This is a genomic window from Pseudohalioglobus sediminis (assembly GCF_008370495.1).
In the GTDB taxonomy this organism is placed as follows: domain Bacteria; phylum Pseudomonadota; class Gammaproteobacteria; order Pseudomonadales; family Halieaceae; genus Halioglobus.
The window spans coordinates 401,012-516,354 of record NZ_VTUX01000003.1 but is presented as its reverse complement, the minus strand read 5'-3'; the positions used below and the strand labels follow the sequence as shown (position 1 = coordinate 516,354).

General features: G+C 57.4%; 106 protein-coding genes and 1 tRNA gene (2 of these 107 running past the window's edge). 86 read left to right on the top strand and 21 right to left on the bottom strand.

What is annotated here, in order from left to right; all coding sequences use genetic code 11:
• The 7 genes from F0M18_RS08935 to F0M18_RS08905 all read left to right on the top strand — a co-directional run.
• A protein-coding gene (locus F0M18_RS08935; RefSeq protein ID WP_149611051.1) for a ubiquinol-cytochrome c reductase crosses the window boundary here: on the top strand, positions 1-264 show its end. 1,776 nt of this gene lie to the left of the window's left edge; 264 of the gene's 2,040 nt are visible here — the last part of the coding sequence; its start codon lies off the left edge, out of view; the stop codon is at positions 262-264.
• 82 nt (positions 265-346) lie between these two features.
• Positions 347-979 carry a glutathione S-transferase N-terminal domain-containing protein gene (locus F0M18_RS08930; protein WP_149611050.1) on the top strand — a complete coding sequence of 211 codons (633 nt, stop codon included), beginning with the start codon at positions 347-349 and terminating at the stop codon, positions 977-979.
• Positions 980-1,006: 27 nt separating this feature from the next.
• The gene (locus F0M18_RS08925; RefSeq protein ID WP_223177936.1) at positions 1,007-1,405 is read left to right on the top strand and encodes a ClpXP protease specificity-enhancing factor; all 399 of its coding nucleotides are present in this window, start codon (positions 1,007-1,009) and stop codon (positions 1,403-1,405) included.
• Between the two features lie 107 nt (positions 1,406-1,512).
• Positions 1,513-4,995 carry a DNA polymerase III subunit alpha gene (gene dnaE, locus F0M18_RS08920; RefSeq protein WP_149611049.1) on the top strand — a complete coding sequence of 1,161 codons (3,483 nt, stop codon included), beginning with the start codon at positions 1,513-1,515 and terminating at the stop codon, positions 4,993-4,995.
• A 14-nt stretch (positions 4,996-5,009) separates the two neighbouring features.
• Positions 5,010-5,495 (top strand): NUDIX hydrolase, encoded by a 486-nt coding sequence (locus F0M18_RS08915; RefSeq protein ID WP_149611048.1) that lies wholly within the window; start codon positions 5,010-5,012, stop codon positions 5,493-5,495.
• A 35-nt stretch (positions 5,496-5,530) separates the two neighbouring features.
• Entirely contained in the window at positions 5,531-5,821 is a 291-nt protein-coding gene (locus tag F0M18_RS08910; protein ID WP_149611047.1) for a DUF1244 domain-containing protein, read from the top strand.
• A 94-nt stretch (positions 5,822-5,915) separates the two neighbouring features.
• Positions 5,916-7,436 carry an arylsulfatase gene (locus tag F0M18_RS08905; RefSeq protein ID WP_262500900.1) on the top strand — a complete coding sequence of 507 codons (1,521 nt, stop codon included), beginning with the start codon at positions 5,916-5,918 and terminating at the stop codon, positions 7,434-7,436.
• Between the two features lie 31 nt (positions 7,437-7,467).
• Here F0M18_RS08905 and F0M18_RS08900 read toward each other — a convergent pair whose 3' ends face one another.
• The 7 genes from F0M18_RS08900 to F0M18_RS08870 form a co-directional block, all read right to left on the bottom strand.
• Complete coding sequence (locus tag F0M18_RS08900) at positions 7,468-10,605, bottom strand: efflux RND transporter permease subunit (protein ID WP_149611045.1); 3,138 nt, start codon at positions 10,603-10,605, stop codon at positions 7,468-7,470.
• 3 nt (positions 10,606-10,608) lie between these two features.
• A complete protein-coding gene (locus F0M18_RS08895) occupies positions 10,609-11,772 on the bottom strand; it encodes an efflux RND transporter periplasmic adaptor subunit (RefSeq protein ID WP_149611044.1) in 1,164 nt (387 codons plus the stop codon).
• A gap of 260 nt (positions 11,773-12,032) precedes the next feature.
• Positions 12,033-13,778, bottom strand: coding sequence for a DUF885 domain-containing protein (locus tag F0M18_RS08890; protein ID WP_149611043.1), 1,746 nt, complete (start codon positions 13,776-13,778; stop codon positions 12,033-12,035).
• 65 nt (positions 13,779-13,843) lie between these two features.
• A complete protein-coding gene (locus F0M18_RS08885; protein WP_188109658.1) occupies positions 13,844-14,464 on the bottom strand; it encodes a DUF2894 domain-containing protein in 621 nt (206 codons plus the stop codon).
• Positions 14,457-15,098 (bottom strand): OmpA family protein, encoded by a 642-nt coding sequence (locus F0M18_RS08880; protein ID WP_149611041.1) that lies wholly within the window; start codon positions 15,096-15,098, stop codon positions 14,457-14,459. The genes F0M18_RS08885 and F0M18_RS08880 overlap by 8 nt, the downstream gene beginning before the upstream one ends.
• Complete coding sequence (locus F0M18_RS08875) at positions 15,098-17,200, bottom strand: coiled-coil domain-containing protein (protein WP_149611040.1); 2,103 nt, start codon at positions 17,198-17,200, stop codon at positions 15,098-15,100. Before F0M18_RS08875 ends, F0M18_RS08880 begins: the two co-directional genes overlap by 1 nt.
• Positions 17,190-17,933, bottom strand: a complete 744-nt coding sequence (locus F0M18_RS08870) for a DUF3348 family protein (protein WP_149611039.1) — start codon at positions 17,931-17,933, stop codon at positions 17,190-17,192. The genes F0M18_RS08875 and F0M18_RS08870 overlap by 11 nt, the downstream gene beginning before the upstream one ends.
• Positions 17,934-18,281: 348 nt before the next feature.
• Here F0M18_RS08870 and F0M18_RS08865 point away from each other — a divergent pair, with 348 nt between their 5' ends.
• Together F0M18_RS08865 and F0M18_RS08860 are read left to right on the top strand one after the other, a co-directional pair.
• Complete coding sequence (locus F0M18_RS08865) at positions 18,282-18,920, top strand: peroxiredoxin family protein (protein ID WP_149611038.1); 639 nt, start codon at positions 18,282-18,284, stop codon at positions 18,918-18,920.
• 156 nt (positions 18,921-19,076) lie between these two features.
• Positions 19,077-19,874 carry a universal stress protein gene (locus tag F0M18_RS08860; protein WP_149611037.1) on the top strand — a complete coding sequence of 266 codons (798 nt, stop codon included), beginning with the start codon at positions 19,077-19,079 and terminating at the stop codon, positions 19,872-19,874.
• Between the two features lie 72 nt (positions 19,875-19,946).
• Here the strand turns inward: F0M18_RS08860 and gcvP are convergent, their stop codons facing one another.
• Complete coding sequence (gene gcvP / locus F0M18_RS08855) at positions 19,947-22,838, bottom strand: aminomethyl-transferring glycine dehydrogenase (protein WP_149611036.1); 2,892 nt, start codon at positions 22,836-22,838, stop codon at positions 19,947-19,949.
• Positions 22,839-22,950: 112 nt separating this feature from the next.
• On the opposite strand from gcvP, the gene F0M18_RS08850 reads away from it, so the two are divergent.
• The 3 genes from F0M18_RS08850 to F0M18_RS08840 all read left to right on the top strand — a co-directional run bounded on the left by F0M18_RS08850 (position 22,951) and on the right by F0M18_RS08840 (position 28,325).
• The gene (locus tag F0M18_RS08850; protein WP_149611035.1) at positions 22,951-23,550 is read left to right on the top strand and encodes a uracil-DNA glycosylase family protein; all 600 of its coding nucleotides are present in this window, start codon (positions 22,951-22,953) and stop codon (positions 23,548-23,550) included.
• 95 nt (positions 23,551-23,645) lie between these two features.
• Positions 23,646-25,811 carry a hypothetical protein gene (locus tag F0M18_RS08845; protein ID WP_149611034.1) on the top strand — a complete coding sequence of 722 codons (2,166 nt, stop codon included), beginning with the start codon at positions 23,646-23,648 and terminating at the stop codon, positions 25,809-25,811.
• Positions 25,812-26,201: 390 nt separating this feature from the next.
• A complete protein-coding gene (locus F0M18_RS08840; RefSeq protein WP_149611033.1) occupies positions 26,202-28,325 on the top strand; it encodes a TonB-dependent receptor family protein in 2,124 nt (707 codons plus the stop codon).
• Here the strand turns inward: F0M18_RS08840 and F0M18_RS08835 are convergent.
• Positions 28,322-29,737, bottom strand: a complete 1,416-nt coding sequence (locus tag F0M18_RS08835) for a spinster family MFS transporter (RefSeq protein WP_149611032.1) — start codon at positions 29,735-29,737, stop codon at positions 28,322-28,324. The genes F0M18_RS08840 and F0M18_RS08835 overlap by 4 nt on opposite strands.
• Positions 29,715-30,212 (bottom strand): transcription elongation factor GreB, encoded by a 498-nt coding sequence (gene greB, locus F0M18_RS08830; RefSeq protein WP_149611031.1) that lies wholly within the window; start codon positions 30,210-30,212, stop codon positions 29,715-29,717. Before greB ends, F0M18_RS08835 begins: the two co-directional genes overlap by 23 nt.
• A gap of 145 nt (positions 30,213-30,357) precedes the next feature.
• On the opposite strand from greB, the gene F0M18_RS08825 reads away from it, so the two are divergent.
• The 7 genes from F0M18_RS08825 to F0M18_RS08795 all read left to right on the top strand — a co-directional run bounded on the left by F0M18_RS08825 (position 30,358) and on the right by F0M18_RS08795 (position 36,613).
• Positions 30,358-31,200 carry a M23 family metallopeptidase gene (locus tag F0M18_RS08825; protein WP_149611030.1) on the top strand — a complete coding sequence of 281 codons (843 nt, stop codon included), beginning with the start codon at positions 30,358-30,360 and terminating at the stop codon, positions 31,198-31,200.
• 121 nt (positions 31,201-31,321) lie between these two features.
• Positions 31,322-31,507, top strand: a complete 186-nt coding sequence (locus F0M18_RS08820; protein WP_135445632.1) for a Trm112 family protein — start codon at positions 31,322-31,324, stop codon at positions 31,505-31,507.
• A 4-nt stretch (positions 31,508-31,511) separates the two neighbouring features.
• On the top strand, positions 31,512-31,859 hold the full coding sequence (locus F0M18_RS08815) for a histidine triad nucleotide-binding protein (protein ID WP_149611029.1): 348 nt from the start codon (positions 31,512-31,514) through the stop codon (positions 31,857-31,859).
• Between the two features lie 32 nt (positions 31,860-31,891).
• A complete protein-coding gene (alaS, locus tag F0M18_RS08810; protein WP_149611028.1) occupies positions 31,892-34,492 on the top strand; it encodes an alanine--tRNA ligase in 2,601 nt (866 codons plus the stop codon).
• Between the two features lie 142 nt (positions 34,493-34,634).
• The gene (locus F0M18_RS08805) at positions 34,635-35,876 is read left to right on the top strand and encodes an aspartate kinase (RefSeq protein ID WP_149611027.1); all 1,242 of its coding nucleotides are present in this window, start codon (positions 34,635-34,637) and stop codon (positions 35,874-35,876) included.
• Positions 35,877-36,051: 175 nt separating this feature from the next.
• Entirely contained in the window at positions 36,052-36,246 is a 195-nt protein-coding gene (csrA, locus tag F0M18_RS08800; protein WP_149611026.1) for a carbon storage regulator CsrA, read from the top strand.
• Positions 36,247-36,522: 276 nt separating this feature from the next.
• Positions 36,523-36,613 (top strand) — tRNA-Ser (locus F0M18_RS08795).
• Here the strand turns inward: F0M18_RS08795 and F0M18_RS08790 are convergent.
• The 3 genes from F0M18_RS08790 to F0M18_RS08780 all read right to left on the bottom strand — a co-directional run bounded on the left by F0M18_RS08790 (position 36,573) and on the right by F0M18_RS08780 (position 38,911).
• Positions 36,573-37,934, bottom strand: coding sequence for a site-specific integrase (locus F0M18_RS08790; RefSeq protein ID WP_188109657.1), 1,362 nt, complete (start codon positions 37,932-37,934; stop codon positions 36,573-36,575). The genes F0M18_RS08795 and F0M18_RS08790 overlap by 41 nt on opposite strands.
• Entirely contained in the window at positions 37,921-38,133 is a 213-nt protein-coding gene (xisR, locus tag F0M18_RS08785) for an excisionase family protein (protein ID WP_149611024.1), read from the bottom strand. Before xisR ends, F0M18_RS08790 begins: the two co-directional genes overlap by 14 nt.
• Positions 38,134-38,242: 109 nt before the next feature.
• Complete coding sequence (locus F0M18_RS08780) at positions 38,243-38,911, bottom strand: S24 family peptidase (RefSeq protein ID WP_149611023.1); 669 nt, start codon at positions 38,909-38,911, stop codon at positions 38,243-38,245.
• A gap of 224 nt (positions 38,912-39,135) precedes the next feature.
• On the opposite strand from F0M18_RS08780, the gene F0M18_RS20110 reads away from it, so the two are divergent.
• The 36 genes from F0M18_RS20110 (at position 39,136) to F0M18_RS08600 (ending at position 71,280) form a co-directional block, all read left to right on the top strand.
• Complete coding sequence (locus F0M18_RS20110; protein WP_262500888.1) at positions 39,136-39,294, top strand: hypothetical protein; 159 nt, start codon at positions 39,136-39,138, stop codon at positions 39,292-39,294.
• Positions 39,287-40,801, top strand: a complete 1,515-nt coding sequence (locus tag F0M18_RS08770; protein WP_262500887.1) for a ParB family protein — start codon at positions 39,287-39,289, stop codon at positions 40,799-40,801. The genes F0M18_RS20110 and F0M18_RS08770 overlap by 8 nt, the downstream gene beginning before the upstream one ends.
• Complete coding sequence (locus F0M18_RS08765) at positions 40,788-41,390, top strand: DUF2857 domain-containing protein (protein WP_149611020.1); 603 nt, start codon at positions 40,788-40,790, stop codon at positions 41,388-41,390. The genes F0M18_RS08770 and F0M18_RS08765 overlap by 14 nt, the downstream gene beginning before the upstream one ends.
• The gene (locus F0M18_RS08760; RefSeq protein WP_149611019.1) at positions 41,380-42,636 is read left to right on the top strand and encodes an STY4528 family pathogenicity island replication protein; all 1,257 of its coding nucleotides are present in this window, start codon (positions 41,380-41,382) and stop codon (positions 42,634-42,636) included. The genes F0M18_RS08765 and F0M18_RS08760 overlap by 11 nt, the downstream gene beginning before the upstream one ends.
• A gap of 154 nt (positions 42,637-42,790) precedes the next feature.
• The gene (locus F0M18_RS08755) at positions 42,791-43,531 is read left to right on the top strand and encodes a PFL_4669 family integrating conjugative element protein (RefSeq protein ID WP_223177935.1); all 741 of its coding nucleotides are present in this window, start codon (positions 42,791-42,793) and stop codon (positions 43,529-43,531) included.
• 434 nt (positions 43,532-43,965) lie between these two features.
• Positions 43,966-45,042, top strand: a complete 1,077-nt coding sequence (gene parM / locus F0M18_RS08750; RefSeq protein ID WP_149611017.1) for a ParM/StbA family protein — start codon at positions 43,966-43,968, stop codon at positions 45,040-45,042.
• 189 nt (positions 45,043-45,231) lie between these two features.
• Entirely contained in the window at positions 45,232-45,657 is a 426-nt protein-coding gene (locus tag F0M18_RS08745; protein WP_149611016.1) for a DUF3577 domain-containing protein, read from the top strand.
• A 105-nt stretch (positions 45,658-45,762) separates the two neighbouring features.
• The gene (locus tag F0M18_RS08740; RefSeq protein WP_149611015.1) at positions 45,763-46,278 is read left to right on the top strand and encodes a JAB domain-containing protein; all 516 of its coding nucleotides are present in this window, start codon (positions 45,763-45,765) and stop codon (positions 46,276-46,278) included.
• 92 nt (positions 46,279-46,370) lie between these two features.
• The gene (locus F0M18_RS08735; protein ID WP_149611014.1) at positions 46,371-46,796 is read left to right on the top strand and encodes a DUF6573 family protein; all 426 of its coding nucleotides are present in this window, start codon (positions 46,371-46,373) and stop codon (positions 46,794-46,796) included.
• An 840-nt stretch (positions 46,797-47,636) separates the two neighbouring features.
• Positions 47,637-48,503, top strand: a complete 867-nt coding sequence (locus tag F0M18_RS08730; RefSeq protein WP_149611013.1) for a phage integrase N-terminal domain-containing protein — start codon at positions 47,637-47,639, stop codon at positions 48,501-48,503.
• Positions 48,504-48,618: 115 nt separating this feature from the next.
• A complete protein-coding gene (pilL2, locus tag F0M18_RS08725; protein ID WP_149611012.1) occupies positions 48,619-49,113 on the top strand; it encodes a PFGI-1 class ICE element type IV pilus protein PilL2 in 495 nt (164 codons plus the stop codon).
• Positions 49,113-49,340, top strand: coding sequence for a hypothetical protein (locus F0M18_RS08720; RefSeq protein ID WP_149611011.1), 228 nt, complete (start codon positions 49,113-49,115; stop codon positions 49,338-49,340). Before pilL2 ends, F0M18_RS08720 begins: the two co-directional genes overlap by 1 nt.
• 28 nt (positions 49,341-49,368) lie before the next feature.
• Positions 49,369-50,145: a TIGR03759 family integrating conjugative element protein gene (locus F0M18_RS08715; RefSeq protein WP_262500886.1), complete on the top strand. Its 777-nt coding sequence runs from the start codon at positions 49,369-49,371 to the stop codon at positions 50,143-50,145.
• 12 nt (positions 50,146-50,157) lie between these two features.
• On the top strand, positions 50,158-50,718 hold the full coding sequence (locus F0M18_RS08710; RefSeq protein ID WP_149611010.1) for a lytic transglycosylase domain-containing protein: 561 nt from the start codon (positions 50,158-50,160) through the stop codon (positions 50,716-50,718).
• Positions 50,705-51,280, top strand: coding sequence for an integrating conjugative element protein (locus F0M18_RS08705; protein WP_262500885.1), 576 nt, complete (start codon positions 50,705-50,707; stop codon positions 51,278-51,280). The genes F0M18_RS08710 and F0M18_RS08705 overlap by 14 nt, the downstream gene beginning before the upstream one ends.
• An 11-nt stretch (positions 51,281-51,291) precedes the next feature.
• A complete protein-coding gene (gene traD / locus F0M18_RS08700) occupies positions 51,292-53,415 on the top strand; it encodes a type IV conjugative transfer system coupling protein TraD (RefSeq protein WP_149611008.1) in 2,124 nt (707 codons plus the stop codon).
• Positions 53,409-54,140: a TIGR03747 family integrating conjugative element membrane protein gene (locus tag F0M18_RS08695; RefSeq protein WP_149611007.1), complete on the top strand. Its 732-nt coding sequence runs from the start codon at positions 53,409-53,411 to the stop codon at positions 54,138-54,140. Before traD ends, F0M18_RS08695 begins: the two co-directional genes overlap by 7 nt.
• Before the next feature lie 73 nt (positions 54,141-54,213).
• On the top strand, positions 54,214-54,615 hold the full coding sequence (locus F0M18_RS08690) for an MbcA/ParS/Xre antitoxin family protein (protein WP_149611006.1): 402 nt from the start codon (positions 54,214-54,216) through the stop codon (positions 54,613-54,615).
• Positions 54,612-55,307, top strand: coding sequence for an RES family NAD+ phosphorylase (locus F0M18_RS08685; RefSeq protein ID WP_149611005.1), 696 nt, complete (start codon positions 54,612-54,614; stop codon positions 55,305-55,307). The genes F0M18_RS08690 and F0M18_RS08685 overlap by 4 nt, the downstream gene beginning before the upstream one ends.
• 15 nt (positions 55,308-55,322) lie before the next feature.
• Positions 55,323-55,910 carry a 3'-5' exonuclease gene (locus F0M18_RS08680; protein WP_149611004.1) on the top strand — a complete coding sequence of 196 codons (588 nt, stop codon included), beginning with the start codon at positions 55,323-55,325 and terminating at the stop codon, positions 55,908-55,910.
• A gap of 99 nt (positions 55,911-56,009) precedes the next feature.
• Complete coding sequence (locus tag F0M18_RS08675) at positions 56,010-56,249, top strand: hypothetical protein (protein WP_149611003.1); 240 nt, start codon at positions 56,010-56,012, stop codon at positions 56,247-56,249.
• Entirely contained in the window at positions 56,249-58,747 is a 2,499-nt protein-coding gene (locus tag F0M18_RS08670) for an AAA family ATPase (RefSeq protein WP_149611002.1), read from the top strand. Before F0M18_RS08675 ends, F0M18_RS08670 begins: the two co-directional genes overlap by 1 nt.
• 208 nt (positions 58,748-58,955) lie before the next feature.
• A complete protein-coding gene (locus tag F0M18_RS08665) occupies positions 58,956-59,258 on the top strand; it encodes an integrative conjugative element protein, RAQPRD family (protein WP_149611001.1) in 303 nt (100 codons plus the stop codon).
• Between the two features lie 8 nt (positions 59,259-59,266).
• The gene (locus F0M18_RS08660) at positions 59,267-59,497 is read left to right on the top strand and encodes a TIGR03758 family integrating conjugative element protein (RefSeq protein WP_149611000.1); all 231 of its coding nucleotides are present in this window, start codon (positions 59,267-59,269) and stop codon (positions 59,495-59,497) included.
• 100 nt (positions 59,498-59,597) lie between these two features.
• A complete protein-coding gene (locus F0M18_RS08655) occupies positions 59,598-59,975 on the top strand; it encodes a TIGR03745 family integrating conjugative element membrane protein (RefSeq protein ID WP_149610999.1) in 378 nt (125 codons plus the stop codon).
• 38 nt (positions 59,976-60,013) lie between these two features.
• Positions 60,014-60,394 (top strand): TIGR03750 family conjugal transfer protein, encoded by a 381-nt coding sequence (locus tag F0M18_RS08650; RefSeq protein ID WP_149610998.1) that lies wholly within the window; start codon positions 60,014-60,016, stop codon positions 60,392-60,394.
• The gene (locus tag F0M18_RS08645) at positions 60,366-61,043 is read left to right on the top strand and encodes a PFL_4703 family integrating conjugative element protein (RefSeq protein ID WP_149610997.1); all 678 of its coding nucleotides are present in this window, start codon (positions 60,366-60,368) and stop codon (positions 61,041-61,043) included. The genes F0M18_RS08650 and F0M18_RS08645 overlap by 29 nt, the downstream gene beginning before the upstream one ends.
• Positions 61,040-61,849 carry a TIGR03749 family integrating conjugative element protein gene (locus F0M18_RS08640; RefSeq protein WP_149610996.1) on the top strand — a complete coding sequence of 270 codons (810 nt, stop codon included), beginning with the start codon at positions 61,040-61,042 and terminating at the stop codon, positions 61,847-61,849. Before F0M18_RS08645 ends, F0M18_RS08640 begins: the two co-directional genes overlap by 4 nt.
• A gap of 21 nt (positions 61,850-61,870) precedes the next feature.
• On the top strand, positions 61,871-63,307 hold the full coding sequence (locus F0M18_RS08635; protein ID WP_149610995.1) for a TIGR03752 family integrating conjugative element protein: 1,437 nt from the start codon (positions 61,871-61,873) through the stop codon (positions 63,305-63,307).
• Positions 63,252-63,710, top strand: a complete 459-nt coding sequence (locus F0M18_RS08630) for a TIGR03751 family conjugal transfer lipoprotein (RefSeq protein WP_149610994.1) — start codon at positions 63,252-63,254, stop codon at positions 63,708-63,710. The genes F0M18_RS08635 and F0M18_RS08630 overlap by 56 nt, the downstream gene beginning before the upstream one ends.
• Positions 63,711-63,718: 8 nt before the next feature.
• A complete protein-coding gene (locus F0M18_RS08625) occupies positions 63,719-66,439 on the top strand; it encodes a conjugative transfer ATPase (protein ID WP_149610993.1) in 2,721 nt (906 codons plus the stop codon).
• Between the two features lie 118 nt (positions 66,440-66,557).
• Positions 66,558-66,995: a TIGR03757 family integrating conjugative element protein gene (locus F0M18_RS08620; protein WP_262500884.1), complete on the top strand. Its 438-nt coding sequence runs from the start codon at positions 66,558-66,560 to the stop codon at positions 66,993-66,995.
• Complete coding sequence (locus F0M18_RS08615; protein WP_149610992.1) at positions 66,992-68,014, top strand: TIGR03756 family integrating conjugative element protein; 1,023 nt, start codon at positions 66,992-66,994, stop codon at positions 68,012-68,014. The genes F0M18_RS08620 and F0M18_RS08615 overlap by 4 nt, the downstream gene beginning before the upstream one ends.
• Positions 68,011-69,351: an integrating conjugative element protein gene (locus tag F0M18_RS08610; RefSeq protein WP_149610991.1), complete on the top strand. Its 1,341-nt coding sequence runs from the start codon at positions 68,011-68,013 to the stop codon at positions 69,349-69,351. Before F0M18_RS08615 ends, F0M18_RS08610 begins: the two co-directional genes overlap by 4 nt.
• Positions 69,341-69,718 carry a hypothetical protein gene (locus F0M18_RS08605; RefSeq protein WP_262500883.1) on the top strand — a complete coding sequence of 126 codons (378 nt, stop codon included), beginning with the start codon at positions 69,341-69,343 and terminating at the stop codon, positions 69,716-69,718. The genes F0M18_RS08610 and F0M18_RS08605 overlap by 11 nt, the downstream gene beginning before the upstream one ends.
• Complete coding sequence (locus tag F0M18_RS08600) at positions 69,715-71,280, top strand: conjugal transfer protein TraG N-terminal domain-containing protein (protein ID WP_149610990.1); 1,566 nt, start codon at positions 69,715-69,717, stop codon at positions 71,278-71,280. The genes F0M18_RS08605 and F0M18_RS08600 overlap by 4 nt, the downstream gene beginning before the upstream one ends.
• Positions 71,281-71,287: 7 nt before the next feature.
• Here the strand turns inward: F0M18_RS08600 and F0M18_RS08595 are convergent, their stop codons facing one another.
• The 3 genes from F0M18_RS08595 to F0M18_RS08585 form a co-directional block, all read right to left on the bottom strand.
• Positions 71,288-71,539 carry a hypothetical protein gene (locus tag F0M18_RS08595; protein ID WP_149610989.1) on the bottom strand — a complete coding sequence of 84 codons (252 nt, stop codon included), beginning with the start codon at positions 71,537-71,539 and terminating at the stop codon, positions 71,288-71,290.
• 54 nt (positions 71,540-71,593) lie between these two features.
• Positions 71,594-72,436, bottom strand: a complete 843-nt coding sequence (locus F0M18_RS08590) for a hypothetical protein (RefSeq protein ID WP_223177933.1) — start codon at positions 72,434-72,436, stop codon at positions 71,594-71,596.
• Between the two features lie 173 nt (positions 72,437-72,609).
• Positions 72,610-72,960, bottom strand: coding sequence for a helix-turn-helix domain-containing protein (locus F0M18_RS08585; protein ID WP_223177932.1), 351 nt, complete (start codon positions 72,958-72,960; stop codon positions 72,610-72,612).
• Between the two features lie 254 nt (positions 72,961-73,214).
• Between F0M18_RS08585 and F0M18_RS08580 the strand changes: the two genes are divergently transcribed.
• Positions 73,215-73,805 carry a HEPN domain-containing protein gene (locus F0M18_RS08580; RefSeq protein ID WP_149610986.1) on the top strand — a complete coding sequence of 197 codons (591 nt, stop codon included), beginning with the start codon at positions 73,215-73,217 and terminating at the stop codon, positions 73,803-73,805.
• A gap of 83 nt (positions 73,806-73,888) precedes the next feature.
• Here F0M18_RS08580 and F0M18_RS08575 read toward each other — a convergent pair whose 3' ends face one another.
• Both F0M18_RS08575 and F0M18_RS08570 read right to left on the bottom strand, forming a co-directional pair.
• Positions 73,889-75,418 (bottom strand): hypothetical protein, encoded by a 1,530-nt coding sequence (locus F0M18_RS08575; RefSeq protein WP_149610985.1) that lies wholly within the window; start codon positions 75,416-75,418, stop codon positions 73,889-73,891.
• A 61-nt stretch (positions 75,419-75,479) separates the two neighbouring features.
• A complete protein-coding gene (locus F0M18_RS08570) occupies positions 75,480-77,402 on the bottom strand; it encodes an NAD(P)-binding protein (protein ID WP_149610984.1) in 1,923 nt (640 codons plus the stop codon).
• Between the two features lie 62 nt (positions 77,403-77,464).
• On the opposite strand from F0M18_RS08570, the gene F0M18_RS08565 reads away from it, so the two are divergent.
• The 10 genes from F0M18_RS08565 to F0M18_RS08520 all read left to right on the top strand — a co-directional run bounded on the left by F0M18_RS08565 (position 77,465) and on the right by F0M18_RS08520 (position 89,262).
• Positions 77,465-78,049: a TetR/AcrR family transcriptional regulator gene (locus tag F0M18_RS08565; RefSeq protein ID WP_262500881.1), complete on the top strand. Its 585-nt coding sequence runs from the start codon at positions 77,465-77,467 to the stop codon at positions 78,047-78,049.
• Complete coding sequence (locus tag F0M18_RS08560) at positions 78,046-78,768, top strand: hypothetical protein (RefSeq protein ID WP_149610983.1); 723 nt, start codon at positions 78,046-78,048, stop codon at positions 78,766-78,768. The genes F0M18_RS08565 and F0M18_RS08560 overlap by 4 nt, the downstream gene beginning before the upstream one ends.
• 6 nt (positions 78,769-78,774) lie before the next feature.
• A complete protein-coding gene (locus tag F0M18_RS08555) occupies positions 78,775-80,187 on the top strand; it encodes a coniferyl aldehyde dehydrogenase (protein WP_262500880.1) in 1,413 nt (470 codons plus the stop codon).
• A 113-nt stretch (positions 80,188-80,300) separates the two neighbouring features.
• Positions 80,301-82,436: a TonB-dependent receptor gene (locus tag F0M18_RS08550; RefSeq protein WP_149610982.1), complete on the top strand. Its 2,136-nt coding sequence runs from the start codon at positions 80,301-80,303 to the stop codon at positions 82,434-82,436.
• 86 nt (positions 82,437-82,522) lie between these two features.
• Positions 82,523-82,918, top strand: a complete 396-nt coding sequence (locus tag F0M18_RS08545) for a cupin domain-containing protein (protein WP_188109655.1) — start codon at positions 82,523-82,525, stop codon at positions 82,916-82,918.
• Positions 82,919-82,924: 6 nt separating this feature from the next.
• Positions 82,925-84,814 carry an NAD(P)-binding protein gene (locus tag F0M18_RS08540; protein WP_149610980.1) on the top strand — a complete coding sequence of 630 codons (1,890 nt, stop codon included), beginning with the start codon at positions 82,925-82,927 and terminating at the stop codon, positions 84,812-84,814.
• Positions 84,811-85,449 carry a hypothetical protein gene (locus tag F0M18_RS08535; protein ID WP_149610979.1) on the top strand — a complete coding sequence of 213 codons (639 nt, stop codon included), beginning with the start codon at positions 84,811-84,813 and terminating at the stop codon, positions 85,447-85,449. The genes F0M18_RS08540 and F0M18_RS08535 overlap by 4 nt, the downstream gene beginning before the upstream one ends.
• An 87-nt stretch (positions 85,450-85,536) precedes the next feature.
• Positions 85,537-87,057 (top strand): class I adenylate-forming enzyme family protein, encoded by a 1,521-nt coding sequence (locus tag F0M18_RS08530; protein WP_149610978.1) that lies wholly within the window; start codon positions 85,537-85,539, stop codon positions 87,055-87,057.
• Positions 87,058-87,080: 23 nt separating this feature from the next.
• A complete protein-coding gene (locus F0M18_RS08525; RefSeq protein WP_149610977.1) occupies positions 87,081-88,511 on the top strand; it encodes an aldehyde dehydrogenase family protein in 1,431 nt (476 codons plus the stop codon).
• Between the two features lie 181 nt (positions 88,512-88,692).
• Positions 88,693-89,262: a TetR/AcrR family transcriptional regulator gene (locus tag F0M18_RS08520; RefSeq protein WP_149610976.1), complete on the top strand. Its 570-nt coding sequence runs from the start codon at positions 88,693-88,695 to the stop codon at positions 89,260-89,262.
• A 115-nt stretch (positions 89,263-89,377) separates the two neighbouring features.
• On the opposite strand, the gene F0M18_RS08515 is transcribed toward F0M18_RS08520, so the two are convergent.
• Positions 89,378-90,025, bottom strand: a complete 648-nt coding sequence (locus F0M18_RS08515) for a TetR/AcrR family transcriptional regulator (RefSeq protein ID WP_149610975.1) — start codon at positions 90,023-90,025, stop codon at positions 89,378-89,380.
• A gap of 222 nt (positions 90,026-90,247) precedes the next feature.
• Between F0M18_RS08515 and F0M18_RS08510 the strand changes: the two genes are divergently transcribed.
• The 4 genes from F0M18_RS08510 to F0M18_RS08495 are packed head-to-tail and all read left to right on the top strand — an operon-like array spanning position 90,248 to position 93,765.
• Complete coding sequence (locus F0M18_RS08510) at positions 90,248-90,703, top strand: nuclear transport factor 2 family protein (protein ID WP_188109654.1); 456 nt, start codon at positions 90,248-90,250, stop codon at positions 90,701-90,703.
• 18 nt (positions 90,704-90,721) lie between these two features.
• On the top strand, positions 90,722-91,936 hold the full coding sequence (locus F0M18_RS08505; RefSeq protein WP_149610973.1) for an acyl-CoA dehydrogenase family protein: 1,215 nt from the start codon (positions 90,722-90,724) through the stop codon (positions 91,934-91,936).
• 3 nt (positions 91,937-91,939) lie between these two features.
• On the top strand, positions 91,940-92,995 hold the full coding sequence (locus tag F0M18_RS08500) for an NADP-dependent oxidoreductase (RefSeq protein ID WP_149610972.1): 1,056 nt from the start codon (positions 91,940-91,942) through the stop codon (positions 92,993-92,995).
• Complete coding sequence (locus F0M18_RS08495) at positions 92,995-93,765, top strand: SDR family NAD(P)-dependent oxidoreductase (RefSeq protein WP_149610971.1); 771 nt, start codon at positions 92,995-92,997, stop codon at positions 93,763-93,765. Before F0M18_RS08500 ends, F0M18_RS08495 begins: the two co-directional genes overlap by 1 nt.
• Before the next feature lie 13 nt (positions 93,766-93,778).
• Here F0M18_RS08495 and F0M18_RS08490 read toward each other — a convergent pair whose 3' ends face one another.
• Together F0M18_RS08490 and F0M18_RS08485 are read right to left on the bottom strand one after the other, a co-directional pair.
• Positions 93,779-94,153 carry a carboxymuconolactone decarboxylase family protein gene (locus F0M18_RS08490; RefSeq protein WP_149610970.1) on the bottom strand — a complete coding sequence of 125 codons (375 nt, stop codon included), beginning with the start codon at positions 94,151-94,153 and terminating at the stop codon, positions 93,779-93,781.
• A gap of 81 nt (positions 94,154-94,234) precedes the next feature.
• Positions 94,235-94,765: a nitroreductase family deazaflavin-dependent oxidoreductase gene (locus F0M18_RS08485; protein WP_149610969.1), complete on the bottom strand. Its 531-nt coding sequence runs from the start codon at positions 94,763-94,765 to the stop codon at positions 94,235-94,237.
• 310 nt (positions 94,766-95,075) lie between these two features.
• On the opposite strand from F0M18_RS08485, the gene F0M18_RS08480 reads away from it, so the two are divergent.
• The 16 genes from F0M18_RS08480 to F0M18_RS08405 all read left to right on the top strand — a co-directional run.
• Positions 95,076-97,088 carry an oxidoreductase gene (locus F0M18_RS08480; protein ID WP_149610968.1) on the top strand — a complete coding sequence of 671 codons (2,013 nt, stop codon included), beginning with the start codon at positions 95,076-95,078 and terminating at the stop codon, positions 97,086-97,088.
• A gap of 34 nt (positions 97,089-97,122) precedes the next feature.
• Positions 97,123-99,516, top strand: a complete 2,394-nt coding sequence (locus tag F0M18_RS08475) for a CaiB/BaiF CoA transferase family protein (RefSeq protein ID WP_188109653.1) — start codon at positions 97,123-97,125, stop codon at positions 99,514-99,516.
• Positions 99,517-99,527: 11 nt separating this feature from the next.
• Positions 99,528-101,171: a class I adenylate-forming enzyme family protein gene (locus F0M18_RS08470; RefSeq protein ID WP_149610966.1), complete on the top strand. Its 1,644-nt coding sequence runs from the start codon at positions 99,528-99,530 to the stop codon at positions 101,169-101,171.
• Positions 101,172-101,211: 40 nt separating this feature from the next.
• Positions 101,212-102,141: an LLM class flavin-dependent oxidoreductase gene (locus F0M18_RS08465; protein WP_149610965.1), complete on the top strand. Its 930-nt coding sequence runs from the start codon at positions 101,212-101,214 to the stop codon at positions 102,139-102,141.
• Between the two features lie 106 nt (positions 102,142-102,247).
• A complete protein-coding gene (locus F0M18_RS08460; protein WP_188109652.1) occupies positions 102,248-103,183 on the top strand; it encodes an LLM class flavin-dependent oxidoreductase in 936 nt (311 codons plus the stop codon).
• A 12-nt stretch (positions 103,184-103,195) separates the two neighbouring features.
• Positions 103,196-104,854: an AMP-binding protein gene (locus tag F0M18_RS08455; RefSeq protein WP_149610963.1), complete on the top strand. Its 1,659-nt coding sequence runs from the start codon at positions 103,196-103,198 to the stop codon at positions 104,852-104,854.
• 23 nt (positions 104,855-104,877) lie between these two features.
• Positions 104,878-106,062, top strand: coding sequence for an acyl-CoA dehydrogenase family protein (locus F0M18_RS08450; RefSeq protein ID WP_149610962.1), 1,185 nt, complete (start codon positions 104,878-104,880; stop codon positions 106,060-106,062).
• Positions 106,063-106,067: 5 nt separating this feature from the next.
• Positions 106,068-107,174 carry an acyl-CoA dehydrogenase family protein gene (locus F0M18_RS08445; protein WP_149610961.1) on the top strand — a complete coding sequence of 369 codons (1,107 nt, stop codon included), beginning with the start codon at positions 106,068-106,070 and terminating at the stop codon, positions 107,172-107,174.
• 17 nt (positions 107,175-107,191) lie between these two features.
• A complete protein-coding gene (locus F0M18_RS08440; RefSeq protein ID WP_223177931.1) occupies positions 107,192-108,145 on the top strand; it encodes an amidohydrolase family protein in 954 nt (317 codons plus the stop codon).
• A 56-nt stretch (positions 108,146-108,201) separates the two neighbouring features.
• Positions 108,202-109,395, top strand: a complete 1,194-nt coding sequence (locus F0M18_RS08435) for an FAS1-like dehydratase domain-containing protein (protein WP_149610960.1) — start codon at positions 108,202-108,204, stop codon at positions 109,393-109,395.
• A gap of 2 nt (positions 109,396-109,397) precedes the next feature.
• The gene (locus tag F0M18_RS08430) at positions 109,398-110,165 is read left to right on the top strand and encodes an SDR family oxidoreductase (protein WP_149610959.1); all 768 of its coding nucleotides are present in this window, start codon (positions 109,398-109,400) and stop codon (positions 110,163-110,165) included.
• Positions 110,166-110,304: 139 nt separating this feature from the next.
• Entirely contained in the window at positions 110,305-111,066 is a 762-nt protein-coding gene (locus F0M18_RS08425; protein WP_149610958.1) for an SDR family NAD(P)-dependent oxidoreductase, read from the top strand.
• A 41-nt stretch (positions 111,067-111,107) separates the two neighbouring features.
• A complete protein-coding gene (locus F0M18_RS08420; RefSeq protein WP_149610957.1) occupies positions 111,108-112,706 on the top strand; it encodes a phytoene desaturase family protein in 1,599 nt (532 codons plus the stop codon).
• A 27-nt stretch (positions 112,707-112,733) separates the two neighbouring features.
• The gene (locus tag F0M18_RS08415; protein ID WP_149610956.1) at positions 112,734-112,946 is read left to right on the top strand and encodes a hypothetical protein; all 213 of its coding nucleotides are present in this window, start codon (positions 112,734-112,736) and stop codon (positions 112,944-112,946) included.
• 6 nt (positions 112,947-112,952) lie between these two features.
• On the top strand, positions 112,953-114,596 hold the full coding sequence (locus tag F0M18_RS08410) for an AMP-binding protein (protein WP_149610955.1): 1,644 nt from the start codon (positions 112,953-112,955) through the stop codon (positions 114,594-114,596).
• On the top strand, positions 114,571-115,343 hold the start of the coding sequence (locus F0M18_RS08405; protein ID WP_149610954.1) for an acetyl-CoA acetyltransferase. The gene runs 829 nt beyond the window's last position; the window shows 773 of its 1,602 coding nt (coding positions 1-773); the start codon lies at positions 114,571-114,573; its stop codon lies off the right edge, out of view. Before F0M18_RS08410 ends, F0M18_RS08405 begins: the two co-directional genes overlap by 26 nt.

Sequence of the window (115,343 nt, the reverse complement as noted above, 5' to 3'; positions counted from 1 at the left end):
AACGGGGGTGTAAAGCGCGACCCCCTGACCGGCGAAGACATCCTGGAAGATCCCTGTGGCAAGTTTGCCATTACTGAAGCAGGCAGCATGAGCCCGGAAGAGTTTGATACGGCGATCTACGACCTGGTCAATTTCATGGCCTACACAGCGGAGCCCATTGCAGCCGAGCGGCAGCGCACCGGCGTCTTCGTACTGCTGTTTATCGTGCTGTTCTTCGTGTTTGCCTGGTTGCTGAACCGCGAGTACTGGAAAGACGTTCACTGATCCCCTGTGATCATCTGCGGCAGCGTGGCCTGGGCCACGCTGCCTTGTTGTTTTAAAACGGAACCAAACTGAGGAATTCCCGATGGGTGTTGTGGCAAAGCGATCTTCAATGACTTTTTTCTCTGATCCAACCAGTCACTATAGTCACCGCGTGCGTATCGTCCTGGCTGAGAAGGGCGTCACCGTCGATATGATCGAGACAGACGCGGCGCATCCCCCGGCAGAGCTGTCCGAACTCAACCCGTATCACAGTTTGCCCACCCTGGTAGACCGCGACCTGGTGCTCTATGAGTCCAAGGTGATGATGGAATACCTGGACGAGCGTTTCCCGCATCCTCCCCTGTTGCCGGTGTACCCGGTAGCACGCGCGGAAAGCCGGTTATTGATACATCGTATCGAGAAAGACTGGTGTTCCCTGGTGGATTCCATTCTGACGACGCGCAGCGACAATGTGATCAAGAAAGCGACCAAAGAGCTGAAAGACAGCGTGACCGGCATTGCGCCGATTTTCGCCGAGAAGCCCTTTTTCATGAGCGAAGAGTTCACCCTGGTGGATTGCTGCATAGCGCCCATCCTGTGGCGCCTGCCCACCCTGGGCGTCGATATCCGCTCGTCCAAGCAGACCAAGCCGCTGCTCGCCTACATGGACTCGCTGTTCAATCGTGAGTCATTCCAGGAAAGCCTGTCTGAGCAGGAGCGGGAGATGCGCTCCTAAGCGCCGCCGCCTGCCGGTCTGTCTGCTATGACCATGACACCCAGTCGACCCTATATCATGCGAGCGCTCTATGAGTGGATCGTGGATAACGGCTGTACGCCCTACATACTGGTAGATGCCACGCCCGAACAGGTCCAGGTGCCCGAACAGTATGTGAAGGACGGACAGATCGTGTTGAATATCTCGCCCACCGCCGTGGTGGACCTGGATATCTCCAACGACTCGGTGATGTTCAATGGCCGCTTTGGTGGCGTGGCCACGGACATTTTCGTGCCGGTCAATGCTGTTATTGGCATCTATGCCCGTGAGAATGGCAAGGGCATGGTGTTCGAGCCCGAGGACGAGCCCGAACCCACACCGCCCGGCGATGACACGCCGGAACCACCCAAGCCGGAAGGCAGACCCTCCCTGAAAATCGTCAAGTGATTCTCTAGTCCCGCTGGCGGTCGCCCCGCCAGCCCGGGATAACGCTGGCGCCAGAAAATTTTCCTCCAGATGCTGCCCGGGCCAGCGAAGCGGAGTACACTCTGCCCATGAGTCAGTTCGTACATCTGCGCCTCCATTCCGAGTATTCCATTGTCGATGGTCTGGTCCGCCTCAAGCCATTGATGAACCGTGTCGCCGAAATGGGCATGCCTGCCGTGGCGATCACCGATTTCAGCAATTTCTACGGCTTGATCAAGGCTTACAAGAGCGCCTTCAGTGCCGGGGTGCAGCCGATAGTTGGCGTTGATCTGCGCGTGATGGAAGCGGATGACCCGGAGAAATCCTACCCGCTGTGCCTGCTGGCGATGAACCAGGTTGGCTACCAGAACCTGATCCTGCTGATCAGCCGGTCCTGGTCTGAGGGGCAGTACCTGGGGCTGCCTCACGTGCGCAAGAGCTGGTTGCAGGAATGTGCCGAGGGGGTTATTGCCCTTTCCGCCGGCGCCCAGGGTGACGTGGGGCAGGCCATCGTTGGCGGCAAGCCCGAACTGGCCCGGGAGCGTGCCCGCTACTGGATGCAGGTCTACCCCGACCGGTTCTACCTCGAGTTGCATCGAACGGGCAGGGAAGGCGATGAAGCCCACCTGCATGGTGCGGTGGAGATGGCCGCTGAGCTGCAGTGCCCGGTGGTGGCCACCAACGATGTACGTTTTCTCGAGTCGAGCGAATTCGAGGCCCATGAGGCCCGCGTATGCATCGGCGAGGGGCGCACACTGGACGATCCCCGCCGTGCCCGCCGTTACACCGACCAGCAGTACCTGCGCTCCGCCGAGGAAATGGCGGAGCTGTTTGCGGACATACCGGAAGCGCTGGCCAACAGCGTGGAGATTGCCCGGCGCTGTAGTGTGATACTGGAGTTGGGTAAGCCGTACCTGCCGGACTACCCGGTCCCCGACGGCATGACCATGGACGAGTATTTCCGCCAGCTTTCGCATGACGGCCTCGATGCCAGGCTGGCGTTCCTCTTCGATGAGCAGGCGGCAGACTTCGCTGACAAACAGCGGGAATACCGCGAGCGGCTGGACTTTGAGCTGGAGACCATCATCCAGATGGGCTTCCCCGGTTACTTCCTGATCGTGATGGATTTTATCCGCTGGGCCAAGCAGCACGATATCCCGGTGGGCCCGGGCCGGGGTTCCGGCGCCGGTTCACTGGTGGCCTACGCACTGGAAATTACTGACCTTGACCCCATCGAATACGACTTGCTGTTCGAGCGCTTCCTCAATCCGGAGCGTGTGTCCATGCCGGACTTCGACGTCGATTTCTGTATGGAGAAGCGCGACCAGGTCATCGACTACGTTGCCGATACCTACGGTCGAGAGGCGGTCTCACAGATCATCACGTTTGGCACCATGGCGGCCAAGGCCGTGGTGCGCGATGTAGCGCGGGTACAGGGTAAGTCCTATGGCCTTGCCGACAAGCTGTCCAAGCTGATCCCCTTTGAAGTGGGGATGACACTGGAGAAAGCGCTGGAGCAGGAGGAGGCGCTGCGCGAGTTCCTGGCTGAGGATCCCCAGGCCCAGGAAATCTGGGACATGGCGGAGCAACTGGAAGGGATCACGCGCGGCGTTGGCAAGCACGCCGGTGGCGTGGTTATCGCGCCCTCCCGGCTGACAGACTTCTCGCCCCTTTACTGCGATGAAACCGGTTCGGGTCTGGTCACCCAATACGACAAGGGCGACGTGGAAGATGCCGGCCTGGTGAAGTTTGATTTCCTGGGTTTGCGTACCCTCACCATCATTGACTGGGCGGTGAAGATGATCAACGCTGCCCGCCAGCGAGCAGGTGAGGACCCTCTCGACATCATGCAGATTCCCCTGGATGACCAGGCCTCTTTCAATCTGCTCAAGTCGGCCCGCACCACTGCTGTATTCCAGCTGGAATCCAGCGGTATGAAGGAGCTCATCGAGCGCCTGCAGCCGGACTGTTTCGAAGACATCGTCGCCCTGGTGGCACTGTACCGGCCGGGCCCGCTGCAGTCCGGCATGGTGGACAATTTCATCAACCGCAAGCATGGCCGCGAGGAGATTTCCTACCCGGATATCAAGTGGCAGCATGAGTGGCTGCAACCTATCCTCGAGCCCACCTACGGCATCATTCTGTACCAGGAGCAGGTGATGCAGATCGCCCAGGTCCTCGCCGGCTACACGCTCGGCGGTGCCGATATGCTGCGCCGGGCCATGGGTAAGAAAAAGCCCGAAGAAATGGCCAAGCAGCGCGAGGTCTTCAAGGAGGGTGCCAGTTCGAAAGGTGTCGATGGCGACCTGGCGATGAAGATCTTTGACCTGGTGGAGAAGTTTGCGGGCTACGGCTTCAACAAATCTCACTCCGCAGCGTATGCGCTGGTGTCATACCAGACCTGTTGGCTGAAGGCGCAGTATCCCGCGCCCTTCATGGCCGCGGTAATGAGCTCTGAACTGGACAACACTGACAAGATCGTGGTGTTTGTCGACGAGTGCAAGCGTATGAAGCTTTCACTCAAGCTGCCCGATGTGAACGAGGGTCAGTATATGTTCACGGTGAATGCGCAGGACGACATCATCTACGGCCTCGGTGCGATCAAGGGTCTGGGCGAGGGCCCCATCGAGAGTATCCTCAAGACGCGTGAACAGGACGGCACCTTCACCGACCTGTTCGATTTCTGCGCGCGCACCGACCCGCGCAAGGTCAATCGCAAGGCGATCGAAGCCCTTATCAGGTCCGGCGCCCTGGATTCCCTGGGCGAGGATCGCTGGGTGCTGATGGCCGCCATGGAAGACGCCCTGAAAGCAGCCGAACAGAGCGCCAGCAATCGCGATGCCGGGATTGATGACCTGTTCGGAGAGGTGGTGCCCAGTCAGCAAAATGGCGTGGAAGATGTTTATGCCGAGTTCAGGGGCGTGCGCCCGTGGTCGGACAAGGAGCGCCTGGGCGGCGAGCGCGATACCCTGGGCCTGTACATTACCGGGCACCCGATTGATGAGTACCAGGCGGAGGTGAGACGCTTCGCGCCCAAACGTATCGTTGATGTGCGGCCAGACAGAAACGGCAACCAGGTGATAGCCGGCCTGATCATGGCGACACGGACCATGAATACGCAGCGCGGCACCATGGCGGTGCTGACGCTGGATGACAGCAGCGCGCAAATGGAAGTGACCCTGTTTTCGGAAGTTTATGGCGAATACCGGGAACTGTTGGTCAAGGACACTATCGTGATCGTCGAGGGCAGGGTGCAGCAGGACGATCGCAGCGGCAAGCCGGTAATGCGCGCTGCCAGCGTGCGCAGTATCGACGAGGCGCGCCAGAACTATGCTTCCCGACTCACGCTCAAGCTTACCGGCGAAGCCGTTACCGACAGCCTCACGGACAGGCTTGCTGGCATCCTGACCACTGCCGGTGGCGGTCGCTGCCCGGTGTCGCTGATATACCAGCAGGCTGGCAACAAGGCGCGGGTAGATTTCGGCGAGCGCTGGCGAGTGGTGCCCAGCGACGAACTGCTGCAGGCACTGCGCGACGAACTGGGCGCCGACAGGGTGGCCCTGGAGTATTGAGCTTGCGCTGGCCAATGACACTTGGAATGATGATGCTGGCCGGGTGTCATGTGCTCGCCGGGCAGGCTTGCCCCTACCAAGGTAAACCCGATTACGCTCCGTCGGCAGGTTGCCTAGCGGTGGTGCATGGAAAGATCCTGGTGGTTGAGTCGCGCAAGGGCGGGCTCACACCTCCCGGCGGCAAGTCCAGGCCCGGGGAGTCAGCCCAATGTGCGGCGCACAGGGAAACCCTGGAAGAAACAGGGCTGGACCTGATGCCGCAGCAACTGCTGGCGGTATTCGACACGGGTTTTCACTTGTATTATTGCGCTATTCACGCGGACTCCGGCACCATCGCCCCGCGACTCGGCGAGGTAAAGCGGAGCTTCTGGCTGGATATTGCGGATTTTGGCACAGTGAAATGGCGCTTTGCCGGACAGGGCGCCGCCCTGCTGGAGGTGCTGGAGCGTGGTCTGCCGTCACCCCCGATCAGGCCGGGCGTCGCCGAAAGAGAGCCGTGACAGGCATTCATTTCATTAACAGCGGAGTAGCGACAATGACTGACAGCGACAAGATCGAAGCGGCGGTATTCCGGCGCCTGCTGGCACACCTGGATGAGCGCAAGGACGTACAGAATATCGAGCTGATGAATCTGGCGGGCTTCTGCCGCAACTGCCTGTCCAAGTGGTACGTGGCGGCAGCAGAGGAGCAGGGGCACAGCGTGGAGTACGAAGCCGCGCGTGAGAAGGTTTACGGTATGCCCTATGCCGACTGGAAAGCGCGTTACCAGACCGAGGCAACGGCGGAACAGCTGGCCGCTTTCGAGCGCAACAAGCCGGCAGACTGATCGAGCATACCTGGTTGCGCTGGCGCTCGCCGCACAATAGGCAGTGCGCTAAGATAGACAGATAACCCATAAAAATGAGGATAATCACGTGAGTATCAAAGCACCCCTGGCCGCCATCGGCCTGCTCATCACGGCCGTTTTCTCGCTGCCGGCGGCAGCGGCCGACAAGCCCAATATACTGGTGATATGGGGCGATGATATCGGTATCACCAATATCAGCGCCTATAGCGACGGCATCATGGGATATCGCACACCGAACATCGATCGCATTGCCAACGAGGGCATGCGCTTTATCGATTACTACGGTGACCAGAGCTGCACTGCCGGTCGTTCCAGCTTTATCACCGGCCAGACACCCCTGCGCACCGGCATGTCCAAGGTCGGCCTGCCCGGGGCGGAACTGGGCATTAACGACCGTGACCTCACCATCGCCGAGGTGCTCAAGGACAAGGGCTATGCCACCGGCCAGTTCGGCAAGAATCATTTCGGCGATAAGGATGAGCACCTGCCCACCAATCACGGCTTTGACGAGTTTTTCGGCAACCTCTACCACCTGAACGCCGAGGAGGAACCGGAGGACGTCGACTATCCCAAGGACCCGAGCTTCCGCAAGATGTTCGGCCCGCGTGGTGTGATTCGTTCCTACGCTGATGGTCGCGTCGAGGATACCGGTCCACTCACGCGCAAGCGCATGGAAACCGCTGACGAGGAGTTCGTGGCCGCGGCGATGAAATTCGTCGACAAGACCGTCAAAGCGGACAAGCCTTTCTTTGTATGGCTTAACACCACCGGCATGCACTTTCGCACCCACCCTGCGAAAAAGCACCTCGGCAAGTCGGGCCAGGATTTCTACAATGACGTGATGGTGGCACACGACGAACTGGTGGGCATGATGCTCGACCAGCTCGATGACCTGGGTGTGGCCGACAATACCATTGTCTTCTACTCCACGGACAACGGCGTGCATTTCAATACCTGGCCGGATGCCGGCATCACGCCCTTCCGCAGTGAAAAGAACTCCAACTGGGAAGGCGCCTACCGGGTGCCCGCTGCAGTGCGCTGGCCCGGCAAGATCGCCCCTGGGCAGGTGTCGACAGAGATCATGTCCCACCTCGACTGGATGCCGACGCTGGTCGCGGCGGCGGGGGATGCCAACCTCAAGCAGGATTTGCTCAAGGGCAAGCGAGTGGGCAGCAAGCAGTCCAAACTGCACCTCGATGGTTACAACTTCCTGCCTTACCTGACCGGTAAAGCCGAGCAGGGCCCGCGCAAGAGCTTTATTTACCACAACGACGGTGCCATGCCTGTTGCTGTACGCGTGGGTGACTGGAAGATCGTCTACGCAGAAAACCGGGCCCAGACCATGGCACTGTGGGCAGAGCCCTTCGTCACCCTGCGTCTGCCCAAGATATTCAACCTGCGCCGGGATCCCTTTGAACGCGCGGACCACAATTCCAACAGCTACTGGGACTGGATGATCGATAAGGCCGCCTGGATATACATGGGCAGCGCAACGACAACCATGTACCTGCAGACTTTTGAGGCATATCCACCCAGCCAGCGTCCTGACTCCTGGTCAATTGACAAGCTGACGCAGAAATACCTGCAGCAGTAAGAGCACCACGCCCCGGGCCCCCGGGGCGTGGTTATTCGCTGTCGCGCGTGGTCGCGTGCGCTGGGCGGTGCGCGTTGCGGGGAAACAACCGAGACGCCAATCGCGACTTGTGCCGACCGAGGTCGCCACCAATGGCGTACAGGGCCGGCACCATAAGCAGGGTGACGAATAGCGCAAACAATACACCGAAGGCCAGCGATAACACTGCCGGCTTGAGGAACTGTGCGTCGGTGGCACGTTCCGACATGATCGGTATCAGCCCGACGAAGGTGGTGACCGTGGTCAGCAGGATAGGCCGGAACCGGCTCACGCCGGCTTCGATGATGGCCGCGTGTAACTTGTGACCCTCCTCGCGCAGGCGGCCTATGTAGTCCACCAGCACGAGGTTGTCGTTCACCACGACCCCCGCGGCGGCACCGATGCCGAACCAGGAGAACATGGCCATGGGCGTGCCGAACAGCAAATGGCCGAAAATAGCGCCCATAAAACCAAATGGAATGGCGGTCATCACCAGTAGTGGCAACCAGTATGAGTGGAAGGCGATCGCGATCAGCGTATACATTGCGAACAGCGCGACCGCATACAGGGCCAGGATCTCACTGAAGAACTCCTGTTCCTCCTCCTGCTGTCCGCCCTTCAGCACTTCCAGGCCGGGGTAGCGCAGCCGCAACTGTGGCAGGAAATTGTCGTTAATGTCGCGGGTGATGTCTCCCATGAGGTCGTGGTCCATGTCCGCGCGCACGCGAATAAAGCGCTGGCCGTCCCGGCGCTTGATGCGCTGCACGCCGCTGGCCAGTTCCACCTCGACCACGGAAAGCAGCGGCACCTCCCGCCCGTCCGCCGTGCGCACCCGGAAGTTATCCAGGCTGGAAAGGTTGTTGCGCTGCTCTACGGGGTATTTGACCATCACCTTGACGTCGCCGTTTTCTCGCGGCAGGCGCTGCACCTCCTCGCCGAAGTAGGCCTGGCGCACCTGCTGGGAAACGTCGGCCAGGGTGATGCCGAGTTTCTCCGCGCCCGGGCGCAGGTTGAGTATGATCTCATCGGACTCACCGCGCTGGCTGTCACGGACAAAAAAGGTGCCGTTGTAGCTCGATAGCTGGGCCCTCAGGTCGCGCGAGGCGTCGCTTAGCAGCTGCGCGTCCTGATGTTTCAGCAGGTAGGTGACATCGGCACCACTGTCATTGATGGTGTAGTTGACTTCGATCTCGTCGGCGTCGGGAATGTCACCGACCAGTTCACGCAGGCGTTCTGCAGCTTCCTTGGCGGATAAGTCACGGACTTCCGGTGGTGCCAGCTTGACGATGGCAATCACGCTGTCCCGGCGCGATCGTGTGTACCAGCCTTCGATAAGCTTGCCGCTACCGGCGCCTGTCTGTGCTCGCTGCTCCACCTCGTCGATGAGCTTAAGCTCTGCCTCCTGCAGTTGATCGAGTATCTCCAGTGCGCGACTGTAGGGTGTGCCGTTTGGCAGCAGGACGTTGATGTATATCTGCTCGGATTGCACCTCGGGCATGAAATAAAACTTCACCCAGCCGCTGGTGAAGATGCCAATGCTGATCACGAAGGCGCCGATAAACGCGCTGGCAGTCAGGTATCGGTGAGCGATTGCCCAGCTGAGGACAGGGCGGTAGGTATTGCGGGCGAAGTCGATAATGCTGTGCTCGATCTTCTGTTGGGTCCGCGCCAGCCCGCGCAGGTTTTTACGCGGCTCGAGGTGTCGCAGGTGCGTTGGCAGGATAAAAAAGGCCTCGATCAACGAAATGGTGAGCGCCACCGTGATGACGATCGACAGCTGCCGCGTGATCTGCGCGGTCTCACCGCTGACAAACAGCCAGGGCGCGAAGGCAATCATGGTCGTGAGGACGGCGAAAATAACGGGCCGCGACACCGCTGTGGCCCCGTCCACGGCTGATCTGGGGCCGCCCCCGCTCAGGTGCGCGTGGTGATGCACGCTTTCACCGACGACGATGGCATCATCCACAACAATGCCCAGCACCATCAGGAAAGCAAAAGACGAGATCGTGTTCATGGATACGTCGTTTACCGGAAGCAGGGCGAAGGTGCCGATAAAGGCTACCGCAATGCCGGCGGTCACCCACAGCGCGACCTTGGGACGCAGTGAGAGAATCAGCACCAGGAATACCAGGGCCAGGCCGATATAGGATGATTCGGCGATCAGGCCCATGCGCTCCTTGTAGATGTCGGCGGTATCGAACCACATGGTCATCTGGATGCCCTGGGGCAGTCGCGGGCGAACCTCCTCCATCCAGGCCTTCACGGCATTGCTGGCCTTGACGACCTGCATATTTTCCGTTTCCAGGGCCTGCAGCAGCACTGCGGGCTGGCCGTTGAGGGTGGCGAGAATCTCGTTCTCCTCGAATCCGTCTATCACCCGTGCCACATCGCCGACGCGGACCACTGCGCCTTCAGGGGTTTGCCGTATGACAATGCGTTCAAAGTCCGCCTGATCGTCGGCGAGATTGCGCGCCCGCAACTGTACGTCCCCGGTCTCGGTGCGCACCCGTCCCGAGGAGAGGTTGATGGAGTTTGCGCGGATGGCGTTGGCTACTTCCTGGAACGACAGCCCGAACCGGCGCATTGCCGATTCCGACAGCTCAATGGTCACTTCTTCCTTGCGTGTGCCAAACAGGTTGATGGTGGACAGGTAGGGCAGGCTGGCCATTTCATCTTTCAGGTCCTCTGCCAGTCGCGTCAGTTCACGCTCGCTGACATCGCCGTGCAGCACCACTCGCAGCATCTCGCCGCGACTCTGGCGGCGCTGCACGCGCGGCGCCTCGATATCACGGGGCAGGGACGTTACCGCATCTACCGCAGCCTTGACCTCGTTGATGAACTCGTTGATATCAACGTTGGGATAGGTGGTGACATTAATTTCGGCGAAACCCTCGTTGGCCGTGGATTCGTAGTGATAGACCTGGTCCACGTTCTCCAGCGACTGCTCGATACGCACGATGACCTGTTCTTCCACTTCCTGTGGATTGGCTCCCGGCCAGGCCACCTGGATGCTGGCCTGGTTGATCTTGATATTGGGAAATGCCTCCCGCTCCATCGCCTGCATGCCGAGGAAGCCGGAGAGAACGATGCCGATCATCAGCAGGTTGGCGGCTACCGGGTTGTGCACCCACCAGTTGATGACTTTATGCATGCGCTAGCCCTCCGCGCTGGTCAGGCTGCGTACCGCCATGCCCTGGATCGGGTTGCGGATTGCGGATGTCACTACCTGCTCGCCCGGCGCGATGCCGGCGCTGATTACGGCCCTGTCAGCTGTCGCGTGAACCACGTCGACGTCACGGATTTCCAGCAGGCCTTCGCGGTTGACGACATAGACGATATTTCCGGCCCGCAGTGCGCTGCCGGGAATGCGCATGCCCTGGTCCAGTTTGCGGCCCTGGATACGCGCTTCCACGAACAGCCCGACTGCCAGGGGCATGCCCAGCTTCGATGCCGCCTTGCCGTAGGGATCGGCTACTTCAGCGATGGCATAGAGCATGCGCGTGTCCGGGTCCACCGAGGCGTCCAGTCGAACCAGTTTGCCCGTCCACTGGTGGTTGCTGCCGGCAACGTCCGCGCTGAAGGTGACCGGCAGCCCACCACCTGCCGGGGCGGTGTAGCCAATCGGCAATCCCAGTGATGCCAGTTGCCGATTGTTGAGCGGTAGCCGCACTTCCACCAGTTCGGTACCAAATACGGTGCCCAACACAGCGCCGGGGCTGATGAATTGGCCTATGTGTACACGGGTATCGGCAACACGACCTGCAAACGGCAGGGTCACCCGCGTGCGCTGCAACTCCAGGCGCGCCTGCTCCAGGCCGGCCCTGGCCGCCTCGCGCATGGCCATGGCCTGGGCCACCTGCGGTTTCTTCAGTGCCAGGTCAGAAGGGGAGGGGTCATTACGCAGCTGCTTGCGCGCCACGTCCTGGTCAGCAAGCGCCTGCTGCACAGCGAGTTCGGCATCGGCGAGCCGTGCCTTGGCTTCGCTCAGCGCCAGCTGGTAATCGGTGTCATCGATTTGCAGCAGGGGCACGCCGGGTTGAATACGGCCACCCTCGACGAACTCCGGCGACACGTCTACAACGCGACCACCAACCTGTGCCACCAGGTCAATCTCTGTGCGCGAGCGTACCTCGCCCTGGGTGATCACCTCGAGCGCTTCTGTCTCCGGGGCCACGGTTGCGGTATAGACTGCAGCGGTGTGCTGCGGCTCATCATTTTTTTCCGGTTCAGGGCGTGAGGCCTGCAGCAGTGCGTAGGCGCCGGCGGAAGCGGCGATCACGAGGAGCGGGGCGATAACTTTGGTGAGTGTGCTGGCCATGTTACGGATCATTGCGTCGATGTTTGCGACCCATGCTACCGGATACGGGCAGCGACCGGGACGTCCTGAAAACGATTACGCAATAGTAACAATTTTCCTGCCGCGAACCGCTTGTCTGCGATGAATTGCCACGCTGGTGCGACCAGCGCCGGTATTCCGGTGTTGAGCGCGGGTGCTGTTGCAGCGCCCGATGCGCCGCTGCAGGAGGGCGAGAGCAAAATGGCAGCCCCGCCGGATTGCGGGGCCGGGGCGTGCGCGATCTAGTTCGCTTGCTGCTGCTGTGCAGTGAGCCAGCTGTCCATGCGGATTTCCAGCGCATCCAGCGGTATGGCGCCGGCACCGAGCAATTCGTCGTGGAAGCTGCGGATATCAAAGTTTGCGCCCAGCGCCTGTTCCGCATCCGCGCGCAAAGCCATGATCTTCAGCTGGCCGATCTTGTAGGCCAGCGCCTGTCCGGGCCAGCCGATATAGCGATCGATTTCATTGATGATGTCGGCCTCGGTCTTACCGGCATTGGCCTTGAAGTAATCTATCGCGCGCTGGCGGCTCCAGCCAAAGTAGTGAATGCCCGTATCAACTACCAGCCGCACTGCTCGCCACATGTCATACGTCAACTGGCCATAGCGCGAGTACGGGTCCTGGTACAGTCCCATCTGGTAACCCAGTTGTTCGGAGTAGAGCGCCCAGCCCTCGACAAATGCCGTGACTGAACTGTCCTTGCGAAACTCGGGCAATTCCTCGAGTTCCTGTGCCAGTGCGATCTGCAGGTGGTGCCCCGGTACAGCCTCGTGCACGCTGAGAACTTCCATCTCATACTTGGGGCGTACCTCGGGACGGTACAGATTGACGTAGTAGTAACCGGCGCGGGTGCCGTTGTCCGCCGGCCTCATGTAGTAGGCGGTGGTGGTGTCCGGCGCAGATTCTGCCGGAATTGGACGTACACCGTAGGGCATGCGCGGCAGTTTGCCGAACAGCTTTACCAGTTCCGGATCGAGGCGCTTGGAGACGGCAAGGTAGGCCTGGAACAACTCCTCGGGCGTCTCGTAATAGAATTGCGGGTCAGTGCGCAGGAAGTTGTTGAACGCCTGCAGGTCACCCTTGAAGCCGACCTCATCCTTGATTGCCTGCATTTCCTCGAGGATTCGCGCCACTTCACGTTTGCCCAGTTCGTGAATCTCCTGTGGTGTCAGCGTGGTGGTGGTGAAGTCGCTGGCCAGGAATTCATAGATTGCCTTGCCACCGGGCAGGGCGCCGATTCCCGGCTGTTCGCGACAGGCGGGCAGGTAGGTTTGCAGCAGGAAGTCGCGAAACTCCGCGTAGGCGGGATTGACCCGATTGGCGATCAGCTCCCTGGCATCCTTGCGCAGGGTCTCGGCCTGTTCTGGCGCGATCGCTTCGGGCATCTCCAGGAACGGACGGTAAAACGGGTTGTCCTCGATGTCGGCGCCGGTGATTTTGCTGATTTGCTCGGGTATACGCTCGATGACCACCCGTGGCTGCACCCGCTGGCGTTTGATGCCTTCCTGCAGCAATGCGGTTTCCTGCTGCAGCAGTGTGGGCAGGGCCCCCAGTCGCGACAGCCACATACGGTAGTCGTCAATGTTGTCGAACGGCGTGGCTGCGCTGATCTGGTACTGGTGCTGTGGACCATCGCGCATGTTCATGTCCATCAGCGGCAGGCCGAGTTCGTAGGCTTTGCGGTCACTGCGCAGACTGCGGGCGAGCATGCGCTGGTTGAGCTGGTCGTCGGCGCTCAGGGTTTCCGGGTCAATCGCCTCGAGGCGCTGGAGAAATTCACCGCGCTGGCGATAGCGCTGTTCCATGGCTTCCAGGCTGCGGTCCGTCCAGCGATCATTGCCGCTGCGTTCGCCGCGATAGGTCAGTGTCTCGGGGCTCTGCTGCAGATGCCAGGCCCAGTGTTCGTCGATGATCTGCTGTAGAGTGTCCGTACCGGCCTGTGCGCAAAGCGTCCACGTGGCGATGAAAAAGGTCAATAACAGGCGCATGGCAGTTCTCCGTTTGGTGAGTGCGAATCATACCGCGGTGTGCGACGGCTGTGCCAGCAGCGCACTCAGCGTTTGCCGGGTTTGCTGCTTTGTTCAAGCCAGAACAGGGTGTCGATGTAACTGACGAATCGGCTCAGGTAATGCGGGGAGAGGTCGCGCATGGCCGTCAGTGAGCGCGTCGCCAGGCGCTGCGGGTTGAGCGGGCCGGCACTTTCCGGCACCTCTTCAAGGGCGCGGTTAACCACCTTGTCGGCATTGAGCCTGACCATGGCGGCGTGGAAGCGGCGCGCCGCCTTGAGCTCTTCCTGTCTTGCATGCATGCCGGGTGAGCTGTGGTTGGTCTGTGCGGCGATGGCGTCAACCAGCTCCAGTTCCTGTTGGCGCATAGCCTCTTCGAGAGGTGGGATGTGTGGGTCGTCCTGTTCCTGTCGCAATGTCTCGAGCAGGCGATTGAGTTCACGCAGTGGTCCGCCGCCTGGCTTGTGGCGACCGTGGCGCTGCACAGACGCGGCCGCCTGCCGATAGTCGGCCATCGCCTTGCTGGTTTTTTCCTGCAGTATTTCCGCCAGTCTGCCCTGGCTGGTTTCCGCGCGGTGCAGCAGGCTCTCGATATAGCGCAGGCGCACCGGGTCGCGATCACCTGCCGTGGTTTTCAGCGCGGTGAACTCTGCGCGCAGTTCACTCACCGGCGGGCTGCTCAGCGGGGCTGCGTGGGACGGGTGCCATTTCTACCCGCCGGTTGCGTGAGCGACCACTGTCATCCGTGTTGGCCGCGACCGGCTGTTGCGCCCCAAATGCTGCAGCAAAGACCAGTGCGGGCGGCATGCCTTCCTCGATCAGGGCGCGGGTCACGGTGAGTGCGCGCTGGGCCGACAGCTCCCAGTTGTCACGGTAGTTGAGGTTGCCTTCCTGTATAGGCAGGTCGTCGGTAAAGCCACTGACCATCAGCAATTCGTCCTGCTCGCCCAGGTATAGCTTGATCGGCGGCACTAGCGAGCGCAGCAATTCACGCCCCTCAGGTTGCAGTTGGTCAGAGTTGAGCGCGAACAAGACACTGCCGCTGATGCCGATACGGCCATCACTCAGGGTGATACGCCCGCTGGCGAGGGGTGCTTCCAGTGCCCGTTCCAGCACCATGCGACGTTCCTGCTCGGCCTCGCGACGCACCACCTCCTGCTGCAGCGACTGTGCCAGCTCGACCTGGTAGCCCAATACCCATACCAGTATCAGCACAAACACGCCCACCACCGCGGACATCAGGTCACCGAATATCGCCCACACCGGCGTGTCATCGGACAGGCCCTGTTGCATCTCATCCATCAGCTGGCGGCCTCATCGGCGAACAGGTCGCCGGTCTGCCCCAGCCGGCGTAACTCCTCGATGATCTCTCGCTGCGACAGCATGCTCTGGTCGATGATTTCCCGGGCCTGGGCCACGTAATAACTCATCTGTTCATCGGAGCGTTCACTGGACTTGTGCATGGACTCCTCAATCCGGCACAGGTTTTCGACCAGCTGCGCGTTCGATTCACTGAACAGCTGGACCGCCAGGCTGAAAGATTCGCCCAGGCTGGCGATATCCGCGGTGCTGCCGGCGGCATTGGCGCTGATCTCCGATAACCTGCCGGCCTCGGCTGCCAGCTGCTGCTGAAATTCTTCGCGCACGCCCTGCAGCGTGACACTGGCCTCGGTGACCAGTTGCTCCACGGCGGCGCGCTGTTCCTGGGCTGACTCCTGCAGGCTGCCAGTTACCGCGGTAAGGCTGTGCAGGATTTCCTGGCGTTCGCCCAGCAGTGCGTTCTCGCGCTGTATGTTGTTGGACACCTCTTCGCGCAGCTTGCCGATGACCTCGGCTGCGGCGCGCGGCGTCTCTGACGCGGTAGCAATCAGTTCAGTCATCGGCACCTGCAGTTCACTGGCCAGGCTGGCAAGTTGTTCTGCCATGCTCGCGTGCATGCGCTGCAGTTGTTCGCCTGCGGCTTCCTGCATCAAGGTGATGCCCTGCCTGACTGCGTCCGCAAGCTGTGCCAACTGCTCGCGGTTCTGCGCCTGCGTCTGCGCCAGCGCTGTTCCGGTCTCTGCGTGCAGGCCGCTCAGCTGCTGCGCGGTGTCCTGCTGCAGCTGTGCCAGTTGCCCGGCTGTCCCTGACTGTATCTCTGCCAGTTGTGCTGCGGTTTCCTGCTGAATCTCTCCCAGTTGTCCGGCGGTTCCCGACCGTATCTCTGCCAGCGAGCGCGCGGTGTCGGCACCGAGGGTCTCCAGTTGCTGGGCGCTGTTGCGCTGGATGTCCTGCAGGCGTTCGCTTACGGCAAGATCGCGTTTAGCCTGGTCAGCCCGCAGCTGGCCGAGTTCAGCCTGCACATTTCCGGTTGCCTTGCCCAGGTCCTCGCGCAGCGCCGCAGTCAATGCCTGCATACGCTCGCCCTGCACGCGCAGCCAGTCCGCCTCGTCGTCCGCACGCTGTTGCTGCGAGCTTGCGGCCAGCGAACGCAGCTGCTCGTGGGTTTCGCGTGCGCTGGCCGTGACCTGCTGCATTGCCGCGTCAACTGCAGGGCTGATGCTTTCACCGGCGAGCCGCCCGCTGTCAGCGAGTGCATCGCGCAATGAGCGTCCCACCGAGTCAGCGAGCTCGCCATACTGTTGTTGCGCCTGCTGGTGAAACAGTTGCTGGTTCGCAGCCAGGTCGTGGCCCAGGCGTTCGCCCAGCTGTCCCAGCTTGTCCGCCATGTCGCCCAGCTGCCGCGCCACCGCCGGCAGCGCATCCGCCTGTTGCTGCATGGCCAGGAAGGTTTGCTGGCGATTGTGGTGCAGGGAGTAGCGCCGCAGCGGCCCGCTGATGTTGCGATCCAGTTCGCGCGTCGCCAGCATGCGCTCGCGGCGGCTCAGCGTGCCATTGAGCCCCAGCATGGCGGAGGCGGCAACGCCGGCCACGGAGGTGCCGAAAGCCAGCCCAAGGCCCTGTATCGGGGCGGCCAGGCCATCGCGAATGGCGGCAAGCTCGGTACTGCCCTGCAGCGCAGTGACAGCACCCTGCAGGGTGTCGACCATGCCGATAAACGTGCCCAGCAGGCCCAGCATCACCAGAAGCCCGACCAGGTAAGGTGTGAATACCGGTGCTGGCAGGCCCACACGCTCGCCTTCCACGCGCTGCGCGACGCTGCTCTGCAGCGCGGGAGGAAGCTTGGCCAGCCATGGCTGCAAGTCAAAATCGTCTGCTTCGCGGACCTCCGCCAGGCCCGCTCTCAGGCCAGCTGTGGCGCGCCTGAATTGCAGCAGTTCGACCAGGCCCAGTGCATACACGCCAGCTATCACTACAGTCACCAGCAGTGCCAGGGGGTTGGCGCCGATAAACCCGGCGCCCATCCAGGCGATGGCAGTGGCACCAAGTAAGGCGGCAGTGGTAAACATCAGGTTAGTCTTCATCGTGAATCTCTTGGTTAATGGCTTCGATCAAACCCAGCGCGGGCAGGAGTCGCGCTTCGATTTCCGCCAGCAGCAGGCCCTGGGTCTCGCGGCGAAACTGCTCGCGGGTTTCTCGCCACCCCGCGTCGGCGTCAGTGCCCGCTGCCGTGGCATCCCGGTACTGCGCGAACAGGTAACGCAGCCGCTGTTCCAGCAGGGCGGGTACGCTGGCCAGCTGGCGACGTGCATGGAGCGCCAGCGCGTCCGCCAGTGCCGCGTCAATAGCGCAGATACGCGCCAGCCTGACCGAAAGTGTGGACACGGCAGCACGCGTGCGCAGGTGCAAACCTCGCACCTTGCTGTCGACGTCTGCCTGCTGCTGCTGGTAGAACTTGAGGCAGGGTGTTACCGCCAGTTCGACATCTGCCGGGGCGTTGTCCTGCTCCGGCCAGCGAATCCTGCTCGGCCCCGAGCCAGGGAAAAAACTGCGCATTGCCGCCTGTACTATGCGGCTGCGTGCGCGCAGGAACTCTTCGGTCACGCCGGCGGCAAAGCTGGACACCGATTCGTCTTCTACACTCAGTTCCCGGTCGTGTGCCTGCCACAGGCTGATGGAATCGGCAAAGTCGATCCAGTGTCCCAGGCGCTCGGTAAACTGGCGGTGCGAAACCTCTGTTTTCGTTGCCTGCATATCCGTCAGTACGCGCACCAGTCGCGAACTGCCAAGGGAAACCTGGGGGAGGGCTTGGGTCATCAATTACTTTCGGGTTGTACGAGGGCTGACCGCGACCAGCGGGCGACGCCGTATTATGCTGTTTGGGCGACAGTATTCAAGGCGATATCAGCGATAGCCTGAAATTAACTGCGCCGACTGGCGCCGGGGCGACCCGTGGCCCACGGGTGCGGCCTGGCCTGGGCTCTCACCGGCTCGCATCGGTCGCAATATAAGGGGCGTCATAGTACTCTCGGGAAGCACTTTCCGACTCGTGCGTGTGCTGGTCGCGCAGGCCGAATTGCCAGAAGCCATCGCCGCGGACATCAATACCCCGGGTCGATAAACCTGGATGTCGCCACCCCGTCTAACCTGACTGAGACCGTTGTAATGAAGAAAGCCCTTGTCGTTGTCCTGTTTCTGTTGCTGGCGGCGGCCGTATTGTTACTGCTCTTTCGCGAGCCGGCGAAGCAGGCGGCCTATGATGCGCTCACCAAAGATATGTTTGTCACCGCTGACGAGGACGACTTTGACCCGGGCCCACAGCTGGGCTCGACGTTTCCCGGCGTCAATGCAACCTGGCAGGGGCGGCCCGTGCGGGGCTTGCAAGAATTTGCAGGCTTAAACGGAACCATGCTGGTAGCCACGCGCTCGGCCGACTGGTGCCCCTACTGTATGAAGCAGATGATTGAACTGCAGCAGCACAAGGCGGCTTACGACGAGGCCGGGATTGGTGTGGTCGCGATCACCTATGACGCCCCGGCGCTGCAGCAGGCCTTCATCGACAAATGGGATATCCAGTACCCGATACTGCACGACGTTGACGCACTCAGTTTCAAGACCCTGGGTATTCTCAACGAGTCCTACCAGCCGGGAGACGATGCTTATGGGATTCCGCATCCGGGCGCCATCGTGATCGATCCCGGGGGCCGGGTCGTCGGCAAGCTGTTTCTCGAGGCCTACAGCGTGCGCGTTGACGCCTTGTCTGCCCTGGCGTACGCCCGGGGCGTGCTCGGGCTGCAGGACTGAAACGCCGCTGCGGTCTGTTTTCGCAGACTGCGGCGGAGTCGGCGGGGCGGTCGCGCGCCAGCTGACTAAACCTTGACCCGCGTCAACTCATGACACCAGCTCTGCGGTCATCATTACCCGAAATAATGAACTGCTCACTGGCGGGAACCGACGCGCATGGTGCTCAACAAGATCTTTGTCCTCCTGGACCCTACCACTGAAGAACAGGCTGCGTTCGAGCGCGGCCTGCAATCCGCGAAGATGACCGGCACCCGCTTGCATCTCTATGCCTGCCTGACCAGCGCGCTCGCCGGCGACGACAGGGAGGCCTGCGAACAGCGGGTAGCGGATATGCTCAGGGGATTCCTGCTGCGCTGCCAGGACGCAGGTATCGAGGCGGTGGAAGAGCTCGAATGGGATGATGCCTGGAGCGAGGCGGCGGTGCGCGCGGCGGCACGCTGTGGTGCATCCATGATATTCAAGAATTCCTTCGAGCACCGCGATGTGCAGCGCGCGATGCGCCCGACCTCGGATTTTACCCTGTTGCGGCTGGCCTCGTGCCCGGTTTTGCTAGTGAAAGACAGGCGTGACTGGAGTCATCGCCGCGTACTGGCGGCGGTCAATGCCGAGGCCACTGATGCAGCGCACAGGAAACTCAACAACCTGATCATCAGTTTTGCGCAGAACTTTACCGATGCCTACGGCTCGGATGCGCACTTCGTCAGCGCCTACCACGACAGTAACCACCCGCTGGAGCAGGCTGAACTGGCCAGGATCTGCGGTGCGCCACTGGAACACGCCCACGTGATCAAGGGTTCCGCGGCGCCGGTGATCAGCCAGCTGGCAGACGACATCGCCGTGGACCTGATTATCATCGGCACAGTGGGGCGCAGCGGCATCAAGGGCAGCGTGGTTGGCAATACCTCAGAAAAAATACTCGACCATACCGCAGCCGATGTGCTGGTGGTGAACTGACCGGCACAGCTTTAGGTTCAGGGTGCTGAGGGACGGACCCGCGCCGCTGCAGCCGGGGCCGCGTTCTCCGCCTCAGGCTTCTTCCCTGTAGCTGTCGATCGCCGGGCAGGCGCAGAACAGGTTGCGGTCACCGTAAACGTTGTCCACCCGATTGACCGGAGGCCAGTACTTGTAGCGCCGCAGTGACGCCACCGGGTAAGCAGCCAGTTCCCTCGAGTAGGGGTGCTCCCAGGTGCTTGCCGCCACATCCGCCAGGGTGTGGGGCGCGTTGCACAAGGGGTTGTCCCCGGCATCCAGCTTACCGGCCTGTACGGCCTCAATTTCCTGCCTGATCGCAATCAGCGCGTCGCAGAAACGGTCCAGTTCAAACAGTGACTCCGACTCGGTAGGCTCCACCATCAGCGTGCCGGCTACCGGGAAGCTCATGGTGGGGGCGTGGAAGCCGTAATCGATAAGTCGCTTGGCAATGTCTTCTTCGGTGACGCCGGACGCTTCCTTGAGCGGGCGGATGTCAATGATGCACTCGTGGGCCACGTTGCCAGTGGTGCCGGTGTACAGGATCGGGTAGTGGTCTTTCAGCCGGTGGGCGATGTAGTTGGCGTTGAGGATGGCCACTTTGGTGGCCAGTTCGAGGCCCTGTGCGCCCATCAGGGCGATGTAGGCCCAGGAGATGGGCAGTATCGAGGCGCTGCCATACGGGGCGGCAGAGACCACATCATTGCCCGCGTCCACACCCGGTACGGGGGCCACCGGGTGGCTGGGCAGGAACGGTTGCAGGTGCGCGCCCACGCCGATCGGGCCCATACCGGGACCACCGCCACCGTGGGGGATGCAGAAGGTCTTGTGCAGGTTGAGGTGCGATACGTCAGCGCCGAACTTGCCCGGCGCGGCTATACCCACCAGTGCATTCAGGTTGGCGCCGTCCACGTAGACCTGGCCGCCGTGCTGGTGCACGATTGCGCACAGTTCGATAATGGACTCTTCGAACACACCGTGAGTGGACGGGTAGGTGACCATGATGCAGGCCAGGTCGTCGGTGTGGCGCCCGGCCTTGAGGCGCAGGTCATCCATGTCCACATTGCCCTGGTCGTCACATTCGACGATCACCACCTTCATGCCGGCGAGCGCCGCAGATGCGGGGTTGGTGCCGTGGGCTGACGAGGGTATCAGGCAGATATTGCGTTGCGCGTCGCCACGGCTCTGGTGGTAACGCATGATCGCCAGCAGGCCCGCGTACTCGCCCTGCGAGCCCGCGTTGGGCTGCATGGAAATGGCGTCGTAGCCGGTGGCCTGCAACAGCATGTGTTCCAGTTCGCCGATCATGGCCTGGTAGCCGCGGGTCTGGTCTGCAGGTGCAAAGGGGTGCAGGCCGGCAAATTCGGGCCAGGTCACCGGCAGCATCTCGGTGGTGGCGTTGAGCTTCATGGTGCAACTGCCCAGCGGAATCATGGCCCGGTTGAGGGCAATGTCCTTGTCTTCCAGGTAGCGCATGTAGCGCAGCATCTCGGTTTCTGAGTGGTAATCATTGAACAGGGGGTGCTGGAGGTAGTCCATGTGCCTGGACAGCTCGCCAGGTATCCCCGGTTCGCCGTCGATCGCCTTGTCCAGTGCGCTCACATCCGGCAGGTCGCCGTCGGCAAACACCTGCCACAGGGTTTCTACATCCGCAGCCGAGGTGGTCTCATCCAGCGCTACGCCCAGGCGTTCGCCGCCGATGACGCGAAGGTTTATACCATGTCGTAGTGCGGCTTCGACAATGGCCTGCTGGCGTTCACCCACGTGGAAGGTGAGGGTGTCGAAGAACTGGGCGTTCTCTGCGGCCAGGCCCATCTCCCGCATGCCGGCACCAAAGATCGCAGTGAGGCGGTGGATGCGCTCAGCGATCCGGCGCAGCCCCTCGGGCCCGTGATACATGGCATAGAACGTCGCCATGATCGCCAGCAGGGCCTGGGCCGTGCAGATGTTGCTGGTGGCTTTCTCGCGGCGGATGTGCTGTTCCCGGGTCTGCATGGCCATGCGCAGGGCCTGGTTGCCCCGGCGATCCACGGACACGCCGATAATACGCCCGGGTATGGAGCGCTTGTAGGCATCACGGGTGGCGAAGAATGCGGCATGCGGCCCACCGAAGCCCATGGGTACGCCAAAGCGCTGGGTGTTGCCCACCACCACGTCGGCGCCGAGCGCGCCCGGCGACTTCACCATCAGCAGGGCCATGATATCGGCGGCTACCGTGACCAGCGTCTGTGCCGAGTGCGCCTGTTCGATAAGCGGCGATAAATCCTCAAGATGGCCATAGGTGCCGGGATATTGCAGCAGCATGCCGAAGGCCTGGTGCTCTGCCAGCAGCGCATTGGGCTCGCCTACCACGACCTCTATGCCGAGCACGCCCGCGCGGGTTTTGACCACCGCGATGGTTTGCGGGTGGCAGTCCTCGGCCACGATGAACACGTTGCTACGGTTCTTCTTGTTGACCCGGTGCAGCAGCGTCATGGCCTCCGCCGCGGCGGTGCCTTCATCGAGCATGGAGGCGTTGGCCAGATCCATGCCGGTCAGGTCGATGACCATCTGCTGGAAGCTCAGCAGCGCTTCCAGGCGGCCCTGTGATATCTCCGGCTGGTAGGGTGTGTAGGCGGTATACCAGCCTGGATTCTCCAGCACATTGCGCTGGATGACGGCAGGGGTATAGGTGTCATGGTAGCCGGTACCGATATAGGATTTATTGACCACGTTCTGCTGTGCCAGTGACCGCAGGTGGCCCAGCACGGCCTGCTCGGTCTGGGCCGCGGGCAGGTCCATTGGGGCCTGCCGGCGAATCGCTGCCGGCACCGTGTCGTCTATGAGCGCATCGAGGCTGTCATACCCCAGTGTGCGTGCCATTTCTTCCTGCTGTTTGACAGTGGGACCGATATGGCGTTGGATGAAGTCCGAGTGGTTTTCCAGCTCAAAAAGGGACGGACGGCTCATAAGTGCTCCGGCTAACGCAGTGGGGTTGCAAGTGGGCGTCGTAGACGGGCGCGATAGTACCAGCCTAAAAGCCCATAGCCAATAAACTGTGTATGCCCCGAATTCTTACGCTATGCCTGAACAATACGCACCAGACGGCACTTTGGACGACCTGTTGGCCAGGGTCAGGGACTGTCGTCACTGTGAGCCCGCGCTACCGCTCGGTGCCAACCCGGTATTGCGCGCCAGTGTCACCGCACGGCTGCTGATTGTGGGGCAGGCGCCGGGTACCCGCGTGCATGCCACGGGCATCCCCTGGAACGATCCCAGTGGCGACCGCCTGCGGAGCTGGCTGCAACTGAGGCCCGAGGTGTTCTACGATGCCAGTCGCATTGCGATTGTGCCGATGGGCTTCTGCTACCCGGGCAAAGGCAAGTCGGGAGACCTGCCGCCGCGGCCGGAGTGTGCTCGCCTGTGGCATGCGCAACTGCTGCACCATATGCCGGGGCTGGAGCTGGTGCTGCTGGTCGGCAATTACGCCCAGCAATACTACCTGGACGCGCCGCGGGAAACGCTGACCGAACGTGTCAGGCGCTGGCAGGAGTTTGGCCCGCGGTATTTCCCCCTGCCACATCCCTCGCCGCGCAACACACTGTGGTTGCGGCGCAATCCGTGGTTTGAACAGCGGGTGTTGCCGGCCCTGCGGGAGCGCATCGCCGCGCTGCGGCTTTAGCGCAAAGGGGTTGATGTTGATCATGCCGCCCACAGCGGCGATGGCTTACTATTTTTCGGCTAGACTGTAGCAGACAATAAAAACGGAGTTTTCTCATGACATTACCTCACCCATGCAGTCGTTTATGGTTCGTGCCGTTACTGGTGGCAGCGCTCAGTGCCTGCTCCGACAGCAGCGACAGGCCGTCATCGCCGCCGCTGATCAGCATTGAAACCCCCAATGCCGAGCGCTGCGAAATACTCGATGCCGTCAACTGCATGTTTCCCTGGCCGAGCAGCGCGTTCACCGTAGCGGATGAATCCACCCGCACCGGCCTGCGGGTCAACCTGGTCGCCGAGTCGCTGCCTGCCAACAAGCAGGGCGTGCATGTCGACCCGACGCAGTGGAATCGCAATGACGGGTTTTCGCCTTCGCAACTGGTGATGCTGCAGGTGCCCGGAATTGACCTGGCGCAAACCGGCGCCACGGCGATTACTGACCTGGCCACGTCCCGCGACCCGGATGCGCCCATCGTGGTAATCAATGCCGATACTGGCGAGCGGCACCTGATCTTCGCCGAACTGGACGCCAATACGGACGACCCCGCCGAACAGGCTTTACTCATTCGCCCGATGCAGCAGTTTGATCGCGGTGGGCACTATATCGTTGCGCTGCGCAACCTGCGTGACGGGGACGGTGAACTGATCGAGGCGCCGGAGGTGTTTCGTGCCTACCGTGACGGCACCTTGACGGATAACGATGCCATTGAGGATCGCCGCGCGGCCATGGAGGACATCTTTGACACCCTGGCCGATGCCGGCATTGACCGGGATGCGCTCTACCTGGCCTGGGATTTCAATATCGCATCGGTGGAGAATATCACCGAGCGCCTGCTGCACATTCGCGATGAGGCTTTTGCTGATCTCGGCGGATCCGCGCCCATGTTCGAGGTTACCGAGGTAAATGAATTTGCGCCCTGTGGCGACGACGGCTGCCAGGAAGGAGAGGACGAGCAAATCAGCCGGGAAGTGGCCGGCACCTTCTCGGTACCCAACTTTCTCGACTCCGACGAGGGTGGCCCGGGCTCCAACTTCTACTATGCCGAGCCCGATGACGGTCTGCCCGATCGCCTCGGTGGCGACAACCTGTTTACGGCCAGGTTTTTCTGCCGCATTCCGCGCTCGGTGAGCGAGGACTTCAGCCAGCCGCCCAAGGCGCAGGCGCGCCCCTCGCTCTACGGTCACGGCCTGCTCGGCAGCGCCGGGGAAGTGCAGGGCGGCACTGGCAACAATGTGGACATCATGGCGGATGATTACCGGATGATGTTCTGCGCCACCGACTGGAGCGGCTTTGCCAGCGAGGACGCAGGCTTCGCTATCCAGGTACTGCAGGACTTCAGCCTGATACCCGCATTCTTCGACCGCCAGCAGCAGGGCATGCTCAACTTCATGTTCCTGGGCCGGCTGCTCAAGCACGAGGCCGGTTTCGCCGCGCACGAGGCGTTCCAGTCAGCCGGCGTGCCGGTGTTCGACAATTCCGTGGTCTATTACGACGGCAACAGCCAGGGCGGTATTCTCGGCGGCGCACTGATGGGTGTTATCCAGGATGTAACCCGGGGTGTACTCGGGGTGCCGGGCATGGCCTACAGTTTCCTGTTGCGGCGCAGCATCGACTTCGATATCTACAAGCCCTTCTTCAGCGGCAGTAGCACCGGCGACGGCGGTGGCGGCTATCCCAGTATCAAGGACCAGGGCTTCCTGCTTTCCTTCGCGCAGATGCTGTGGGACCGCGCCGAGTCCAGCGGTTATGTCTACCACATCGAGAACAATACGCTGCCCAATACGCCCTCCCATGCAGTGTTACTGCAGGTGGCCTTTGGCGATCACCAGGTGAGCATGTGGGCAGCGGAGTCCATGGCCCGGGCCATTGGCGCGCGCCTGCGGGTGCCGGCAACGGAGCCTGGGCGTCACCCGGACAGCAACCCGTATGTCGACCTGGAACCGGTGCCTGCCGGTGTCTATCGCGGTTCGGCTATCTCGATCTGGGATAATGGCCCGGTTGGCGGCGGTGCTGAAAATGGCGGTTCTGCGGCGCCGCCCATCACCAATACGCCTCCGTTTGAGCCGGACTTTGGCGAGGATCCGCACAGCCGGCCGCGCAAGGACCCTGTCGCCCAGGAGCAGAAACACTTCTTCCTGATGCCGGACGGGGTAGGGCGCTTCGTCGATACCTGCGACCCCAGCCTGCCCTGCACCGTGGACGGTTATACGCCCGGCGGCTAGCTGCATGTATTGAGCCGGCCCGCAGTGCAAACTGCGGCGCCGGCGTATGCTCGCGAAGGTGATCAGGCCGGATGTGGGCAACTTATGGGCACTGGCCCCGGGGAGCCACAGCACGCTCCCCTCGAATGCCTTCAAGCGGCCGCTAACTGCGCCTGAACTCCGCCCGGGTTCGCATCGTCGCGCCTGCTGTGCGCCAGCGACGGGCGCAAATCCTGCACCGGGGTTGCGCTACCCGCCAAGCTTTTATTCCCCGGCTCTCAGGCCCCCTTGCCCGAATCCCCCGAGGTGAGCTGAATCCGTATATGAGAATTAATCCCATCTACGCTTGTAAATGAGAATGATTGGCAATACTATCCTCGCGAATCATTTGCACAACCACCCGGAGATAGCATGAAACAACGGATACTGGCTGCCGCCGTGGGCGCAGCACTGACCGCCCAGGCTTTTGCCAACACCAACACCAACGCTATAGAAGAGGTCACCATCATCGGTGACAAGGAACAGGCGCGCCTGTTGGCGGGTACGGGCTCAGTGGTGGATTACGAACAGATATCCATTGAGGCCGCGCGGGACATCAACCAGTTGCTCAAAACCGTGCCCGGCATCTATATACAGGAGGAAGACGGCTACGGCCTGCGGCCGAATATCGGTATTCGCGGCGCCACCGCAGAGCGCTCCTCCAAGGTAACCCTGATGGAAGACGGTGTGATGATCGCGCCTGCCCCCTATTCCAATCCCTCAGCTTATTACTTCCCGACCATGAGCCGCATGCACAGTGTGGAAGTGCTGAAAGGCGCATCCTTGCTGCGTTACGGTCCCCAGACTACCGGTGGTGTGGTCAACCTGGTGTCTACCCCCATACCCGAGGACAGCGCCGGGGCCCTGCAACTGGCCTATGGCCAGAACGGAGAGGCGGACCTGCTGGCAAACTACGGTGCCCGCAGTGGCAACTTCGGGTTCCTGGTGGAAACAGCCCAGCGCCGCAGTGACGGCTTCAAGGAAATCGATCGCAGCAGTGACGATACCGGTTATGACATACAGGATTACGTGGTCAAGCTGGCATGGGAGACAGAACTGCAGAGCCTGAATTTCAAGGCCCAGTACTCAGAGGAAACCTCGGATGAGACCTACCTCGGTTTGACCGACACCGATTTTGACCGTGATGAGGACAGACGCTACGGCCTGTCAGCCCCCGACCAGATGGACAACGACCATCAGGGCTACAACCTGGTTTACCGGCTGCGCCTGGCGGATAACGTGAACATGACCGCTACCGGGTACTACAACGAGTTTGCCCGCGACTGGTTCAAGCTCAGTGGCGGTGGCAGCCTGATAGAGGCTGCCAATGACGGTGACGCCTTCGCCCAGGGTGTGCTCGACGGCAGCGAAGATTTCCAGGACCTGGCCTACAAGCACAACAACCGCGAATACGAGTCCAGGGGTATTGAACTGAATTTCGATGTTGCCCTGGGTAGCCATCAGCTGGCTCTCGGTGGTCGTATTCATGAAGATGAAATGGATCGCTTCCAGCCTGTTGAGTACTACGACCAGGTGAATGGCGAACTGGTTTTCACCGGCATCAAACAGCCTACCGGCAGTGACAATCGCCTGGAAAAGGCCGATGCCACCTCCCTGTGGGTAGTAGATGCCTGGCAGGTGACCGATGCGCTGAATCTGAACCTGGCACTGCGCTGGGAAGACGTGGAGTCTGAGCGCAAGGAATACGCTGACCCGGAACGCAATGAGCTCAACAGCCGCCGCAGCAACGATAACGACGAGTGGCTGCCGGGCGCTTCCTTTACCTACGACCTGAGCGATGCCTGGCAGGTGCTGGGTGGTGTGCACAAGGGCTTCTCTCCCCTTGGTGGTGGTGCCCAATCGTTCGAGGAGCCGGAGACCAGCGTCAACTACGAAGCGGGTGTGCGTTATCGCGGCGCCTGGTTCGTGGAGGCCGTCGGCTTCTACTCTGACTTCGACAACAAGACCGAGAACTGCTCCAACGCCAACCCCTGCTCCGACGGCTCCACCTCGGGCTCGTTCAATACCGGTGAAGCGGTTATCGCCGGCCTGGAATTGCAGGCGGGCACCAGTTTTGCACTGGGCGCGTTCACCATGCCGCTCGACGTCATGTACACCTACACTGACGCCGAGATCAGTAAAGATAACCCCGATGAAGGCTTTGAAAAGGGCGACCAGCTGGCCTCGATTCCTGAAAACGCCTTCAGCCTGCGCCTGGGTCTCGAGTCCGCCAGCGGCTGGAACAACTACGCCGTGGCCAAGTACATCGACGAGCTGTGCATGAGTGTGGGCTGCGTCGGCGGCGACGCCCGTGACCAGAGTGAGGACCTGTTTGTGCTGGACTACATCAGCCGCTATGAAATGAACGACAGCGCTGTGGTGTTCCTCAAAGTCGAGAACCTGCTGGACGAGCGCGCCATCGTGTCGCGCCTGCCCGATGGCGCACGTCCGAACAAGCCGCGCACGGCTTCAGTAGGCCTGGAGTATCGCTTCTAGGCGTCCCTATCGGCTGACGATGTTGCCCTGGCGCCCGCCGCTGTCGCGTTCAGTGCGCGGCGGTAGCCGGCCAGTCCCTGCCAGCCCAGCACGGCGGCAAGCGGGCAGACCACGGCGGGCAGCAGCGCAAGCGAGTAGCGCAGCGCGGCATCATCTGCGAACAGGAAATCAGTGAGCAGCGCTACCGCGCTGGGGCCAAATGCCAGCCCGAACAGGTTAGTGGAAAACAGCATCAGCGCGGACACCTGGGCGCGCATGCGCTCGGGGGTGATCAGTTGCACGCCGGCGATCCCGACCCCGAAGTAGGCGTTGAGGAAAAACAGGATCGGCCCAGCGGCCACCAGCGCCAGTGAGGGTGAAGGTGCCAGCGGTCCGAGGCAGGCCGGCAGCAGCCAGAGCAGGGCACACAATATGATGATGCGCATGGGGGCATCACTGTGTCCGCTGTCCGCCAGTGGCTTGACACTCCACCCACCTGCCAGGGCACCGATGCTGCCGGCAACAATGAAAATCAGCCCGAACTGGCCGCCCACAGCGGCACGCTCGACGGCATAGGTGCGCAGCATGAACTCCGGATACCAGGCCATAGTGCCGTAGCCAAGAATAGCCAGCATGGACATGGAACCTATAAGGCCAAGGTAGGCGCGCCAGTGCTGGCGCAGTTGCCTGCCGATATCGGCAAGGCCTGGCTGCGGGGTAGCAGGGCTTTCGGATGTGGCGCAGTCCCGATTGCGTATGGAACGGGCAGCGCTGCTGCGCGGCTCGTGCACAAAGCCCAGCAGCCCGACCACCAGGAAACCCGGCACGCCGACCGCGATGAAGGTCATCTGCCAGGCGCTGAGTTCTCCCAGCAGGGGCAGGGAGACCGGCCCACTGGCGGCGAAGTGCTGGAACACAGCGCCGCCGATGATGTAGGCCAGCCCGCCGCCCAGGGTGATGCCCAGGGTGTAGACCGCGATGGCGCGGGGCAGGTGCTCGGGGTCGAACATATCCGCCAGCAGCGAGTACGCCGGCGGAGACAGCGCGGCTTCCCCCACGCCCACGCCAATGCGCGCCAGGAACAGCGTCTGCACGTTTTTGGCCGTGCCGCAAAGGCAGGTCATCAGGCTCCACAGGAATACGCCAATGGTGATGATCCACTTGCGATTGGAGTGGTCGGCGAGCCGGGCGATGGGCAGTCCCAGGGCGATATAGAACATCGAAAAAGCGAAACCATGCAGCAGGCTGTACTGGAAGTCGGTAATGGCGAACTGCTCGCGTATGGGGCCGATCAGTACGGCCATGACGTTGCGATCGATAAACGACAGGATGTAGGCAAGTAGCAGTACCAGCAGCGCATAGTGTGCCTGGCCGCGGCTGGTTGTCGTGGCGGGCGCTGCAGGTTGGGGTTCAGTCGTAGCTGATGTCGACAATGTAAAACACCTGCTCTCCCGCGGGACTGTGCACTACCACCTCATCATCCACCCCTTTGCCCAGCATTGCCCGGGCCATGGGGGAGTCCATGCTCAGTCTGCCCGCGCGCAAATCAAACTCATCGGGGCCGACAATGCGCCAGCGCTTCTCCTCGCCACCAGTATCCTCGAGGGTGACCCAGGCGCCAAAGCGGATCCTGCTGGTGTCGTCAGGCGGGCGCGCGACGACTTCCAGTTCGTCCAGCCGTTTATTGAGAAAACGTACCCGCGAGTCGATCTCGCGCAGGCGTCTCTTGCCGTATATATAGTCGCCGTTTTCCGAGCGGTCGCCGTTCTTGGCCGCTTCGTGCACCGCGTGGGTAACCTGCGGGCGCTCGACTTTCCAGAGCTGGTGTAGCTCTGTGCGCAATGCGGCCTCACCTTCGGGGGTGATGTAGGCGGAGCCGCGCCGGCGCGGTGGTCTGTAACGTCCCATAAGGCGCATTCTATGGCTATGGCGCTGCCTTTGCCAAAGTGAGATGGATTGGTCCCTGCCGCAGGCGTTGTCGGTGACCCCACGGCGCGTGATAATGTTGCGCTGTGACCGTGGTGTGATCACGGCAAGCTTTGCGGAGACATTGATGAAATACCTGATAGTTGCGTTCACAGTGCTGGCCGGTTCGATGGCGGCCAGCGCCAATTGCCCGCCGTTGCAGGGCAACCTGGTGCAGGGCGGGCTGGTCTGGGGAAAAACAACTCCCGATAGCGCGGTCAGCCTGGACGGCAACACGCTGGATGTACTCGCTGATGGCACTTTCTTCGCCGCTTTCGGCCGGGACGCGGCGGCCAGCGCGGAACTGGTGATAGAAGGTGAGCAGCCCTGTCGCCAGTCCCTGCCCATCCGCAAGCGCGAGTACCGCATTTCCCGGGTAGAAGGCGTACCGCAAAAGACGGTTACCCCGTCACCGGAGCACCTCGATCGCATCGCCCGGGAGCGCGCACTGGTGCGCGCCGCCAAGGGGCAGCGCTTGCAGCGTCCGGACCTGTTGCAGGATGCCCTGGCGGGCTTCGCCTGGCCGGCTACCGGCCGGATTTCCGGGGTGTATGGCAGCCAGCGCTATTACAACGGCAAGCCGGGCAACCCCCACTATGGTGTTGACGTGGCGGTGCCAACGGGTACGCCGGTGTACGCGCCCAGTTCCGGCGTGGTGACGCTGGCGCAGCCGGACCTGTTCTACTCTGGCGGGACCGTCATACTGGATCACGGTTTCGGCCTGTCTTCCTCCTTCCTGCACATGAGCAAGCTGCACGTGAATGTGGGGCAGGAGGTGCGCACGGGTGAGCTGATCGGCGAGGTCGGGGCCACCGGCAGGGCCACCGGGCCGCACCTGGACTGGCGCATGAGCTGGCGCAACGAGCGCGTTGACCCGCAGCTGCTGGTGCCGGAAATGGTTGTCGAAGCGGACGCCCCGGACCAGCCCTGAAACGCCGTCCAACCGCACCGCAGCAACGCCGTCAAACCCCGCCGCAATCGCCGCGCACCCGATATGCGGTGCGCACAAAAAGCCGTATAATGCTCGCCCTTTGAACAGGGTCCGATTGCTTATGATCGACAAGAAGTTGCTCAGTATCCTGGTGTGCCCGGTAAGCAAGGCGCCGCTGGAATACGATGAGGAAAAACAGGAACTGGTATGCAAGGCCTCCGGCCTGGCCTATCCGGTGCGCGACGGCATACCGGTGATGCTGGAATCCGAGGCGCGACAGCTCACTGCAGATGAGAAGCTGGGGTAGGGCGATGTCAGACACGATTTTCGGCAAGATCATTGCCGGTGAGATTCCCGCAGACCTGCTCTACGAAGACGAGCACTGTATCGCTATCAATGACATCGCACCGCAGGCGCCGGTGCACGTGCTGGTGATTCCCAAGCGCGGCATTCCCCGTCTGGTAGATGCAGTCGATGCAGACCAGGCCTTGCTGGGCCATTTGCTGCTGGCCGCCGGTAAAGTGGCTGAACAACTGGGTGTACAGGACGCGTTTCGCCTCATTATCAATAACGGTGAAGGTGCCGGGCAAACCGTCTTCCACCTGCACCTGCATATCCTGGCCGGCGCAGCGTTCCCGGAAGGACACATGGCGGGCTGAAGCGTCCCGCCCGCACAACAACGAGACAAACTATGAAGACCGTAGAAATACGCGAGGCTTTCCTGGACTTTTTTGAGCAGCAGGGACACACCCGGGTTCCCTCCAGTTCCCTGGTGCCGGCCAATGATCCCACGCTGCTGTTTACCAACGCGGGCATGAACCAGTTCAAGGACACGTTCCTGGGAGCCGACCCTCGCCCCTACGTTCGCGCCGCTTCCAGCCAGCGCTGTGTGCGCGCCGGCGGTAAACACAATGACCTGGAAAACGTGGGCTACACGGCCCGGCACCACACCTTCTTTGAAATGCTCGGCAACTTCAGTTTTGGCGACTATTTCAAGCGCGAGGCGATCCAGTTTGCCTGGGATTTCCTCACCGGCACGCTGGGCCTGCCGCCGGAACGCCTGTGGGTGACCTGCCATGTCTCCGACGACGAGGCCGAGGAGATCTGGGTCAAAGAGATCGGCTTCCCGCGGGAACGCATTTCCCGCCTGGATGAAGACAACTTCTGGCAGATGGGCGATACCGGCCCCTGTGGCCCCTGCTCGGAGATTTTCTACGACCACGGCCCGGATGTGCCCGGCGGCCCCCCCGGCAGCGCCGATGACGATCTCGACCGCTATATCGAGATCTGGAACCTGGTGTTCATGCAGTTCAATCGCGATGCCTCCGGGGAGATGCACCCACTGCCTGCGCCTTCGGTTGACACCGGCATGGGCCTGGAACGCATCGCCGCGGTGATGCAGCACGTGCACAGCAATTACGAGATCGACCTGTTCCAGGCACTGATCCAGGCCGCGGCCGACATCATTGGTGTTGACGACCTGGAGCACAAATCGCTGCGGGTGATAGCGGACCATATCCGCTCCTGCTCTTTCCTCGTCGCCGACGGCGTATTGCCGGGCAACGAGGGCAGGGGATATGTACTGCGCCGTATCATTCGTCGCGCCGTGCGCCACGGCAACAAGCTGGGCGCCAGCGAGCCCTTCTTTTACAAGCTGGTGTCGACCCTGGCCGGGGAGATGGGCGGGGCCTACCCGGAACTGCTGAAACTGCAGGCGCAGATTGAAAAAGCGCTGCTTACCGAGGAAGAGCAGTTCGCCCGCACCCTCGATAACGGCATGCAGATTCTGGAGGAGGCCTTGCAGGGCCTGCAGGGCGATGAAATTCCCGGCGACGTGGTATTCAAGCTCTACGACACCTACGGTTTTCCCGTAGACCTCACCGGTGACATTGCCCGGGAACGTGGCCTGGGTCTGGATATGGCCGGCTACGAGGCGGCGATGGCCGAGCAGCGCTCGCGCTCGCAGGAGGGCGGCAGCTTCAAGGTGGATTACAACGACATCCTGAAACTGGACGGCCACACCGAATTCACCGGCTATGAGGATCTTCACGGCGAGGGTACTGTGACCGCATTGCTCAGGGAAGGCGCCCCGGTCGACAGCCTGGAAACGGACGAGGAGGGCGTGGTGGTGCTTTCCAATACGCCTTTCTACGGGGAGTCGGGCGGCCAGGTGGGCGACACCGGCTTCATGACGGCCCGCGGCGTAAAACTGGAAGTGACCAACACCACCAAGGCTTCCGACCAGCACCTGCATCACGTGAAAGTGCTGGAAGGCAGTGTGCACAAGGGCGACGTGCTCGACACGCGTGTGGACCAGACCCTGCGCCAGCGTACCCGTCTCAACCACTCCGCCACACACCTGCTGCATGCCGCCCTGCGCAAGGTGCTTGGCGAGCACGTGCAACAGAAAGGTTCGCTTGTCGATTCGCAGCGCCTGCGCTTTGACTTCTCGCACTTCGAGGCGGTGACCGAGGCGCAATTGAAGGAAATCGAAAACCTGGTCAACGAACAGGTGCGCGCCAACACGCCGGTCAACACCCGGCTGATGTCCATGGAGCAGGCCATTGATGCTGGGGCCATGGCGCTTTTCGGTGAGAAGTATGGCGACGAGGTGCGCGTGCTCTCCATGGGCGAGAACGATTTTTCCGTGGAACTCTGCGGCGGCACCCATGTGTCCCGGACCGGTGATATCGGCCTGCTGCGCATTACTGCAGAATCGGGCGTGGCGGCCGGCGTGCGCCGTATTGAAGCGGTGACCGGTGCCAACGCGCTGGCCCACATCGATGCGTTGCAGGCGCAGGTGACCGCCGTGTGCGCGGTGGTAAAGGGTACGGCGGACAACGTGGCCGAAAAAGTTGCCGGCCTGCGCGCTGAGAACCGTGACCTGGAAAAAGAAATCGCCCGGCTCAAGCAGAAGCTCGCCTCCGGCGCCGGTTCCGATCTCACTGCCGAGGCGGTGGACGTTGCCGGCTTCAAGGTGCTGGCCGCCAACGTGGATGGCGCTGATGCCAAATCGCTGCGCGACACCCTGGACCAGGTCAAGAACAAGCTCGGCTCCGGCGTGGTGCTGCTGTCGGCAGTGAACGATGGCAAGGTTGCGCTCGCAGCCGGCGTCACCGCGGACCTTACCGATCGCGTTAAGGCCGGCGACCTGATGCGTGAATTTGCCGGCCGCCTCGGCGGCAAGGGCGGTGGGCGTGCGGATATGGCCCAGGGCGGCGGCACCGATGCAGCGGCACTGCCGGCAGTGCTGAAGGCGGTACCCGACTGGGTGTCGACACAAGTCAGTTGAATTGAGGACCTGCGCCCGCCGCAGCTGAGCGTGCGGAAGGCGGGGGGCTTTAATTCAGGTATGAAGTGGTGTGTAATACCGCCGCTTTTTTCAGCGGTATTTAACAGGCGCACGCCCGCGGGGCGTGCATCAGCGAGATGACATGAGTTTAATCGTACAAAAATTCGGTGGCACGTCCGTGGGCTCTATCGAGCGCATCGAGCAGGTGGCGGAGAAAGTTGCCGGCTTCCGCGAGCAGGGCCACGATGTCGTGGTGGTGGTCTCGGCGATGTCTGGTGAGACCAACCGCCTCATCGGCCTGGCCAATGAAATACAGGAGCGTCCGGTACCGAGGGAGATGGATGTCCTGGTCTCTACCGGGGAGCAGGTCACCACAGCCCTGTTGTCGATGGCCCTGGACAAGCGTGGCGTTAAAGCCAAGAGCTACAATGGCAGCCAGGTGCGTATCCTCACTGACGACGCCCATACCAAGGCCCGGATCAGGGAGATTGACGACCAGCGCCTGCACGCCGATCTCGATGCCGGCTTTGTTATCGTGGTTGCCGGTTTCCAGGGTGTGGACGAGCATGGCAATATCACCACCCTGGGTCGCGGCGGTTCCGATACTACCGCGGTGGCACTGGCGGCGGCACTGAAGGCTGATGAGTGCCAGATCTATACCGATGTGGATGGCGTCTACACTACCGATCCACGCATCGTGGATGGTGCCCGACGCCTGGACAAGATTACCTTCGAAGAGATGCTGGAAATGGCCAGCATGGGTTCCAAGGTGCTGCAGATCCGGGCGGTTGAGTTTGCCGGAAAATACAACGTACCACTGCGCGTGCTGCACAGTTTCGAGGAAGGCCCCGGAACGCTGATAACACTTGAGGAAGACACGGAAATGGAAACGCCCACTATTGCCGGCATCGCTTTCAATCGCGACGAGGCCAAGCTAACCATCCTTGGTGTACCGGATATGCCCGGTATTGCGCACCATATCCTCGGCCCGATCGGCGAAGCCAATATTGAAGTAGATGTGATCGTGCAGAACGTGGCTGAAGACGGTACTACCGACTTTACCTTCACCGTGGGGCGTAACGACCTGCCCAGTGCCGAGGACGTGCTCAAGCGTGTGGCCACTGAAATCAATGCCCGTGAAGTGCGTGTCGACAGCAAGATCGCCAAGGTCTCCGTCGTGGGCGTGGGTATGCGTTCTCATGCCGGGGTGGCCAGCCAGATGTTTGCCGCATTGGCAGAAGTTGGCATCAATATCCAGATGATCACCACGTCAGAAATAAAGATATCGGTTATCATCGAGGAAAAGTTCCTGGAACTCGCCGTGCGCGCCCTGCACTCATCTTTCGGGCTCGACGGGGAACCGCGAGACGAAAACGCTGCCTAACCAGCGAGTGAACACGGCGTCGGAAATGGGAAAGTACACTTCCTAATCTGGCCCTTGACGATCAGTTAACTAAACTGACTGTATCGGAAGTAACTTGTGACCCGTAGTCGCGCGCGTCACAAACTATCATTAGCCCGCGCAAGCCTGGCGGTAATAGCTGTTTTTGGAGAACAGAATGCTGATACTGACTCGCAGAGTAGGCGAATCACTTATGGTCGGTGATGAGATCACCGTGACCGTGCTGGGCGTCAAGGGCAACCAGGTGCGCATAGGGGTTAATGCGCCCCGCGATATTGCCGTGCACCGCGAAGAAATCTACGAACGCATTCAGGACGGCGAAGAGCCGGACCCTGCCGACAAGCCTGAATAATCCCTTCTCAGTTCCCTCTATGACTTTGATTTCGTTCTGATTGTGGTATTATGCCGCGCCTGCGCTGGTGCGGTTTTTGACGAGCCCGCAGGTTCAGCAGGAACCCCGAAAGGGAACACAAATTGGAGAGCTGGCCGAGTGGCTGACCCGGAGCGGCAGCAGGTCGCGCAGGGAGCGCCCGCAGGGCGACCCGAAGGGCGAGGAGCAAAGCGACGAGTAACGCGCACCCCTACTGAGCCGCAGGCTCAGCGGGAACCCCGAAAGGGAACACAATTTGGAGAGCTGGCCGAGTGGCTGAAGGCGCACCCCTGCTAAGGGTGTATAGGCTAATACCCTATCGAGGGTTCGAATCCCTCGCTCTCCGCCATATAAAGGGTTGATTTCATTGGAATAAGATCTCTTCCCTCCTCGGTTTGGGACCATTTTGGGACCAAACTCTCAGAAACCCCTAATTTTTCCGATACGAATGCCGCCATGCCGGCGGCATCTTCGGATATCCACTTGCCGTAGTGCTCATCGATCATGCGGGTGCTGGTGTGCCCGACCTGGCGAATAATCCACTCCTTTGGAATGCCGGCGGTCAGCAATTGGCTGATGAAGGTGTGACGCGCATTGTTCGGCCCGCGATAGCGCACCTTGGCTTTTTTTAGATGGGCGCGCCAAAAGTTATTTCGCACCGTCCCGTCGGATTCGTGTGGCCGCTTGGTATTACTGTTTAGAAAGACGGGTCGAACTTTTTCGGAAGAACTTTTCTTGTTGTCGCGCGACATGACCTTCAGCTGACGCGGCGCCAATCCCTCCGTGAGCGGGCGTTGTAGTTTCAGCCATTCGATTGCAGGTGTGATCAGTTCCACCTCCCGGGTGGAGCGTTTGGTTTTGGTCTGCTTGTAGGTACCGTTCACCCTGGCACGACAGACTTTGACCGTCCCACGCTCGAGGTCGATATCTTCCCAGGCCAACGCGATCAGCTCGGAGATTCTCAGTCCCGACCAGAACGCAAACCCCATCATGTGGATCTCCTGCACGCGTTTCGTCGGGGTGGATAAGATGGTTTCGATTTCTGTCAGGGTGAAGGGGTCGGGATCTTCCCGATCACCCAGCGGCAGGTTATCGATCGCATCAAGGGGAGAGTCGTAGCGCACGTTATCAGCTTTTGCATCTTTGAAGATGCCGCGCAGAATAATCATGATTTCGTTGATGGTTTTATTAGAGAGCGCGATGAGATCCAGCGCAATCCACTTCTCTATTTCTGTCTTCGTGATTGAAGCGAGCTTGTGCGAGCCCCAGCGAGGACGAATGTGATTTTCAACTTTGGATTTGTAGTTCACATAGGTTGATTGTGCGGTCCGGATTTTCTTGACGGACAGCCAGAGGTCCAGGGCCTGGTCAACGGTGCGGTCACGGTGGGGATTGCTGCCGAACTGGCTGCAGCGGTTGGAGTCGGGGAAGTGGCTGGCATAGTCAAAGGTACCGCGACCAATTTCAAATAGAATCGCTGCACGCTTTTTTTCAGCGAATTTGATGTTGGCGTTGGTAACCTGCAAGCCTTTCAAAGTTTCGCGGCACCTTACCCCTCGATACCGAAAATCGATACGGATCGCGGCCCCGTGAACTTGTACGCCATCAGGCAGTTCTGTCTTGGATGACTTTGCTGACGATGTGCCGGTCGATTTGTCAGTGGTAGCCACTTTCCGTCCATTCATCAATTGCGCGCCAGTTGTACATGATGTTGCCATCCGGCGCTTTCACCCAGTGAACGCCCTCTAACCAAACGCCTTGTATGCGCTTGTGCTTCTGTGCATCCAGGCGAAAACCGGTGAGCTCTGTTAGCTTTTTGCCGCGTATCCATTTTGGTAGCGGCACACTGTAGTCAAGAAGATCGTTCATCGCGGTCACACAAGCTCGTAAGATTGGAGTTCGCAAAAGATTAGCACTGAGCTAATCACTGAAACAAGCGATCCTTCCCGCGAAATTCTTACCGCTGTGCTAAACGCACTTAAAGCGCCTCTCCCTTGAAAATGATGACACCGCACAAGACGGTATCTGCAGTTACCTCAATAATGCGATTAGGCCAATCAGGGTTGAGCGTCTTGAGATACTGCTTGCCTTCTTCCACGATCAATTGCTTGAACGTCACTTCATTGGATGCTTCAAAACGAACGACGACATAGTTCCCGTGCTCGGCGGGTGCCTGAGGGTCGACGAAAATCAATTCCCCCTCTCGGAACTTTGGTTCCATGCTGGCGCCGCGCACTCGCAGCACAAACGTCTCCTCGCTACATTTGACCGGGCAGATTAGGAGCTGGGTATTGTAAGGGGGCGGTTTATCCTCGGATATTTCTTGCCCTTTTCCTACCTGGTCCCATGCGATTAACGGATGGTGATTGCCGCGACTGGGGCCATCGCGCTCCAGGGCGATGCTCTCCTCACTATCGTGATCTTCGTCCATCCAGCCCTGGGGCTTGTTCATGGCCGTCTCTAACTTGGCAGCCAGATCATCCCCGATGCCTCGTGGTGTTCCTTTCTTGGTAGGCAACTGATTTCGAACCTGGCTGAGGTAGGAGCTATTGGTGCCCGCAGCACGGGCCAAGCTCGCCGCCGAACCAGCTTCACGAATGAGGATCTCAAGATTCTTGAGCCGTATCGGAATATGCTTTCTTGTCATATATGTAGTTTAGCAGAATTTAGCACAATGATAAACATTTAATTAGCACGAATTCTTGTGGGGTAATAGGCACAGTGCTAATGTTGGTTTGCATGGAGCTAAAGTATTTCTTAAAGATGGCAACCAAAAGGGAGCGGGCGGAAGTTGCTGTCGCTTGCAACGACTCGGTTTCCTACTTGTATCAGATTGCGGGCCAACACCGATATGCCAGTCCGCTGATGGCGATGCAAATTGAGCGATACACCCGCATCGTGGCGGACCACTCTGACGGGCGGCTGAAGCCCGTGCCTCGGGCGAGCATGGTCAGGCATCCGGAGATTTTCTACGGCGTCGAATGTGACTCCGAAGTAGAAGAGACCACGGTGGAAAATGACGATGAATGACAAGTCGCCATCGACCCATGAGGTTTCTCGCGTGGATGTCTCTCGCATCCATCATTATTCCCGTAATCCCCGCCGCCAGCAGAACCCGGAGTACGACCGCATCAAGGCGTCGATTCGGGCCGAAGGCCTGGACCAGCCGCTGGTGCTTTCACAGGAGCCGGGGTCTTCAGAATATGTGCTCCACAGTGGCGGCAATACGCGGCTGACGATACTGCAGGAGCTCTTTGAAGAGACAGGAGGCGAACGGTTCCGCTGGGTCGATTGCGTCATCAAACCCTGGTCGCAAGAATCGAACGTATTGTTTGCCCACCTGCGCGAAAACGAATTGCGTGGGGGCTTACCCTTCATCGACAAAGCCTTGGCGGTATTTGAAGCGAAGTCTCTCCTGGAAAAAGAACTGGCGGAAGAGAATCTGTCCCAGCGTCAACTGGAAGCAATATTCCGGGAAAGGGGATTTGGCCTTAGTCACAGCATGATTTCCAAGATGGGGTATGCCGTTGAGATTCTCTGGCCATTGATGCCGAAAGCCTTGGCCGCTGGATTGGGGCGGCCTCAGGTTGAAAAGATCCGTGCCCTGGAACGTGCAGCCCAAGCGATCTGGGCTCGGCATCGACTGAGCGACAATACGGTTTTCGACAGTGTGTTTGCTGAGTTATGCCGCCGTCACGATGGCCCCGAGTGGGACATCCAGCCGTTGCGCGACGCATTGGAAAATGAGATTGCCGTGGAGTCCGAACAGCATCGTCAGGTGATTCATCTGGAGATGGAGGCCCACCTGGCAGGCCGGCCATTCGAATTTACCGACAACCCTGCCCACCCGGGGGAAGGTCGGCCGGATAGTGGGTTGGAAGCTGAGAACCCAACTGATAAGGCGCAGTGCACAGATAAGCTGATTTCCGATGACCTGCCTTCCGACAGTTCGTCACCGGTGGCTAATAACCACGTCAGGGGTGCGGAGGCGAATACAAAGACTGAGGCCAGCGCAATGGCGAAGGCCAATCCATCTGGCCATCGCAAGGATGTAGATGCATTGCGCCATCAGCTGTGGGACTGCGCCTCGGCGCTGGCGGCAGCGCACGGATTACGTGAGATCGTTATTCAGCTCCCGGATCAAGGTCTGGGCTTCTTGTTGATCGGTGTCCCACCTCAGGATCTGACCGAGACGCTCGACGCGGACATGCTGGCGCTGGTATCTGCGTTGTGGTGGCAGTTGGCGGCGAGTTCGGAGTTGACCATGGCACCGGTTGATAGTGTCCTGGCGTATCTCGATGAGGCCTCCATGCTGCACCAGGCACTGGCATCCCATGATGCCGGATTGCTATTCAATAGCGTCTGGACACCAGATCCCGGTCATCTGAGCAGTCAGCTCTGGCAACAGCTAAACCCGCCGGAGTGGCAGCATTTGCTGCAACTAATGGATGCTTACCGTGCTATCAAACGACTTGCCTACGACCGAGGCATCGAGTTGTGGGTATCCGACCAGGGTGATGGCGATGTCGTCCAATAAAGAGGCGGATCTCACCACCGCCGTTCTGTTATATGCCATGCGATGTCTGGCGGAGGGGGACCAGCAAGCGCTACGGGCGATGAATTTTGGCCCCAAAGAGCTGGATGCCCTGAAAACAATGAGCCTGGCTGATCTCTATCGGGTCGATACGCTGCGGGTGCACTGCCTGCAGATCATTCTCAATCGGGATGTCTTCTGGCCGATGCTGGAGCACCTGCAGCATCAGCGAGAATCCGAAGATCTGCAGCGTGAATTGCTGGTTGCCGACGCGCCATTGGAGATGATGCAACAGCTGTTCGGATTGAGTTCGCGGGAATACACCCGCTGGCGCCGGTTGTTGACGCTGGCGCCGGCGGTAGGCAGGCCGCCCGAGCTGGACGAAGCGGATACCCACAGACTCTGGTATGCCTGGCAAGAACGCCTGACTGCGGAAGACAAAAGCGCCTTGGCCGCTGCGGACTATCTCGACCTCCAGCGACAAACGGGTATCGGGCTGCGATCGCTGTGGGCGCTGGTGCAGCGTTGGGAAACGTACGGTGAAAGCGTCGGCTGCATACCTGCCGAGCGGGTTGCCGAGAATGGCCCATGATGAGGACGGATTGCGTCCAGAAACCGTTGCGCTCGACGCACTAATCAAGGCGACCATTGCCAAAGTTCGGGCGGAAAGTGATCCATCGTCGCCGGATACCATGTTGTTTGTGGGTAACTGGCATCAGGCCGTACCCGCCATGGTCATCCAGGATCCGGTACTGGAGCCGGTCGACAAGCTGGTATGGATGGTCATCATGCTTCATGCCCGGGAGACCGGTGGGCGAACGGCCTTTCCTGATTACGATACCATTGCCACAAAAACCAACGTTTCTTCCACTTCTACGGTCTCGCGCGCCATAGCCATACTTCGCCTTACGCGTTGGCTGACCTTGTGCGCCAAAGTGCGGCAGAAGAGCGGTCGCTTCACCGGTAATGTCTACAGCCTCCATGATGAGCCTTTGCCGCTAGCGGATGCCCTGTACCTGGATGAGGCCTACATGGCCTTTGTCACACAAACCCAGGAGCACCACCATGCACAGGTGCGGCGAGTGGCCGAGGCGGTGTTAGCGAGTCTGGATAGGGATATTCAACAGGGAGAATACCTCGGCCGGCAGGAGTCAGCCATCGAGCGTCGCTTGCAGGCCGCTCGGCAACTCTCAGAGAGCCGCGGAAACCACGACCAACAAGGTCGCTATTTCACATTTAATGCCGCTAGCCTCGATCAGCTGAATAAGTCGTCCGAAACCAGAATAGCTGGGCAATCCGACCAGCACCAAAATTCAAAGGCGGGGGCACAAGAACACTACGGTAGTCGTTGTAGTAGTGATTATAAAAAAACAACTACAACAACCACTACACCAAATACCAACAATGAGAGACAAGGATTTTCAGAATCCAATCAACCCATACCCCTGCCATCGGATCAAGCACTGATTTATCCACCGCGACTGACAGAGAACCAGAAACACCTGGCGGATCGGTATCTTGCGATGATTGACCCTGATGATCGTCAGCTGGTGCTCGATGAACTCCAGGGCCGACTAGCGTCTGAGCAAAAAGGTATGAAACCGGTATATGACGAGCTGCGTTTTTTACACTCCCTGTGTAAGGCCGCCCAACAAGGCGAGTTCGTGCCTAATCTTGGCATCAAAGTGGTTGAAGCCAGGCAGGAACGTATACATCACCCGCCGCGACCCGAGGACGAGGCCCGAAAGGCCAAAACTACTGAGGAACGAGAACGTTCCCAGGCCTATGGCCGGGAGCAGCTGGCCAAGCTGCGAGCTTCGTTGAATGATGACACCTGAATCCTTTGCCGCCCCGCTCTGGTGTTTCCACTGGAACCACTTGTTCCGTCACCCATGAAAGCCACGCACTGGTCGGGTGGATATCCCATGGTCTCGTGCTACGAATCGTGGGTTCATAGCACGACAGAAACAAGCTTGCATGGGAGCGATGTCAATGAGTTCAGGCGCCGAGCAGCCCCACCAAACCAAGGATTCTCAACTACCTGGGACAGAGCTGGGTGCACTGCAGGGTGACGTCTGGTTGACGATCCAGACGTACCAGGCTCAGGGCCTCATTCGAGGTCGACGGGCTGCCGATGGCAAGCCCGCTATCATCGGCCTGATCGGGTTCGCTGATCGCCTGAAATCCCTATGGCATGCCATTCGCTTCGACGACCCCTACGCAGACTGGTGGTTGCTGAAAGTGGAGGAGGGTATTGCCGATATCCGTGCTCAGCTTGGGGGCTTGCAGCAAAGGATGGCTGCGCTTATGGCAACACCCAGCAGCTCGCTGGAGTTTGTTGTGGCGCAATCGAGCCGGCCCCAGCGCGTATCGTTGCAGTTTGCCAACCCCTACGCCTTTCGTGCGGCGCAGTTGCTGGGCGAGTATGACCAGTTGATGTGTGCAGATAGGACCTTGCGTCATCTGGGTATCGAGATGCCCACGGATCTGGTCGAGCAGGTCGCGGGTAGTGGCCGCTGGGTGCGCCGGATTTTTGCGTTGCCACTGGGGTATCACTGCCTGGATATCTGCCGACAGGACATTCGACAGCAAACACCCATGGCCATCAGGGCAAGGGAGCGGATGGGTGACCTACCGGACGACATCCTGCGCGGTGAGCGACTACCTGCCCTGCGCCCGGTGGTGTATCGACAAATCGAAGGCAGCGCTCGCCAGGCCGGAGATGGGGCTTAGTCGCCATGGGCGCCAGCTCGCTTCAGCAGATCAGTCTATCCCTCGATCGGCGGATACCCCTCGAAGCGATTCTGTTACAGCGCTTACAGCGTCTACCCAGGGACAGGCAAAACGAGTGGTTGAGGCAACTTCTTTCAGTGGGGTTTCGCAGTGAATGCCAGGTCATCAAATCTGAGCAAATTTTGCCCGCCCCCAATTTGATCTCGCGGGCGTGGAGTACGCACACCGTGATGGAGGGTTGTCACCCAATCGACACGGACAATCACCATTCTGCGGATACGCCCGCCGAAGAAAGCAGACAACGTCACGTATTTGCTCAGACTGATCCAAACCCCGTTCCAATATCCAATGACCCTGTCGGTAAGCCCTTTGCCCACCTGAGACGAGTGATCGGCGAATAATGACACCTAAATACAGAAGCCAGGATGTACTCCATGACTGAACTAACCGATGAAAAATATGTTGACGATGAATTGAAAGACCCCATGGAAGTCGTTTCGGTAGGCCTGGATGACGGCTATGCGTACACCAAAGTGGCGCTGCCGGACGGGCGTCTTGTGGCGGTGCCGTCCCGGGCGCGGATGGGGTCAGCGGGTGTCACCTGGATTCGGGAGGAGGAGCAGAAGATCTACGAATACGAAACCGAGGGCAGCGTGTACTCCGTTGGCGCGGTGGATGGTGAGCCCACCCAATTCAATGAATACCCGGGTTCGGCATTGAACAGGGTGATCGTTCAACATGCATTACACCAAGCGGGCCTTTCGGGCCGATCTGTGCACGTGGTCACCGGATTACCGGTCTCTGCTTTCTACCGCAATGATGGTCAGCAACGGCGACAGGCGATCAAGGCAAAGAGAGATGGCTTGAAATTGTCGGTAGAGCCTGTCGTTTCGCACACGTCAGCACAGCGAACACTCAAAGCCAGTATAGCGTTCCACGAGGTCATTCCGGAGGCTTTGGCTGCCTGGTATGACTTCGTGATCGTCACCTCCGACGATGGCGTGACGCTTGATGCCGATCGCGTCAACGCGCCCATTGCCATTGTCGACATCGGTGGCCGGACGACTGACTATGTGGTGGTCCGGGATCAGGGCATAGTCCACGAATCGTCGGGCTTTCTGAATCGCGGCATGCTCAATGTCAAGGTGCGTGTGGCGAACGGTATTCAGCAACAATTTGATGTCGATGAGCTGGGTGAGCAAAGCATTGCCAGGGCTGTTGAAACGCACAGATTACGACTTCATGGGAAGGATCACGATGTCTCTGACCTGGTGAAGGAGGCGAAACGGGAGTTGGTGGAAGGGCTCTACACGGAAACACGCCGCAAGCTCGGACTTGGGGTGGAGCTGGATCGGGTGTTGTTCGTCGGGGGTGGCAGTGCGGCATTGTCTGACGATATTGCTAACTGGTTTCCCAATCAGACAATTGCCGACCATGCCGCCTTTGCTAATGCACGTGGCATGCTCAAGTACCTGCAGTTCGTCTGCAATGTCCCCGCGAGGGAGGCGTAACGACTTTGTACGTGGCCACTGCGGTCTCAGTGGCAAAGAAGATGTCATCGGATTGTGTAAGCGACATCGCGGTTTTACCGTCAATCCAACGTCTGGGCTTGCCCTGACTTTACTCACCCTGCCGGGAAACGACTTCCCGCCAGGGAATCGCGTTCTCCGGCATTCAATAATGTTCAAGGAGAATGTGTCATGACCAGTAGACAAACTACGTCTGAAAAACCGAAGTATTTCGATCTTGATATACACGGCATCGGTTATCTCAACCGTGTACGCGAAGTAACGCCAGAGAACGGATTTCCCTTTCTCAGTGTCACAATCGCAGCACTGCGAGGGCCAACCGACAACGTCCAACATACCCATTTTGATTGTGTGGTATCGGGCGAGGAAGCGAAGGACCTGGTACGCCAGCTGATACCTGCGGTCGAAGCCGACATGAAAGTGTTGGTGGGTTTTCACCTCAGTGATCTGCAGGCTCAAACGTTTACCTTTAAACAGGGCGAACGTGCAGGTACGACAGGTGTTGGCTTGAAGTCTCGTCTACTGCGATTCCAATGGATCAAGGTAGACGGTAAGGCATTCCTGGGAACGTCAGCGACTAGCAGCGCCGTCGCCTAACCGCAATACCTGGCAGCATCCACCGATGCTGCCAGTCTTCCAACCTAGCGAGGAAACCTATTCCTCGCGGGATTGGTCTCCCCGCGCCTTTAAAGGAGACCAGTCATGGCTTCGAAATCATCGCCTGCAAAGGCAAGAAATAAAAACCGTTTGGCGGCGCTAAAGATCGCATCGCTGAACGATCTGGAAAAGCAATCCCTGTTGGAACTAGCCCTCGCAGTTTTGGGGGAGATGCATCGACCAGGAACCGAGCTGCCCAGCCCCAATCGTACCCGTGAATATTTGCGGATGTTGTTGGCGGATAGGAAAGCGGAAGTGTTTGGTTGCGTGTATCTGGATAACCGGCATCAGGTCATCGAGGCCACCGAGCTGTTTCAAGGCACGATTGACGGCGCATCGGTGTACCCCCGTGTGGTGGTGCAGCAGGCGCTGACCCTCAATGCTGCTGCGGTGCTGTTTTTTCATAATCATCCGAGCGGTGTCGCTGAACCCAGTCATTCTGATAAGGCGATAACCCAGCGGTTGAAAGATGCTCTGGCACTGGTGGACATCCGTGTGCTGGATCATTTCATCGTGACTTCCGCTGAATCGCTATCGTTTGCCGAGAGCGGATTACTTTAACAGCCGTTTACTCAATCCATTGGGGAGTCCCTGCTTCCCAATGGGAAGGAGGTGCTTCCTGAGTTTCAGTTAATTTCCTCATGGAGAATCTTATGAAAACTAAATCAAGCGAATCGATTGTGGACGTCTTTGGTCCTGTGGTTTCAAGTTACAGCCGAGCACAGGCTATTGATGACGGCGTCTTGGTCGATGTCACCAGCACGGCGCGTGAAGCCGGTTTCAAGTGGCCGGCGGCACTGACGCGTGCGGCCTGGTACGATTGCGTTGCCTGGACTGATGGGGATAGCCGTTCTCAGGTTCACCAGGACGAGGCCGGTCGTTTGTGGGACGTGTTGTTTATGGCGTACTACGCTATTCGAACGGCCACGACTCCCGGTGATCGGTTATCCTTCTCGTTGTATCGAGTGCCCAGAGACGGACACTCGATAGAAGACGAGGAGGTGAGTTTGAAACTGATAGCTGGCCCCGGCGATGCCGGAGAACCGGTCGTCACGATCATGCTGCCAAATGAAGATTAATAGCGCCGATAAGACTCGGCTCCTTGCCCTGGCCACTTGGGATAAAGTGGCGCCTTCTCTCTGCCGACACACCAATCCGCTCAATACCTCCTCCACCTGGAAGTGCCAACACCTAACCTATCCTTTATTTTTGCCTTGGTTCCACTGTAACCACGGATCGATTAATGTTGCCTGCTCGACCCCCATGACAGGTCGAAGACCTGGCGAGGGGGTTGATTCGCACGAAGCCCTCGTCACTGGCAAGCGAAGCGGGGTAGTGACGAGGGCGGCGGAGCCCGGAAAGACAACGGCTTGCGCTCGAATTGACGCGTTCGGTGCGAATTCAGTCTGGCTATACTGGCGGCCACGAATCGCGAACAGCTTCATACGCGGCCACGGCGGTAACGTGGATGGGGGAAGTTGCCCTCGCCATCCAAAATGGCATAAGCAGCGACAGCGTCGATAGAGCTTGAAAGACGCGCAGCCCCGGGCTGCAGCTCATCTTCAACACTTCTTCAACAGCAGGACGTCGTCCTCGCTTCAATCTGGCTTTCGCCACGTCAAATTCGGCTGGCAAGCAGCCGACTCTCGACCCGCCGTTACATTGACGGTTTCTTTCAACACGCGGACCGATGGTTCCGCCAATTAAACAGGAGGTGAAACACTCACCATCAAGAAAGGCTCTTCGAGCCTTTGGTTTACCCGGCACCATCTTCAGCAGAAGAGCAGCCAGGTTGCCTGCGACCAGGCTTATCAGGTCGAACGGGGAGTAGTGTCCCTTGACCCTTCCGCCTCGGCGGACCCTGCCAGGCTACGTGCCTGCGGTTGGTCACAAACACTTACCAGACTGGAAAGTACACGATGAGAGACCTGAACTACCAATTGAAACAATTGTGCAAACGCAACCGCGATGGCAGTTACAGCACACAAGCCAATCGTGCGCGTATGCTCAACCAGATCGCCAATCAGTTGCACGAAATGGGATATCGGCGTATGACAACCCGATCCCTGAAGCCCAAGCATGTGGATGCCCTCGTGAAGCGATGGCTCAGTGAGGGTATGGCCCCCGGCACCATCAAGAATCGCATGAACTGCCTGCGGTGGTGGGCGGCGAAAGTGGATCGGCGCAATGTCATTGCCCGCTCAAATGAGTTCTACGGCATCCCCGATCGGCAATTTGTCAGCAACAAGTCCAAGGCTGTCGCGGTAGACAACCTAGCGCTGTCGAACATTCAAGACGATTATGTGCGCATGAGCCTGGAGCTGCAGCGTGCATTCGGCTTACGACGGGAAGAAGCGATCAAATTTGCGCCCGGTTATGCCGATCAAGGTGATCACATTCGGCTGAAGGCCTCCTGGACTAAGGGTGGTAAGACGCGAGTCCTGCCGGTGCTCAGTCAGGAACAGCGCGCCGTACTGGATCGTGCGCATCGTTTGGCCAGTGGCGGGTCCCTGATTCCCCCACAGAAAAGCTACATCCAGCAGCTACGAACCTACGAGCGCCACACCACGCAAGCCGGTTTGTCGAAACTGCATGGCTTGCGTCATGCCTACGCCCAGTCACGCTATCAGCAGTTGACGGGATGGGCGTGTCCTGCGGCCGGTGGGCCGATCGCCAGCAGCCTGAACACTGCGCAACGACAGCAGGATCATCAGGCACGACTCACCGTCAGCCGCGAATTAGGGCACGCCAGAGAGCAGATTAGCGCCGTCTATCTAGGCAGATAGTTCTTGGGACGTAGGCGTTTCGCAGAAAAGCCGACACCCTCAGGGCGGATTAACCATTCAAGTATGACCGTCTGATGGCGATCATGAGACCAGTCATCATCAACGAGGGCAAAATATGGTCTCCCTCCAACATCATCGCGTTCCACATCTGCTGACAATACTGTTGTGCTGGTCGGGCCTTGTCATCTTCAGCAACTCGGCATTGGCGGGGCAGCAGCTCAGTTCAGTGGTGGATTCGCACGCTCAGGTTGGGCGCTATTCAGTCATCGCTGTAAGGCCCACGGCCGGACAGCAAGATCTGTTGTCCGTGGCGAGGGCGATCACCATCCCGAGCAACATCAAGCGTGTGGGTGACGCCCCGGACTGGCTGTTGCACGATTCCGGCTACCGCCTGGCAGACGATGCTGTTCTGTCAGAGGAAGTCGTCGCTATGTTCGACCTGCCGTTGCCCGCTGCGCACCGCCAATTCGAGCCTATGCCGCTCAATGCCGTGCTGGGGCAGATGGTGGGGCCTGCGTTTCGCATCGTTGAGGATACGGTACATCGCCTAATCGCATTTGAGCGCTGTAAGGATGCGTCGGATCCCATGTCGATAGGAGGAACACAGTGATGGAAGCATTTTCCCTGGCCATTGTCTTGGTAACAGTATTGCTCGTTGGTGTTGATTCGGGGCGAGTTGATCCGACTCAGCACTCTACTGGTGTTGAAGCCGGCACGAATGATCGGGTAGCCACTGGCCAATCTTCGGGCCACGTTTGCGATCCAGCGCGCCAAACCATCGTTCAGCGCGATCTGACGGTAGTGGTCGATCAGCGGGTCAATGATGATGGCCACTGAGCGTAGGAAGCGAAAATCGAGTGTCGGGATGATCGGATTCTGGCTGTGCATTACATTGCCAGTAAACGCGGTTAACGGACAGACATTGGAATCGCAATCCTCGAAAACACTGGCTATCGAGCAATCCGCGACTCAACAAATCGAATCTCAAACTTTTCGCGCCGAACAGTGGGGGTTGGATCTGACGGAGTGGCAGCGTTACAAATTCCTGATGCAGGGGATTCGGGGCAGTGTCAGCCCGGCAACACTGTCGCCCATCGAAGTCTTGGGCATCCACGCGCGTAATTCCGACGAGCGCCGCCGCTACGCGGAACAGTGGGCCGTTATGATGCGTGATGACGCCGAGCGGATTCTGGCCTTTCAGCGCGCCTACGACGACGCCCAGCGGCACCTGTTTCCCAACGGCTTATTGATCGATGCCAATGCCCTGGCGTCGGTGGCCCATCAGGGTGGAACAGAGAACGTGACGTGGCAGCCCGATGACCGGGTGTTGTTCTTTACCGAGACGCAGTGCCCACACTGTGACGCCGTGTTGGAGCGATTGGTCAGCCAGATCAAACAATTCGGCGGCATCGACTTTTATCTGACCGATGTGCCGGCCGGTGAGGAATCCCGTATACGCGACTGGGCGGTGGCAAAACAGATAGATCCCCAATGGGTCAGCGATCACAAGATTACCCTGAACATCGATGCTGGCGCGTTCCACCAGGTCGCCGTCCATACAGGTCAACAGAGTCAGGATCTGCCGGTACTGATACTGCGCCGGGAGGGTCAATTGGCCCCCTTGCCAGTTTCACAGTTTTAGCGTGCGCCAATCATGACTAGCCGGTTGATTTCGGTCGGGTTTGTCAGCCTATTGTGGTGGTCGACGGGTGCGCAGTCGCAACTGGTACCAGCAGGGTATCGTCAGGTCGCAGGCGAATACGGTCTACCAGCGGCACTACTCTATGCGGTAGCCCTGACAGAGAGCGGTCAGAGCTCGTTCAGCCTTGGACAATATCGGCCTTGGCCATGGGTACTCAATATTGACGGTGTTGGGCACTACTTCCCATCCCGCCAGGAGACATGGCATGCACTGCAGATGGCATTGGCAGGAACTGATGCCTCGGTGGATATCGGGCTGATGCAGATCAGTTGGCGCTACCACCGGTCGGCCTTGGGTTCACCCTGGCAGGCGCTGGATCCCTACCACAACCTCCGAGTGGCCGCCGCTCTACTGCGGGAATGTTTCGCCGAGCGCCGCAAGTGGATGGAGACTGCCGGCTGTTATCACGCGCCCAATGATCCAGCTCGCGCAGACAGATATGGCAGACGGGTCGAACAACGATGGACGCAGTGGATCGATAGTACGCGGGAGGTGCCCGTTGATTCTCCGTAATCGAATACTGTTGCGGACCTTTGGGTTCGGATTACTACTTTCTCTCGCTGTGGGTCCCAATGCACGCGCCGAGTTAACGGTAATTTATGACAACGGTCAAACGTGGCCAATAGCGCCCTTGCTTGATCCGCTTCTGGTAGAGGAAACACCATCGACCGATCCCGCCGCAAACGCCCCCCTGAATCCATCGGCCAGATACGGTCCGGCAATACTGAGCAACCTATTGCCGGTGCGTTCACCCGGGCTGAGTGTCGGAAATGTCACTACCAGTACACTAAATCCCGAGGTGATGGCCCGGCTCGCGCAGGGCAATCCACGGCCGTTTTTTCTGATTGGATCGGATACGGTGTCGTTGCAATGGCTGAACTCGCACCGGAACACACTAAAGCGTCTGGGGGCGGTGGGTCTCTTGATACAAGCCGAGACTGAGGCCGATATACGACAGGTAGCGGATGTGGCGCAAGGCTTACCCATCACCTTGGGGTCCGGGGGTGATCTGGCCGTCGCGCTGGGTATTGATCGCTATCCGGTATTGATTACCAGTGACAGCATCCGGCAATGAGCACGCATCCCATGGAAGCACTGTTGCGGCCTCCGGTAGAGCTGTGGTCTACCGTTACTGCATTTGCGGCTGGGATTCTGGCCTGGTTGGCACCCTGGGCGTTGATGATGCCACCGGGAATCGCGATGGCCACCGGTGCGACTTTCATCAGTTTCGGAATTTGGCGGGGCCGCCAGGCCTGGCGCGTACTGCGCTACCAACACCACATGAAGCGGCTACCGGAATATAGAGTGCGGGCAGGCCAGATTCCTGTCAGTCGTCATAAGTTGTTCTTGGGAAAAGGTTTTCGCTGGACCCAGCAACACACACAACGGCTGCGCGATACCCTGAAGCCGGAGGTTCAGCGTTACGTTCAGCCGGGCGCGCTCTACCAGTGGGCCAGGCAAAAGGAAGTAGCCTGGGAGTCAATCCCCGTACTGTCAATATGGGCCAAAGGCTTGCGCAGCCGCTCCCGCTGGAATCCACTGGCACCGTTACCCGCGGTCGGCGGCAAGCCAGCGCTGCATGCAGTTGAACCACAAGAGCAACCTGTGTGGATGGACCTCGGGGAGCGGGTCGGGCACACGCTTGTGCTGGGCACCACGCGCGTCGGCAAGACACGATTGGCCGAATTGCTGATCAGCCAGGATATCCGGCGGGGCGATGTCGTCATCGTCTTCGATCCCAAAGGGGATGCTGACCTGCTGCGCCGCGTCTATGCCGAGGCCAAGCGGGCCGGCCGCCTGGACGATTTCTATCTCTTTCATCTGGGCTTCCCCGAACTGTCGGCACGTTACAACGCTATCGGAAATTTCTCACGAATCACTGAGGTCGCCACCCGTATCGCCAATCAATTGCCGAACGAGGGCAACTCCGCGGCGTTCAAGGAATTCGCCTGGCGTTTTGTCAACATCATTGCACGGGCGCTGGTGGCGCTGAAGCGGCGGCCGGACTACCAACAGATACGCCGCTATATCAATGACATCGAACCCTTGTTTGTGGAATATGCTGGCCATTGTGCCGAAGTGGCTGGCATTGAAGCCTGGTCGTCTCTGGTAGAAGAGCGCGCAGGGGATATCAAGGAGCGCAATCTGCCTAATGCGCTGCGCGGGCGGTCGATGGAAGCCATCGCCTGTATGCGCTTGTTGCAGGAGAATGCAATTTACGACCCTGTTCTGGATGGTCTTATTTCGGCCTTTAAATACGACAAGACCTATTTCGATAAGATTGTCAGCTCCGTCGGCCCGCTGATGGAGAAACTGACCACCGGCACTATCGCAGCGCTGATCTCGCCGGATTACCAGGATGAGCAGGATACAAGGCCGATCTTCGAGTGGATGGAGGTAGTCCGGCGCAAGGGTATTGTCTATGTCGGGCTCGATGCGTTGACAGACACCACCGTGGCCAGCGCGGTCGGCAATTCCATGTTTGCCGATCTGGTATCCGTAGCGGGCTATATCTACAAGCATGGCGTGGCGGCCAATGGTACGGATGCGCCAGATACGGATACTACAGCGCAATCGACTCCCACGATCTCCCTCCACGCCGATGAGTTTAACGAACTGATCGGTGATGAATTCGTGCCGTTGTTGAACAAGGCGGGTGGCGCCGGTTTTCAGGTCACGGCCTATACCCAGACCTGGTCGGACGTTGAGGCGCGTATCGGTAATAGAGCCAAGGCAGGCCAGGTGGCTGGTAACTTCAATACTATGCTGATGCTGCGGGTGAAAGAGCTGGATACGGCCGCTATGCTGACCGATCAGCTGCCCCGGGTGGAGGTCTTCACCCTGATGAGCGTTTCCGGTGTCGATGATTCATCGGATCCCGGTTCCGGGGTCGACTTCAAATCCCGGAATGAAGATCGGATCAGCGTCTCGGAAGTGCCGATGCTGACTGCGGCTGATATGGTCACGCTTCCCAAGGGGCAGGCCTTCGCGCTGTTGGAAGGGGGGCAACTCTGGAAAATTCGTATTCCGTTGCCAGATGGCCGCGCTGATCCTGCTATGCCGAGCGATTTTGAGGAGATGGCCGATGCCATGCGGCGCAGCTACGTCACCAACGATCACTGGTACCGGATGACTGAGCGCTGGTGGCACGCCGTCTCCAAGGCGGCGGGGGAGCCCACGGCTTCCGGTGGCTCAGCCTGTGCATGGTAGAACCAGCCGATCCTCGCCGATCCCTAGCCCGCCCTGGCACAGTCTCCCGGGTGTTGACGGGCATCGCCCAGTGTCTGAAGTGGCTGATCATTTCCCTGGCCTTTTCCATCCTGATCGAATGGGTTGGTATGACGTTCTGGTGGGAGGAGCAGGGCGTGGCGCACAGCCGACAAATGCTGGTGAACGAGCTGCAGTTCCTCGGCACAGATTTCCATAGAAGCTGGTTGACCGCACACCCCATGCAATTCGCCAGTGATTTATCGGAAAGCTTCTACACTATCGCCTTTGAGTGGACTGGGATCGTAGATCTTATCCGGTGGATAACGCCAATTCCGTCTAACGAAGAGCCAGGTGTGCGCCCCGTACTTCACCGGCTCTATCTGCCTGTAGCCGACTATGTGCTGGCTGGGATGCAGATCACCCAGGTGTTTGCTGTGCGACTCGCCATTCTGACGCTCGCTACACCGGTATTTGGGCTGTTCACCCTGGTGGCGCTGGTGGATGGACTAGTGCGACGGGACTTGCGGCGCTGGCGCGGGGGTCGGGAAAGCTCATTCGTCTATCACTACGCTAAAAAAGCCGCCATACCCGTAATTATCATCGCCTGGGTGCTGTACCTGGCGCTTCCGTTCAGTTTGCACCCATCCTGGATCATCTTGCCGTTTGCCCTGGCTTTTGCCTTTGCCGTGACCATCACGGCCAGTACCTTCAAAAAGTATATCTGATACAGTTGACTGTATTGTTACAGTTTGTTAGCCTGTATCTAAGCACTGTAATGGTACAGTATTGGAGGTGGCCATGATCGCTCAAGCTGAACAACTGCTGCAACGTGGTTCCAGTGTCACCAGTTCACTGCTGCCGGCGATTTTCGCTATTTTCAGTCAGTGGGGCCTAACCGGTGCCCAGCAGATGACCCTGCTGGGGCTGACCAATGAGAAGACCCTCTATAACTGGAAGAGCCAGCCGGAAAAGGCCAAGTTAACGAGGGACTTGCTGGAACGGGCGAGCTACATCCTGGGGATCTACAAGTCTCTGGAGATCTTATTGCCGGACCAGGCGCTGGCCGACCAGTGGCTGGCTACCCCTAATGACAACCCCCTGTTCAATGGCACAGCGCCGCTGGATCGGTTGCTTGCCGGTCAGGTAGTGGATCTGGCCGTGGTCAGGAACTTCCTCGATGCAGAGCGGGGCGGCTGGTGATCGATATCGAGACGCTGCCCATTAGCGAGGTCAATGAGCCGGTCTATCGGGTCATTCTGTCACGCTATCCCCAGATCCACCTGTTCGAGCGCGTATCCCGTCCGCAGGATTGGGACGTGCTCTATGCGGTCGAATCTCTGACCAATCCCAGGTTGCGCGATGAGGTGGGTGATATTCGCCTGGTACCACCGGAAGATCGGGTGTATGGCGATGGTGCATCTTGGATCATGGCGGCCTTCACACACCCGCCGGTAGACGGTCGAGGCGGACGCTTCAATCGGGATTTTGGTATCTACTACTGCGCCGCCGATGAGGGGGTGGCCATCGCCGAATCGTCGTTCCATCGCGCGCGCTTCCTGCGCGAATCACGCATCGACAAGACCACCCAGGAGATGCGCGTTATTCGCGCACAGTTGGGGCCGGCCTCCCTACACGATTTACGGCAGCTGGTCGGTGATGCCATATACGACCCCGATGACTACGGTGAAGCGCAACAGCTTGGTTACGCCCTGCGGGATGCAAAAAGTTACGGTGTGCACTACCAGAGCGTGAGATCGGAAGGTGAGTGTTACGGTGTGATGCGTCCCAAGGTGCTCGGCGATGCAATTCACTGGCGCTACCTGCGTTACCACTACGACCAGGGATCCATCGTCGATGTTGAATCCCTGGACGGAAGTGGCAGGAGCCATTGACAGGAGATGGTGGCCATGCATGACGAACTGTTATGGATCTTTACTCAACTCCCCAACGATTACATCGTTCTTGATACCGAAACAACCGGGCTGCCAGATGAGGATGGCCTGCCTGATATTGTTACGTTGGGTATAACGGTAGTCAGGGGGCGGGATATAGCAGAATCCGTGGAGTTTGAAATACGACCGACGCGAGCAATTTCAGAAGAAGCGCAAGCCGTACACGACATTACAGACGCACAAGCTGCCGCATTCGAAACCTTTGAATCACAGTGGAGCCAGATTGGCGAATATTTAAGAGATCAACTTATCGTCATCCACAATGCCAGTTTTGACTGGCCCATCCTGCTGGATCACGTTGCCCGATACAATTTAACGATGCCGCAAATCGAAGGCGTATTTTGCAGCCAGAAAGCGGCTATTCCATGGGCTCAGGCTAATAATTTGCCATGTAGCCACAGGGGCCCGTCGCTGGATTTGCTAACAGAGGTACTTGGCGTTGAAGACCTTAGATCAAAGAGCGAAGGAACTCATGGAGCGGAGATAGATAGTCGGCAGACCACTCGGATTATTGAGATGATGAGACAATATTGTTTTATCTGAAACCACGAATGGTCAGGGTTTATAGATATATTTTCGTCGGGTCACCCAAAGCGGGAATTGAAAAGTTTAAAGGTTACATTTTATAGGTGAGGGATTTTCATGACAGAATTCTCGTTTGATCGCGCAAAAAGTTTTGAAGAAAATCGAACCGATTTTTTAGAAAGTACAAAAGATATTGATGCTGAAATGGCGAAGTTACTTATTGCTCACAGCGATAAATTGATATCCGTCGTTCGCGAGGGAGAAAGAGACACAAAGGCCCGAATAACTTTCAACGAAGCTATTGCAACAGCTTTGGATTACCTTCTTACACAAGAAGTTGATGAGGAATCTGAATAATGCCCCGCTTCTTCCTCAAACGATTAAAGGTCGAAGGTTTTCGGGGCGTTAACAACCAAGGCAACCCGTTAGACATCAACTTCAAGCCCGATGCTGTAAACTCCGTGTTTGCAGTTAACGGAATAGGAAAAAGCTCGATTTTTGAATCGCTGTACTATGCTATTCATGGGACGATTCCGAAACTTGACGACCTTAAGACACACGAACGTCCCCAGGAATACTACTGCAACCGTTTTCACTCCGACAACAACGCAATTATCGAGATCGAGCTTGAGCCAGATGATGGCGGAGTCGTCGTTTCCATATTGGTGAAGCGAGATGCTGCTGGAAACCGAACCGTTTCCAGCCCCAGCGGGCATACTGATCCCGAAAGTTTTCTCGATACGCTGAAAGAGAGCTTTGCACTTCTAGATTACCGCACGTTCTCACGCTTCATAGAAGAGTCGCCGTTGGAGCGAGGCCGGACATTCTCCGCCCTTCTCGGGCTTTCGGAGTACTCTGATTGCCGCCAAGCGCTGCAGGTTGTTTCCGATACTCGAACGACAAATACTGATCTGGATATGAAGGTATTGGCGACACAAATCGCCGGAACGCAGCGCACAATCCAGCAAACTTTGGCGGCACTCCGAATCAATTTCGAGAAAGTGGCGGGAAAGCCGCTCGAAGATGTGGGTAAACTCGATCAGTACGCCTCCGAGGTGTTACAGGCTCTCGGAAACATTGAGCTTCTCTCAGAGCACTTTGACGGCAAGGCGTTGGATGACATTGACTTTGATGCCATTAAGGATGCCATCAAAACTGCTGAAGGCGGAGAAAAGCGCAAAGAACTTGAGGCTGCCATTGCCGATATTTCCGCCCTGGAGGCTCTGGGAGCTAACGATTCAGTGGTAATTGGTGAAGAGCAGGAGAAGATTAAAGAGCTTATAGACGAGCGGGATGGATTGTTGGCAGCTACCCGTGGTGATCTATTTGAAAAGCTCTATTCGGCAGCACAGGATGTGGTCGAGAGTGATGAATGGTCGAATGATGCCCAGTGTCCGCTCTGTGAGAGTGGATTAGAAAGCTCTATAAGCGCCCACATAAAGCATCAACTCACCCAGTACGCCGACTCGGCGGCCAAGACGAAGGAGCTTGACGGACTATGGGAAGGTTCTGCATGGCGGCAACGCCTGTCCGACCACGAACTCGCAGAGGTGCTGGGTGTAAAAGTGGATGACAGAATCCTCGCGCGGCTTGATACCAGGATGAAATCGGGCGAGCTGAGCGAAGCCGAAGCCACTGCAGCGGTAACGCGCACAAACGAGCTTACGGGCCTCGTTTCCGACTTACTGGAGAATGCGCGGGAAAAGAAGGCAAATCTAGAAGCCGAGCTTCCAGCGTCTCTCGTTCAGCTTACTGAGCAAGTAGAATATGGACGTCAGTTCAAAGAAGCCTTGGCCAAGTACAAGCAAGGTCAATCGGAAGAAGCGGAACAACAGGCACGACTGGATATTCGCGAGCGATGGAAAACCTTTATCTCCAATACATCCTCGCGATTTGCAGCCGCAGAGGCGGCGCTCTCCAAGGGCAAGATCAATGACATCGATACCGAGTACAAATTCATGTACAAGGACATCATGCAGGTGGGCGATGTTGTGCCTGATTTGCAGCGCGCCGATGATAAAGAAGACCTGAATGTGGAACTCAGCGATTTTCATGGTCAGCATAATCTGTCTGCCCGCGCACTGCTGTCTGAAAGTTATCGAAACGCTCTAGCTATATCAGTCTTTCTAGCGGCTGCAATGAAGAATTCCGGTGCGCCGCGCTTTATTGTTCTTGATGATGTCACATCGAGCTTTGATGCCGGGCACCAGTTCTACTTGATGGAATTGATCAGGACTAAGCTACAGCATCCACAGAATGCAGATGGACTACAGTTCATCATACTTAGTCACGATGGATTGCTAGAAAAGTATTTTGACACCAAGGGCGGAACAGCAGATTGGCATCATAATAAACTGCAAGGGTGTCCTCCAATGGGAGATATTCTCCATCAGGCGCAGGGTGCGGATCGCCTTAAAACGCGTGTCACAACACTCCTTTCTGCCGGGCAGGTCAGCGAAGCTGAACCGATTGTTCGTCAGTATCTGGAGTACAAGCTTCAGCAAATTATCCGTAAAGTGAAAATTCCTGTTCCGCTCGATTTTGCGATTAAGGATACGAACAAAATGGTTAGCAATTGCCTCGATGCAATAAGAGAAGCGTTTGATCTGCATCAGAGGGCAGGTACACTTGTTCTCGAAGCGCAGCAGGTTCAGGATGTGCTGAATGCTCATGTGCCAGCAATCGTTAGCAATTGGGTAAGTCACTACGCGACCGGAGGTAGTAGTAGTTTCTCTGCGCCAGTTCTCAATGGAGTTATCAACTCAATCGAGGCCATGTCTGAGTGCTTTAGGTATGATGACACATCTTCATCACCAACAGTAAGGCGTTGGTATCGGTCACTTTCTGAGAAGTAAATACAACAATCATTCCGTGCCACAGGTATACCACGTTAAAAAAATGAGCGTTATCTTTGACGCTTTAATGGCATTCGATGTCCGCAGCTGAAAGCAGTCCGTGTCTGTAGGCTTTTAAACAACCCCACCCACCGAATTGATTTTTTATCGTCCCTTATAGCTAATTCCCGCACTATGCCTCGTAACAACACACGGGAGCAGCAGTGCCATGAAACGCCATCTCTGGCTACCTTCTTTTCTGATCATAGGATCGTTCGTCACGCCGGTGGCTTTCGCTGATGCGGATGCCGAGCGTGAGGCGCTGGCCAGAATCACCCATGAGCTGAATGCCCTTGAACCGTTAATCAAGCAGGCCGAGGTGAATGCTGATCAGGATTCCCGTGTTCGTTTTCGTTACGACTGGCTGCGTCAGGACCTGAAGCAAATCAGAGACGGCATCCAGTCACACATCGATGCTCCTCGCGCTCAACCGCGTGCATTCCCGCCACTGCGCGGCGATTACCGTCGATAGGTCCAGCGATGACGGGGGCACAACAAGCTGCGTTTCAAGCTGGCTCCGGTATTACACCGGCCACGATGCTGACGGCTATCGCATCGATGGTCCTGGTGTTGGCGTTTGTGTGGGTTATTTGGGTCGCCATGGGCACATTTCGGGCCTGGCAAGAAGGTCAGGCCACAGTCTTTGACCTGACCTGGAGCAGCCTCCGGGCATGCATTGTTTTGATGGTTCTGGGTTTCTATTTGCGGTGAGTCAATCGAAAAAGCCTGGTAAGGGCAAACGGCGATGCATCGCAGTGGGATGCGGGGATAGGCCCCATTCGTTTCAGCGTTACAGAAGAGGATATTTCTTATGGGTACATCAAAAACAGAATACGGTTTCAGCGGAAAAACGGTTGTCTTTCGCAAGCCACTATTGGCAGCAGTCGCGGCGTTCTTACCACTGCCGCTTTGGGCGGCGTTGCCTACGCCGGTCGCGCCGAGTACCGCTCCAGCGGCGGGTGACTGGATTGGCCTGATCCAGGGCTATATCAAAGACGGCGGTCTTGTGCTGGGACTGGCCATTGCGGTTCTGGGCTTTCTCTGGATCGCGTATCTGGGCTTCGCGAAATTCAACGAGGCACGACAGGGCAAGGCCGAATGGGCAGAAGTGGGTGTATTGGGCATTGTCGGGGCGATCGTCCTGATCTTCGCCAGCTATCTGCTGACCGAGGCGGCCGGTGTCATCTAACACACGGCCTTTATAGCAGCATCCAGTGAGAGACACGAATGTCCAACGACCATGAAATCCTGGCGGACCGGCTCAATGCCGAGCCCGCCATCTTTAAGGGCTGCTCATCCTCACAGCTCGGCATGATTGTGGGATTGGCCATTGTGATCTGGCTACCCCTCAGCCTGTTGCTGGCCTGGTTGCTCGGCGCCATCACCATGGGCTTTGGTATTGCCGGTGTCGGCGTGGTCGCAACCGTCGTGGTGATGGCCACGGTGTTTCAGCGTATCAAGCGTGGGCGCCCTGAAGGGTATTACCAGCAATGGTTGCGTATCCGACTGCAGTCGATTGGGCTTTATCGTGCGCCGTGGGTGTTACGTACTGGCGCCTGGGACATCGGGAGGACGCAACATGCGCCGCTATCGTCTCGAAATCGATAACGTGCGGTCCCATTTGCGCTCTTTATGGATCGTCATCGGTCTACAAGGGCTAATCATCCTCGCGCTCTGGATAGGCTGGAGCCAGGCGCCCAAGCAATTGCGGGTCTACGTGCCGCCGGATCTGCGCTCCGGTGCAGTCCTGGCGGCCGAGGAGGTGCCTCCAGCCAATGTCTATGCCTTCGCGTTCTATATTTTCCAGCAACTCAATCGCTGGCCCGATAACGGCGCAACGGATTACGGTAGCGCGATTTTCCGAATCTCACCCTACCTGACACCGCGGTATCGCAATGACCTGATCGCTGATATGGAGCTCAAAGCCCGCCGCGGCGAACTGACATATCGGGTCCGCGGTGTTCACGAAGTGCCAGGGCATGGGTATGAGGAACGCCGCGTCGACGTGTTGTCGCCTGATGCCTGGATTGTCTGGCTGGATCTGGACCTGATGGAGTCAGTGAAAGGGATGACTGTCAAGCAAACCACCATTCGTTACCCGATTCGCGTGGTGCGCCAGGCAATCGATCCGGAAACCAATCCCTGGGGTCTGGCACTCGATGGGTACGCCAGTGACGGCCCGCGTCGATTGACTGGCACCGAACTGGCCGAACCCATTGCAACTGATGCCAATGCCAATAAGGAATCCTCCCAATGAATGCCCGTAATATGTGTGATCCACTGAAATGGATCGTCCTTTTCGGCTTATGGATTCCCCTCCAGACCTTTGCGCAAACCGATGACGCTGCAACGACTCTCCCTGAACGCGTAGTCTGGAGCAAAACGCCTATCGCGATTACGTTGGTCGTCGGCGAAGAGCGCCTGGTGCATTTTCCAGGCTCGGTAAGCGTAGGCCTGCCGCAGTCACTGACACCATTGCTGCGCAGTCAGAGTATCAACGGAACCGTATACCTGCTGGCCACACATCCGTTCGACACCACCCGCGTTATTGTGCGATCGGAAACCGAGGGACCGATGTATGTCCTTGATATTTCGGCGGAACCTCTCGAATCCGGTAGCTATTCGTTACCTGATGTACAGGTTCTGCTGGAGAGGTCGCAAGGCAACGGTACTGCAGCGTCAAACGATGACAATCGATCACATCCATGGGGCTACATCGCACTCACGCGCTACGCAGCTCAACAACTCTATGCGCCAACTCGACTTGTCCCTCGTAAATCGGGCGTGGTCGCCATGCCAGTCAGTCCCGAACCGGTCGACCTGGTGCATGGTGCCAAGGTTGAAGCCGTACCTGTCGCAGCCTGGAAAGCGGGCTTGCGCTACATCACCGCCGTAAAACTCATCAATCGTACCAAAAGACCGGTCGTATTGGATCCACGCCAACTGCGAGGTGCCTGGCTGGCTGCCACGTTTCAACACAATCGCCTGTTATCTGCCGGTAGTGAAGCCGATACCACCGCGGTCTATCTGATCTCGGATCGACCTTTCGATGTGGCGCTTTGAGAGAGGAGAGAAATCTACCCCATGTCGATGGTCACCAGTAATCGTTTATTACCCCTCCTCGCCGGGTCCGTGGTACTGATGGCGGCGCTCGTTGGGGTGAAATCTTGCTCGCCGGATCAAGAGCAGACGCGGCTCTTGGAGGCCGTGCCGCAGGCGCCGAAACCGGATGCTGATACGCCGGCGGACACTATCAAGACGCTGACTGCCAATGTCAGCGCCATGACCTCGGAGCTCAATGCCCTGCGTCGCGACAACACGGCACTTAAACAGGAAAACGGAGAGCTGATCGAAGACAGAAAGCAGATCGAAAACAATGTGCTGTCCCGGTTACGGCAATCACTAAAAGCCAAACGGCCGGACGCTGAATCACCGGCAACGACATCTGCTATTGCCGCCTTGACCGCCAGGGTGGACTCCCTGGCCAACCGATACGGCAAGTCGGCTCAACCTTCGCCCGCTGTGGGTTCCGATATTCCCATCGGACTTGGGCTGGATAGTCTAAAAACGCCCACTGCAGAACCGGAATCGCTGGTTTGGGTCAACCCTCTGGAACTATCACCATCGCCCGGCGATGACAATGAGACATTGCTCAATCGTTTCAGTCGCACAGGCCGCAATGCGCTTGGCAGTGCGCGTTCGCCCGTGGAATCGCTGGTCGCCGAGGGCTCTGCTGCCCTGAATACCGAAATACCCGTTTACACAGTGCCTCGCAATGCCACCTTGATTGGCTCCACCGGAATGACAGCGTTGGTGGGCAGGGTGCCTATACAGGGGCAGGTGCGTGACCCTATGCCGTTCAAGGTGATTACCGGTAAGGAAAACCTGGCGGCCAATGGCCTGCGCATCCCTGGCATAGAGGGCATGATCTGGAGCGGCACAGCCATCGGCGACTGGACGCTTTCCTGCGTGACGGGGAAATTGGAGTCGGTGACCTTTGTATTCGAGGACGGCACCATCCAGACCCTATCCAGTGACGACAACCAGTTGGGTGGTTCCAGTGGAAACAACGCGAGAGGGACAAAGGATAGACCGCTGGGCTGGATTTCCGATGCGCGGGGTATTCCCTGTATCACAGGTGAGCGCAAGACCAACGCGCCCGCATTCCTCACCCAGCGCATTGGCGTGATGGCGCTCGAAGCGGCGGGAGAAGCCGCGGCGGCGGCCGAAACCACCACCTTAATCAGCGATTCAGGTAGTGCCACGAGCGTGGTCTCCGGCGAGACCGGAAAGTACGTGTTAGGCAAAACACTGAGCGGGGGCAGCGACGAAGTTGCCCAGTGGTTGCGTGAGCGTCAGGCGCAAAGTTTCGACGCGGTCTTTGTGCCCGCCGGTGTCGAGCTGGCGATCCATGTCGATCATGAACTCCCCATCGATTTTCACTCCAACGGCAGGAAACTGCATCATGAAGCAAAGCTATTTCAAGAAGCCACTATTACCGCTGGTTCTGGTCTGGACTAGTCTGTTGGCGGTCGGCTGTGCCAGCACCAAGGAGACGGTGCTGCCTCAGGAGGGCCCCACCATGAAGTCGATCTACGACCAGCACATGGTGGATGTCCAAAAACTTAACCATCGACGCACGATCGGCGGTCAGCCGTTACCCCGATCCGGTATCGAGCATTACCAGGGCTTTGTGCGGGAAGCCGCCAATGAAATCGATACGGTGTTTCCCCGCCTGCCCAATCCCACCCTGGTGATGTACATCTTTCCCCACCTGTCAGGCAGTGAGCGCACCCCGGTACCGGGTTATGTGACCACCTTCCCCTTCTATGAAAAGGTGGAGTACGCATTACCTGGGGAAGTGCAGGGGGAAGTGTCCGGTGAGTCACCTTCGCCAGTCAGTCCTTCACCGTCAAACAAGTAAGGGTGCACATGCCAGACAACCAATCGGATATCTCGAATGCATCGCCCCTAACCAGCGCGATCATCAACCAGCACTATACCCGTCCGCCGTCCTTTACCGATCTGCTGCCCTGGATGGAATACCTTCCGGAGAGCAAAGCCTTTCTTTTGGAGGACGGCATCAGTCTGGGCGCGCTGTTTGAAGTAACCCCGGTCGGTTGCGAAGCGCGTACTCCTGCGTTTATGACACAACTGCGCGATGCGATACAAACCGCGATCAACGAGGCTATTCCCGAACGCGACGATGGGCCTTGGGTGTTACAAATCTATGTGCAGGATGAACCGCGGCTCACCCAGTTTGATGGATTACTGGCCAGTTATCCGTCGCCGGCAGTACGTACATCGGACTATTCACAGCATTACCAGTCGGTAATGTCGAAGCATTTACAGGCGATTTGCCGGTCGGGCGGGTTGTTCGACGATACCACGGTCACCGGTTCCCGTTGGCAGGGTCAGCAGCGTCGAATCCGCGTCGTGCTCTACCGTCGTTTGAAGCACAACGGCAAAACCCCGGCAGCCATCGAGGTGGAGGAGGCGCTCAATGATGTCGCCACCAAATGGATCGCCGCACTGGCCTCTGCGGGGATTCATGCCCAGCGAGCTGATGGTGAGGCGTTCTATGAATGGTTGCTGAGCTGGTTCAATCCAAACCCGCCGTTCGCCGGTAGTGATACGGAAACCTTGTCTCAGGTTGCCCCATACCCGGGGGATGAACACCTACCCTTCGGTTACGATTTTGCTGAACAATTGACCCTGTCGATGCCGCGCGCCGACGAGGCAACGGCAAGCTGGGTGTTCGATAATATGCCGCATACCGTCGTGACTATCCAAAGCTTACGGCGAGCACCGGAGATTGGACACTTTACCGCAGAGCACCAGGCGGGTGACCAGGTGTTCTCCCTTTTCGATCGTCTGCCCGAGCACACAGTCATGACAATGACGATTACGATCAAACCCCAGGACACGACCCGCACTCACATTGCCCAGATCAAGCGTGCCTCCGTGGGAGATTCGGCGGAAGCCTCACTTACTCGGGAAGACGCCGAACAAGTGGAGCGGGAGATGGCTCAAGGCAACAAACTTTATCCCGTCAACCTGGCCTTCTATGTGCGCGGTGATAATCATAAAGCACTTCGCGACAACCTGAATCGGCTCAATGCATTGCTTCTGCCCAACGGCTTACAGCCCATTACCCAGGAAGCGGATTTACTGGCGCTTGATAGTTATATCCGCAATTTGCCCATGGCTTACGATGTGGAACTGGATAAATCGCGGCGGCGATCGCGTCTGATTTTCTCCCGTCATGTTGCCAATCTGGTGCCGTTCTATGGAAGATCCCGAGGAACTGGCCATCCGGGCCTGGTGTTCTATAACCGGGGTGCGGAGCCTCTGGTATTTGACCCCCTACATCGGGATGACCGTAAAAAGAACGCCCACATGTTGATCTTGGGGCCGACGGGGGCGGGGAAGTCGGCATTGCTGGTGTATCTGTTGCAACAGATGATGGCACGCCATCGGCCACGCATCTTTATCATCGAGGCGGGAGGCTCATTTTCCCTTCTGGGGCAACATTTCGCGCAACACGGCCTGTCGGTCAATCAGATCACCCTGAATCCCAATGTCGATGTCAGCCTGCCGCCTTTTGCCGATGCGCTGCGCTTGCTCGATCGGCGTCATACGTTTAATCCACTCGATGTTGATGAGCCCACGCTGGAGGAAGTAATGGACCAGGATGACGAGATCGAAGAAGAAGAGGGAGGGCGCGATATCCTCGGTGAAATGGAAATCGGTGCACGCATTATGATTACGGGCGGTGATGAGCGGGAAGATGCAAGATTGACTCGAGCCGACAGGCTATTGATCCGCAATGCCATCTTTCTGGCTGCGAGAACAGTACAAGAGACCAACCGAACCCAGGTGGTGACTCAGGACGTGGTCAATGCCTTTCAGGCCATCGCCTCCAACATGGAATTGCCCGAACAACGGCGTAATCGTGCCCTGGAGATGGGCGATGGCATGGCGCTTTTCTGTTCTGGCCTGGCGGGTCACTTCTTCAACCGTCCAGGTCAGCCTTGGCCGGAAGCCGATGTCACCGTCCTCGAAATGGGCATGCTGGCCAGAGAGGGCTATGAAGACCAGCTTACCGTCGCTTACCTGTCCATGATGAGTCACATTAATGACCTGGTGGAGCGGCGCCAGCATGATGAGAGGCCCACTCTAGTGGTCACTGATGAGGGCCATATCATCACCACCAATCCCTTGCTGGCCCGCTATGTGGTCAAGATCACCAAAATGTGGCGCAAACTCGGTGCCTGGTTTTGGATCGCCACTCAGAATTTGGAAGACTTTCCCGACGCAAGCCGCAAGATGCTCAATATGATGGAGTGGTGGCTGTGCCTGGTGATACCCAAGGAGGAGGTGGAACAGATAGCCCGGTTCAAGGATCTGAACGACGAACAGCGTAGCCTACTGCTCTCTGCCCGCAAGGAGCCTGGTAAATACGTTGAGGGCGTTGTCCTGGCCGATAAAGTCGAAGCCCTGTTCCGCAATGTCCCGCCTGCCTTGTCACTCGCTCTGGCCATGACCGAAAAACATGAAAAGGCCGCGCGAGCAGCCACCATGCGGGAAGAGAATTGCACCGAGCTGGAAGCGGTTTATGAGATTGCCCGCCGTATTGAGCAGTCCCGTTAACGTAGTGGGGTTGGCTTGAAACGTCGACCCACCGTGTCTGGATAAACCGTATCTCAGGCATTGCCAATCCTTCAGCATAAGTACCCTCTCAAAGATATTCGGACCTGGATGGCCACCTGTGACGATTGCAAGAGCGCATCTCATTCTTTCGATTTTCCTAACAGGTATGCTCTGTGAGTACACCCATGCCGAGGAACAACAAGATTTCATCGAGGTATTTACCGATTCGAGAACCCAGATCGTGAATGACGATGAAGGTATGACCGTGTACTTGATAGACAGGATATATCGATTTGAGAGAGAACTGTCCAGAGACTTACCGGTCGATCCCAAAGCCGCAAAACTGGCTGTCCTGCATCGCTTTCAGCGAATGGACGCCCAACTCAGCGGCGAACTGGAAAATGCGGCTAAAGGCTTGGTCCAGTCGAGGCAGTACGGCATTGGTCGCTATCCAGCTATTGTCTTCGATGGTGAAGCCGTGGTTTATGGCCTTACTGATGTCAGCACCGCCATCCGGCTATATCGGAAGTGGCAGACAGAAGGTACACGACAATGAAGACCGCCCTGCATCGTGGCTGGCTGATTCTGCTGCTTTGGATGCCACTGGGCGCCCACACGGGCACCATTACTACCCCGGAAATTATCGCGCAGACCACCAGCGCAGCACTTAGCTGCATGCGCTGGATGCCAGTGGGGATGTGCTTTTGGCTGCGTTGTTCCATTTATGAATGTAGTGTCGAGACATCCGTAAAAGTGGGTCATTACCAGCCTGATGCAGTGGTAAGTAGCTACAACGAACTCGGTGGCAACCCCTGGATTGAGATTCGCAGTACGTTGGGCGTGGCACAACAATCAGCCGCGAATGGGTTGCTCGGCAGTTTATTGGCCGTCCCGATCGACAGTGCAGGTAACCGAACGGAAGGAGGGCAGGGCAATAAGGATCACCGCAATCTTGTTTTTCGGGAAACGGATGTCATCGGCCACCCGGTCAGCTCCCTGACGAGCGTCGTCGCCAGTACCGGCTACCTCTGTAACTCACAAACCACGTCCTTCTTTCCCTACTTCCTGTCAGCACTGGATGCACTCTCCTGGCGGATGGAAATCCCGGAGATGTTCTACCCGGCGAGCCTGATACCCGGCATGCGGGAGATCGGCACCTGGCCTCTGCAGACCTGGGGAGGGGTCTATCCCCGCACCGGCTGGACTACTCAGGCGGAGGAGCCCAAGGCAGCGGCAATCAATGCGCAGCGTGCCGGCGACATCGTTACCCGCATGGGGCAACCCCACATCTACGTGCCCATAACCGGTGGCTCCAGTTCCAGGCAACGCGTTTGGTCACCGGGAGCTCTGGTTGAAGACAAGCCCGATACGGGCGAATGGCAGATGCTGCTGCCGAAACCGGAATCCACCTGCAAGGTCTTTGGCACCAATGATCTGGCCAGTATCACTGGCTGGGGCGGTGGTCGTGTCGATGCGCAAGGGGATTATGCCTGGAATCTGTGGCGCCCCTATAGCTGCTGTCAGGATCGCGGCATATTTCTTTTCAACATCGACTGGATCAACTACCCGCCATGATCAAGCGATACCCACTATATACACTGCTGTTGTCTTCGGCACTTTGTGTCAGTCTCAGCGCAAGAGCTGCCCAGGCGCCAACCGAAGATAGCTTCTGGTACTACGAAATCGGCGGTGCAGAACCCGTATCCGTCCCCGCCAATCCGTCGGTAGTCTCCGTCACCCTGGGTGGCTCTGCCCAATTGGGGCTTGGCTACAGCTGTGGAAAGTTTGATCCGGTGGCTGCAGTGACCAATACGCTGAATGATATAGGGGCCGGGGTCGATAACATGATGAATGCGATGACCGCAGCGGCCACCAGTGCTATTGCGGCCTTGCCGGCATTGATCCTGCAGCGGGCCAATCCCGGGCTCTACGATCTCTTCCAGAATGCCCTCATCAAGGCTGAAGAAACCATGCAACTGGCCACCAAATCCTGTGAACAGATGGAGGCCGAGATCGCCCAGGGCAAAAATCCCTATGCCGATCTGATTACCTTATCCAAGGGCAATGACTGGAAAGTGCAGATGGGCATTGGCGGCAATGATGCCGTTACCGCCAAAGATACGGTGGAGTCCTCCAATGGCGACAATGGCGTACCCTGGATTGGTGGGCAAGCAGGGGGCAGCGGGCAACCGGTGCTGGAATTCACCGGTGATATTGTCGAGGCGGGTTACAACATCAATATGAACAGAGCCGTCACAGATACCACGCCAGTGCCGGCGGCCTCGGCCACGCGCCTGTCTGAAATCTGGCCATCACCCGCCGATGCCCGCGACTGGACCGTCGATGTGGTGGGCGAGAACATCGTCACTACCTGCGACACCTGCCGCAAGGACAGCATACCCGGCACGGGGCTGCTACCCAAGCTCTACCAGGAGTCCGCCACCGTCACCACCGAAATCCAGAACTTGGTCAGCGGCGCCACACCACCCACGCTGCCTAACCTCGAACAGATCACCGCGCCGGGGGTGGCCATCTCCCGCCAGGTGATCGAAGCGATCCGTGAAATGCCGGCCTCGGAGCAAAGCCTGATCATGGGCCGCCTGGTCTCTGAAATCAGCACCGCGCGCACGGTCGAGAAAGCACTCATCGCACGGCGGCTGTTGCTGTCAGGCAGGCAGGTTCCTGAGGTCTACGCCACTGAGGTGGCTCGCGAGCACGCGGACAACTCCATCGCCGAACTCGACAAGGAAATCGAAAACCTGCTGTTTGAAACCCGTGTGCGCAAGGAAGTGGTCTCCGACACCGTCGCCACGTTACTCGAGCGAGCGGCAACCAGAAGGCAGAGCTCTCTCACCGTTCCGGAAGTGCCAACCCTCGATCCGAAACCGTTGCGAGACGGCCGTGTTCAATAACATCCGGGCAAAGCGCAAAGTTCTCTTGATCGCTACGTTGGTGGCCGGGTTACTAACAGTGCTGGTGGGCTATTTGTTGATGCATCGGTTACAGACAGAGTCTGTGCTGTCCATCCAGCAGAGTATCGACACCTGGCGCATAGCACTGACGGTATGCCGTTGGACAGTGATCGCTCTGGTGGCGTTCGGTTGGAAGGTCGGAGTTGAACACTTTGCCAGAACCGGAAAGATCAATTTCGACCAAGCAGAGCAGTTACACCGGTGTCGCTGGCGCGCCGTCACCTGGCTGGTTATCTTCGAATTGGTGCTGGGTCAGGGCTTGGTAATGAAGTTTCTCGGTGTAACCGCAGGGCCGATCGTCAGATGAGTGTCGACAGTTACCTTGAGCTCTTTACCTCGCTTTTCGGCTGGGCCTTCTACGGCATTCTGTGGGATGTACTGGTCAGTACCGGCATTGTCTTTCTCCCGTTTCTGGGCATTCTGATCGATAACTGGCGTGAACCGGCGCAGGGTGGTGAGGTTGGCCATGCCAGCGGGCTCTCTCTACGGCGTATGGAGATCGAACTGTTCATCGCACTATTGGTCGTCGTGCTTGCCGGGCAACCCGCTGCGCTCACGCCGCTCAATGCGGCAACCCTGTCGTATTCGCCACCACCGACCTTGCTGGATCCAGCCCCAGCCGCCGCAACTGTAGCTGCGCCACAGAGTACCTATGGCACTTCCGGGTTTACCGGCTCTGCCGCGACCGTCAATGTCCCGGTTTGGTGGTATGGCGTCATCGCCCTCAGTTCAGGTTTGAACCACGCCATCGTCGAAGGCCTGCCGACGGTGGCGGATATGCGAACTTATGAGCAGCAAGCCCATCTGGCCACCATTGCCGACCCGCGCCTGCGAAAAGAGGTCAGCGAGTTCTTCAGCCAGTGTTTTATCCCCGCGCGCTCTAAATACCAGGCAGAGCGACCGGATACCCCGGCGGTTGGTGGCATCCTCGCTACCTACGGCGCCGATGACCCGGGTTGGATGGGCTCACATGTCTACCGGGATACCGCGGGCTATTACGACACTTTGCGACCGGTCAATCAGATCACGGGCTGGGCCTACAATGCGGCCAGGGATACGGAGTACGACCCCACCGCGCCACCGGCCTGGGGCAAACCCTACTGCAAACAGTGGTGGGAGGACGGGACTATTGGCTTGCGCGAAAAACTGATCAATGAGGCGGATGCCACCTCAGGCGGATTCTCCGGGCTGGTGGTAGCCATCGCGCCTGCACTGGCCGGTGAGCAGCAAAACGATGCCGTCGCCAAAACGGTTCTCACCAATGCACCGCCCTCCTGGTCGAGCAATGAATTGATCGCCAACAACGCATCTGGGGCGGGGTTGGCCAACACCGCTGGATCAATCGTTAAAAGTGGCCTGGCGGCCGGTGGTGTCATCACTGCATCCGCCCTATTTTCGGTGACGATGACCGCCGTGCTTCAGTCATTGCCCATGATCCAGGCCATTATGTTGCTGGGTATCTATGCTCTGTTGCCGTTGGTGGTCGTCTTATCCCGCTACTCCATTGCCATGATGGTGGTCGCTGGCATGGCGATCTTCACCATAAAATTCTGGACGGTGCTCTGGTACCTGGCCATGTGGGTGGATCAGAACCTGATTCTTGCGATGTACCCCGACGTCAACGTCTTCCTGCAGATTTTCGCCAATCCTGGTGAGCACGACGCCAAGCGAATGCTGCTGAATATGATCACCACCAGTCTTTATCTGGGATTGCCGTTACTTTGGAGTGGGATGATGGCGTGGGCGGGGGTAAATGTAGGGCGCTCGATCAATTCGGTGAAAGGTGAGTTCGCAATGCGCGCTCAAGATGCTGGAAGGCAGGGTGGAAGTATCGGCAAAGCGGTTGTGTCGAAGGGAGCGAAGCGGTAAATCGCTGTTAAATATCCTCTTCATACCAGCCGTACGGATCCGTGCCATTATCAAACTTTCGGGTGCGGAAATTGTAGTCTCCGGTTAGGTAACCGTCTTCAGTATCCGTCTTATCCTCACGAATGATCACAGCATCGGCCAGTAGGCCAATGAAGCCCATCACAAGCAAGCTTGTGACGCGAACGATAGTCTTCGCGCCAAACAGTATGCCTCCAAGGCATGCCATGAACACTGTAAATGCTTTGCGCTGATTTTCCATCTGATATATCTCTCTCAATCACATCTCCCATGGTGAAATTCGGGTGCAAACGTTTCAGAATTCCCCCTCCCGAACCAGATTGCCTTTGCTGATTATCTTGACAGTTTTCGGGTGAACCGGATCGTTGTCCGGCAGCAGTCCTTTACCTTTCTCGATCACCTTTGCAGCGACACTGGTCAGCTGGCCTAATGTGTCCGAACCGGACAGCGCCTTGCCATCACTGTAGTAGTCAAACCAGGGTAGCCCGGCACTGGTGTAATCGCTGGTTGTTGGTGGCCGATGCGGTGGTTTGTGCCCTGTGATTGCCAGATATTGCTCGCTGTTGGCCAGGTGGATGAAGCACCGGAAACCGTTGTCTTGATCCCATGCATCGATGCCGTACTCGTCCTCGTAGATTTCCTGCCGCATCAAGCCACCTGGTGCAAGCCCCATATCCGGAGCCGCCGATTCGCATACTCTACGACTGAACATCGGTATGTCGAAGTAGTCTATGTCTGCTTCAAAGGTGCGCTCAAATTGTTCGACGTAAACGTCACGCTTCATCGGGTAGACGATAATCTGGAGTCCGCCGTGTTCAGCCGCCCCCGTAATCTGCTCTTCGGCTGTGAAGCCTTCACCCAGCGGCATGGCGACAAATTGCCGAATAAAATCCTCCGAGACGTTGAACCCATCCAGCCAGGGCTGTTCCGGTATCACCGCATAGTCCTGCGGGCTGCCCGAAAGCCCATTGCTCCAGGGCTCCCCGAAAACCGCGTTTATCTTGCCAGCGGCAATCTTGACGGCGCAGGGGTAGCCGCCGGAAAAATTGATCCATAGTGCCTCTGACTGATACATGGGTATAAAGACGCCACCATGTGTCCGCCAGGTATCAGGCAACTTATGAGCATAGTCATCCACGTGCTCCACCGGGAACCGACCCAGACCGGGCGGGAGGGGGTACTCCCGGTTGTCATCCGGGATCCGCAAGGTGCGCTGGAAATCGATACTGCAGGCCGCTTTTCGGTGTACCTCCGGAAATCGGAAAGTCAGTTGGTTGTTCAACAGTTCAATCATTGTCTTTTCTCCACAAGTTACCAGTCGCCATCGCGGACATCCCGGGCAATACGCAATAGAGCATGATCCGGTGCGGATTTGAGCTGGCGGATCAGTTCGGCGAACAGTTGCGGCCGTTTCCGGATGATTTCCTGCAAATCCGACGATACCTTCCCGGCCATCGCCAGCAACACGTCCGAATCTTCGCCAAGCTCTTCGGCCAGGGCCCGGATTTTGGCCTCGGAAGGCGGCGCCACATCCCCGCGTTCTATTTTGCTGAGGTAGGCGGGCTCCACACCAATTCGCTGGGCGACCTGCCTGACAGAGAATCGCCGATCCACTGACTTCAGGGCCTCGCGATGTTCACGGATGTATTCTCCGAATGTCATGTGTACTATATAGTACACGATTGGCATGGAAGCAAGCTCTCTGGCTTTTGTAGGTGCTGTATTTAGAAAGATGAGTTTTCGTATAAATAGGTTGGAATTATTGGTGACTTCCGTCCTTATTTATCCGAATAATAGAATATCAAATAAAAAGATGATGGGCGTATAGGCTGGAAAAGCCCTTGTAACGATGGGTTGATGCGCTCACTCAGTGTTAGGAAATTGTGTGTATAACCGTTTTGAGGAATACATAAGGCATGGAGCTAGGCTACACATTACTCAAGACCCGGCACAGGGCTGAACGAGAAGGCTACCCGTTCAACCTCAGCCTGCGCGTCCACCGCGCCCTGAGCTGGCTCGACCGGGCGGAGCGGTGCGAGGATGACGATGGGCGTTTCATTTTCCTGTGGATTGCCTTCAATGCCGCCTATGCCAACGAGATCTACGACCAGGAGCGCTCCCCGGAGCAGAAAGTCTTTGGCCGGTTCCTGAAGAAGTTGATTGACCTGGATAAGGACGACGTACTCTACGAACTGATTTGGAACGAGTTTCCGAGTTCAATCCGCGTGCTACTGGACAACGAGTTCGTCTACCAACCCTTCTGGGATCACCACGACGGCCTGCCGGACTCGGTGGATTGGCAGTCGAAATTCGACCGCGCCAAAGTCGCGGCTAACAAGGCCCTGGCCGATCACAACACAACCACCATCCTCTCCATTGTCCTGTCGCGCATGTACACCCTGCGCAACCAGCTGATCCATGGCGGTGCAACCTGGAACAGCAGTGTCAATCGAGAGCAGTTGCGCGATTGCTCCGCCTTCCTGGGTAAGCTGGTGCCTGCTGAATAATCGGCAGGGGTATCTCTCTGAAGCCGAAGATCTGTAACAGTTGTTCCAAACAGAACCCCGAACTTACTCCGAGCTGAGTTTATTCAGCAGTCACTGACAAGCGTGAGGTACCAGCTGTGCTCCCGCTCGCCAGGCGTTACTGCCACTCGTTTGCCAGTTGGGTCTGTTGCCAGTACTCGCTGAGCCGTATCGCGGTCTGTGGGTGCTGTAGAGCACACAAAGTGTTGGCCAGCGTCTGTCTCAGCCAGCACTATCACGTTTGCGGGTGTGCCTTTGTAGAAATTGACACAGTAGCTTTTCACCACACCAGTTTCCGGCTTGTTGGCTCTTTCACTACGTTTTGTAGTGTCGGACCTGATTCGGGTGTCAGCGCTTGCCCAGTCGATAGTGCTCGGCGCGCAAGAAAAGATACCGGTAGCATGCTTGGTAAGAAAACCGCCATTGGCATGAACGAGGCCGAGGTGCCCGGGAGCCTTGCGTAGCTGCCAAACCATCTCGGCTATACCGTGCATGCTGTAGTTGTTGCCAGGCCCGCCAAAGAACGGCAGTCCGCCGGTCAGGGTGAGCGGGACCGAGCCATCAGACGGTAGCTCGAGGTGGTCGCTGATTTCACTGACCGCGCAGGGAAAGCAGCTGTAGATGTCGATCAGGTCTATGTCGGTTGGCGTGCAGGCAGCCATATCCAGCGCCTTGTCCAGCACGGCTCCAGCAACTACCGAAGTGCCTGGCGTTGGACGAATACTGACGTCAACGTCCATTCCCTGGGCTGCGCCGTGCATAAAGACCCAGCGATCTTCGGGGATACCCAGTGAGCGAGCTTTGGCGACGCTGGTGATCAGAAGGGAGGCCCCCTGGTTGACGCTGTCCTGCGCAATCATGCGCTTGGTATAGAGGTGGGTCAGTGGCTCGGCGTTGCGAATCTGTGCGGCAGACATGGCCCCGGGCCATTGGGCGTAAGGATTTTTCGAGGCGATCTCGCTGAATGAGGCCATCAGCTTTGCTGTTTCATCCAGATAGGCTTCCCGGCTCATGCCGAGATCGCTGCGCCGGGCCTGTTCAATCAGGGTGTAGTAGTGCAGGGGCATCAACATGCCGTTGGCAATCTCCTGTGGGTTGGGATAGATATTGCCTAAGCCCCGATCTTCCAGCGGGGCTGTGAATTCTTCATTCCAGTCCAGCTGCAACTCCTGCTGCTGGGCCTTGCGCTGGTTGCGCAGTGCTTCGGCACCCGCCAGCAGCACCATCTCTCTTTCACCTGCCGCGATATCGGCAAAAAACTCCATGAGAAGTGCCTGGGGCTCGTTGCCTCCAGCGTGAGAGTAGATCCGGTGACGCGGGCTGGCTCCGATCGCGGTCGCGATGGATTCAGGCGGGTTATTGCTGCGACCCAATTCCGATCGCCAGTTTGGCGCTGAGTCGGAAAACAACCTGATGACACAGATCGTATCGATACTCTCTGCAATTGCGTTGCCACGACAGTCTGTTACAGTCATCGCTGCCGCCTGAGATGCCATGCCCAGGTGGGAAGTTGTACCGGCATCGCGTTCAACACTCTGTCCGGCGCCCACGATGATAGGTGTGTTGGGCGCCAGTGAGGAAAAGTCTACAGCCACAGTTTAGGGTCCTTTCTCGAGATTTTTGAAAAGAGCAAATATAGAGGAAGTCGGGCAGAGGTTACAGCGCGTTCTGGGTCTGTTCCTCTACTGCCCGGAAAGCCGCATCAAACGCCGCATCCATCAGCGCGATTGCTTCAGAATCGGTATTGGCGATTGAGATGCGCCCGAACTGGGCTCTGCCAATTTCGTGGGGCGCCTGTCCTTCCTCCCAATCGGGATCGTCAAGCGCGAGGTAGGGGTATGCATAGCCGTGGGGAATGCGGTTCACGGTAATCGCGCGAATATCCCGCTCATGTTCAAAGCCATGCTGGCCCAGCATGGATTGCAGTTGTTCGCGAATCTGTTGTTCGTAAGTGGCGAAGGGGGTGCTGTACACGCGGTGGCGTCCCATCCGCAGCTGGTCGCGACCGGAACCCTGCTCCTGGGCCTCGGTCATGGGTGAGTTCATCATGAAGACCACCATCGGGTCATTTGGCCCACGCGGTGGCTCGTAACCGCCGACGCTCATGCCGGGGGCTCTGCTCACCCATTGAAACGGATCTTGAGGGCATTGGAAAATTTCTGCGCCCAACTCCTCGTAGGCGCGACCATTATCCAGCTGCACGTTGGCGTAGACGAAAGGCGTTTTGACTCCGTAACTGAGGCCTTTTTTCTGTGCCTCGGACATTTGCGGGCAGAGATGAGGAATCAGGGCGTTATAGCAAGCCATAACACAGTGGTCGGCGGTAACGCGTAGTGCCTGGCCCTTTTGCACATAGTCGACCTCCACATGTTTGCCATCGATTTCTCGTGCACCTACCACGGTGCTGTTCAAGCGAATACGGTTGGGCTGGTTGGCGCGATCCAGGGCATCGTAGTTAAATCGAGCGACAGCAACGTCCGCTGGACCCTGCATGTCTGGCGCTACCGCAGGAACAAGTTTCTGCACGATAAGACGCGCCACCGAGGCATTGCCATCGGGAAACATCTTGACGTTCAGCAGGCTGTCTATGAATGCACCGGCAATGGATGCAGAGGTCCGGGCCAGCCAGCCCAGAGACTTTATGCCAGGCCCCCCCATGGTAATACCTTCCAGCACACTGAGGTTCCAACCGGACATGCCCGTGAGGTGGACCAGCATGGCATTCATTACCGGCAGTGATGTTTCGTCGAGCTTAACGCGATCGAGCAGGAATCGGTTGTAGCTGACGGTGTTGATGTACTCCCAGGTTTCGCTGAGTGACAAGTCGTCGAGAAAGTCACGCTTGCCGCCAAAGAAGTCGATGAACTTGTCCTGCTCGCTGCTCGGGACAGGCAGTTTACGTATATAGTCTTCGTAACCTGCGCCGCCGTACATGGTGGTTAACCAGTTACCGGCCAAAGTCGTATGGCCGTCGGGGCCGGGGAGCGAGACGCCATTGGGAGCGTCAAGTTCCCCCGCCAGGAACTGGTCTGCGGGAGTATTCGCGCCCATGCTGGCAACGAAATCGTCGTCGATGCCAATGGCGTGCATCAGGCTGGAGGCCGGTTTGCTGTAGCCAGCGGGGTTCTCCACGTTCTGGGCACCACCCAGGCTCAACATCATCCTGCCGTCCTGGTGGAATTCATTGCGCTTGGCGTGGCCGCCGAAGTCATCGTGATTATCCAGCACCAGGATTTTTGCCTCTGGCCCCATTTTGTCCTGGTAGAACCAGGCGGCGGCCAGGCCACTCATACCCGCGCCGACAACAACCAGGTCGTAGTGCTCGTTCAGTGCCTGGTACTGGGCGGGTTTTTCCCCGCGCCAGGCTAAGGCGTGAGCGACTTCGAATGAGCCTTCGTGGCTGCCTCGCATACCGGTCAGGGTGGGGGGGTAATAAGTAGAAGTCGTAGATCCCGATAGAGTGGCGGCGTAGGTATTTGCATCACCTACTGAGCCCCGGGCACCGCCCGCTAACAGTAATCCGCCAGCGCCTACTGCCACACCATTCAGGAAATCGCGTCTAGTCACTCGTTTTGTCATTGTTGTTCTCAAATGCTTTACATGTCAAATGACATGTTCTAGCATGTCGCCTGACATGTCAAATGGAAGTCCCCAAAATGGCGGGTGAGCGCAAGCTGGAAATTCTGCAGTTCGCTATCGAAATCATCGCGGATGAAGGCTACAGCTCCCTGTCGATGCGATCACTTGCCAGGGCGAGTGGTATGAAGCTGGGCGCCTTGCAGTATCACTTTCGAACATGGGAAGACCTGCTGCGGTCGTTGGTGGGAGTCATTGAAAGCGAGATTAAAGCGGAGTGGAGAAGTCAGGGGCTCGACGAAGACGCAACCGTATATGACATAGCCGCCTTCATGCTTGACGGAACTTCCTTGCCCGGAGAGATCTCGCTTGGAGACAAACTATGGCCGCAGTTGTGGGCGATGGAAGAGGTTGAGCCACTGGTTGCTGACCTGCTGGAAGAGATTTATGCCGAGTATTTGCAATACCTGGTGGTTGCAATGAAAAAGGCCGGCATCGAATCACCTCAGGGTGAAGCTCTCTGCCTGATGTCGCTGTTGGAGGGTGAGTCACTTTTCACCGGCGAGGGCAGGCGATGGGAAAAAGACCGTGCGCTGGTGCGGGGTACGATTCTTGAATTTGTTGAAAACAGGTACGGAGCTACTGCATGAATAAACCAGGATATCTCGATTATCAGGTAAACAGGCTTGGGCTCTGGAGCGCAGCCGTCGTGATTGTCACGTCGGTGGTTGCAATGCTCCTACCGCTGGACGCCCCCGAGGCCTACAACGCAGAGCACGCAGATCGAATTGCCTGGCTAAATGCTAATCGGGGAGCCTTTATTGCCGGCTGGGTAAACCAGATTGTCGCCATGCTCAGTTTGTCCGGTGTACTGTTCGCCACCGCTTGGCAGATCAGGGAAAAGAACCCTCTGCGGGCACTGCTGGCGGCGATGGTTGTACTGATGTCTGTGATGGCCTTTATCATTCCCAAGTTCATGGCGATCTGGACCATCCCCTTGCTCGCAGAGACCGCTGCCAGTGGTGCAATGGGCGCCCAGATGGCAGATTCCCTGCTTTTGTTGCTCAACGTGTCCATTCCTTTCTCTCTTTACACATCTTTTGACTACCTGGGTTTCTGGCTGTATGGCGTGTTCGCGGTACTGGTAATGATGCCGCTCTACGGCGATTCAATCAGTTCCAGGGTGGCGGCGGTTGCGCTCGGTATCTTTGGTGTTCTCTATCAGGTGATGCTGGTCGCGCTACTGGTTGGCGTAATTGCGGCTACTGAGATAACGACCTACTTCATGAGTGTTGCCATGCTCCTCCTGGTCGTGATTATCGCCATGGCGTTCCACTTCAAGACAGCAATGGCCCAGGTGGAAGGCTAGCCGGTCATGAGTACCACACCCATGCGCACCCTACTCGATATCCAGCGTCAGGCGTTCCTGGCTGATGGCTTCCCGTCGGCGAAAACACGGATCGACCGGATAGACCGCGTGAAGGACATTCACGTTCGTTACAAGCAACAGATTGTCGAGTCGCTGGAAGCGGATTTTGGTGCCAGGCCCCCTGGCCAAACCCTGGCAACGGATATCGCCAGCATCGTCATGGAGGTGAATGAGACCCGTCGCAAGATTCGGCAGTGGATGAAGCCTGAGCGTCGCAAAACGCCTCTCATGATGCGCATGATCGGGGGCAGGGCGGAACTGCAGTTCCAGCCACTGGGGGTGGTCGGCAATATTTCGCCCTGGAACTTTCCGTTCCAGCTAGCGTTTGCTCCCGCTATCGGCGCCTTCGCCGCGGGTAACCGGGTCATGCTCAAACCCTCGGAACTGACCCCGCAAACATCGGCACTGATGGAAGAGATCGTTACCAGCGCTTTTGACCCTGCTGAAATGGTGGTGGTGAACGGCGGTGTGGACGTCGCACAGGAATTCAGCCAGTTGCCTTTCGATCACCTGGTATTCACCGGTGGGCCGGAAGTTGCCAAACACGTTATGCGCGCTGCTGCCGATAATCTGGTTCCGGTAACACTGGAACTGGGCGGTAAATGCCCGGTGGTGGTGGGTAAGTCTGCAGATATCAAAACTGTCGCCGACCGGGTAATGGGGACCAAGACCGTCAACAGTGGCCAGTTGTGCCTGACGCCGGACTACATCTTTCTCCCGGAAGGCAAAGTGGAAGCCTTTATCGAGGAAGCGCATTCGGTGTTGTCCCGGTGTTATGACTCCCTGCTGGACAATCCCGACTATACGTCGGTCATCAACGAGCGACATTGGCAGCGGCTCAAGGGGTATATCGATGACCTGGAGGCGCGCAAGGTGCGCATCGAGGTGTTCAATCCTGTAGGCGAAGCGTTCGACGATCCGCAAAAACACAAGCTGCCTTTTATTATGCCGGTCGAGCCAGATGATGACTCGCTGATTATGCAGGATGAAATATTCGGCCCCATGCTGTCGATCAAGACTTACCAGTCACTCGACAAGGTTATTGAGTTTATCAACAACAAGCCGCGGCCACTGGCGCTCTACTATTTCGGCAAGGACAAGCGTGAGATAGAAGCGCTGTGCCAGCGCACTACATCCGGCGGTGTCACCATCAATGACTGTGCCCAGCACGCAGCATGCTCCGACCTGCCCCTGGCAGGCGTTGGCAACAGCGGCATGGGCGCCTATCACGGGCACCACGGGTTCTTGCAGTTCAGTCACAGTAAGGCGGTGTACCGGCAGGGGCTTTATAGCCTGGGTAGCCTGATCCGGCCGCCCTATGGTGAGCGCAAGATGAGAATGATCGATCACATGACATGAAACCGATTGGACGGCCGTTGCTCGCGCTAATTTTTTAAGAAAGATCAGGATAAAAAAGTTCAACAGGGCCTGGCCCGAAAACTTCACACTAGAGATTCCTCCAGGAGGATAAGATGAAAAAATCGAATAAGTACTTGCTCAGCATGGCCGTCAGCGCCGCTCTCGCACCGAGCACATCGTTTGCGCAACTGGAGGAGGTAGTGGTTACCGCGCAGAAGCGGGAGCAAAATCTTCAAGACGTGCCAATTGCGATCAGTGCGGTCAGTCAGGAAATGCTTGACCAGACCGGCATCAATACCATCACTGAAGTTATACCCATGGTGCCCGGACTGACCGGTGCGGACTACGGCCTGGCTACCAATACCTGGGCTATTCGCGGTATCAGTAGTAATGACTGGACCATTGGCTCAGAGCCTTCTGTGGGCGTGTTCTATGACGACGCCTACGTGGGAAGGAATATATTCGCCACGTCCAACTTTTTTGACATCAATCGTATCGAGGTCGTCAAGGGGCCTCAGGGAACCCTGTTTGGGCGCAACGCGGCGGCTGGGGCCATCAGCCTGGTATCCAATAAACCTGGTGATAGCAATGACTTGCGGCTTGGCATTGCCCTGGGCGATGAGGGCCAGGAACGCTATGAAGTGGTTGGCAACTGGGCAGTTAGTGAATCCTTTGCCCTGCGCCTTGCCTACCAGCATCAGAAATGGGAAGGCATGTGGGAAGAAGTCATCAGCGGTGATGACATGTATACCGAGAGCGATGTGGTGCGCCTTTCGGCCCGTTGGGACGTGACCGATAACTTTGAAGCTTTATTCAGAGTGAATTACGGCAATGCTGAAACCAATTACACCAGTGCGGTTAATATCCCATTCAATTTGGCTGATCCGGGCGAAGAGTATCCGGATAAGTACGCCATTAACCGTCCCAATTCCGAAGAAAACGAGGATGAAGGGTTCGGCCTGCGTCTGAGCTGGGACATCAATGATTCGCTGTCGCTGGTATCGATTACCGATGTCCGCAGTGGTGAGAATGACTATTTTGACGACGTTGATGGCTCAGCGGACGATCTCGCTATTGACAACGCTTTGTTGGGTGGGGCCGTTGGGGGGCTGGATATTCCCGTTGGCCTGGGGGCCGAAGCTGATACCTTCTACCAGGAGTTTCGATTGAATGGTGGTTCGGATTCACTCAGCTGGTTCACGGGTGTGAGCTACTACACCGAAGAGCTTGAAGGCACCCGCTGGGAAGTGGATTACGTGGCCACCGCGCTCGGCTTTCCGCTCGGCAGTCAGCGGATTGAGAGCGACGCCGACAACGAATCCTACGGTATCTATGGTGATGTCACCTGGCAGGCAACAGAAAAGCTAGCCCTGATTGGTGGTTTGCGCTGGAGTTTCGATGAAAAAGATTGGTGTACCAACACCTTGCAGGACGATTTCTTTGATCAGGGTGGTCCCACTGATGGCCCGTTGTGCGATAAGGAAGACTGGGATGAACTCACCTCGCGCCTGGTCGCACAGTATGACGTTGGTGACGACACCATGATTTTCGCCAGTGTGGCGGAGGGTTACAAAGGAGGAGGCTTTAATACCGGGGGCGCTGATACAGATGGCGACTTCATCGCCGAAACCTTAGTGGGCTTTGACCCGGAAACCAGTATCGCTTACGAACTCGGCCTGAAGTCAACGCTTCTGGACGGGCGCATGCAGTTAAATGGCTCGGCCTACTTCACCGATTATGAGGACTTGCAGGTCGCAATTTTTGGCTTTGACACTGGACAGCAAATCCGGAATGCCGGTGATGCTGAAACCATGGGGTTAGAGGCCGAACTGTCCTATGCGCCGGTCGATGGCCTGGTATTGATGGCCAACTACGCTTACCTGGATGCTGAAATAGTCTCGGGGCAGCTTGACGGACAGAAACTGGCCTATGCGCCGGAGAATACCTTCTCGATCGGCGCGAACATTAATCATGATTTCCTGGGTGGGGATCTCAACTGGTTTGCGGTTTACAACTACACCGATGAATTTTACCACGACATCGCTAACCTGGAAGAGGAGGACTCTTACGGGATCCTCAATGGCAAGGTGACGTACACCGCGGGTAGCGAGCGCTGGGACCTGGCCATCGCGGCAGACAATATCACCGATGAAGACTATGCCACGATCCGGGCCGACTTTGGTTGGGGGGCGCAACTGCACTGGGGATATCAGCGCATGGTTCGGGCAGAGTTCAATGTTTACTTCTGATACAGAGTGCTTGCCAGGAATTCTAAAAGGACGCAATTATGAAAAAACTACTACTTGCTGCATGTTTGTTGGGGAGTGCCCTCGCTATGTCTGCCAAGGCTGAAATCAGTGTGTTGGGGCTCGACGCCGATCAACTGCGAGCAATGGAACTTGAGTCCATCCCCCCCTGGCCTGACGAACTGGTGCTGAGTGGAACCAACGAGCACTGGCAAAAAGTGCTGCACGAAGGCGAATTTGTCGTGGTGTTGTACGAGTCAGAGGCTGCGGTAATCGATGTCAGCTACCCGTTTCCCTACGACGAGTATGTGCTGGTACTGGAGGGAGAGGTGATCCTAACTTCTACCTCTGGAGAGCGCCAGCGCTACGGTGTGGGTGAGAGCTTCGTGGTGCCCAAGGGCTGGACCGGCACATGGGATATGCCGGTGAAGTATCGCGAAAAAATCGTGGTGGAAAGGAAAGCCTGGGACGAATCAGAGGGTTAAGCTGCTGTGAAATCCAATATTACCCGGCGGGATTTTCTCAACGGCGTGGCACTGGGGGCGGCGGCGACAGCTGCCGCAGCAACGGCTGCCGCACCCTTTTCTACGCTGGCCCTGGAATCAACCGGGTCTGTTTCTGGAAGTTACTATCCGCCCTTGCTCAATGGCATGCGCGGCAGTCACCAGGGATCCTTTGAAGTCGCTCATGCGCTGGCCTGGCGCGGGGAGAAGCCCGCCCACTACCAGACACTGGATGAGCAATACGACCTGGTGGTCGTCGGGGCAGGTATCAGCGGCCTGGCTGCAGCGTATCTGTACAGAAAGCAGAAGGGTCCCAACGCCAGGATCCTGATCCTCGATAATCATGACGATTTTGGTGGCCACGCCAAGCGCAATGAATTTGAGGTGGATGGGAAGATGCTGCTGGCCTTCGGTGGCAGCATCAACCTCGAGCAGGCCGCCATGAGCCCTGCCGCCTACCAGCTGCTGGAAGAGATCGGCGTTGAGTTCAAAACACTGCAGGATGCCGCTGCACCTGACTACATGCTGTCCAATCTCGGTGCGGATTTTGGTTATTACCTCGGCGAAAACCTCTACGGGGAAAATCGTATTGTGGTGGGCCCGTGGGGGCTTGCCCTGGCAGGTGAGGGCGACTATCGGTCGCTGATCGCTGCGCTGAAACTACCCGCCAGAGACGAAGAGTTACTCATAAGCCTGGTGGAGGGGGGTAAGGATTATCTTGCCGACCTACCGCTTGAGGAGAAGGAGGCCTATCTGCGAAGCCACAGCTACGCCGAATTTTTGTATACGAAGGTGGGTATCTCGCCGCAGGGAGGCAGGCTGGTGGAACCCTGGGCCCAGGCAATGTTCGGTGTTGGGGTTGAAAGTGTGTCAGTGATGGAGGGTTTCTACCTGGGTGGTCCCGGCATCCAGGCGGTTGGTTTACCCGACGAGTACACACAATCGGATGCCGAGGTGGATCCGGATGCCTATCGGGCGCCCCTGTTTCCGGATGGCAATGCCTCCGTGGCACGACTCTTCGTGAGGAAGCTTATACCCGAGGTTGCGCCCGGCAATACGATGCAGGATCTGGTAACCGCGCGCTTTGATTACTCACAGCTGGATCGCGAGGATTCAAATGTGCGTGTCCGGTTGAACAGTACGGTGGTCAATGTTGCTAACCGGGGTGGCGAGGGCGTAGACATCAGCTATGTTAGCGGTGGCAAGGCCTTACAAGTACGTGGCAAGCGCTGCATATTGGCCGGTTACAACGGCATGATCCCCCATCTTTGCCCGGAACTGCCCGAAGCGCAGAAACAGCACCTGGCCTACGGTGTCAAAGTGCCGTTTATCTGGGTCAACGTGGTGTTGAAGTCGGGTGCCGCGGTGAAGAAGGGAGGGGCGTCTGTCTACCAGTGCCCTGGAAGTTTCTTCCCATTGGTGGCCCATGCGCCCCCGGTAAGCCTGGGTGATTACCAATCCTCAGAGACGCCGGACGACCCGATGGTGATGTTCATGGGGCATATGCCCGCGCCAGAGGGGGACGGTGCGCAGTCGGGGCGGGATCTCTACCGACTGGGCAGGCACAAGCTGTACACCACGCCCTTTGCAGACTACGAGAAAGAGATCCGCAAGCAACTGACAGGGATGTTCGGTCAGTATGGATTCGATCCGGACCGTGACATCGGTGCCATCACCATCAACCGTTGGTCCCATGGCTACGCTTACGAGTACATGGAGCTGTTTGACCCGGAGTGGAAAGAGGGTGAAGCGCCGCACGAACTGGGGCGCAAGCCTCTCGGTCAAATCAGTATTGCCAATTCCGACTCCGAGGCCCATGCCTATGTGCAGTCGGCTATCGACGCGGCCGTGCGGGCGGTAGCAGAGGTAGTGGGGTGAACCTGCTCCAACACCCATCGCTGAATGGCTGGCCGCTGTTTTATCTTGTCGCAGCCCTTACCTTCGCGGTTATTGGTGCGGGCCTGGTGATTACGGGTATTTCCAGCCCGGAAGCGACGGTGAGTTTGATTCGATTGTCGGTGCAGCTGGCCTCCCCCTGGATATTCCTTGCGTTCGTTGCCAGGCCGCTGGTTCAGCTCAATCCAGGTAGTTTCTCCAAGTGGCTGTTGCGCAACCGCCGCTACCTCGGACTCTCGTTTGCCGCGGGGTTTGCCTGGCAGGCCGTGTTTATCGCAGTACTTCTCGCCCTGTACCCTGATTACTACTGGCAGCAACTTCACAATACCGCTGATCTTGTACTGCGCATGCTGAGTTACCTGCTTTTGTTGGCCCTGACGATCACATCGTTCTATCCGGTACGTCGGGCTATGCGGCCTGCTAGCTGGCGGGCCCTACATCTGGTTGGAACCTGGTATTTCTGGGCGGCCATATGGGTGTCTTATGCCGGGGTGCTGTTGAGTGGTGACACCCGGATAATCGCCATCGTCTACGTGATAGCAGGCTTGATTGTGCTCACGGTCCGTCTTGCAGCCTACCTGAAGAACCGGTCGATGCCAGAGATGAAGGTGTCTTGAGTGGGCGGAGTCAGTTCACTTGATATATATTTACACAGATGTTAAAAAACACGCATTCTCGATAATAGAAGATAAAGGATTTCTGAGATGTTGGATTCAATAGGGTCTATACCCGTCGGCGCGGCGCAAAAGTATGGCGACAAGCCAGCGCTGGTATGCCCTGAGCGCACCCTGAGCTTTGCCGAACTGGATGGGCTGACCAATCGCTTTGCCAATGCCCTGGTTGGTCTTGGCGTGAGGCCCGGCGATCGAGTGACGCTGTATTCCGGCAACTGCTGGGAATGGGTGGTCAGTTACTACGGCGCGCTCAAAACCGGTGCCGTGATCAATCCAATCAATGTCATGCTGACCCCCGGCGAGGTGGAGTTCGTCGCCAACGACTGCGGTGCGACCATTGTCATTGCATCCCATGAAAAGGCGCTTTCCATCCAGCGAGTGAAACAGAAATCTGAAGTCAGGGAGCTGGTTTCGTTCGGTGACGAGGCGCTGCCTGAAGGGGTTTTGTCCTTTAACGGCCTGCTTGCAGCTGGCGACGACAAATTCGAGATCGTCGATGTCGACGTCGATTCCCTGTCAACCATTGGCTATACCTCAGGCACCACTGGTCACCCCAAGGGCGCTTGCCTGTCTCACCGCAACATACTGCTCAATGTCGCCATGACGGCCTTGATGCACCAGCGCAGCGACCGGGATACGGTGGTCACTGCGCTGCCTTGCCCGCACGTATACGGCAATGTGGTGATGAGTGGCGCCATTCAGAACGGCATGACGCTCGTACTGCATCCCGCCTTCGAGGAGGCGACGATTTTGCAGAGCATTCAGGACCACAAGGCAACCCTGTTCGAAGGTGTGCCCACCATGTATATGTTTATGCTCAATCACCCGGAGCTGGAAAGCTACGACCTGTCCTCCCTGCGCTGCTGTACGGTCGGCGGCCAGACCATGCCGAAACCCAAGATGGAAGAAGTGGAGCAGCGCTTTGGCTGCCCCTTGATCGAGTTGTGGGGTATGACCGAGTTGGGCGGCCTGGGAACCACTTTCGCCTCTAATGGACCCGTCAAACACGGCTCCATTGGCGTGGCGCTGCCCTACATCGAAGCGCGAATAGCGGACACAGAGGATGCCAGCAAAACACTGCCTGCAGGCGAAGTGGGCGAGCTGATGATCAAAGGCGGTATCGTCATGCAGGGTTACTACGGTAACGAGCAGGCCACTCGCGACACCATTGAAGCCGATGGCTGGTTACATACCGGCGACGTGGCCTCCATGGATGAGGACGGCTGTGTCTTTATTGTCGATCGCAAGAAGGACATGATTCTCACTGCCGGTTTCAACGTCTATCCCGCTGAGATTGAAAGAGTCGTCGCGGGTCACCCGGACGTCGCTTTGGTGGCGGTGGGCAGTATTCCCGATGAAGACAAGGGCGAGCTGGCCAAAGCCTATATCGTACCCAAAACGGGGACAGACCCCGATTCCGACGACATAATTCGTTACTGTCGCGAACACCTGGCCGCTTACAAGGTGCCCCGTGCCGTGCAGTTCGTTGATGATTTACCTAAAACCAGTACCGGCAAAGTGATGCGCCGAGAACTGAAGACACTGGACTAATACGCAAAATTAGCGAGGCCGACATGAAAGTAGATACAGATTTTGTAATGAGCATCAATGGCGAGGCTGTTACCACCGAACACACCTTGCCGGTTTTTAACCCTGCGACCCGGTCTGTTTTTGCCCAGGTGCCGGATGCCTCGAAAGCTCAGTTGGATGCCACGGTTGCCGCTGCACGCCAGGCCTTTGCTGGCTGGAGCAAGACGCCGGTCGATGAGCGGCAGGCCGCGCTGGAGCGCTTTGCTGACCTGCTTGAAGAACATGCGGAAGAGTTCAGGGCACTGCTTACGGCGGAGCAGGGTAAGCCCGCGGCTGGTACCGAATGGGAAGTCTATGGATCCGTCACCTGGTTGCGGGCCATTGCCACTCAGCGCCTGCCTGACGAGAAGGTGGAGGAGACTGATGAGCGCAGGGTTGTTACGCGCTATACCCCTGTAGGCGTGGTTGGTGCCATCGTGCCCTGGAATTTCCCTATTCTGCTGGCAATCTGGAAGATTGCGCCGGCAGTGATGGCAGGCTGCACGGTCGTGCTCAAGCCCTCGCCTTATACGCCACTGTGTGACCTCAAAATGATCGAGTTGGCGCAGCAGGCCTTTCCCCCCGGAGTATTGAATGCCGTGAGTGGTGGCGATGATCTCGGTAAATGGATCACCGGTCACCCGGATATCAACAAGGTAGCTTTCACCGGTTCTACCGAGACAGGCCGCCATGTGATGCGCTCGGCGGCGGACACCATCAAGCGCGTAACGCTGGAGCTAGGCGGTAACGATCCGGCGATCGTACTCCCGGATGTAGATGCCAAGGCTATTGCCCCCCAGTTATTTTGGGCCGCTTTCCAGAATAACGCCCAGTTCTGCAATGCCACCAAACGCCTGTATATCCACGAGGACGTGTATGACGAGGTGCGTGACGCGTTGGTGGAGTTTATTGCATCAAACATCAAGGTGGGCGATGGCACTGAGGCGGACACTGACCTCGGTCCGATCCAGAATTCGATGCAGTACGGCAAGGTCCAGGACTATTTCGCCGACTGCCACAGCAACGGCTATCAATTTGCCATTGGTGGCGATATCGACGAAAACGCGGCGGGTTGGTTTGTACCGGTCACCCTCATCGACAACCCCCCGGAGGACTCCCGCATCGTTCGCGAAGAACCTTTCGGTCCAATTCTGCCGCTGCTGAAGTGGTCTGATGAGGACGATGTGATTGCTCGTGCCAACGATACCATCTACGGCCTGGGCGCCTCGGTATGGGGTAAGGACCTGGAAGCGGTAGAGCGCATTGGCAGCCAGTTGGAGGCCGGGACCGTATGGCTCAACGAGGTTCACCAGTACTCGCCATTTCAAGCCTTCGGCGGCCACAAGCAATCTGGCCTCGGCTGTGAGAACTCCCTGCACGGGCTGATGGAATACACCAACTGGCAAACCATCACGATGAATAAAAGCACTGGTTGATCGGGCACGATATGAAATTCTTTGCGGAGCCCTGTTGAGTTCATCAGGGCATTTGCCCCAGTCAACAATGACTGGGGCTTTTTTTTGGCTTTTCGTTTCGTCATTGTTGGCTCCAGGTGCTTTACATGCCGTATGACAAGCTCTAGCATCCCGTACGACATGTCAATTGAGAGTCTAAAAAATGGCGGGAGAACGTAAGCGGGAGATTCTGCAGATCGCCATCGAAATCATTGCGGACGAAGGCTATAGCAGTCTGACGATGCGATCACTGGCAAGAGCAAGCGGTATGAAACTGGGCGCCCTTCAATATCACTTTCGAACCTGGGAAGAGCTGTTGCGGGCCCTGGTGGGCTTGATCGAGCAGCAGATCAAGAATGAGTGGGCACATAGAGGGCTGGACGATGGCCCGACTGTCTATGATATTGCGGCCTTTATGTTGGATGAGACTTCCGCGCCTGGTGATACATTGCTTGGTGACAGACTCTGGCCGCAGTTATGGGCAATGGAGCAGGTTGAGCCGCTGGTTTCTGATCTGCTCGAAGAAGTCTATGCCGAGTACATGAAATTCCTGGTGAATGCCATGGAAAAGGCTGGGTGTGATTCGCCACACGGTGAAGCGCTATGCCTTATGTCGATGCTGGAGGGTGAGTCACTTTTCACCGGCGAGGGAAGGCGGTGGGAAAAAGACCGTGGACTGGTCCGGGACACTATTCTCAAATTTGTTGAGAACAGGTATGGAAAAAGTAATTGAATAAGCAGCACTTGCTCGACTACCAGGTCAATCAGAAAGCCCATTTTTCGCAAAACACGTATTACTTGGTACGCACAGCTATAAAGTGGCCGGAAGCGGGTCGGATGCTTACCGACTAGCTCTTTCTTTCCGCTGTAGCCTCGCCGTACTCGTTCAGGGCAGTTCTTACTAAGAGTGAGAACAGCTTTTTTATCTTGGGTTGTTTCTTTGTGGCAAGGCTGAAGAATGACACACCCTGTATGGTGTAAAAATAGAGCTCTGTAATCGTTTCTCGGATCTCTTCCACCTCCTGCCATGCCGGAAAGTGACTGCGAATATGCTCCTCTATTCGGTTGTCGAAGTTCTTTTGCGCAGGGCGCACCACTTTGGCAATTTCTGGATCTGTTCTGGCGGCGACGATGAGTTCCTGGTATGCGATATGGTAGGAAGAGTGGAAAAATTTCCACAAAGCATTGATGGTCATCTCGAGGCTCTTTTCTGTTATCTCACCGGCGGCTTCCTTTTCGGCGGGTAGTATCAGTGATTCATACTCCTCAAGCCGCCTGTCCATAAGGTAGCCCACAGAGGCGATGATGATGCTCCGCACATCATCGAAGTGATACATCATGGCACCACGGGATAGTTCCGCCTGCTCGGCGATTTTGGTGACGGTGGTATTGGCATAACCGATCTTGATATAGCACTGCACGGCAGCTTCGAGTACAGCGACTCTGGTGGTATCACTCTTTTTGGATTGATAGGTTTCTGCAGGTACCTTTGGCATCAGAATCGGAGTCCATTGCTCGTTGTGGATTGGCTCGCTCGCATTCTACGCTATAGCTGGAGGAAAACAACTTCAGGGGATAATTAAAACAAACATAATTGTTTATATGTTGAAGTTGAAGTACACTGCGCTACTTGTTCGCTTTAATGCAGATTTGAATATGGGTGCAATGCAGCATTTGCGTATATGTAAATCTAAAAAATTCTCATGGTAGGAGTCAAAATGGGCACACCGGTAAATTTGGACGCGGTTCTTGGTCGCTTATATACCGCATTGAGTAGCGCTGATGTGGAAACTTGGGTTTCATTGCATAGCGATGACGTGGTTTTCAATGTGAACGGTAGTACACCAGTGTCAGGACGTACGTGTGGTGCCAATACTATATTGACGGAGTTATTGCCCCTGCTTTTCTCTCGACTTGAGCCTGGAATGGCTCAAATCGGTATTAACTGGAAAGTAATGTGCGCGGATGACCGACGTGTAACCGTGATCTTCCAAGGGCGAGCTAGGACCCTCGAGGGAAAGGACTACAACAATCGGTATATTCAGATTCTCGAGTTCGATGATAAGCAGAAGATTTGCGAGGTCTGGGAATTTTTTGATACCGCGCTGGCAGAAAATGTGCTTTTCGCGCCTGGGCAGACGGCACCGGACAGCACAGCCGCATTCGAATACTAAGCTGAGAGGCAGGAACTGATGAACAGACTGAGTGAATCCGTCTGGGCGCCCGACGAGGGGCTGACGGAAGTTGAAGCTAGCATCCAGGAAATTTCACATCGATTTGCTGAGGACGTTATGCGACCCGCCGGGGTGGCGTTGGATCGAATGCAGCCTGAACAGGTGATCGCTGAAGGTTCTCCGCTCTGGGATGTGTTCGGGCAGTATCGAGAGTTGGGTCTGGATCTGGTGGAAATTGCCGAAGGCATGTCTCCCCTGGAGTTATCCCGTGTCAGCTACCTCGTGCATGAGGAAATGGGTTGGGGTGACTGTGGCCTGGGTTGGTCCCTGTACGCTTCCGGCATGGCCCAGGGAATGATCCGGGCCATGGGCCGCGACGATCTGTGGGAGTTGTGCCCCCCTGATGCGATCAGTATGTGGAGTATTACTGAACCGAGTCACGGCACGGATATGCTGGATTTCAGCCACAATCTTTCCGCGGCCTCGCTGGGTGGGGCGCGAAGTGACTGTGTCGTGACCCGGCGCGGTGGCAAACTCATTATTCAGGGGCAAAAGTCCGCCTGGGGTACCAACGGCAGTATTGCCCAGGTCTCGGCCTTGTTCTGTCGCTATGACGACGGCAGTGGCCAGCCGAAACGGGCCGCATTTATTGTACCGCTGGACCTGCCTGGTATCAGTCGGGGCAAACCACTGGATAAACTGGGTGTGCGCGCACTGTCAGATGCCGAGCTCTACTTCGACGAGGTAGAAATTCCCGCCAGCTGTATGCTCTGTCCGCCCGAGGCCTACGATGAACTGGTGAAAGGCATCATTGTGGGTGCCAATCCAGGGATGGCCATATTCTGTGTCGGTCTGGCCCGGGCGGCCTTTGAGTCAGCCTTGCAATACGCCAAAGAGCGTATCCAGGGTGGCAGGCCAATCTTTGAATACCAGGCGGTACAACTGAAGCTGTTTGACATGTACCGCAAGATTCAGGCTGCTCGGGCATTGATTCGCGGGACCATGGAGGATCACGCCCAGTATCCCCCTCGCCTGGAAAACGCGGTCTCCTCGAAGGTGACGGGTACGCAGCTAGCCCTGGAGGTTACCAACCAGGCGTTCGATATCTTCGGTGGTAATGCCACATCGAAGGAATACCCGATCGAAAAAATGTTGCGCGATGCCAGGATGGGAACAATCGCCGATGGAACCAACGACGTGTTGTCGCTGGTAGCGGTCTCCAGCAGGTTCTGAATTATGACAGCGACTAACCAATTATGGCGCCTGGCCCGGTACCCTGAAGGTTTACCGACAACAGAGGACCTGGTTTTCGAGGAGGGGCCTCTGGCTCCCCTCGGTGAAGGGGAGGTTCGGATCAGGATTTGCTATATATCCATTGACCCTGCCAATCGACTGTGGATCCGACCGGAGGGTAGTTACATACCTCCATTTCCCCTGGGGTCGGTCATGCCGGCAGCCTGTATTGGCGTAGTGCATGAGTCGTCCCATCCGCGCTATCAGCCCGGAGACTGGGTGCAGGGAATCTGGGGCTGGCAGGACTTTGTCACCCTGCCCGGCGGACCGGAAGATCGGCAGTTGCCGATGGAGGAGGGGGGCATTCTCCACCTACCGGAACCGCCACCGGGTTCTGACTATCTGGATTTCTTTGGCCTGTTTGGTGTGCATGGTCTCACTGCCTTCTTCGGTATGACGGATGTGGGCAAAGTGAAGCCCGGTGACACGGTGCTGATCTCCGCTGCAGCCGGTGCCATCGGCTCGCTGGCGACCCAGATTGCGCGGAATTTGGGCTGTCGGGTTGTCGGGCTGGCCGGCGGACCGGAAAAGTGTGCGAAGGTGGTCGAACAATTTGGCGCCGATGCCTGTATCGATTACAAGTCGGATGATATTCGCGAAAAATTATCCGTACTCGCCCCCAATGGCGTCGATGTCTATTTCGACAATGTAGGGGGGGAAATACTGGAAGCGGCTATCGACAATATGGCTCACCACGGACGCATCGTATTCTGCGGCGCGATTTCCCAGTACAACGACAGCGACGCACGCGGTCCGGCCAATTACATGAAGCTGCTCTACAAGCAAATCGAACTCAAGGGCTTCCTGGTGTTCACCTATATGGATCGCATGGAAGAGGCAGTTGAGACCCTCGCCGGCTGGAAGGCTTCCGGTGAACTCCACATGGAGCTGGAAGTGCGCTATGGGATTGATAATTGCCTGGGCGCGTTTCACTCACTTTTTGATGGCAGCAACAGGGGTAAGTTGGTCATGTGCTTGAATGAATCTGGAGAGCCCTGATGCCTGTCATGAGAGTGGATGGGAAAGTAGCCCTGGTCTCTGGTGCCGGGAGCGGGATTGGCAAGGCAACAGCCCTACGCTTGGCTAGCGAAGGCGCCTATGTGGCAGTCACTGATATTGACCACAGCGCCGCCTGTGATGTGGCTGGCGATATTGTCCAGAGCGGCATGAAGGGCTTCGCCTGGGAACTGGACGTCTGTGACAAGCAGGCATGGCAGAGTGTGCTGGAAGAGGTGAGCCAGGTATCCGGTAAACTGGATATCCTGGTGAATAACGCAGGCATCGCGGTCCATGAGACATTTGAGGAAACCACCCTCGATGACTGGGAACGGGTCAGATCCATTAATCTAGACAGCATCTATATTGCCTGCAAGACAGCCTTGCCCTATCTGAGCAACAACTCCTCAATAATTAATATTTCCTCTATTGCCGGCTTGGTGGCCGTGCCCAATGGCAGTGCCTACAGTGCCACCAAGGGCGGCGCGCGCCTACTGACCAAAGGCCTGGCAGTGGAGCTGGCCCGTGCAAATCGCGGTGTACGTGTCAATTCTGTGCATCCCGGAGCGGTAAATACTGCGCTTCTCCAGGAGATTGTGCAGAAAGGGGGCGATGAGGCAGCGAGTATTCAGACTTTTACTGACATGCATCCCATGGGGCGCCTGGCTGAGCCTGAGGAAATTGCCGCGGGAATTTTATTCCTCGCTTCCGACGAATCGAGCTTTATGACGGGCAGCGAACTGGTGATAGACGGCGGCTATACCGCGCAGTAGTGAAAATCAGGCCCTAAGACTCAAACACTTCCTTCGCTACCGCCAGCGCCTGTATTGCCGAAGGAACCCCGCCGTACATGGAAACATGCATGATTGCTTCCGAAATTTCACTCCGACTCACCCCAAGAGTTAGTGCGGCCTCAATATAGGATTTGAGTTGCTGCGGTTTGTCCATCACTGTGAGTGCGCCGATTGTAATCAACGCGCGCTTGGATTTATCCAGCCCCTCTCGGCCCCAGATATCTCCCATTACCGTTGAAACGGAAAATTTTGCGAAGTCTGCCGCAATTTCCTCGGGGTAGGGCGGCTGAGGTTTTTCCTGTCCGTCGGTGGGAGGGAATAATTCGTTGATTACGTTCATCCCGGCTTCGAATCGCTCGTCAATCATTGGTCTTCCCTTTTTAACTAGTGTCGAGGGGCGGCTCCAGTTGAAACCGCGATAAAGTGGGTCGCCGATGGCAGCTCTCGTCTAGGACCTGGCGGGCGTCAACAAGAAGACCATAAACTCACGTTCGCAGTACTTCTGGAAATGGCCCCAGAATGGGAACTGCGCATCGAGTTTCGGCCAGATATCTTCTCTTTCTTCACCTTCGAGCTTCCTGGCTTCGAAATCCCACTCCTCCCCCGGCATTTCTACCTTGCCCTTTAGAGCTGACTCGAGGTTGAGTGCCCACACCGGGTGTTTATCGAGACCGGCAATGGAGCCAACGACATAGACGTTATCGTTGTAGCGGGCGTAATTAACCGGTGTGGTACGCGGTAGGCCAGATTTTCTACCTAACACGGTAAGTAGTAGCGTGGCGCCACCCATTGTGGCCATATCTTCAGGCCAGCCCTCACTGCGAATCCTTTCGATATCGGCCTTGGCATTGGATTTTATGTTGTCAGGATTTCGGACCGACATCAGGTAATCCCAGTCCTCCTGTGAAGCAAAATCAGGTTTAGGTACTTCTATGGCCATGCTCTTCACCCCATTTCCAGGCAAGTTGATGTATTGCATCCGCTTTCGCCCGGGTCACGGTATTGAGCCGAGAATCCGAGCATGCGGCATGTCGTTAAGGTTCCTTTTTACGGGAAATTAAAAAAACAATCAAGATTTATTAATACATGTGTGTCCATATCGAGAGAAGGTTTTTGCCGAGCCTTAGCCGGGTTTTTTGGGCGAGCCAAAATAGACATAATGTTTAAAAACAAACTTGTATGTTTTATAAGTGTGAGGTATATTTTTCAAAGACAGGTGGTCTGACTCAGCGCTTTTGGTGCTGGAGTGATTTCCCGGTCGCGTGTATGAATATGGGAGTCAGAGTGGCATGAGTTCAGAATCTTCAGGCGAAATCCAGTTTTCCAATTTGTTTTCTCCCCTGGAAGTCGGGCCGATCACGGTCCGCAATCGCATCTGTGAAACCACCAACACCATCGAGTCCTATGGTCATGACGCCATGGGCGCGCCGGATGAGCACTTTATTGCTCACCATATTGCGAAGGCGAAAGGGGGGACGGCCTGGATAGGTAGTGAGACCTGGTTGCTGAACTCGCCGCTGCCGGATCATGCGGTAGATGAGTTCTATGAAGGGGCGGCTGCCTTGCAGTTGGCCGCCTACCAGTTGCCCGGTTATCAGGAAAAAGTCAGCGAGTTTTGCGATGCGGTGCACGCTGAAGGTTCGGTCGCAATTTTCCAGTTAACGCACCTCAACCATGCACTGGCAGCATCTTCTGTTCCCACCACCAATATCTATGACTATGTGCCCCACGCAATGGGCGAGGAGGATATTGAGTTTATTCTCAATACCTATGCCGATGCGGCGGAGTTGGCCATGCGCGCTGGTGCGGACGGCATCGAGATTCACTGTGCGCATGAAACCACGCCACATACTTTTCTGTCGCCAGCGACCAACAAGCGCGATGACGAGTGGGGCGGCGATGCCGAGCAGCGCACCCGCTTTGTTATCGAGGGATTGAGACGAATTAGGGAGCGGGTCGGGGGCAATATTGCTATCGGGATTCGCATCAACGGTCAGGAATCAAGGCAGGGCGGGTACGATCTCATGGAGTTCCGGGAGATGGCTTACTACATCGCCGAGACCGGGTTCCTGGATTTTATCAATGTCGATGTGGGTCACTGCTTTGGTGTACACGCCTATGTGCCGCCTTCCTATCACGCCCCCGCTGAGTTCAGGGAGGCGGGGAAAGCCTTAAAAGTGGATGTGGGTGACAGGGTGAAGATCCTGTTCTCCGGGCGAATCAACGAACCGGTGGTTGCCGAGGAACTGCTGCGCAGCGGTGCCTGCGACCTCGTGGGTATGACGCGCGCTGGCATCGCGGACCCCGAGTTTCCCAACAAGGTGCGCGAGGGCCGAATGCTGGAAATGCGCCGATGCATCGGTTGTAACCGCTGTATCGGCGAAGCGGTGCATTCCAGGGCGCCCCGCGCAGCGTATCGACCTGTTTGCTCAGTCAATCCTGTTATTGGCCAGGAAGTGTTCTGGTCGGAAAATTTCAAGCCGGCCGCAGTGGAAAAGCACGTCGTAGTTGTGGGCGGAGGGCCCGCCGGTTTGGAGGCGGCTCGAGTTGCCGCGATGCGTGGGCACAGGGTAAGCCTGCTGGAGAAAGATCGGGCACTGGGCGGGCAACTGCGTCTCGCCTACAAAGTCCCGGGCAGGGACTCCTTCGAGGACTTCTTCTATTTCCAGGAAAATGAAATGGAGCGCCTCGGGGTCGATGTGCGGCTCGAGTGCGATGCCAATGTCGCGATGATTGATGAATTGAGTCCCGATGTAGTGATCTGCGCAACGGGTTCGACACCCAGGGCTGACCTGGAAGCCGAGGGCCTCGATTCAGGCAGCGTGGTTATGGGGCGGGATCTCCTGCGGAATCCGACCCTGGCGGGGCAGCGTGTGGCGCTGGTTTCCCAGGAATCCTACTTCGAGACCCCCAATATTGCAGAGTTCCTGGCAGAGAAGGGCAGGCAGGTCGAGATCTTCCATATGTGGACCCAGATCGGGAGTGAGATTGATCGCTACTCCATCGGTACGGTGATGAAGCGCTTGGAGGAGACCGGCGTCAAGATTCATACGGGGCTGCGCCTGTCAAAAGTAGAGGGTTCCACTGTGACTTGTGTCTCGGCTTACACGGGGCAGCAAGAAAACTTTGACGGCTTTGACACTGTGGCGCTGGTTTATGGCTCGGTGCCTGAATCAGCTTTGCATGAACAACTCCAGGCCGCGGGCTCCGTCAAGGAACTCTACATTGCCGGGTCAGCCTGGGTACCGCGCCGGATTGCCGAGGCGACCTCACACGGTGCCCGGATCGCGCTGGCAATATGAAACGGTCATCACGCCTGGAGATAGTGAACAGATTATGAGTGCATTAAGTCATTTGCGAGTAGTAGAGCTGGGTGGCGGAGTGACTGCGCCTTTCTGCGCCAGGTTGTTTGCCGATCTGGGCGCTCAAGTGGTTAAGGTGGAGCCTGCCAACGGCGATGAGAGTCGTCGCTGGGAGCCCCTGTTTACGGGCGACGACGGTTGTGAGCACAGCGCGATGTTCCACTACCTCAACGCGGGTAAGGACAGTCTCTCACTCGATCCCGACAAGCCCGAGGATATCCAGTTTCTTCATACGCTGTTGTGCAGTACGGATGTCCTGGTTGAAAACCTGGGTCAGGCCGAGCTGGCGGATTGGCGGCTGGATGCCGAAAAATTGGCGGAGCGTTATCCGCATCTGGTACATACGGGTATTTCGCCTTACGGCCGCACCGGGCCCTGGGCAGACCGGCCCGGAACCGATCTTACGGTCCAGGCGAGTAGCTCTCTCACTGTGGCCCTGGGAATGCCCGGCGATGACCCGCTGTGCCTGCCCTTTGACCAGGCCCAGTATCAGGCTGCATTCCACGGATTTGCGGCAGCCCTCTGCGCACTCTACGAACGGGAGAGCTCGGGAGAGGGGCAACTTATCGATATATCTGTGCTACAGGTGCTGGGCTACCTGGTTGGCGGCATGTCGCTGGTGACGGCAAAGCGCAAGATCAAGTGGCAGAAGGCTGGGACGCGTCTTAAAGGCGGCATCTATCCCACTGGGTTGTTCGAATGCGCCGATGGCTTTATCTGTGTGGCCACCCAGCACGCGAGGCAGTGGAAGCTGTTTATCGATCTGATGGGTAACCCCGATTGGGCCGAGGACGAGAAGCAGGCTGACGCTTTTTACCTGGGTAATGTCGAAGAAGAGGGCGTTGAGGCCGGAGATATCGCGTTCAGAGCGTGGTTGAAGCAACAGACCCGTGCTGAGCTTTTAGAGATCGCCAGAGAGCACAATATCATTCTCGGCGAGGTGAAGAAATCCAATGAGGTGCTCGACAGTGCGCAGTTTGCTCACCGCGACTTCTGGGCAACTTTGGAAGTTGCCGGCATGGAATTGAAAATTCCCAAACTGGGCTACCAGTTTGAGAAGACACCGGTGGCGATTGAATCGGCCGGCCCGGCGTTGGACAGTCTGGGTGCTTCAATTCGGGAGGCGCCGCCGGCGGCGATCCAGATGACAAAAGGCGAACGTCAGTCAAACGCGCTGGCGGGAGTTAGAGTACTGGACTTCGGTTGGAACTGGGCCGGTCCCATGGCCGGGCAACTGTTGGCGGATATGGGTGCCGAAGTCATCCGTCCGGAAACCGTGGGGCGCCAGGACAATATGCGCGCCATGGATTATGCCTCCTGGTTCTTCTGCCATAACAACCGCTCAAAAATGTCGGCCTGCTTCAACATCGCCAAGCCTGAGGGTTCTGCATTGGTAAGGGAACTCGCCTCTCGCTGCGATGTGGTGATGGACAACTTCGCCGTAGGCGTGATGGCCAAGAACGGGCTCGGTTACGAGGCCCTGAAGGAGGCCAATCCGGATATTGTTGCGGTATCCATGAGTATGGCTGGCCAGCAGGGGCCGGAGAAGGGGATGCGGGGCTTTGCCTCAACCGCCTCCGCCTACGCAGGTATGGAAGGCTACGTGGGCTACCAGAAGGGGGGTGACCGGGGCGAGGATCAAACAGTCGGTTTTCTTCCCTTTGGCCTGGGCGACACAACCCAGGCAATTCAGGGGGCGATCGCAACCCTGGTGGCATTGCTGCACCGCAAGCGAACAGGTGAAGGACAGTTTGTGGACATGAGCCTGAACGAGTCCATGACCGCAACCCTGGGGCTGCCATTGCTCGACTACCAGATAAGGCAACAGGTGGCGGGACCGCAGGGAACATCCCATCGTGTCTACTTCCCCAACGGCCTCTACCGTTGCCGGGGTGAGGATCATTGGTTGGCCCTGAGTGTACGCAATTCCCGGGAATGGCAGTCTCTTTGCCAGGCCATGGGACTTGATCATCTCAGTGCTGATTCATCGCTGCAGGATGTGCAAGCTCGCCGGGAACGGGGGGCAGAAATCGAGAATGCCATAGCCCAATGGTGTGCCAAACAGGACAGGGATGTGGCGACCCAACTGCTGATCGACACAGGCGTGCCTGCCGCACCACAGTTGGAAATAGATGAGCGAGACGCACACCAGGTCTCTACAGCCAGGGATTTTACATTTCGGCACGATCAGGGCAGCTTTGTTCCCTGTCGGATCTACAACACCCCCTGGCTGCTCTCACGCACGCCGCCACGGGTGCAGCGCCACGCCCCTGCGCTGGGCGAGCACAACGACTACGTATATCGGGGCCTGCTCGGTCTCAGCACTGATCAGGTGGAAGAGCTCAGTGCCAGCGAAGTGCTCGTTTGAGGTTCAACGAAATGATCGACCTTCCACAATTAATGTCCGAAATCCTGGCCTGGGGTGAAGAGCAATCTTCCGATCAGACAGCGTTGATCTACGGCGATATCCGTCTGAGCTATCGTGATCTGGAACGACAAATTGATGCCTGTGCCATGAGCCTGGTTGGCCTCGGTGTCGGCAAGGGAACCCGCCTGGGCCTACTGATGGAAAACCGCATCGAGTGGGTGGTGCTCGCCCTGGCGGCAACAGGAATCGGCGCCCTTCTCGTCCCTGTCAGTACATTTTCCAGGCGTGACGATCTCGCCTTTCAGTTGCGCCACGCGGATATTTCGCATCTGATCATGTCCTCACATTTCCTGAAGAATCAATACCTGGAGGATTTGCTGGATATCGCGCCGGAACTGCAACGCGACAAGCCGGGACGCTTATACTGCGCTGAACTGCCCGCCTTGCGTCACGTGGTTGTCCACGGTGCAGCGGAGTTGCCTCGGGCTGCTATGAGCTGGGAGACTTTTTGCGAGAATGCGTCTGTGGTTCCACGGGCGGTACTCGAAGGCCTTCGTGCAGAGGTCGACCCCTCTGACGATTGCTACCTGCTCTACACCTCCGGCACCACTTCACTGCCCAAAGGCGTGCTGCAAACCCAGGCCGCTGTTGCCAGCAACGGCTATGTTATTGGCCAGTACCAGTCGCTCACGCCGGATGATGTTGTCTGGTTTTATTTTCCCCTGTTCTTCTCGGCGGGGTGTATCAACGTCATGTTGGGAACGCTGTCCAGCGGCGCCACCCTGATTTTGCAATCGATGTTTGAACCCGGGGAGGCGCTTGAACTGATCGACCGGGAAAGGGCGACGACCTGGCACCTGTGGCCCCATACCCTGAAGCAGTTGCAGGAGCATCCCGGCTGGACCCAGTGGGAGCGCACGCGGCTACACAAGGGAACCGGCCCCTGGGATGTCGTTCTGGGGATGCAAGCTGACGATGGTATTGGTGGCGTTCACATGTATGGGATGACTGAAACCTGTACCGCCTTCACCTGCACGCTGGGAACCGATGACCCCGATACCCGCTTGAATACCCAGGGACATGTTCTGCCGGGCAATGAGCTGAAAATTATCGACCCCGATACCGGGCAGCGCTTACCCACGGGGGAGCAAGGGGAGATTTGCGTCAAGGGCCGCTCTGTTATGCGCGGATATTACAAGCTGGATAACCAGTCGTACTTCGATGATGAGCAATTCTTCCACTCCGGCGACCTTGGCTATATCGATGAGGATGGGCATCTCCACTACCTGCAGCGCATCAAGGAAATGATCAAAACAGGCGGCATCAACGTCAGTCCCGCGGATATCGAGTCAAAACTCGTACAGCTCGAAGGAGTTCAGGCGGCCTATGCCTTCCCCCTGCCTTCCGGTGAGAAGGGCGAGGTGGTGGGGGCAGCGCTGGTCGTTACGGGAAACAGCGATGGCGACAGCCTTCTGGATTTATGCAGCAGCATGCTGCCGGGTTACAAACGCCCCGCCGGACTGTTGTTGCTACATCCTGACGAGGTGCCCATGACAGGCTCGGGAAAGGTAAAAAAAGTCGTGCTTGCCGAGAATCTACAGAGATTGATGAACAGTTCAGGCAACAGGGTTTTTAGCGGCGCGGTTTTCGATTAGTGGGCGCTGTGATTGGAATAAGTGGTATGGAGAGCAGTTAATGAGATACGGCATAAGTTGGGCACTGGATTCTAGCCAATATTCCGAGCCCGAGGAAATGTATCGGGCAATTACCGAGGACATCAATGCGGCCGATATTGGCGCATTACACAGTGTATGGGTCGAAGAGTCCCGGGAGACGGCGATAGCGGTTTCCTCGCCTTCGATGTTTCTGACACATATGGCGCCGATCACCGACAATGTATTGCTAGGTGTAAAGAACCGGCAATTGATCCAGAGCCATCCGGTGCGACTCGCTGAGGAGTTTGCCGTCCTGGATGTGTTTTCCAGAGGCAGGGCCTTGTGTGCGTTCGAGGCGGCATCAAAGCAACAGCTACCGGCCCAAAGATTGCACGAGACCATTGAGTTCATGCGAGCCGCCTGGTCCAGGGACAATATGCGCTTCAACGGGGACTACATCAAATTCCCAGCGTCGATTCCGGAAGATGCTGATGAGGGCCTGTCTACCCAGGTGCTCGAGGACGAATTCATCCCCCAGTGGCAAAGGAATAACGCGCTGGAGGACTTCGTGGCCATACGCCCCAAGCCCTACCAGATTCGGCCTGTCATTCACGTCTCCATCGAAGACGATGCCACCCTGGAATGGTCGGCAGCGCACGGCATATCACCGATCCTCTATGCCGATATGGCAACCGAGGCGGTAGTCCAGCGGGTGCAGCAGTACTCAACTGCGCTGGAGAAAGCGGGGCGTTCCCTCTGCGAGGTCGAAATCGCAATCGAGCGGGACATTCATATCAATGGAGCAGCCAGCGAGTGCGCGCTGGGTGGTGATATCGAGTCCCTGATGACACAGATTCGCCAGTTGGGGGACAGGACGCAAATGTCACACCTCATCTGGCGCCGTCGCACAACTGGGGGGTCTGACCTGGCTGAGTTTGTGAACGGCATTATGTTGGGAATCCAGGCTTAGGCTTCTGGCCCAGGCGGGAACGAAATAGACAATAAGTGGGTAGGTTCATATGCAATTTTGGGTAGCTGCACCGGGTATGTCGGTTCACCGAGGGGGAGCTCAGGCATTGGCGTCTTCTTTCGAGGCCTGGGTGGAAGGGGCTGTTTATGCCGAACAATGTGGTTTTGACGGCTATACCGCGCCGGAGCATCACTTTGAGTACAACGATTGGATGCCGTTTCCACTGCAGGCCCTGTCAGCTGCTGCTGCGGCCACATCAAAGATCCGGCTGATTACGGGAGCCATGCTCTGCACCCTGTATGACCCGGTACTGGCGATGGAAGCGGCTGCTACCGCGGACGTCTTGTCCGGAGGACGTATCTCGCTGGGACTGGGCATGGGCTACAGGCCGCTTGAATTTGACGGCATGGGCTTTGCCAAGAAAACACGGGGCGCCCGTCTCAGTGAGGCGATGGAGATTATTCGCCTGGGGCTGTCAGAAGAGCGTTTTTCCTACGAGGGGAAGCATTACCAGTACTCGGACATACAAATCCAGCCCCGTCCGCTGCAGTCGCCCGTAGAGATGTGGTTTTGTGGTGGCACAACCCCTGTGACCGCCCGGCGAGCGGCAAAGTCAGGTTTTAACTACTGGATTGCCAACGCACCCTACGATTCCTGTGTCGATATCGTCAAGACCTATCGGGAAGAGTTGTCAAAGGCAGGTCACGACCCGAGCCGGGGCCGGCTGGCGGCATTCCGCGACATTTTCATCGGCGACAGTGTCAGCGAAGCAGAGGAAATGCGCGATTATTATCTTCGCGAATTTTATGACGAGCACATTCGCGCCTATGGCTATCTCATGGATGACTCGGGACAGCCGCTGTTCTGGCCCGCGCTTGATCACCCCTCATACCAAAATTTTGTAGACAGCCTGTACTGCGGCACGGTCGAGATGGTGATAGAGGAAATCAGGCGCTATGGCGAGCTGGGCATCGAGGCGATTACTGTGCCTCCCGGCCAGATGGATATTTTCGCCAAAAAAATCATCCCGGAATTCAAGTAGGTAGTGTAATTCATGCGTCGACACCAGTTCCCCAAGTTTTCAGAAGAGTACAGCGCACACTGGCGTGCAGAAGGGCTTTGGTCCGATATCACGCTGCACGATGGGTTCGATACCACCGTCGCCCGGTCGCCGGATTCAGTTGCCATCATCACAGATGAGCGCTGCTACAGTTTTCGGGAGTTCAAACAGGAGTCAGATGCACTGGCTGCCGGATTAATCGGCATTGGTGTATCGAAAGGCGATATTGTCTCGGTGCAACTCCCCAACTGGCTGGAATTCTGTTTGCTGCAACTGGCACTGTCCCGCATAGGCGCGGTGATACAGCCACTGCACATGATATTCCGTGAGCGGGATCTGAAAAATCTCTACGCTTTCTGTGAGACAGATGTCGCTATTGTCGCAGGAGAATACAAGGGCGTTGACTATGCGGCCATGACACGGGAACTACTGCCGGACCTGCCCGTTCTGAAAAAAATGGTGGTAGTGCGCGGTGAATTGCGCGGTAGTGATGAACACCAACTGGCAGCCATTATCGAGGAGGGGCGTGACAAGCTGGATCGCCTGGACGGCCTGCAAACCAGCGCCGACGACATTTTCTACCTGAACTTCACTTCGGGTACCGAGGGTACACCCAAGGGGTTTCTCCACTCACACAATACCCTGGTATCCCTGATAGCCAGCGTTGGCAAGCACCAGATAGAGCAGGACCCGAAACGAATCAATCTGGGGTGCTCGCCCATGACGCACAGTTTTGGGCACTTTATCACCTACTACTGTGTGCTGGCGGGTATCCCGATGGTGCTGGTTGATCGGTATAACCCCATGCTTATTCTTGAAATCATTGAGCGGGAGCAGGTCACGGCGCTCTCTGGTACGCCCGCGCATTTTATCGGCTTGCTCAATCACGAAAATTTTGAGAGCTACAACACAACTTCGATTACCTCTGCGGGCGTTGGCGGTGCACGCAGCGCACCGGAATTAATAAGCAAGCTTGAGAAAGTCTGGGGGGTGAAGACAGGCAACACCTACGGCATGGGGGAAACGATTATCCATACCATGACTTTGCCGGACGACCCGGATGAAAAAATCCAGGATACGGTGGGCAAGCCGATACCCGGTGCACAGCTGAAAATCGTCTCCCAGGCAGATCGATCGGTGCAGCAAATGCCCAATGAAATTGGTGAAATTTGCTTCAGGGGCCCCACGCTTTTCGTTGGTTACCACAAGCAAACGGATCTAACCGAACAGACTCGGGATGAAAGTGGCTGGTTCTATACGGGTGACCTCGGTTTCGTCGATGAAGATGGTTACCTGTGCTTCGCCGGTCGGGCTAAAGAGGTTATTAACCGCGGCGGTTCGAAGATTTATCCGAAAGAGATCGAAGACGTCATCAGTGCCTACCCCGCCGTCAAGGATGTCGCTGTAGTCGGCATGCCCGACGAGCGAATGGGAGAGATAGTGTGCGCATTCGTTCTTCCGAAGGATAAGTCCGGATCGGTTTCCCTGGATGAGATAAAGGCCTTTTTGGAGTCGGAAAAGGTCATGAAATACATGATTCCAGAGGAACTGATCTGCCTGGATGAATTTCCGATGACGCCCACCGGCAAGGTCAGGAAGAACAGCCTTTGGGAACGGGCCCGGGACTACAAAAAAGCGTCAAAGGCGCAATAGCTAGCGGCTGAGGGTAGGAAGCAATGGATCTAAAATTTTCGCCACAGGATGAACAATACCGCGAGCGCCTCAGGGCCTGGCTGGATGTCAACTTGAAACAACACCAGGCTGTGAGCAAGGCGGGAGATGTTGAGCCGGTACAGGCGGCTCGGGATTGGCAGAAAACGCTATGCGAGGGGGGGTATCTGGGCTTGTCCTGGCCCAGGGAGTATGGCGGACAGGAGGCCTCACTCACTCAGCAGGTGGTTGTCTCCGAGGAGTTGGCGCGCTCGGGCGCTCCAGCCCCCATTAATACCATCGGCATTTCCATTCTTGGCCCTACGCTCATCCAGCACGGCAGCGAGGAGCAGAAGCAACGCTATCTGCCCAAAATTCTGAATGGGGAGGAACTCTGGTGCCAGGGGTTCAGCGAACCCGGCGCGGGTAGCGACCTGGCGTCATTGCAAACTCGCGCCGTTGCAGAGGGTGACCACTTTGTCGTCAACGGGCAGAAAGTATGGACCAGTCTCGGCATGATCGCCGACTGGTGTTTTCTCCTGGTCAGGACGAATCCCGGCGCGCCCAAGCGCGAAGGCATCAGCTACCTGCTCTGCAATATAAAGACCCCGGGGATTACCGTCAGGCCTTTGCGTAACGCCGGTGGCGGCAGCCATTTCTGTGAGATGTTCTTCGACGATGTGCGTATACCTCGCGAAAACCTTGTGGGTGAGGTGAATGGCGGTTGGCACATCGCCCGCAGTACCCTGGACAACGAGCGCAGCGGGCTTTCGGGGGTCATCTCCATCGAAAACAGCCTGGATCGCCTGCTTCAGATATCGGCCTCTCTTAACCGGGGAAAAGAGCGAGCCATAGATTCAGACTCGGTGCAGCAACAGCTTGCCCAGCTCTGGATTGAAAAAGAGGGGCTGAAATATCTCGGCTTCAGGAATCTGAGCGATCAGATCGCAAATCGCCCTCCGGGACCGGCGGCTTCTGTGGGGAAGTTATTTGCCTCCAGACTACGGCAGAAAATAGGTAAGGCCGGGTTCGACATCGCCGGCCCCCTCGCGCAGGTGGGCAAGAAATCACCTCACAGCATTGCTCGAGGGCGTCTCCAAGCCATGTATTTTGACTCCCTTGGTTACAGCATTGGCGGTGGAACGAGCGAGATCATGCAGAACATTATTGCGGAAAAAGTCCTTGGCTTACCCCGGTCCTATGAGGATTAAAGCGTATGCATTTTGAACTCAGTGAAGAACAGAATGCGATCTACGACCTGGTCGTGGGCTTTATGGCTGACAAATGGTCCGGCGACAATAGGCGCCAGGGCCTGGACAGCTATCCCTGTCAAATTCCAGGGGAGCTGTTGCGGGAGGTCGCTGATTTGGGTTTTTACGGTATTTCCCTGGATGAAAACTCCGGTGGAGGTGGCGAGCCACTGCTGACATCAGCACTCATTGCCGAAGCGGCGGGTGGCGGCCTGTTTCCGAGCCTTCTGACCACCACCCTGGTCGCTGCCAAGGCCCTGGACCTATGTGATGCGGATTCGAATTGGCTGGCGAAGGTCATATCGGGGCAGCAGACAGTCGCTATTGCCATCGAGGAGCCCAATGGCTGCTGGGGCCTGGATTCCATCGAGCTGACTCCGCAGATGGATGGGCAAGGAGGTTACCTGAGTGGCAGCAAAATACTGGTTTCCGATGGCGACTTCGCCCAGGTCTTTCTTGTTGCTGCCCTGCTGCCGGATGGGCCGGCATTTATCCGGGTAAATGCCAACGCAGAGGGCGTGGAGATCAATTCGATGCGTCGCCTGGACGGCCAGTCGATCGTCGAATTGGAGATGAAGGACGTCCGATTTGAGCAAGACGATGTTCTGGGGGATGGCGCTATCCTCAACCAGGTATACGATATCTGGACTGTGCTCATTGCCGCTGATCTATTGGGCAATGCTCAGTCTGTGCTGCGAATGACGACCGATTACGCAAAAGAACGCCAGCAGTTCGCCAGGCCCATTGGTAGTTTCCAGGCTGTAGCCCACCGGCTGGCCGATATTCAGGTGGACGTTGAAATCGGCAGAAGCCTGCTCTACGGCGCCTGCCTGGCGCTGGAAGAGGAATCTGACGAGGCAACTGCCCTGGTGTCAGCGGCCAAGGCCTGGATGAACGACCTTGGTGTAAATGCAGCGGAGACGGGGCTGCAGCTTCACGGGGGCATCGGCTACACCTGGGAGTTGGATATTCATCTTCACCTGCGCCAGGCGCGCTCGAACGCTGTGACATTGGGTGACAGCAAATACCACCGTGCCCGGGTCGCCAGTCACCTGATGAGCCCCGAATACTGATTCCCTATGGAGAACGAATGATGACGACTCTCAAAGACTATCCAACAATTGATATCATGAATCATCCGAAGGAGGTGCGCAGCGAGCAGGCTGGTAATCCTTTCGAGTATCGAGAGTTTCAGATTATGCTCGAGACCACCTTTAAGGCGATGAACAAACCGAGTGGTACGAAAACTCAGAGCCAGCAGGCTCCTGCATCTGGAGGCGAGAAACCCAGGGAACGAGTAGACCCCCTGGCGGGCCACGCCGATACGGCATCCTGCTTGCAGACCATGGATGAACTTGGTTACAGCCACATCTCAGTCTGTGCAACGAAGATGTGGTCTTACTATCACCACCGGGATTTTATCCTGAACTACCCGATAGAGCTGGTGCATGAAGCGGCGGGGGAGTCGGGAGGGCGGATACTGGGGGCCGCCAGCTACGATCCTTTCCGTATTACCGACAGCCTGAAAGAAATCGACAGGGCTGTCGGGGAGTTTGGTTTCAATTATGTCTGGTTCCACCCTCTTTCCTACGGCCTGGCGCCGAATGACAGGCGCTTTTACCCTCTGTACGCCAAGTGCGTTGAGTTGGATATCGCGGTGGGTATGCAGGTGGGGCACTCCGCGGAAGTTTTGCCGTCGGATTGTGGGCGCCCAATGCTTGTCGATGATGTCGCCATTGAATTCCCAGACCTGCGGATAAACCTGTCCCATACAGGCTGGCCCTGGGTGGACGAATGGTGCTCCATGTTGTGGCGACACCCCAATGTCTACGGGGATATATCGGCCTATTACGCTAAATCACTGGACGATCGACTGGTGAAGTTTATGGACTCTTCCCGCGGCAGGGACAAAGTCCTGTTCGGTACGAACGGGCTGGGCTTACGCAGGTGCAAGGAGGAATTCCTCAACCTTGATATCAAAGAGGAGACCAAGCGCAAGGTGCTGTACGACAACGCGGTAAGATTTCTGAAGCTTGAAGTGTGACCACAGGGCCCCGCAGTGCGACATTCAATTGAGAAAAGTAAAAGACAGGAGTAGATATGAGTTTGGCAGAAGGTGAAATCAGGGGAGAGATAACGGAGCAAAGCCTGTCTCGATTACTAGAGCGTAAAGACGTAGAACGCACCAGGCCAGGGGCCATGCAGCGTGACTTCCTGACACCCAGTCGCTGGGCGGAAGGCGATCTGGCTAAGGCCAATTTTGTTGTCACCTCGGAAATGAATGAGCGGCTTGCCAGGGGTATAGGCGACATGAACCTGCTGTTCCTTGATCCCGCCTACGCCAGGAAGTCTCCCTTCGGTCGGAAGATAACTCCGCCGTCAATGATGGCCTACGCTGAAAACGTCAACGGTGCCGTGGACGGTTTTCCAGGCTGTCATGCCATCTGGCGGGGCCTGGAGTTCGAGTGGGAGGAGCCGATCTACACTGACGAGCCTATTCTCAGTTCAAGCCGGTTGATCGACGCGAAGATCGTGGACAGCAAATTTGCAGGGGGGATGGCCGGCATCCAGTCCTATGAGACACGAATTGAAAATCTTGATGGCCAATCCAAAGGTGTGTACCGCACCCACTGGCACCGATTCTCCCGCAAGAAAGCGGCGTCATCTGGAAAATACAAGAAGACGGAAGAAAAACATTGGACAGATGAAGAGCTGAACGCCATTTGGGAGGAGTATCGCCAGTACAACTTCAATCGCAGAACCAGCGAGGCGCTTTATGTGGAGGACGTGGACGTCGGACAGGACATACCGCATATCGTTAAAGGTCCGATTAACTTGACCAGTAAGCTCGCCTTCGAGTTCGCCCGAGGTGCGGGGGGGTGGTTTGTAGGGCACGAGTTGGCTGTGGAACTGTTTGAGCAGTATCCGAATCTCGCTTTTCGCAATGAAGAGAACGTGCCCGAGCCGCCTGTGGCCATTCACTGGACCAACGAGCGCTGCCAAAAATACCTGGGAATGCCCAAAGCCTACGAGGCAGGGTACGAACGCATCAACTGGTTGGCCCAGATGGCCATGTCGTGGATGGGTGATCACGGTCGCATGGTAAAAATGGGTCTGCAGTTTCACGGTTTCCATTGGCAGGGTGACGCGATTCGCATGCACGGCAAGGTCACCGCCAAGGACGAGTCAACAGGAATGGTGGACCTCGATATCAGGACAGTTAGTCACAGGGGGGAAGACACCTGCACCGGAACGATGCGTGTGAAACTGCCTGTGCGGCAGGGGAGTCAATAGTCATGGCAAGACTGGAAAACAAGATAGTATTCGTCACCGGGGCCACCTCTGGTATCGGGGTAGATATTGCTCGCCGGTGTATGGAAGAGGGGGCGAGCAGGGTTTACGTGGCAGGTAGAAATGCACAGAGAGGCGAGCAGGTTGTAACAGATCTGGGGGAACGGGCGCGGTTTGTCTCACTCGACGTTGCCAGTGAAGATTCCTGGATCAGTGCTATAGATTGCGTGATAAATGAATCGGGACACCTCGATGTTCTGGTAAATAACGCGGGTATCCTGACCTCTCGCAATGTCGAGAATACCGAACTGAGCCTGTTTGAACGCCTTGTGATGACAAATGCCGGCGGTGTTTTCCTTGGCTGCAAGCACGCTATCAAAGTGATGAAAGCCAAGGAGGCACCTTCTTCGATAGTCAACGTACTTTCTACAACGGCCTTGAAAACATCAGCATGGACGATGGCCTATGGTGCGAGTAAAGCAGCGGCGCTCAGTCTGAATAAGTCAATAGCGCTACACCTTGCGGAGCAGCGATACCCAATACGATGTAATGCAGTATTACCGGGTGTAGTTAAGACGCCCATGCTGGAGGACATGCTGGCGGACTCGGAAGATCCAGAGGCTACTTTGGCAGCTATTGTCGCTTCACATCCCATTGGCAGGTTGTTGGAGGGAGAAGAAATTGCCAATGCGGTTATCTATTTTGCCTCAGATGAGTCCAGTGGCGTCACCGGGACACATTTTTCCGTGGACGGTGGTCAAACGGCGGTTTGAAGCCTTCGCCAGGAAAGCTTGTGTTCAGAGCTCGAATTTGACACAAATAAAAAACAAACATTCTTGTTTAAAAAAGATTAGAGTGATAGCATTGGGATAAATTGAAATCGGAAAGTCGGGATCTGAAATGCCAAGGAACATGTTTTCATTAGAAGGTAGGGTGGCAATGGTCTCCGGCGCAAGCAGTGGTTTGGGCGAGCGCTTCGCCACTGTACTTGCCGAGCACGGCGCAAAGGTTGTCTGCGTTGCCCGGCGGATGGATGCCTTGTTAGAAGTTGCAGGCAGGATCTCGGAATCTGGCGGCCAGGCACTGGCCGTCAGTGCGGATGTAACCGATCAGGAAGCGGTGGCTATGGCCTTTGACAAGGCCGAGGCGGAATTCGGAACCGTTGATATTCTGGTGAACTGCGCTGGTATCCAGTCCATGGCAAGCGTACTGGACATGAGCGACGAGCAGTTCACCTCCGTGATGGATATCAATGTCAGTGGCCTTTGGCGTGCAGCTAAAGAGTGCGCGGTACGTCTGGTGGATGCGAAAAAACCGGGATCAATTATCAATATAGCCTCGATTCTCGGCCTACAGGCTAGAGCGGAGTCATCAAACTACTGCGCTTCCAAGGCGGCGGTATTGCACATGACGAAGTCCCTGGCCCTGGATCTAATGCCCTATGGGATACGGGTTAATGCTATGGCACCCGGATATTTTGAAACTAAGCTGACCAGTTGGTGGCTGGAGTCTGAAGAAGGGCAGCTCGCCAAGTCCCGCCTGCCAGCCGGTCGTTTTGGCAACCTGGAAGAACTCGATGGTCCACTGCTGCTCCTGGCCAGTGACGCATCCAGCTATATGTCTGGATCCGTGCTGACGATAGACGCGGCGCATAGTGTGAGCATTTTGCAATAGCAGATGCTCCTCTGGGAGTGTCTCACCGAAAAGGATTAATCATGTCAACTACCTATGACGCGCTGATTGTAGGCGCAGGTCACAACTCACTAACCACTGCAGCCTACCTGGCCAAGTCCGGTATGAAGGTATGCGTTCTGGAAAAGAACGACATCATCGGCGGGGGCGCAGTCAGTCGCGAAGTGACCGCACCGGGTTTTCTACACGATACCCATGCGACCGGAATGATCCTGATTATGGCAAACCCCATGATCAAGAACGACGAGCTTGAGCTTCAGTCCAAATTCGGTCTCGAGTTCGATTCTCCGGAAGGCACCTATGTTTCGCTTTACGATGACGAGACCTGGATGGGGACCTTTGTCAGCCTGGACAAAACCTGTGAGACCATCGCCAAGTTTTCACAAAAAGACGCGGAAACCTACCGGGCCTTTGTTAATCGCACCATCCAGATGGGGCCGCTGTTCACCGCTGGCTTATTTAAACCCCCGCTGCCCTTTGGGCCCTTTATGGCCATGCTCGACCAGAGTCCGATGGGGCAGGAAGTAGTGGGCTCTATGCTGAAAAGCGCCACCCAGATGATTACCGAAATGTTTGAGCATGAGAAGGTGCGCATGCATTTCATTAAGTGGGTGGCAGAAGGTATGGTCCACCCGGATGAGCGGGGCACGGGTATCTATCTGTACGCGTTGACCGCCATTGCCCACACCCAGGAAGAAACCTCCGTTCGGGGCGGGACGCAGGCCCTGAGTGATGCCCTGGGCCGCTGTATCGAGCACCACGGCGGCGAAATACGCACTGATACCTGGGTGAAGCGAGTGATCACCAGCGGGGGCAAAACTACTGGGGTAGAGCTGGCCGATGGTGCGGTATTGGAGGCCCGCAAGTGTGTGGTAGCCAATATTCACCCGCACCTCCTGGGGGATTATGTCGATGGCCTGGATGAGGATATGGTCGCGGAGGCGAGGCGCTGCGAGTTGTCTTCATTCGGCGCGATAAATACCCACTGGGCCTTGCATGAAGCGCCAAGCTATAAGTGCCCGGAGGTCAACAAGTCGCTGTTGGTCGAGTGTGTCCCTTCTAATATGGCTGGGCTGAAGGCAGGTCTGGACGATTGCCGGGGCGGCAAGCTGGCCTCTAATTTTAATGCGGTGATTGCACACCACACGAACCATGACCCCTCCCGCGCACCAGTGGGTAAACACACGCTTTACCTCTATTGTTTTGCGCCTTTGGAGCTGAGAAATACCGGGCCCCTCGGCGGTCGCAATGTTAACGGTTGGTCCAGCGAAATCCGGGACGAGTACAAGGAGTGGATGATGCAGGAGTACAGCAAGTACTGCACCAACATGAACTCCGACAATATTATTGCCTCTGCCGCGGAGTCTCCGGCAGATATGGCTGAATGGTCACCGAGCTTCCAGAAGGGAGATATTTTTGGCATCGGCAACTGGATCCATCAATATCTCGGCCGCAGGCCTACCCCCAGGCTGGCGCAGTACGCTGTGCCCGGAGCAGATGGCCTGTACCTTGCCGGTCCGTTTATGCACCCGGGCGGTGCAATCACTGGGGGCGGCCGCGCAACGGCCATGAAGATACTGGACGATGCCGGCGCGGATATCTCCAAAACCATGATGATTTGATGTCTCCACGATTGGGAGAGAGTGTTTATGAAAGTTTACAGCAGTGATGGCAGTGTTCTGATGGAAGTGAAGTCTCTCGATCACAATGGCAGCAACCTGGAATTTACCGGAACGGTAATGGGCGCTATGCCGGTAAAAGGCGCGCTGTCTCCTGAAGAGGCCCGGACGGTGTTTAAGCTGATCAAGGGGTTCGGCTTCTGGATGTTCCTCTTAACATTTCTGTTCAGGCGCTCGAAGTAAAGAAAAATGACTATAAATTTTGGTGACATGTTCGACAATGTCGACAGGGTTGTCGATCCTGACTTTATCCTGGTCTATGAGGAGGGTCACGAAGGGCTTTTGAGATCACTCACTGTTGGCCAGTTCAAGCACCAAACCAATAACCTCGCCAGATCGCTGTTGGCCATGGGGTGTGAGCCCGGTGACAAAGTTGCCATTTATATGCGCAACCGGCTGGAGTATCTGGTGGCTACCGTGGCCCTCGCTAAGGCCAGGCTGGTACACGTCAATGTGAACTATCGCTACAAAGCGGGCGAGTTGGCCTATCTTCTCAATAACAGCGACGCCCGGTGCGTGATATTCGAGTCGGAGTTTGCCGACACACTCAGCACCACCCGGGCACAACTGGATAGCGCCGACTATTTTATCGAAGTAACTGATGATAACTTGGAACAAAGTTGGTCTCATTCCTTCGATGAGTCAGCTCAATCCGGGAATGGTGAGCCGCTTGATATCGAGCGCAGCAGCAGTGACCAGTTCTTCATGTACACCGGTGGCACAACGGGAATGCCAAAAGGGGTGATGTGGGAGCAGGGCGTACTGTGGAATATGATTGGCCCGAACCCCCTGACACCGTTTTCGCCGGCACCGCAAACCCTCACTGAGCTGAATGTGCCGCCGCAGGGAGGGAAGAACAAGACACTGACCTTGCTGCCCTTTATGCATGGGTCTGGTGTGTGGTCCTCCATCGCCTCTGTTGCTTATGGGGATCCCGTGGTCTCGATGCGATGCAGGCGTTTTGACCCGGCGCTCACACTGGCGACGATAGACAAGTACAGTATTGCCAATGTCACTATCGCCGGCGATGCCTTCGCCAAACCCCTGGTCGATGAGTTGGAGGCCCATCCCGGTAAATACGAGTTGGCTACCCTTAAGGGGCTTCGATCATCCGCTATGTTGTTCAGTAGTCGGAACAAGGCCCTGTTCCTCAAGCATTGTCCGGGCCTTACAGTCATTGATATTGTCGGCTCCTCGGAGTCTTCGGCATCTGCAGCGTCTATCGCAACCCTGGAGAGCGATTTATCCCAGTCTAGAGGCTTGCCTATGCACCTCACTCCGGCAGCGACGGTGTTTGATGAAAACTGGAATAAAGTCGAAGCCAAAGCGGGCAACACAGGATTTCTCGCTGTATCTGGTGCTATTCCTCTCGGGTATTACAAAGATGAGGAAAAGACTGCCCAGACCATGACCGTCGTAGACGGGGTGCGCTATTCCCGGCCGGGAGACTGGGTAGAGTTTCAGGAAGACGGCTCGGTTATTTTTCTGGGCCGGGGCAACGTATCGATAAACACCGGTGGTGAAAAGGTCTTTCCGGAAGAGATAGAGGTCACGCTGCGGGCTCACCCCGATGTGGCGGACTGCCTGATCGTCGGTGTGCCAGATGACCGCTTCGGGCAGGCGATTACTGCGGTGATCCGGTTGGGGCCGAATGCAGAACAGGATGAGGAAGTGTTCAAAGCGCATGTGCGCGTGGAACTTGCAGATTACAAAGTACCGAAGCATGTGCTGTTCGTCCCTGAAATATTCCGCTCTGCCGCAGGAAAGGCAGACTACAAGATGACCACGGACTATGCCGTCAGGACACTTGAAGAAGCAGGAAAGGGCGGCTGAATACAGGAGATATACCTTGATCGACAAACATCGCCAGCCAGTCATCATCGGTATTGGAGAACTCTGTGAGCAGGTGCCGAAGGATGTGACGACCGCGTCCTCCCCACTGGACCTGATGGAACAGGCATCGCTTGCGGCCTGTAGAGACAGCGGCATTCCGGACAAGGTGATCGAAGCGTTGGACGTGTTGGCAGTGGTGCGGACTTTTGCTGATTCCACGCCCATGTACCCCAACCCGTTTGGGCGTGTGAATAATTACCCCCGGGCTGTCGCTCGCCGCATCGGCGCCCAGCCCCATGCGGCCATCTACAGTCACGCCGGGGGGAATACTCCCCAGGCGCTGGTCACAGAGTTTTCGGAGCGAATCGCCGCTGGCGATAACAGCATTGTACTCCTGGTCGGGGGGGAGGCGATTGGCACCATCAAGTCTGCGCTAAGAGCGCAAATTAAACTGCAGTGGGGTGACGATACTGGCGGACAGATAGAAGACAGGGGACTGGGACTGGACAGTATTATCGATCGGCAGCAGATCGATAATGGCCTGGCCACGGCACCGCTGATGTATGGCTTGTTGGAGAATGCCCGTCGAAGTGCCCGCGGCATCAGTCGGGAGCAATATACCAATGAAATGGGAGAGCTTTTCCAGGCTTTTACTGAAGTCGCAGCCCGGCATCCCGCGGCCGCTTTTCCCAAAGCGTACCATGGCGGAGAATTAATTGAGGTCGGTGATACCAACCCGCTGATATC

What these genes read in the sequence shown, in the direction of transcription:
- parM (WP_149611017.1), top strand. Translation starts at nt 43,966, where the DNA reads ATGACTGAACTAACCGATGAAAAATATGTTGACGATGAATTGAAAGAC.
- F0M18_RS20110 (WP_262500888.1), top strand. Translation starts at nt 39,136, where the DNA reads ATGCAAATTGAGCGATACACCCGCATCGTGGCGGACCACTCTGACGGG.
- F0M18_RS08485 (WP_149610969.1), bottom strand. Translation starts at nt 94,765, where the DNA reads ATGCAATACATCAACTTGCCTGGAAATGGGGTGAAGAGCATGGCCATA.
- F0M18_RS08430 (WP_149610959.1), top strand. Translation starts at nt 109,398, where the DNA reads ATGGCAAGACTGGAAAACAAGATAGTATTCGTCACCGGGGCCACCTCT.
- F0M18_RS08720 (WP_149611011.1), top strand. Translation starts at nt 49,113, where the DNA reads ATGGAAGCATTTTCCCTGGCCATTGTCTTGGTAACAGTATTGCTCGTT.
- F0M18_RS08625 (WP_149610993.1), top strand. Translation starts at nt 63,719, where the DNA reads ATGCCAGACAACCAATCGGATATCTCGAATGCATCGCCCCTAACCAGC.
- F0M18_RS08840 (WP_149611033.1), top strand. Translation starts at nt 26,202, where the DNA reads ATGAAACAACGGATACTGGCTGCCGCCGTGGGCGCAGCACTGACCGCC.
- F0M18_RS08660 (WP_149611000.1), top strand. Translation starts at nt 59,267, where the DNA reads ATGACGGGGGCACAACAAGCTGCGTTTCAAGCTGGCTCCGGTATTACA.
- F0M18_RS08865 (WP_149611038.1), top strand. Translation starts at nt 18,282, where the DNA reads ATGAAGAAAGCCCTTGTCGTTGTCCTGTTTCTGTTGCTGGCGGCGGCC.
- F0M18_RS08710 (WP_149611010.1), top strand. Translation starts at nt 50,158, where the DNA reads ATGACTAGCCGGTTGATTTCGGTCGGGTTTGTCAGCCTATTGTGGTGG.
- F0M18_RS08470 (WP_149610966.1), top strand. Translation starts at nt 99,528, where the DNA reads ATGATCGACCTTCCACAATTAATGTCCGAAATCCTGGCCTGGGGTGAA.
- F0M18_RS08585 (WP_223177932.1), bottom strand. Translation starts at nt 72,960, where the DNA reads ATGACATTCGGAGAATACATCCGTGAACATCGCGAGGCCCTGAAGTCA.
- F0M18_RS08665 (WP_149611001.1), top strand. Translation starts at nt 58,956, where the DNA reads ATGAAACGCCATCTCTGGCTACCTTCTTTTCTGATCATAGGATCGTTC.
- F0M18_RS08760 (WP_149611019.1), top strand. Translation starts at nt 41,380, where the DNA reads ATGGCCCATGATGAGGACGGATTGCGTCCAGAAACCGTTGCGCTCGAC.
- F0M18_RS08475 (WP_188109653.1), top strand. Translation starts at nt 97,123, where the DNA reads ATGAGTGCATTAAGTCATTTGCGAGTAGTAGAGCTGGGTGGCGGAGTG.
- F0M18_RS08615 (WP_149610992.1), top strand. Translation starts at nt 66,992, where the DNA reads ATGAAGACCGCCCTGCATCGTGGCTGGCTGATTCTGCTGCTTTGGATG.
- F0M18_RS08645 (WP_149610997.1), top strand. Translation starts at nt 60,366, where the DNA reads ATGCGCCGCTATCGTCTCGAAATCGATAACGTGCGGTCCCATTTGCGC.
- F0M18_RS08530 (WP_149610978.1), top strand. Translation starts at nt 85,537, where the DNA reads ATGTTGGATTCAATAGGGTCTATACCCGTCGGCGCGGCGCAAAAGTAT.
- F0M18_RS08860 (WP_149611037.1), top strand. Translation starts at nt 19,077, where the DNA reads ATGGTGCTCAACAAGATCTTTGTCCTCCTGGACCCTACCACTGAAGAA.
- F0M18_RS08930 (WP_149611050.1), top strand. Translation starts at nt 347, where the DNA reads ATGGGTGTTGTGGCAAAGCGATCTTCAATGACTTTTTTCTCTGATCCA.
- F0M18_RS08450 (WP_149610962.1), top strand. Translation starts at nt 104,878, where the DNA reads ATGGATCTAAAATTTTCGCCACAGGATGAACAATACCGCGAGCGCCTC.
- F0M18_RS08925 (WP_223177936.1), top strand. Translation starts at nt 1,007, where the DNA reads ATGACCATGACACCCAGTCGACCCTATATCATGCGAGCGCTCTATGAG.
- F0M18_RS08610 (WP_149610991.1), top strand. Translation starts at nt 68,011, where the DNA reads ATGATCAAGCGATACCCACTATATACACTGCTGTTGTCTTCGGCACTT.
- F0M18_RS08770 (WP_262500887.1), top strand. Translation starts at nt 39,287, where the DNA reads ATGAATGACAAGTCGCCATCGACCCATGAGGTTTCTCGCGTGGATGTC.
- F0M18_RS08515 (WP_149610975.1), bottom strand. Translation starts at nt 90,025, where the DNA reads ATGCCAAAGGTACCTGCAGAAACCTATCAATCCAAAAAGAGTGATACC.
- csrA (WP_149611026.1), top strand. Translation starts at nt 36,052, where the DNA reads ATGCTGATACTGACTCGCAGAGTAGGCGAATCACTTATGGTCGGTGAT.
- F0M18_RS08455 (WP_149610963.1), top strand. Translation starts at nt 103,196, where the DNA reads ATGCGTCGACACCAGTTCCCCAAGTTTTCAGAAGAGTACAGCGCACAC.
- pilL2 (WP_149611012.1), top strand. Translation starts at nt 48,619, where the DNA reads ATGGTCTCCCTCCAACATCATCGCGTTCCACATCTGCTGACAATACTG.
- xisR (WP_149611024.1), bottom strand. Translation starts at nt 38,133, where the DNA reads ATGAACGATCTTCTTGACTACAGTGTGCCGCTACCAAAATGGATACGC.
- alaS (WP_149611028.1), top strand. Translation starts at nt 31,892, where the DNA reads ATGAAGACCGTAGAAATACGCGAGGCTTTCCTGGACTTTTTTGAGCAG.
- F0M18_RS08650 (WP_149610998.1), top strand. Translation starts at nt 60,014, where the DNA reads ATGTCCAACGACCATGAAATCCTGGCGGACCGGCTCAATGCCGAGCCC.
- F0M18_RS08745 (WP_149611016.1), top strand. Translation starts at nt 45,232, where the DNA reads ATGACCAGTAGACAAACTACGTCTGAAAAACCGAAGTATTTCGATCTT.
- F0M18_RS08815 (WP_149611029.1), top strand. Translation starts at nt 31,512, where the DNA reads ATGTCAGACACGATTTTCGGCAAGATCATTGCCGGTGAGATTCCCGCA.
- F0M18_RS08520 (WP_149610976.1), top strand. Translation starts at nt 88,693, where the DNA reads ATGGCGGGAGAACGTAAGCGGGAGATTCTGCAGATCGCCATCGAAATC.
- F0M18_RS08805 (WP_149611027.1), top strand. Translation starts at nt 34,635, where the DNA reads ATGAGTTTAATCGTACAAAAATTCGGTGGCACGTCCGTGGGCTCTATC.
- F0M18_RS08695 (WP_149611007.1), top strand. Translation starts at nt 53,409, where the DNA reads ATGGTAGAACCAGCCGATCCTCGCCGATCCCTAGCCCGCCCTGGCACA.
- F0M18_RS08655 (WP_149610999.1), top strand. Translation starts at nt 59,598, where the DNA reads ATGGGTACATCAAAAACAGAATACGGTTTCAGCGGAAAAACGGTTGTC.
- F0M18_RS08875 (WP_149611040.1), bottom strand. Translation starts at nt 17,200, where the DNA reads ATGAAGACTAACCTGATGTTTACCACTGCCGCCTTACTTGGTGCCACT.
- F0M18_RS08880 (WP_149611041.1), bottom strand. Translation starts at nt 15,098, where the DNA reads ATGGATGAGATGCAACAGGGCCTGTCCGATGACACGCCGGTGTGGGCG.
- F0M18_RS08870 (WP_149611039.1), bottom strand. Translation starts at nt 17,933, where the DNA reads ATGACCCAAGCCCTCCCCCAGGTTTCCCTTGGCAGTTCGCGACTGGTG.
- greB (WP_149611031.1), bottom strand. Translation starts at nt 30,212, where the DNA reads ATGGGACGTTACAGACCACCGCGCCGGCGCGGCTCCGCCTACATCACC.
- F0M18_RS08525 (WP_149610977.1), top strand. Translation starts at nt 87,081, where the DNA reads ATGAAAGTAGATACAGATTTTGTAATGAGCATCAATGGCGAGGCTGTT.
- F0M18_RS08415 (WP_149610956.1), top strand. Translation starts at nt 112,734, where the DNA reads ATGAAAGTTTACAGCAGTGATGGCAGTGTTCTGATGGAAGTGAAGTCT.
- F0M18_RS08740 (WP_149611015.1), top strand. Translation starts at nt 45,763, where the DNA reads ATGGCTTCGAAATCATCGCCTGCAAAGGCAAGAAATAAAAACCGTTTG.
- F0M18_RS08675 (WP_149611003.1), top strand. Translation starts at nt 56,010, where the DNA reads ATGACAGAATTCTCGTTTGATCGCGCAAAAAGTTTTGAAGAAAATCGA.
- F0M18_RS08480 (WP_149610968.1), top strand. Translation starts at nt 95,076, where the DNA reads ATGAGTTCAGAATCTTCAGGCGAAATCCAGTTTTCCAATTTGTTTTCT.
- gcvP (WP_149611036.1), bottom strand. Translation starts at nt 22,838, where the DNA reads ATGAGCCGTCCGTCCCTTTTTGAGCTGGAAAACCACTCGGACTTCATC.
- F0M18_RS08635 (WP_149610995.1), top strand. Translation starts at nt 61,871, where the DNA reads ATGTCGATGGTCACCAGTAATCGTTTATTACCCCTCCTCGCCGGGTCC.
- F0M18_RS08565 (WP_262500881.1), top strand. Translation starts at nt 77,465, where the DNA reads ATGGAAGTCCCCAAAATGGCGGGTGAGCGCAAGCTGGAAATTCTGCAG.
- F0M18_RS08850 (WP_149611035.1), top strand. Translation starts at nt 22,951, where the DNA reads ATGCCTGAACAATACGCACCAGACGGCACTTTGGACGACCTGTTGGCC.
- F0M18_RS08730 (WP_149611013.1), top strand. Translation starts at nt 47,637, where the DNA reads ATGAGAGACCTGAACTACCAATTGAAACAATTGTGCAAACGCAACCGC.
- F0M18_RS08560 (WP_149610983.1), top strand. Translation starts at nt 78,046, where the DNA reads ATGAATAAACCAGGATATCTCGATTATCAGGTAAACAGGCTTGGGCTC.
- F0M18_RS08545 (WP_188109655.1), top strand. Translation starts at nt 82,523, where the DNA reads ATGTCTGCCAAGGCTGAAATCAGTGTGTTGGGGCTCGACGCCGATCAA.
- F0M18_RS08780 (WP_149611023.1), bottom strand. Translation starts at nt 38,911, where the DNA reads ATGACAAGAAAGCATATTCCGATACGGCTCAAGAATCTTGAGATCCTC.
- F0M18_RS08915 (WP_149611048.1), top strand. Translation starts at nt 5,010, where the DNA reads ATGACACTTGGAATGATGATGCTGGCCGGGTGTCATGTGCTCGCCGGG.
- F0M18_RS08550 (WP_149610982.1), top strand. Translation starts at nt 80,301, where the DNA reads ATGAAAAAATCGAATAAGTACTTGCTCAGCATGGCCGTCAGCGCCGCT.
- F0M18_RS08680 (WP_149611004.1), top strand. Translation starts at nt 55,323, where the DNA reads ATGCATGACGAACTGTTATGGATCTTTACTCAACTCCCCAACGATTAC.
- F0M18_RS08640 (WP_149610996.1), top strand. Translation starts at nt 61,040, where the DNA reads ATGAATGCCCGTAATATGTGTGATCCACTGAAATGGATCGTCCTTTTC.
- F0M18_RS08820 (WP_135445632.1), top strand. Translation starts at nt 31,322, where the DNA reads ATGATCGACAAGAAGTTGCTCAGTATCCTGGTGTGCCCGGTAAGCAAG.
- F0M18_RS08825 (WP_149611030.1), top strand. Translation starts at nt 30,358, where the DNA reads ATGAAATACCTGATAGTTGCGTTCACAGTGCTGGCCGGTTCGATGGCG.
- F0M18_RS08500 (WP_149610972.1), top strand. Translation starts at nt 91,940, where the DNA reads ATGACAGCGACTAACCAATTATGGCGCCTGGCCCGGTACCCTGAAGGT.
- F0M18_RS08630 (WP_149610994.1), top strand. Translation starts at nt 63,252, where the DNA reads ATGAAGCAAAGCTATTTCAAGAAGCCACTATTACCGCTGGTTCTGGTC.
- dnaE (WP_149611049.1), top strand. Translation starts at nt 1,513, where the DNA reads ATGAGTCAGTTCGTACATCTGCGCCTCCATTCCGAGTATTCCATTGTC.
- traD (WP_149611008.1), top strand. Translation starts at nt 51,292, where the DNA reads ATGGAAGCACTGTTGCGGCCTCCGGTAGAGCTGTGGTCTACCGTTACT.
- F0M18_RS08505 (WP_149610973.1), top strand. Translation starts at nt 90,722, where the DNA reads ATGAACAGACTGAGTGAATCCGTCTGGGCGCCCGACGAGGGGCTGACG.
- F0M18_RS08670 (WP_149611002.1), top strand. Translation starts at nt 56,249, where the DNA reads ATGCCCCGCTTCTTCCTCAAACGATTAAAGGTCGAAGGTTTTCGGGGC.
- F0M18_RS08690 (WP_149611006.1), top strand. Translation starts at nt 54,214, where the DNA reads ATGATCGCTCAAGCTGAACAACTGCTGCAACGTGGTTCCAGTGTCACC.
- F0M18_RS08910 (WP_149611047.1), top strand. Translation starts at nt 5,531, where the DNA reads ATGACTGACAGCGACAAGATCGAAGCGGCGGTATTCCGGCGCCTGCTG.
- F0M18_RS08490 (WP_149610970.1), bottom strand. Translation starts at nt 94,153, where the DNA reads ATGATTGACGAGCGATTCGAAGCCGGGATGAACGTAATCAACGAATTA.
- F0M18_RS08900 (WP_149611045.1), bottom strand. Translation starts at nt 10,605, where the DNA reads ATGCATAAAGTCATCAACTGGTGGGTGCACAACCCGGTAGCCGCCAAC.
- F0M18_RS08735 (WP_149611014.1), top strand. Translation starts at nt 46,371, where the DNA reads ATGAAAACTAAATCAAGCGAATCGATTGTGGACGTCTTTGGTCCTGTG.
- F0M18_RS08600 (WP_149610990.1), top strand. Translation starts at nt 69,715, where the DNA reads ATGAGTGTCGACAGTTACCTTGAGCTCTTTACCTCGCTTTTCGGCTGG.
- F0M18_RS08465 (WP_149610965.1), top strand. Translation starts at nt 101,212, where the DNA reads ATGAGATACGGCATAAGTTGGGCACTGGATTCTAGCCAATATTCCGAG.
- F0M18_RS08425 (WP_149610958.1), top strand. Translation starts at nt 110,305, where the DNA reads ATGTTTTCATTAGAAGGTAGGGTGGCAATGGTCTCCGGCGCAAGCAGT.
- F0M18_RS08495 (WP_149610971.1), top strand. Translation starts at nt 92,995, where the DNA reads ATGCCTGTCATGAGAGTGGATGGGAAAGTAGCCCTGGTCTCTGGTGCC.
- F0M18_RS08420 (WP_149610957.1), top strand. Translation starts at nt 111,108, where the DNA reads ATGTCAACTACCTATGACGCGCTGATTGTAGGCGCAGGTCACAACTCA.
- F0M18_RS08715 (WP_262500886.1), top strand. Translation starts at nt 49,369, where the DNA reads ATGATCGGATTCTGGCTGTGCATTACATTGCCAGTAAACGCGGTTAAC.
- F0M18_RS08580 (WP_149610986.1), top strand. Translation starts at nt 73,215, where the DNA reads ATGGAGCTAGGCTACACATTACTCAAGACCCGGCACAGGGCTGAACGA.
- F0M18_RS08445 (WP_149610961.1), top strand. Translation starts at nt 106,068, where the DNA reads ATGCATTTTGAACTCAGTGAAGAACAGAATGCGATCTACGACCTGGTC.
- F0M18_RS08595 (WP_149610989.1), bottom strand. Translation starts at nt 71,539, where the DNA reads ATGGAAAATCAGCGCAAAGCATTTACAGTGTTCATGGCATGCCTTGGA.
- F0M18_RS08755 (WP_223177935.1), top strand. Translation starts at nt 42,791, where the DNA reads ATGAGTTCAGGCGCCGAGCAGCCCCACCAAACCAAGGATTCTCAACTA.
- F0M18_RS08510 (WP_188109654.1), top strand. Translation starts at nt 90,248, where the DNA reads ATGGGCACACCGGTAAATTTGGACGCGGTTCTTGGTCGCTTATATACC.
- F0M18_RS08410 (WP_149610955.1), top strand. Translation starts at nt 112,953, where the DNA reads ATGACTATAAATTTTGGTGACATGTTCGACAATGTCGACAGGGTTGTC.
- F0M18_RS08890 (WP_149611043.1), bottom strand. Translation starts at nt 13,778, where the DNA reads ATGCGCCTGTTATTGACCTTTTTCATCGCCACGTGGACGCTTTGCGCA.
- F0M18_RS08555 (WP_262500880.1), top strand. Translation starts at nt 78,775, where the DNA reads ATGAGTACCACACCCATGCGCACCCTACTCGATATCCAGCGTCAGGCG.
- F0M18_RS08570 (WP_149610984.1), bottom strand. Translation starts at nt 77,402, where the DNA reads ATGACAAAACGAGTGACTAGACGCGATTTCCTGAATGGTGTGGCAGTA.
- F0M18_RS08440 (WP_223177931.1), top strand. Translation starts at nt 107,192, where the DNA reads ATGATGACGACTCTCAAAGACTATCCAACAATTGATATCATGAATCAT.
- F0M18_RS08895 (WP_149611044.1), bottom strand. Translation starts at nt 11,772, where the DNA reads ATGGCCAGCACACTCACCAAAGTTATCGCCCCGCTCCTCGTGATCGCC.
- F0M18_RS08435 (WP_149610960.1), top strand. Translation starts at nt 108,202, where the DNA reads ATGAGTTTGGCAGAAGGTGAAATCAGGGGAGAGATAACGGAGCAAAGC.
- F0M18_RS08765 (WP_149611020.1), top strand. Translation starts at nt 40,788, where the DNA reads ATGTCGTCCAATAAAGAGGCGGATCTCACCACCGCCGTTCTGTTATAT.
- F0M18_RS08845 (WP_149611034.1), top strand. Translation starts at nt 23,646, where the DNA reads ATGACATTACCTCACCCATGCAGTCGTTTATGGTTCGTGCCGTTACTG.